The 115,343-nt window shown below is 62.5% G+C and carries 104 protein-coding genes and 1 pseudogene (2 of these 105 only partly in view); 69 read left to right on the forward strand and 36 right to left on the reverse strand.

All coding sequences use genetic code 11. The features are described from left to right. Positions 1-362, reverse strand: the 5' portion of a protein-coding gene (locus tag DVO78_RS16725; protein WP_238385378.1) for a FadR/GntR family transcriptional regulator. The gene continues 325 nt to the left of window position 1, outside the view; the window shows 362 of its 687 coding nt (coding positions 1-362); it begins with the start codon at positions 360-362; the stop codon falls past the left edge of the window. Positions 363-634: 272 nt separating this feature from the next. Here DVO78_RS16725 and DVO78_RS16730 point away from each other — a divergent pair, with 272 nt between their 5' ends. From DVO78_RS16730 to DVO78_RS16745, 4 genes are all read left to right on the forward strand, one after another. Continuing rightward, entirely contained in the window at positions 635-1,612 is a 978-nt protein-coding gene (locus DVO78_RS16730) for a Bug family tripartite tricarboxylate transporter substrate binding protein (RefSeq protein ID WP_120006637.1), read from the forward strand. An 83-nt stretch (positions 1,613-1,695) separates the two neighbouring features. Continuing rightward, positions 1,696-2,154, forward strand: a complete 459-nt coding sequence (locus DVO78_RS16735) for a tripartite tricarboxylate transporter TctB family protein (RefSeq protein ID WP_157984106.1) — start codon at positions 1,696-1,698, stop codon at positions 2,152-2,154. 12 nt (positions 2,155-2,166) lie between these two features. Beyond that, complete coding sequence (locus tag DVO78_RS16740; RefSeq protein ID WP_120006640.1) at positions 2,167-3,705, forward strand: tripartite tricarboxylate transporter permease; 1,539 nt, start codon at positions 2,167-2,169, stop codon at positions 3,703-3,705. Between the two features lie 92 nt (positions 3,706-3,797). Next, positions 3,798-4,787, forward strand: a complete 990-nt coding sequence (locus DVO78_RS16745) for a CE1 family esterase (protein ID WP_120006642.1) — start codon at positions 3,798-3,800, stop codon at positions 4,785-4,787. A gap of 160 nt (positions 4,788-4,947) precedes the next feature. Here DVO78_RS16745 and DVO78_RS16750 read toward each other — a convergent pair whose 3' ends face one another. From DVO78_RS16750 to DVO78_RS16760, 3 genes are all read right to left on the reverse strand, one after another. Next, a complete protein-coding gene (locus DVO78_RS16750) occupies positions 4,948-6,126 on the reverse strand; it encodes a PD-(D/E)XK nuclease family protein (RefSeq protein ID WP_120006644.1) in 1,179 nt (392 codons plus the stop codon). Between the two features lie 239 nt (positions 6,127-6,365). After that, complete coding sequence (locus tag DVO78_RS16755) at positions 6,366-7,310, reverse strand: zinc-binding dehydrogenase (RefSeq protein ID WP_120006646.1); 945 nt, start codon at positions 7,308-7,310, stop codon at positions 6,366-6,368. Between the two features lie 251 nt (positions 7,311-7,561). After that, positions 7,562-8,989, reverse strand: coding sequence for a YfcC family protein (locus DVO78_RS16760; protein WP_202912234.1), 1,428 nt, complete (start codon positions 8,987-8,989; stop codon positions 7,562-7,564). A 367-nt stretch (positions 8,990-9,356) separates the two neighbouring features. Between DVO78_RS16760 and clpB the strand changes: the two genes are divergently transcribed. Further along, positions 9,357-11,969 (forward strand): ATP-dependent chaperone ClpB, encoded by a 2,613-nt coding sequence (clpB, locus tag DVO78_RS16765; RefSeq protein ID WP_120006648.1) that lies wholly within the window; start codon positions 9,357-9,359, stop codon positions 11,967-11,969. A 190-nt stretch (positions 11,970-12,159) separates the two neighbouring features. On the opposite strand, the gene DVO78_RS16770 is transcribed toward clpB, so the two are convergent. Beyond that, on the reverse strand, positions 12,160-12,924 hold the full coding sequence (locus tag DVO78_RS16770; RefSeq protein ID WP_120006649.1) for a hypothetical protein: 765 nt from the start codon (positions 12,922-12,924) through the stop codon (positions 12,160-12,162). 146 nt (positions 12,925-13,070) lie between these two features. On the opposite strand from DVO78_RS16770, the gene DVO78_RS16775 reads away from it, so the two are divergent. The 17 genes from DVO78_RS16775 to DVO78_RS16855 all read left to right on the forward strand — a co-directional run bounded on the left by DVO78_RS16775 (position 13,071) and on the right by DVO78_RS16855 (position 31,633). After that, positions 13,071-13,262 (forward strand): DUF3073 domain-containing protein, encoded by a 192-nt coding sequence (locus DVO78_RS16775; protein WP_120006651.1) that lies wholly within the window; start codon positions 13,071-13,073, stop codon positions 13,260-13,262. A gap of 7 nt (positions 13,263-13,269) precedes the next feature. After that, entirely contained in the window at positions 13,270-14,205 is a 936-nt protein-coding gene (locus DVO78_RS16780; protein WP_120006653.1) for a Sir2 family NAD-dependent protein deacetylase, read from the forward strand. A gap of 80 nt (positions 14,206-14,285) precedes the next feature. Continuing rightward, positions 14,286-15,008 carry a TetR/AcrR family transcriptional regulator gene (locus DVO78_RS16785; protein ID WP_120006655.1) on the forward strand — a complete coding sequence of 241 codons (723 nt, stop codon included), beginning with the start codon at positions 14,286-14,288 and terminating at the stop codon, positions 15,006-15,008. A gap of 159 nt (positions 15,009-15,167) precedes the next feature. Further along, positions 15,168-16,523 (forward strand): type III glutamate--ammonia ligase, encoded by a 1,356-nt coding sequence (glnT, locus tag DVO78_RS16790; RefSeq protein WP_120006657.1) that lies wholly within the window; start codon positions 15,168-15,170, stop codon positions 16,521-16,523. An 84-nt stretch (positions 16,524-16,607) separates the two neighbouring features. Further along, positions 16,608-17,630, forward strand: coding sequence for an alpha/beta fold hydrolase (locus tag DVO78_RS16795; protein WP_120006659.1), 1,023 nt, complete (start codon positions 16,608-16,610; stop codon positions 17,628-17,630). A gap of 38 nt (positions 17,631-17,668) precedes the next feature. Continuing rightward, positions 17,669-18,703 (forward strand): D-2-hydroxyacid dehydrogenase, encoded by a 1,035-nt coding sequence (locus tag DVO78_RS16800; RefSeq protein WP_120006661.1) that lies wholly within the window; start codon positions 17,669-17,671, stop codon positions 18,701-18,703. A gap of 37 nt (positions 18,704-18,740) precedes the next feature. After that, positions 18,741-19,646: an NAD(P)-dependent oxidoreductase gene (locus DVO78_RS16805; protein ID WP_120006663.1), complete on the forward strand. Its 906-nt coding sequence runs from the start codon at positions 18,741-18,743 to the stop codon at positions 19,644-19,646. After that, on the forward strand, positions 19,646-20,740 hold the full coding sequence (locus DVO78_RS16810; protein WP_202912235.1) for an FAD-dependent oxidoreductase: 1,095 nt from the start codon (positions 19,646-19,648) through the stop codon (positions 20,738-20,740). The genes DVO78_RS16805 and DVO78_RS16810 overlap by 1 nt, the downstream gene beginning before the upstream one ends. 190 nt (positions 20,741-20,930) lie before the next feature. After that, on the forward strand, positions 20,931-21,467 hold the full coding sequence (locus tag DVO78_RS16815) for a flavin reductase family protein (RefSeq protein WP_120006665.1): 537 nt from the start codon (positions 20,931-20,933) through the stop codon (positions 21,465-21,467). 200 nt (positions 21,468-21,667) lie between these two features. Beyond that, positions 21,668-23,224 carry an ABC transporter substrate-binding protein gene (locus tag DVO78_RS16820; protein WP_157984107.1) on the forward strand — a complete coding sequence of 519 codons (1,557 nt, stop codon included), beginning with the start codon at positions 21,668-21,670 and terminating at the stop codon, positions 23,222-23,224. A gap of 4 nt (positions 23,225-23,228) precedes the next feature. Then, entirely contained in the window at positions 23,229-24,182 is a 954-nt protein-coding gene (locus DVO78_RS16825; protein ID WP_120006669.1) for an ABC transporter permease, read from the forward strand. Next, entirely contained in the window at positions 24,182-25,054 is an 873-nt protein-coding gene (locus DVO78_RS16830) for an ABC transporter permease (RefSeq protein ID WP_120006671.1), read from the forward strand. The genes DVO78_RS16825 and DVO78_RS16830 overlap by 1 nt, the downstream gene beginning before the upstream one ends. Before the next feature lie 10 nt (positions 25,055-25,064). Beyond that, complete coding sequence (locus DVO78_RS16835; RefSeq protein ID WP_120006673.1) at positions 25,065-26,705, forward strand: dipeptide ABC transporter ATP-binding protein; 1,641 nt, start codon at positions 25,065-25,067, stop codon at positions 26,703-26,705. 57 nt (positions 26,706-26,762) lie between these two features. Beyond that, positions 26,763-28,088 carry an NtaA/DmoA family FMN-dependent monooxygenase gene (locus tag DVO78_RS16840; protein ID WP_120006675.1) on the forward strand — a complete coding sequence of 442 codons (1,326 nt, stop codon included), beginning with the start codon at positions 26,763-26,765 and terminating at the stop codon, positions 28,086-28,088. Positions 28,089-28,147: 59 nt separating this feature from the next. Continuing rightward, positions 28,148-29,374, forward strand: coding sequence for an MFS transporter (locus DVO78_RS16845; protein WP_157984108.1), 1,227 nt, complete (start codon positions 28,148-28,150; stop codon positions 29,372-29,374). Positions 29,375-29,467: 93 nt separating this feature from the next. Further along, positions 29,468-31,072, forward strand: coding sequence for an MFS transporter (locus DVO78_RS16850; RefSeq protein ID WP_238385381.1), 1,605 nt, complete (start codon positions 29,468-29,470; stop codon positions 31,070-31,072). Positions 31,073-31,084: 12 nt separating this feature from the next. Continuing rightward, entirely contained in the window at positions 31,085-31,633 is a 549-nt protein-coding gene (locus DVO78_RS16855; RefSeq protein WP_120006679.1) for a TetR/AcrR family transcriptional regulator, read from the forward strand. On the opposite strand, the gene DVO78_RS16860 is transcribed toward DVO78_RS16855, so the two are convergent. Beyond that, positions 31,624-32,388 (reverse strand): queuosine precursor transporter, encoded by a 765-nt coding sequence (locus DVO78_RS16860; protein ID WP_120006681.1) that lies wholly within the window; start codon positions 32,386-32,388, stop codon positions 31,624-31,626. The genes DVO78_RS16855 and DVO78_RS16860 overlap by 10 nt on opposite strands. Continuing rightward, positions 32,375-33,475, reverse strand: a complete 1,101-nt coding sequence (locus DVO78_RS16865) for a nucleoside hydrolase (RefSeq protein WP_120006683.1) — start codon at positions 33,473-33,475, stop codon at positions 32,375-32,377. The genes DVO78_RS16860 and DVO78_RS16865 overlap by 14 nt, the downstream gene beginning before the upstream one ends. Positions 33,476-33,551: 76 nt before the next feature. Here DVO78_RS16865 and DVO78_RS16870 point away from each other — a divergent pair, with 76 nt between their 5' ends. After that, on the forward strand, positions 33,552-33,944 hold the full coding sequence (locus tag DVO78_RS16870; RefSeq protein WP_157984109.1) for a hypothetical protein: 393 nt from the start codon (positions 33,552-33,554) through the stop codon (positions 33,942-33,944). On the opposite strand, the gene purM is transcribed toward DVO78_RS16870, so the two are convergent. From purM to DVO78_RS16900, 6 genes are all read right to left on the reverse strand, one after another. Next, on the reverse strand, positions 33,935-35,086 hold the full coding sequence (purM, locus tag DVO78_RS16875; protein ID WP_120006686.1) for a phosphoribosylformylglycinamidine cyclo-ligase: 1,152 nt from the start codon (positions 35,084-35,086) through the stop codon (positions 33,935-33,937). The two genes, DVO78_RS16870 and purM, sit on opposite strands and share 10 nt — an antisense overlap. Then, positions 35,083-36,705: an amidophosphoribosyltransferase gene (gene purF, locus DVO78_RS16880; protein WP_120006688.1), complete on the reverse strand. Its 1,623-nt coding sequence runs from the start codon at positions 36,703-36,705 to the stop codon at positions 35,083-35,085. The genes purM and purF overlap by 4 nt, the downstream gene beginning before the upstream one ends. Positions 36,706-36,707: 2 nt before the next feature. Continuing rightward, positions 36,708-36,989 carry a hypothetical protein gene (locus tag DVO78_RS16885; protein WP_120006690.1) on the reverse strand — a complete coding sequence of 94 codons (282 nt, stop codon included), beginning with the start codon at positions 36,987-36,989 and terminating at the stop codon, positions 36,708-36,710. A 64-nt stretch (positions 36,990-37,053) separates the two neighbouring features. Then, the gene (locus DVO78_RS16890) at positions 37,054-37,479 is read right to left on the reverse strand and encodes a sterol carrier family protein (protein ID WP_120006692.1); all 426 of its coding nucleotides are present in this window, start codon (positions 37,477-37,479) and stop codon (positions 37,054-37,056) included. 64 nt (positions 37,480-37,543) lie between these two features. Further along, positions 37,544-38,572 carry an asparaginase gene (locus DVO78_RS16895; RefSeq protein WP_120006694.1) on the reverse strand — a complete coding sequence of 343 codons (1,029 nt, stop codon included), beginning with the start codon at positions 38,570-38,572 and terminating at the stop codon, positions 37,544-37,546. A gap of 155 nt (positions 38,573-38,727) precedes the next feature. Then, positions 38,728-39,477 (reverse strand): alpha/beta hydrolase family protein, encoded by a 750-nt coding sequence (locus DVO78_RS16900; RefSeq protein ID WP_120006696.1) that lies wholly within the window; start codon positions 39,475-39,477, stop codon positions 38,728-38,730. Between the two features lie 485 nt (positions 39,478-39,962). On the opposite strand from DVO78_RS16900, the gene DVO78_RS16905 reads away from it, so the two are divergent. Together DVO78_RS16905 and DVO78_RS16910 are read left to right on the forward strand one after the other, a co-directional pair. Beyond that, positions 39,963-41,972, forward strand: coding sequence for a solute carrier family 23 protein (locus DVO78_RS16905; RefSeq protein WP_120006698.1), 2,010 nt, complete (start codon positions 39,963-39,965; stop codon positions 41,970-41,972). Positions 41,973-41,982: 10 nt separating this feature from the next. Next, the gene (locus tag DVO78_RS16910; RefSeq protein WP_120006700.1) at positions 41,983-43,377 is read left to right on the forward strand and encodes an amidohydrolase family protein; all 1,395 of its coding nucleotides are present in this window, start codon (positions 41,983-41,985) and stop codon (positions 43,375-43,377) included. A gap of 11 nt (positions 43,378-43,388) precedes the next feature. Here the strand turns inward: DVO78_RS16910 and DVO78_RS16915 are convergent, their stop codons facing one another. Further along, positions 43,389-44,975 carry a PucR family transcriptional regulator gene (locus DVO78_RS16915; RefSeq protein WP_120006702.1) on the reverse strand — a complete coding sequence of 529 codons (1,587 nt, stop codon included), beginning with the start codon at positions 44,973-44,975 and terminating at the stop codon, positions 43,389-43,391. A gap of 382 nt (positions 44,976-45,357) precedes the next feature. Between DVO78_RS16915 and DVO78_RS16920 the strand changes: the two genes are divergently transcribed. The 3 genes from DVO78_RS16920 to DVO78_RS16930 are packed head-to-tail and all read left to right on the forward strand — an operon-like array spanning position 45,358 to position 48,526. After that, positions 45,358-46,143, forward strand: coding sequence for a (S)-acetoin forming diacetyl reductase (locus DVO78_RS16920; RefSeq protein ID WP_120006704.1), 786 nt, complete (start codon positions 45,358-45,360; stop codon positions 46,141-46,143). Positions 46,144-46,187: 44 nt separating this feature from the next. Further along, positions 46,188-47,504: a phosphoribosylamine--glycine ligase gene (gene purD, locus DVO78_RS16925; protein ID WP_120006706.1), complete on the forward strand. Its 1,317-nt coding sequence runs from the start codon at positions 46,188-46,190 to the stop codon at positions 47,502-47,504. Beyond that, the gene (locus DVO78_RS16930; RefSeq protein ID WP_120006708.1) at positions 47,501-48,526 is read left to right on the forward strand and encodes a phosphoribosylaminoimidazolesuccinocarboxamide synthase; all 1,026 of its coding nucleotides are present in this window, start codon (positions 47,501-47,503) and stop codon (positions 48,524-48,526) included. Before purD ends, DVO78_RS16930 begins: the two co-directional genes overlap by 4 nt. Here the strand turns inward: DVO78_RS16930 and DVO78_RS16935 are convergent. The 5 genes from DVO78_RS16935 to DVO78_RS16955 are packed head-to-tail and all read right to left on the reverse strand — an operon-like array spanning position 48,501 to position 56,545. Next, positions 48,501-49,394, reverse strand: a complete 894-nt coding sequence (locus tag DVO78_RS16935) for an ion transporter (RefSeq protein ID WP_120006710.1) — start codon at positions 49,392-49,394, stop codon at positions 48,501-48,503. The genes DVO78_RS16930 and DVO78_RS16935 overlap by 26 nt on opposite strands. 40 nt (positions 49,395-49,434) lie before the next feature. Further along, on the reverse strand, positions 49,435-51,369 hold the full coding sequence (locus DVO78_RS16940) for an ABC transporter ATP-binding protein (RefSeq protein WP_120006712.1): 1,935 nt from the start codon (positions 51,367-51,369) through the stop codon (positions 49,435-49,437). After that, positions 51,366-53,306, reverse strand: a complete 1,941-nt coding sequence (locus DVO78_RS16945) for an ABC transporter ATP-binding protein (protein WP_120006714.1) — start codon at positions 53,304-53,306, stop codon at positions 51,366-51,368. The genes DVO78_RS16940 and DVO78_RS16945 overlap by 4 nt, the downstream gene beginning before the upstream one ends. Positions 53,307-53,355: 49 nt before the next feature. Beyond that, the gene (locus DVO78_RS16950; protein WP_120006716.1) at positions 53,356-54,330 is read right to left on the reverse strand and encodes a metallophosphoesterase; all 975 of its coding nucleotides are present in this window, start codon (positions 54,328-54,330) and stop codon (positions 53,356-53,358) included. After that, positions 54,314-56,545, reverse strand: coding sequence for a transglycosylase domain-containing protein (locus DVO78_RS16955; protein ID WP_120006718.1), 2,232 nt, complete (start codon positions 56,543-56,545; stop codon positions 54,314-54,316). Before DVO78_RS16955 ends, DVO78_RS16950 begins: the two co-directional genes overlap by 17 nt. Positions 56,546-56,716: 171 nt before the next feature. On the opposite strand from DVO78_RS16955, the gene DVO78_RS16960 reads away from it, so the two are divergent. The 4 genes from DVO78_RS16960 to DVO78_RS16970 all read left to right on the forward strand — a co-directional run bounded on the left by DVO78_RS16960 (position 56,717) and on the right by DVO78_RS16970 (position 59,991). Then, positions 56,717-57,964: a carboxylate--amine ligase gene (locus DVO78_RS16960; RefSeq protein WP_120006720.1), complete on the forward strand. Its 1,248-nt coding sequence runs from the start codon at positions 56,717-56,719 to the stop codon at positions 57,962-57,964. 37 nt (positions 57,965-58,001) lie between these two features. After that, positions 58,002-58,166, forward strand: a complete 165-nt coding sequence (locus tag DVO78_RS17820; protein ID WP_202912236.1) for a Sp36 family protein — start codon at positions 58,002-58,004, stop codon at positions 58,164-58,166. A 13-nt stretch (positions 58,167-58,179) separates the two neighbouring features. Continuing rightward, the gene (locus DVO78_RS16965) at positions 58,180-58,647 is read left to right on the forward strand and encodes a RidA family protein (RefSeq protein ID WP_120006722.1); all 468 of its coding nucleotides are present in this window, start codon (positions 58,180-58,182) and stop codon (positions 58,645-58,647) included. 108 nt (positions 58,648-58,755) lie between these two features. Then, on the forward strand, positions 58,756-59,991 hold the full coding sequence (locus tag DVO78_RS16970) for a carboxylate--amine ligase (protein WP_202912238.1): 1,236 nt from the start codon (positions 58,756-58,758) through the stop codon (positions 59,989-59,991). Between the two features lie 12 nt (positions 59,992-60,003). Here DVO78_RS16970 and DVO78_RS16975 read toward each other — a convergent pair whose 3' ends face one another. Beyond that, complete coding sequence (locus DVO78_RS16975; RefSeq protein WP_120006726.1) at positions 60,004-60,681, reverse strand: Crp/Fnr family transcriptional regulator; 678 nt, start codon at positions 60,679-60,681, stop codon at positions 60,004-60,006. Between the two features lie 83 nt (positions 60,682-60,764). On the opposite strand from DVO78_RS16975, the gene DVO78_RS16980 reads away from it, so the two are divergent. After that, positions 60,765-61,943: a MarP family serine protease gene (locus tag DVO78_RS16980; RefSeq protein ID WP_120006728.1), complete on the forward strand. Its 1,179-nt coding sequence runs from the start codon at positions 60,765-60,767 to the stop codon at positions 61,941-61,943. 57 nt (positions 61,944-62,000) lie between these two features. Here DVO78_RS16980 and aroQ read toward each other — a convergent pair whose 3' ends face one another. From aroQ to acs, 3 genes are all read right to left on the reverse strand, one after another. After that, positions 62,001-62,447 (reverse strand): type II 3-dehydroquinate dehydratase, encoded by a 447-nt coding sequence (gene aroQ / locus DVO78_RS16985; RefSeq protein WP_120006730.1) that lies wholly within the window; start codon positions 62,445-62,447, stop codon positions 62,001-62,003. Positions 62,448-62,518: 71 nt separating this feature from the next. Continuing rightward, positions 62,519-62,863 (reverse strand): HIT family protein, encoded by a 345-nt coding sequence (locus DVO78_RS16990; RefSeq protein ID WP_120006732.1) that lies wholly within the window; start codon positions 62,861-62,863, stop codon positions 62,519-62,521. Positions 62,864-63,040: 177 nt separating this feature from the next. Beyond that, a complete protein-coding gene (gene acs / locus DVO78_RS16995) occupies positions 63,041-65,032 on the reverse strand; it encodes an acetate--CoA ligase (protein WP_238385382.1) in 1,992 nt (663 codons plus the stop codon). Positions 65,033-65,222: 190 nt separating this feature from the next. On the opposite strand from acs, the gene nth reads away from it, so the two are divergent. From nth to DVO78_RS17040, 10 genes are all read left to right on the forward strand, one after another. Further along, the gene (gene nth, locus DVO78_RS17000; protein ID WP_120006841.1) at positions 65,223-66,002 is read left to right on the forward strand and encodes an endonuclease III; all 780 of its coding nucleotides are present in this window, start codon (positions 65,223-65,225) and stop codon (positions 66,000-66,002) included. Next, positions 65,995-66,870 (forward strand): NUDIX hydrolase, encoded by an 876-nt coding sequence (locus DVO78_RS17005; RefSeq protein ID WP_157984110.1) that lies wholly within the window; start codon positions 65,995-65,997, stop codon positions 66,868-66,870. The genes nth and DVO78_RS17005 overlap by 8 nt, the downstream gene beginning before the upstream one ends. A 140-nt stretch (positions 66,871-67,010) precedes the next feature. Then, complete coding sequence (locus tag DVO78_RS17655; RefSeq protein ID WP_157984111.1) at positions 67,011-68,114, forward strand: CpaE-like family protein; 1,104 nt, start codon at positions 67,011-67,013, stop codon at positions 68,112-68,114. Beyond that, complete coding sequence (locus DVO78_RS17010) at positions 68,107-69,228, forward strand: TadA family conjugal transfer-associated ATPase (protein WP_157984112.1); 1,122 nt, start codon at positions 68,107-68,109, stop codon at positions 69,226-69,228. Before DVO78_RS17655 ends, DVO78_RS17010 begins: the two co-directional genes overlap by 8 nt. Continuing rightward, positions 69,225-69,962, forward strand: coding sequence for a type II secretion system F family protein (locus tag DVO78_RS17015; RefSeq protein ID WP_120006740.1), 738 nt, complete (start codon positions 69,225-69,227; stop codon positions 69,960-69,962). The genes DVO78_RS17010 and DVO78_RS17015 overlap by 4 nt, the downstream gene beginning before the upstream one ends. Continuing rightward, a complete protein-coding gene (locus DVO78_RS17020; protein ID WP_120006742.1) occupies positions 69,955-70,539 on the forward strand; it encodes a type II secretion system F family protein in 585 nt (194 codons plus the stop codon). Before DVO78_RS17015 ends, DVO78_RS17020 begins: the two co-directional genes overlap by 8 nt. An 83-nt stretch (positions 70,540-70,622) precedes the next feature. Beyond that, positions 70,623-70,904: a type II toxin-antitoxin system Phd/YefM family antitoxin gene (locus DVO78_RS17025; RefSeq protein WP_157984113.1), complete on the forward strand. Its 282-nt coding sequence runs from the start codon at positions 70,623-70,625 to the stop codon at positions 70,902-70,904. Then, positions 70,901-71,290, forward strand: a complete 390-nt coding sequence (locus tag DVO78_RS17030; protein WP_120006746.1) for a type II toxin-antitoxin system VapC family toxin — start codon at positions 70,901-70,903, stop codon at positions 71,288-71,290. Before DVO78_RS17025 ends, DVO78_RS17030 begins: the two co-directional genes overlap by 4 nt. A gap of 53 nt (positions 71,291-71,343) precedes the next feature. Further along, positions 71,344-72,750, forward strand: coding sequence for a 3' terminal RNA ribose 2'-O-methyltransferase Hen1 (locus DVO78_RS17035; protein WP_120006748.1), 1,407 nt, complete (start codon positions 71,344-71,346; stop codon positions 72,748-72,750). Then, positions 72,743-75,265 carry a polynucleotide kinase-phosphatase gene (locus tag DVO78_RS17040; protein WP_120006750.1) on the forward strand — a complete coding sequence of 841 codons (2,523 nt, stop codon included), beginning with the start codon at positions 72,743-72,745 and terminating at the stop codon, positions 75,263-75,265. Before DVO78_RS17035 ends, DVO78_RS17040 begins: the two co-directional genes overlap by 8 nt. Positions 75,266-75,515: 250 nt before the next feature. On the opposite strand, the gene DVO78_RS17045 is transcribed toward DVO78_RS17040, so the two are convergent. From DVO78_RS17045 to DVO78_RS17055, 3 genes are read right to left on the reverse strand one after another with little or no spacing between them, the layout of a single operon-like run. Then, positions 75,516-75,920: an Rv3654c family TadE-like protein gene (locus DVO78_RS17045; RefSeq protein ID WP_120006752.1), complete on the reverse strand. Its 405-nt coding sequence runs from the start codon at positions 75,918-75,920 to the stop codon at positions 75,516-75,518. Continuing rightward, positions 75,917-76,306, reverse strand: a complete 390-nt coding sequence (locus DVO78_RS17050) for a TadE family type IV pilus minor pilin (protein ID WP_120006754.1) — start codon at positions 76,304-76,306, stop codon at positions 75,917-75,919. The genes DVO78_RS17045 and DVO78_RS17050 overlap by 4 nt, the downstream gene beginning before the upstream one ends. Positions 76,307-76,326: 20 nt before the next feature. Next, positions 76,327-76,515, reverse strand: a complete 189-nt coding sequence (locus DVO78_RS17055) for a DUF4244 domain-containing protein (protein WP_120006756.1) — start codon at positions 76,513-76,515, stop codon at positions 76,327-76,329. A gap of 244 nt (positions 76,516-76,759) precedes the next feature. Between DVO78_RS17055 and DVO78_RS17060 the strand changes: the two genes are divergently transcribed. Together DVO78_RS17060 and DVO78_RS17065 are read left to right on the forward strand one after the other, a co-directional pair. Next, positions 76,760-77,980: an MFS transporter gene (locus tag DVO78_RS17060; RefSeq protein ID WP_157984114.1), complete on the forward strand. Its 1,221-nt coding sequence runs from the start codon at positions 76,760-76,762 to the stop codon at positions 77,978-77,980. Positions 77,981-78,047: 67 nt separating this feature from the next. Continuing rightward, positions 78,048-79,829 (forward strand): gamma-glutamyltransferase family protein, encoded by a 1,782-nt coding sequence (locus DVO78_RS17065; RefSeq protein ID WP_338016589.1) that lies wholly within the window; start codon positions 78,048-78,050, stop codon positions 79,827-79,829. 12 nt (positions 79,830-79,841) lie between these two features. On the opposite strand, the pseudogene DVO78_RS18090 reads toward DVO78_RS17065, so the two are convergent. Then, positions 79,842-80,069, reverse strand: a pseudogene (locus DVO78_RS18090) (aldehyde dehydrogenase (NADP(+))); the annotation flags it as partial. Between the two features lie 400 nt (positions 80,070-80,469). Between DVO78_RS18090 and DVO78_RS17075 the strand changes: the two are divergent. The 13 genes from DVO78_RS17075 to DVO78_RS17135 all read left to right on the forward strand — a co-directional run bounded on the left by DVO78_RS17075 (position 80,470) and on the right by DVO78_RS17135 (position 95,538). Next, positions 80,470-81,363 carry a dihydrodipicolinate synthase family protein gene (locus DVO78_RS17075; RefSeq protein ID WP_120006762.1) on the forward strand — a complete coding sequence of 298 codons (894 nt, stop codon included), beginning with the start codon at positions 80,470-80,472 and terminating at the stop codon, positions 81,361-81,363. A 41-nt stretch (positions 81,364-81,404) separates the two neighbouring features. After that, positions 81,405-82,403 (forward strand): dipeptidase, encoded by a 999-nt coding sequence (locus DVO78_RS17080; RefSeq protein ID WP_120006764.1) that lies wholly within the window; start codon positions 81,405-81,407, stop codon positions 82,401-82,403. A 45-nt stretch (positions 82,404-82,448) separates the two neighbouring features. Next, complete coding sequence (locus tag DVO78_RS17085; protein WP_120006765.1) at positions 82,449-83,267, forward strand: GntR family transcriptional regulator; 819 nt, start codon at positions 82,449-82,451, stop codon at positions 83,265-83,267. Positions 83,268-83,625: 358 nt separating this feature from the next. Continuing rightward, positions 83,626-84,588, forward strand: coding sequence for a dipeptidase (locus DVO78_RS17090; RefSeq protein WP_120006767.1), 963 nt, complete (start codon positions 83,626-83,628; stop codon positions 84,586-84,588). Positions 84,589-84,781: 193 nt separating this feature from the next. Continuing rightward, complete coding sequence (locus tag DVO78_RS17095) at positions 84,782-86,254, forward strand: ABC transporter substrate-binding protein (protein WP_157984116.1); 1,473 nt, start codon at positions 84,782-84,784, stop codon at positions 86,252-86,254. Positions 86,255-86,300: 46 nt separating this feature from the next. After that, positions 86,301-87,254 (forward strand): ABC transporter permease, encoded by a 954-nt coding sequence (locus tag DVO78_RS17100; protein ID WP_274380780.1) that lies wholly within the window; start codon positions 86,301-86,303, stop codon positions 87,252-87,254. A gap of 38 nt (positions 87,255-87,292) precedes the next feature. Next, complete coding sequence (locus DVO78_RS17105) at positions 87,293-88,093, forward strand: ABC transporter permease (protein WP_157984118.1); 801 nt, start codon at positions 87,293-87,295, stop codon at positions 88,091-88,093. Then, positions 88,090-89,940 carry a dipeptide ABC transporter ATP-binding protein gene (locus tag DVO78_RS17110; RefSeq protein ID WP_202912239.1) on the forward strand — a complete coding sequence of 617 codons (1,851 nt, stop codon included), beginning with the start codon at positions 88,090-88,092 and terminating at the stop codon, positions 89,938-89,940. The genes DVO78_RS17105 and DVO78_RS17110 overlap by 4 nt, the downstream gene beginning before the upstream one ends. A 53-nt stretch (positions 89,941-89,993) precedes the next feature. Then, the gene (locus DVO78_RS17115; RefSeq protein WP_120006775.1) at positions 89,994-91,385 is read left to right on the forward strand and encodes a serine hydrolase domain-containing protein; all 1,392 of its coding nucleotides are present in this window, start codon (positions 89,994-89,996) and stop codon (positions 91,383-91,385) included. Positions 91,386-91,442: 57 nt separating this feature from the next. Then, the gene (locus DVO78_RS17120) at positions 91,443-92,354 is read left to right on the forward strand and encodes a proline racemase family protein (protein ID WP_120006776.1); all 912 of its coding nucleotides are present in this window, start codon (positions 91,443-91,445) and stop codon (positions 92,352-92,354) included. A 54-nt stretch (positions 92,355-92,408) separates the two neighbouring features. Further along, entirely contained in the window at positions 92,409-93,563 is a 1,155-nt protein-coding gene (locus DVO78_RS17125; protein WP_202912240.1) for an NAD(P)/FAD-dependent oxidoreductase, read from the forward strand. Then, complete coding sequence (locus tag DVO78_RS17130) at positions 93,560-94,570, forward strand: proline racemase family protein (protein WP_120006778.1); 1,011 nt, start codon at positions 93,560-93,562, stop codon at positions 94,568-94,570. The genes DVO78_RS17125 and DVO78_RS17130 overlap by 4 nt, the downstream gene beginning before the upstream one ends. 35 nt (positions 94,571-94,605) lie before the next feature. Beyond that, positions 94,606-95,538, forward strand: coding sequence for an ornithine cyclodeaminase family protein (locus tag DVO78_RS17135; protein ID WP_120006780.1), 933 nt, complete (start codon positions 94,606-94,608; stop codon positions 95,536-95,538). Between the two features lie 25 nt (positions 95,539-95,563). Here DVO78_RS17135 and DVO78_RS17140 read toward each other — a convergent pair whose 3' ends face one another. Together DVO78_RS17140 and DVO78_RS17145 are read right to left on the reverse strand one after the other, a co-directional pair. Further along, positions 95,564-96,190 carry a DUF4143 domain-containing protein gene (locus DVO78_RS17140; RefSeq protein ID WP_120006782.1) on the reverse strand — a complete coding sequence of 209 codons (627 nt, stop codon included), beginning with the start codon at positions 96,188-96,190 and terminating at the stop codon, positions 95,564-95,566. 28 nt (positions 96,191-96,218) lie between these two features. After that, the gene (locus DVO78_RS17145) at positions 96,219-96,593 is read right to left on the reverse strand and encodes an ATP-binding protein (RefSeq protein WP_120006784.1); all 375 of its coding nucleotides are present in this window, start codon (positions 96,591-96,593) and stop codon (positions 96,219-96,221) included. Between the two features lie 251 nt (positions 96,594-96,844). Between DVO78_RS17145 and DVO78_RS17660 the strand changes: the two genes are divergently transcribed. Beyond that, entirely contained in the window at positions 96,845-97,003 is a 159-nt protein-coding gene (locus DVO78_RS17660) for a hypothetical protein (RefSeq protein WP_157984120.1), read from the forward strand. A 16-nt stretch (positions 97,004-97,019) separates the two neighbouring features. On the opposite strand, the gene DVO78_RS17150 is transcribed toward DVO78_RS17660, so the two are convergent. The 3 genes from DVO78_RS17150 to DVO78_RS17160 all read right to left on the reverse strand — a co-directional run bounded on the left by DVO78_RS17150 (position 97,020) and on the right by DVO78_RS17160 (position 101,639). Further along, positions 97,020-99,404, reverse strand: coding sequence for a DEAD/DEAH box helicase (locus DVO78_RS17150; RefSeq protein ID WP_420799104.1), 2,385 nt, complete (start codon positions 99,402-99,404; stop codon positions 97,020-97,022). A gap of 282 nt (positions 99,405-99,686) precedes the next feature. Next, positions 99,687-100,736, reverse strand: a complete 1,050-nt coding sequence (locus tag DVO78_RS17155) for a homocysteine S-methyltransferase family protein (protein ID WP_120006786.1) — start codon at positions 100,734-100,736, stop codon at positions 99,687-99,689. Positions 100,737-100,928: 192 nt separating this feature from the next. Further along, complete coding sequence (locus DVO78_RS17160; RefSeq protein WP_120006788.1) at positions 100,929-101,639, reverse strand: GNAT family N-acetyltransferase; 711 nt, start codon at positions 101,637-101,639, stop codon at positions 100,929-100,931. 325 nt (positions 101,640-101,964) lie between these two features. On the opposite strand from DVO78_RS17160, the gene trhO reads away from it, so the two are divergent. The 9 genes from trhO (at position 101,965) to proC (ending at position 111,620) form a co-directional block, all read left to right on the forward strand. Then, positions 101,965-102,930, forward strand: a complete 966-nt coding sequence (trhO, locus tag DVO78_RS17165) for an oxygen-dependent tRNA uridine(34) hydroxylase TrhO (protein ID WP_120006790.1) — start codon at positions 101,965-101,967, stop codon at positions 102,928-102,930. Positions 102,931-103,084: 154 nt separating this feature from the next. Beyond that, positions 103,085-104,818, forward strand: a complete 1,734-nt coding sequence (locus DVO78_RS17170; protein WP_120006792.1) for a DUF7059 domain-containing protein — start codon at positions 103,085-103,087, stop codon at positions 104,816-104,818. 214 nt (positions 104,819-105,032) lie between these two features. Next, positions 105,033-107,774: a type I DNA topoisomerase gene (gene topA / locus DVO78_RS17175; protein WP_420799105.1), complete on the forward strand. Its 2,742-nt coding sequence runs from the start codon at positions 105,033-105,035 to the stop codon at positions 107,772-107,774. Between the two features lie 20 nt (positions 107,775-107,794). Then, on the forward strand, positions 107,795-108,856 hold the full coding sequence (locus tag DVO78_RS17180; protein WP_120006796.1) for a Ppx/GppA phosphatase family protein: 1,062 nt from the start codon (positions 107,795-107,797) through the stop codon (positions 108,854-108,856). Between the two features lie 52 nt (positions 108,857-108,908). Further along, complete coding sequence (locus DVO78_RS17185) at positions 108,909-109,661, forward strand: sugar phosphate isomerase/epimerase family protein (RefSeq protein ID WP_238385390.1); 753 nt, start codon at positions 108,909-108,911, stop codon at positions 109,659-109,661. Between the two features lie 59 nt (positions 109,662-109,720). Continuing rightward, entirely contained in the window at positions 109,721-110,116 is a 396-nt protein-coding gene (locus tag DVO78_RS17190; RefSeq protein ID WP_120006800.1) for a hypothetical protein, read from the forward strand. A gap of 113 nt (positions 110,117-110,229) precedes the next feature. Further along, positions 110,230-110,517 (forward strand): type II toxin-antitoxin system Phd/YefM family antitoxin, encoded by a 288-nt coding sequence (locus tag DVO78_RS17195; protein WP_120006802.1) that lies wholly within the window; start codon positions 110,230-110,232, stop codon positions 110,515-110,517. Beyond that, on the forward strand, positions 110,462-110,710 hold the full coding sequence (locus DVO78_RS17200) for a type II toxin-antitoxin system VapC family toxin (protein WP_120006804.1): 249 nt from the start codon (positions 110,462-110,464) through the stop codon (positions 110,708-110,710). Before DVO78_RS17195 ends, DVO78_RS17200 begins: the two co-directional genes overlap by 56 nt. A 73-nt stretch (positions 110,711-110,783) precedes the next feature. After that, on the forward strand, positions 110,784-111,620 hold the full coding sequence (gene proC / locus DVO78_RS17205; RefSeq protein WP_120006806.1) for a pyrroline-5-carboxylate reductase: 837 nt from the start codon (positions 110,784-110,786) through the stop codon (positions 111,618-111,620). Positions 111,621-111,697: 77 nt separating this feature from the next. On the opposite strand, the gene DVO78_RS17210 is transcribed toward proC, so the two are convergent. The 3 genes from DVO78_RS17210 to DVO78_RS17220 all read right to left on the reverse strand — a co-directional run bounded on the left by DVO78_RS17210 (position 111,698) and on the right by DVO78_RS17220 (position 113,711). Then, the gene (locus DVO78_RS17210) at positions 111,698-111,943 is read right to left on the reverse strand and encodes a glutaredoxin family protein (RefSeq protein WP_120006808.1); all 246 of its coding nucleotides are present in this window, start codon (positions 111,941-111,943) and stop codon (positions 111,698-111,700) included. A gap of 139 nt (positions 111,944-112,082) precedes the next feature. Then, positions 112,083-112,178 carry a 30S ribosomal protein bS22 gene (locus DVO78_RS17215; protein WP_022873036.1) on the reverse strand — a complete coding sequence of 32 codons (96 nt, stop codon included), beginning with the start codon at positions 112,176-112,178 and terminating at the stop codon, positions 112,083-112,085. A gap of 330 nt (positions 112,179-112,508) precedes the next feature. Beyond that, the gene (locus DVO78_RS17220; protein WP_238385384.1) at positions 112,509-113,711 is read right to left on the reverse strand and encodes an acetoin utilization protein AcuC; all 1,203 of its coding nucleotides are present in this window, start codon (positions 113,709-113,711) and stop codon (positions 112,509-112,511) included. A 148-nt stretch (positions 113,712-113,859) separates the two neighbouring features. On the opposite strand from DVO78_RS17220, the gene manA reads away from it, so the two are divergent. Beyond that, positions 113,860-115,035: a mannose-6-phosphate isomerase, class I gene (gene manA, locus DVO78_RS17225; RefSeq protein WP_120006810.1), complete on the forward strand. Its 1,176-nt coding sequence runs from the start codon at positions 113,860-113,862 to the stop codon at positions 115,033-115,035. A 20-nt stretch (positions 115,036-115,055) separates the two neighbouring features. On the opposite strand, the gene DVO78_RS17230 is transcribed toward manA, so the two are convergent. Next, positions 115,056-115,343, reverse strand: partial view of a potassium channel family protein gene (locus DVO78_RS17230; protein WP_120006851.1) — the final stretch only. 351 nt of this gene lie beyond the right edge of the window; 288 of the gene's 639 nt are visible here — the last part of the coding sequence; the start codon falls outside the window, past its right edge; its stop codon occupies positions 115,056-115,058.

The following is a 115,343-nucleotide window of genomic DNA, read 5'->3' on the forward strand; positions in this document are numbered from 1 at the left end:
AGGCGCCGCAGTGCCTCCTCATCGCGTGCTTGAGCGGCCAGTGCGGCGATTCCAGGTTCGATGGCGATGCGCGCATCGTAGAGTTCACGGATGGAGTCGCTGCCCACCGGGGCGTAGTACGGATTGTCCATGATGCGTCTGTTGATGGAGCCCCCCACGTAGGTGCCGGACCCATGGCGCAGTTCAACGAGATCGGTGGCCTCAAGCCGGCGCAGTGCCTCCCGCACACTGGGCACGGTGACGCCGAAGCGGGTGGCGAGCTCACGTGCTGAGGGCAGCGCCTCGCCCGCGATGAGCCCGTTGGTGCGAATAGTGCTCAAAATTTCGTGGCTGAGGCTTTCGACGAGCCGCTCAGTCTTCAAGGCAACCTCCTTCAGCTGGTCCTTACTCATTAGATCACTTATGGATGATTGAGCAAAATCACGAGGTTTTCTCGCAGGAGAACGGCAACTTTGCTTCCTAAGTGATTATATCTGTAATAGACTTGACTTGCGATCTAGGTCACAGTCTCCTACATTAGCTTTCATCAGGTTATCGACAATTGAACCCTTATCCCCAGTATTTTCAGGGAATCTCAGGGAAAGTCAGCACGGGGTCCTGGAGGGGTCTCGCCGACAAGACAAGGATTGATCTAATGACTAAAACACTCCGTTTCGGATGTTCTGCCCTGTCGCTGGCCGCACTCGGTCTGGTGGCTTGCGGCGGCGAAGACGGCGATTATCCCGATCAGGACATCACGTTCGTGGTGCCCTTCGGCACCGGCGGGGCAAACGATCAGATTGCCAGAGCTTTTGCCCAGGAGCTGGAGGCCGAGCTCGATGTCAATGTCAACGTGGAGAATCGCGAGGGCGGCGGGGCGACTATCGGCACCTCGCATGTGGTGAACTCCGAACCGGACGGCTACACCATCGGCTTGGCCGCGGCTGCGGCGCTGGCACAGCAGCCGCTGACCAACGACGACCTGCCGTACAGTTCTCCCGAGGACTATCACGTCGTGGGCAAGATCGCCGAGATGCCCGGGGTGGTGGCGGTGCCCAGCGACTCAGAGTTCGACGACCTCGACGCGTTCATCACCCACGCTCAGGATAACCCCGGCGAGCTTCAGGCGTCCCAAGCTGGTAACGGGACCACCCAGGACCTGCTGATCCGCGAACTCGCGCGCTTGGCCGACACCGAGATTCAGTCGATCCCTCTGGCCGGCGGCGGGCAGGAAGCGACTCTGGCGGCAGTGTCTGGGCGAGTGGATGCGACCTTCGGCTTCGCACCGGCTATCACCAGTTTTGTGGAATCAGAGGACCTGCGGGTGATCGGTGTGGTGGCCGATGAGCAGTATGAGGCGTTCCCGGACGCCCAGCTCTCGGCGGACATCGGGTACGACACACCGCTGCGTGCTGTCTACTACATCATCCTGCCCAATGACGCGCCCGAGGAAGTGCGTGAGCAGCTGGAGAGCGCCACCGCGAGCATTGTGGACAGCGAGGCGATGGCGGAGTTCTCCAACGAGTCGGGCTTCGTCATGGAACACAAAGACCACGCCGCCGCCGTTGACGAGATCCTCGAATACACCGAACTCTACGAGGAGTTCAACGCCAACTTCGACATCGACGAATAATATCCACACCGGACTGGGGTCTGCATGAAACTCTCTGTGGGGCGCCTGTGACGACCGCCCATGAAACCAAAGAAGCCCGTGAGGTGTCTGAAGGACGAGTGCGGCTCGCCGTGGGGGCTGCGGGGCTCGGCGTCTTCGGATACTACACATGGGATGCCAGCACCATGCCCCTGGGGCAGATGGCCATGCCGGGTCCGGGACTGTTCCCCCTCATCGTCGGTGTAGCCGGTCTGATCTCCGCACTGATCGTGATTCTTGACGCGGTACCCCGGCTCCGCCAAGGCTCGACACTCTCCGTGCCAGGAGGACGAACGGCCAGGCAGGTCATCGGCATCATGGTGCTGCTGACTGCCTATGTGCTGATCATCGGATCTGTCGGGGCGTACTTGGCCTCCATCCTCTTCTGCACGCTGAGCATCAAAATCCTGAGCGGCCATCCGTGGTGGAGATGTGCTGCCTATGGCACGGTCATGGCCCTCATCTGCGTGTTCATCTTCGACTCGCTGCTCAACGTGTCGCTGCCTCATGTCGATCTTTGGTGAGAGGGGAAGTCAATGAACTCGCTTGAAGGGTTCCTCTACGGTCTGGAGATCGCCATCGCCCCCGAACTGCTGGTGGCGGCGTTCCTGGGGGCGTTCGCGGGGACGCTTGTCGGTGTCCTGCCAGGAATCGGGCCGGTGGCCGGTGCAGCGGTCGTCCTGCCGATCACCTTCATGTACGACCCATTGGTCGGCATGGTGCTGATCTCAGCGATCTACCTGGGCTCACAGTTCGGCGGTTCCATCACCTCAGTATTGGTGAACATTCCCGGTGATGCGCAGTCGATCGTGGCGACCTTCGACGGGTATCCATTGGCGCAGAAGGGTCGAGCCGGAGCCGCCATCGGCATCATGGTCTGCGGCTCCTTCATCGCTGGGGTGCTGGGGATTCTGGTGGTTCTTCTGACCATACCGATCGTCACTCCCATCGCCCTCAGCTTCGGGCCCGCTGAGTTCTTCGCTCTGACTGCCGGCGGGCTGATCGTGCTCTCGCGCGTCTCAGGGGGAAGCATCGCCTCCGGCCTGTTTCCCATGGCCATCGGCGTCGCGCTGGCGACTGTCGGCACTGATGCCATCCACAGCTACAACCGTTACACCTTCGGCATGATTGATTTAGCCATCGGCATCTCCTTGGCCATGCTGGCGGTGGGCCTCTACGGCATCTCCGAGATTCTCTACATGATTGAGGACAAAGAGGGTGCGACGAGAATCCGCAGCAGAATCAGGATCCGCGACCTGAGGCCCAACGGTGTTGAGGTGAAGTCAGCGGCAATGCCGTGGGTGCGAGGGTCACTGGTGGGCTACGGGTTCGGAATCCTGCCAGGCCCCTCGGCCACGCTTGCCACCTTCGGCTCCTACCGCATCGAACAGGCGGTGGCCAAGGACACCAGCGAGTTCGGCAAGGGAAAGGTCGCCGGACTGGCCGGACCGGAAGCGGCGAACAGCGGCGCGACTGTCGGGAGCATGGTCCCAGCCCTTCTGCTGGGGCTGCCCTTCTCCGCGACCTTGGCAATGATGCTGGCTGCCATGCAGGTCCATGGAATCGCCCCGGGCCCGCTGCTGATCGACAGGAACCCGGAGCTCTTCTGGTCAGTCATCGCGGCACTTTTCGTCTGCAACATCATGCTGGTGATCATCAACGTTCCACTGGTGGGAGTCTGGATTCGCGTTGTTCGCACTCCGGTTTACCTGCTCGCACCAGCGATCCTGCTCCTGGGGGCCATCGGCGTCTACAGCGTCAACACCAATCTCATCGATCTGCGCCTGATGGTCCTGGTCGGCGTGATCGGCTACATCCTGCGCAAGGCCAACTTCAGCATCGCCTCCATGCTCATCGGCCTGGTCCTGGGGTCCTTGGTGGAGCAGTACTTCCTCGAAGGTATGGCCATGGGCGCCGGGGATCCCAGGTACTTCCTGTCCACGCCCCTTGCAGCTGTGCTGTGGAGCGTGGTGATTCTCACGATTTCGGCTCCCCTGCTGTCCCAAGCGGTGGCCCGTCTTCGCCGGGGACGCAGTGAGCAGTCATCAGCGCACCATCCTGAGCACAGGGCGTAGGGCGCTGGTGCTCGCTTCCAGTGTTGGAGGGGGAACGCAGCTACTGCATGAAACAGGAAACAGGACCCAAAGAATAGAACGGGAGAACCAGCATGTTCACGACATTCACCAACACCGCGGTCCAGGGCGTCCTGGCGCTCGCCGCCTCGGCAGGACTCGTTGCTCCAGCGTTGACCTTTCCGGCCGAAGGCTCGGATTCAGGCGTAGTGCAGGCACCTGCTGGCGGTGCGGCCCTCAAGCACGGGAGCGAGTCATGTCCGGAGCCGATTCCCCAGACACCAGGCAGCAGCGCGAAGCACACGATGATCAGCGGTGGGCTGGAGCGCGAATACATCCTCACCATCCCGGCGGAGTACCAGACGCAGTCTGACTGGCCGTTGATCATCGCATTCCACGGGCGGGGCAGCACCGGTGTGGAGGTCGAGGGATACTCCCGTCTCTCAGACCTGCCGGCTGTGGTCGCCTATCCCTTCGGAGAGATTCCCGACGACGACGATCCACGCAGAGCGTGGCAGGGGGCTCCGTACTCAGACCCGGAAGTCGACGATGTCGCATTCGCCGTCGACCTCATCGAGACGTTGAATGATCAGCTCTGCATCGATGATGAGCAGGTCTACGCCACCGGGAAATCCAATGGTGGCGGCTTGGCGCTGGCCCTGGCCTGCCGGATCCCGGACCGGATTGCTGCGGCGGCCGCAGCAGCACCCGCCCTCTACCCCGAGACCCGGGAAGGCTGTCTGCGAAAGCCGACTGCGCCGACCATGATCATCCATGGCACTGACGATGCCACCATCCCCTATGCCGGAGACCCCGCGCGTGATCTTCCCGCCATTGAGGAGTGGGGTGAGGAGCTGGCGGCGGCAAGCAGATGCAGGACGAAGCCGAGTACCACCCGCATCGGCGAGGACGTCGAGTACATGACCTGGTCCCAATGCCGGCACGGCGGCGAGGTCACGGTGGTCTCGGTGGAGGGCGGCGGGCATGTCTGGCCGGGGGCCGCCGCCTACTCCGGAGGCGGGCACACTACGCATACCATCAGCGGAAACGACGTCGTATGGGAGTTTTTCACCGCACAGAGATAGAGCATTGTCAGCTGCCATGGCACCACCGGTCCACAGCTGTGGGCTCGGATGCGCTGACTCTGCTGGCATCGATCCGGGAGTTCTGGATCCCTGTTGATCTGTTGGTTGGTGGTATTGCGTGCGCAGTCCAGTGCACCTGGTTCAGTGTCCCCGTCCGGCGTTACTCTTGATTGATGATCGTGAGAATGCTCTCGCGCAAGCGGAAATCGTCGGGATCCAAGCCGGTGAGGACTTCGTCGAGTCCGACCTCGGTCTGGATGATCCGGTCAATGCCTTGACCGTTGGTCACGTGTCTGGTGACGAAAATCTTGGTGTAGTCGGGGTCAACCAGCGGCACAGATGCCCGCCCATTCTGTACAAGGACAGTAGGGCCGAAATCTAATGAGACGCTCGGTGCGGAGTCCGTGCGCCGCAGAGTGATGTGCCACTCCCATTGACCCATCAGTCTCGCGCGCACCGCATCGATGTGTCCGCTGGGCAGCGCATCGTTGACCTGGCCGATGAGTGTCCCTTCGCTATAGCGCTTGAGCGCTCGCTTGACTTCGCTGAGCGTCCTGCGCCCCTCCTCAAACTGCCGCTTCGCGTGCTGGGCCAGCAGGTCGGCAAACTCTAGTGCCGCCCGCTCCTGCGGGCGATGGCCGTAGCGTGCCGATTCACCGGTCTCGCACATGGTCTTGATGAACACGATCCGGTCCTCATTGCTCACAACTCTGTGCCCCTCTGTAAAGTGCTGGATACATTCCTGGATGAAGAAGTGCTGGGGCGGGTGCCCCTCCTGCCAGGCCGTGTCAGCGCCGACGTGCGCGCTCAGCCTCTCGAGCAACTCGGCATAGGTCAGGACGACGGCGTGTTCCCAACCTTCGGTCTGCAGGTGGCTTTCGTGCCGGGCGCAGAGCAGCACCACCACACTCTGCTTTCCGCCCTCTGCGCCATAGGCAAGATAGCGGTGATAGTCGTGACCATGTCCGTCCGATGCCTCGTAATTCTCCACCACAATGCTTGCAGAGGCGTTGGAAAGCACAATGTCAGCGATATCGCTGCTGAGGCCATCTCGTCCTGCCGTATCCACCTCCTGGGTGACCCGGTAGCCGGAGTCCGGCAGGTGGGTGGAATCGGGCAGGGCCTGATTCACCTGCTCGACGAACAGTCTCTGGAACGCATCACCGAGTTCGTGAGTTTCGTCCACACTCAGCAGCCAGGCGAACACATTGGAAAGCTGCTTCTCATGGGTGCCGTGGTGCATCACCCGGAAGACGTTGAAGGGTTCAGCCAAGCTCTTGGACAATGAGGGCACCAGGGCGGTGGTCATCTGATCGAGCGAGTGCGCAGGGGCGGTCATGCCTCGAGCCTATCGGTGAGATTCCACGGACAAACCTCCGCATCCGGCCAGGGCCGACCGTCTTGTGACTTTCAGCGGTGGAACACTCGGTCTCGTTGCTCACCACGGCCACCGGGCCGTGGGGGCTGACTATGAGGGTGACATCGTCGCCTGTTCACAGGGGTGGTGCAGGAATGAGCGACGTGGCGGGAGCGAGAGGAGCAGCTGAGATCGCCTGGGCCGCCAGAGGACGGTGGATCCTAGTAGACCGCGACAAGTCGGCCGGTGACCTCACCATTCTTCAGCTTCTCCAGGCCCTCAGGGATCTCATCGAAACTGATGGTCGTTGTACCGGGGGCAAGCTGGCCCGTCGCCATGTAGTCATATACCCCGGCCACATGCTCTTTAGTGCCCCCCACCGAGCCCTTGAGGTTGCACTGATTTAGGATCAGGGACTTGGTGTTGATCGTCGCCTCAAGCTTGCCCATGCCCGCAAGCACCACCGTCCCGTCGTAGCGAATCAGGTCAACGGCTTCAGCTGTTGTTGTTCCGAAACCTGCGAAGTCCACGATCACGTCGAACGATACGTCGCTGAAGTCTTTCAGGGAGGGGCTGACACCCTTGGCGCCCAACTCCCTGGCTGCGGGCCACGCCTTCTCATTGAGCTCGGCAACATAGACCTCGGCTCCGGCCAGGACGGCCACCCGGGCACCGATCTGGCCCAGACCGCCCAATCCGATAATCCCCACGGTGTCGCCCTCCTTGACGCCGCCCTGAGCGATCACAGCTGAATACGAGGTCATGCCGGCGTCAGTTGCTGCGGCTCCGAGCACAAAGTCCACTTCATCAGGAATGGGGACCAGTGCCTCTGCGCCCACCACCAACTCAGGCGCAAATCCGCCGTCGAAGGCGAACCCAGGAGCCCCGGCTGGCGTGGTTGGGCATACACCGACTCGGTCACCCACCTCGAACCCGGTCACACCCTCACCAAGCTCGGCGACCACCCCGGCGTTCTCATGGCCCATGGTCATTGGTAGCCTCTGGACCAGCGGAAGCCAGCCCTCGTCCTCGAGCACGCCGACATCAGTGTGGCACAGCCCTGCCGCCTTGACGTCCAAGACGACCTCGCCAGGACCAGGGCTCGGCCTGTCCACTTCGCTGAGCATCAAGGGTTGGTGAGTATTGACGAATTGCCATGCCTTCATCGTGAGATTCCCATCTACTACCAAGAACGGTTCGGGGTCACCTTCATGCGTGCCGGTGCGGCGGCGCGCGGGGCATGCTCATCATCGGCAGGCAGTTACAGTCTATAGTCGGAAGCCCTTCGCCTGCAGGGTTCACGGTGATGACCTACGCATGTGAACGCGTGAGGGCTTCGCGTATGGAGGATAAGATCATTCGGTGCTGCCCAACGAGCCGGCACCTGTGGGTTCTCGGGCAACCGGTCAACGGCTCGCTAATTCCAGCCGGTCACCTGGGCGAAAACCAGGAACATGATGGCCACCATCACCCAGAGTCCGAACAGCGGCAGGTAGAACCTCAGCCACTTCTCCCACCGGACGCCGCCGATGGCCAAGGCTGCCATGAAGTATCCGGAGGTCGGGTAGAGGATATTGGTGAGACCATCCCCGAGTTGGAACGCCAGCACGGCGGTCTGCCGGCTGACCTCTACCAGGTCGGCCAGTGGGGCCATGATCGGCATCGTCACCACCGCTTGCCCGGACCCGGAGGGCACCACGAAGTTAAAACCAGTCTGTACGGCGAACATACCAACTGCGGCGAGTTCACTGGGCATCCCGCTGACGGCATTTCCCAGTGAGTAGACGATGGTGTCCAAGATCTGGCCGTCTTCAAGGACCACTGCGACAGAACGGGCCACCCCCACGATGATGGCCCCTTCCAGCACGCTGCGCATGCCCTCTGAGAAGGAAATGGAGATCGTCGAGGGGCTCAGTCCGCTGATCAATCCAATGATCAGCATCAGCAGAACGAACATTCCGGCCATCTCGATCATGAACCAGCCCTGGGTCGAGACGCCCCAAATGGTGACGCCGAGGACCGGCACCGAGAGCAGGAGAGAGACCCTCTGGCGCCCGGTCATCCGCTTCGCTTCTCCTTCGGCGCCGGAGGCGTAGAGTCGCTGCTTCTCCAGTTCCTCTTCTTCCCCGTACACCAGGCTCTTCGAGGGGTCTTTCTCCACCCGACGGGCGTACCGGATGACCCAGTACGAGCCAAGAGTGATCAACATCAGGAAGAGAATCCCGCGCAACCCCGCACCGGAGAAGGTTTCGATGCCGGCGATCTGCTGGGCCAAGCCGGTGTTGATGGGGTTGAGCACTCCAGCGGTGAAGCCCGCTGTGGTGCCGACGAGCGCGATGGCCACCGCCACCATGGAGTCGTATCCCAGGGCGATGATGACCGGGATGAGCACCGGGATGTAGACCAGTGCCAGTTCCTGGGTGCCGATGAGGGAGGCCAGGGCGGCGAAGAGAGTGATCAACACTGGAATCAGCAGCAGTCGGCGATTGGCGAAGACTCGCAGCAGCCGGTCCAGCGCGTTCTCGATGATGCCGGTACGCCGGATGACCATGAAGACGCCACCGATGATGAAGGTGAAAAACACCACTTCTCCGGCATCGACAAGACCGCGGGGGATGGCGGTGATGAATTCGAGAAACGACGTCGGCGTGGGATCCACCGGGCCGTAGGAATCCGGATCGATGACCTCTCGGCCGTCTGGACCTTCCACCCGTTCGAACTCGTTGGCCGGGATGATGTAGGTCGCCAGGGCGGCCAGCGCGGAGAGGACGAAGAGAATGACGTAGATGTGCGGCATCCGGAAGCCGCGCTTGACAGAGGTTCCCTGCGTCTCAGATGCAGCCATACTGAAGACAGTAGTGAGAGGGTATTTCATTCGTGTCACACCGGGGTGAATTCACGTTTGACGGCCGTGCGGAAGTGCATGCGCCGTTTTGCCCGGTTTGGCTGCATAACACATCGGTCGGTTGCCCCACTGCCGAACCGATCGGTTCACATAGTGTGAGCGCTTATCACCTCGGTCTGCCCGGTGAACACGTGACTGAGACAAGATGGTCCCATGACAAGTTCGTGAGATGAGGACATGTTCGATGAGATCAGACAATATGGCGCCCCTATCGGTCTGAGCATCGTCCGGAATAAGCACGACGCCGCTAAAGTTGAGTACAAGTGACTCAAGTTTTTAGAATCGATGGGAAGGGGGCCGCGAGGCCATGGACATCAAACTCACCACCAAGTCTCAGGAGTCCGTCAGTGCTGCGGCCATGAACGCCAACACTGCCGGGAACCCGCAGATTGAGCCGGCGCATATCCTCAAGGCGCTGATGGACACCCGCGAGTCCGTCGCGGTCGCCGCCCTGAAGGCCGCTGGTGCCGATCCGGACGCGGTCTCCACCCGCGCGTCGTCGGCCATCGCTGACCTGCCGTCATCCTCCGGTGCTGCGGTGGCCAACGCCCAGTTCTCCCGCAACGGCCTGAGCGTGATGAAGAACGCCCAGGCTGAGGCTGAACGGATCGGCGATGACTACGTCTCCACCGAACACCTGCTGCTGGGCATCGCCGGGGTCAGCGACCCGGCCTCCCAGGCGCTGAAGGACAACGGTGTGGATGTGAAGGCGCTGCGGGCCGCAGTGGACTCGGTGCGCCAGGGCCGGAAGGTCAGCACTCCGGACCCCGAAGGCACCTTTGACGCGCTGGCCAAATTCGGCACCGATCTGACCGAGCTGGCCAAGGAGGGCAAGCTCGACCCGGTGATCGGCCGCGACGCCGAGATCCGGCGCGTGGTCCAGGTGCTCTCCCGCCGCACCAAGAACAACCCGGTGCTCATCGGTGAGCCCGGAGTCGGCAAGACCGCCGTGGTCGAAGGCCTGGCCCAGCGCATCGAGGACGGAGACGTCCCCAACGCGCTGAAGAACAAGCGGCTGATCTCCCTGGACCTGGGCGCCATGGTCGCCGGGTCCAAGTACCGCGGCGAGTTCGAGGAGCGGCTCAAAGCTGTGCTCGATGAGATCAAGGCCTCCGAGGGCGAGATCATCAGCTTCATCGACGAGGTCCACACCGTCGTCGGCGCCGGGGGCACCTCTGATGGGTCCATGGATGCGGGCAATATGCTCAAGCCCATGCTGGCCCGCGGTGAGCTGCGGCTGATCGGCGCCACCACTCTGGACGAGTACCGCGAGAACATCGAATCCGACGCCGCCCTGGAACGCCGCTTCCAGCAGGTTTATGTCGGCGAGCCCTCCGTGGAAGACACCGTGGCGATCCTGCGCGGCATCAAGGAGAAGTATCAGGCCCACCACGGCGTGGAGATCTCCGATGCGGCGCTGGTGGCTGCCGCCGAGCTCTCCGACCGCTACATCACCGGGCGGCAGCTGCCGGATAAGGCCATCGACCTCGTCGATGAGGCCGCCTCCCGGCTGAAGATGGAGATCGACTCCGACCCGGTGGAGATCGACGAACTGCGCCGCTCGGTGGCCCGGTTGGAGGCCGAGCGCCAGTGGCTGGCCCAGGAGACCGACGCCGCGTCCAAGGAGCGGCTGACCGCCTTGGAGGAGGAGCTGGCCAATAAGCGCGAAGAGCTCGACGCCCTCAACGCCCGCTGGGAGCGGGAGCAGGGCGCCCACAACAGGGCCGCCGAACTGCACCGCAAGCTCGATGAGCTGAAATCCGCTGCGGAGCGGGCGGAGCGCGACGGAGACTTCGCCGAAGTCGGCCGCCTGCGCTACGGGGCCATCCCCCAGGCCGAGCAGGCACTGGCCGAGGCCGAGGCCCAGGAAGCCGACGCTGAGACCCAGGAGCGCATGGTCTCCGAGAAGGTCGATGCAGACGCCATCGCCGAGGTCATCTCCGCCTGGACCGGAATTCCCACCGGCCGGCTCATGCAGGGCGAAACCGAGAAGCTGCTGCAGATGGAGGAACTCATCGGCTCCCGGCTGATCGGCCAGGAGAAGGCCGTCACCGCAGTCTCCGACGCCGTCCGCCGCGCTCGGACGGGAGTGGCCGATCCCGACCGGCCTACCGGGTCCTTCCTGTTCCTGGGGCCCACCGGTGTCGGCAAGACCGAGCTGGCCAAGGCGCTGGCGGAGTTCCTCTTCGACGATGAGCGCTCGATGATCCGCATCGACATGTCGGAGTACTCCGAGAAGCACTCGGTGGCTCGTCTGGTCGGCGCTCCCCCGGGTTACGTGGGCTTCGACGAAGGCGGCCAGCTCACCGAAGCGGTGCGCCGTCGTCCCTACTCCGTGGTGCTGCTGGACGAGGTGGAGAAGGCCCACCCGCAGGTCTTCGACATCCTGCTCCAGGTGCTCGACGACGGCCGGCTCACCGATGGACAGGGCCGCACCGTCGACTTCCGCAACGTGGTGCTGATCCTGACCTCCAACCTCGGCTCGCAGTTCCTGGTGGACCAGTCGATGGATGAGCGGGCTAAGCGTGAGGCGGTGATGGGCGTGGTCAACGCCAGCTTCAAGCCGGAGTTCCTGAACCGGCTTGACGACACGGTGATGTTCGACCCGCTGTCCATGGAGCAGCTGACCTCTATTGTGGACCTGCAGATCCGTCTGCTGGCTCAGCGGATGTCGGCTCGTCGGCTGACTCTGGAGGTCACCGACGCGGCCAGGGAATGGCTGGCGCTGACCGGCTACGACCCCGCCTACGGTGCCAGGCCGCTGCGCCGGCTGGTGCAGCGTGAGATCGGCGATCAGCTGGCCAAGGCGCTGCTGTCGGGCGAGATCGACGATGGTGATACCGTCCTGGTGGACCGCGATGAGCTCTCCCTGGAGCATGACTCGGTCCACGGGCTGACGGTGCAGAAGAGGATTGACTGAGCCAGTCAGGCGGCCTCAGGCGGCTTCAGACGGCTGAACTGCGCGGCCTATGAACTTATGCGCGGGTGATATCGCGCGCACTTGTTCATAGGCCGCGCAGTTTGTGTGCGAGGTGCGGGTGGGGCAGGGCGCGGGAGCGTATACGGACACCGACGTGCGGTGCGGGGAAGGCCAGCTCAGATGTTTCTGCTCAGCCTTCGTCGGAGTCGGCGCCCTCTTCGGCGTCAGTCTCGTCCTCGTTCTCCGCAGTGTCCTGATTCCCGCCGTCGTCGTCCTCTTCTTCTCTGGGCTCACGGCCTTCCTCGGTGAGGTCGACGGTGGAATCCTCAGCTGATGTCTCGTCGTCATCCACGGTGGCCAGGAAGTCCCCTCGCAGGCTCCCTCCATCGGCGCGAGAGAGGAAGCAGGAGACCAGGCGGTCGTCCTGGCGGTTCCAGGTGGACTCGGTGGGATGCCACAGTTCGATCTGCAGCTCGGCCTCGGCAGCTTCGAGAGCGGCGGAGCTGAGCTCGACCTCCTCATGGCACCATTGCTCAGCGGTGGAAGTCACGATGTCATCGCCGGGGTAGTCGCCGTCGGTGACATTGTCATCCATCTCACGCTGGAGCAGGATCTGGACGTCATAGTTGCGCTCGCAGCGTACAGCGTCGGCTGGGGAGTCCTCATCGGTGAAGCCGGAGAGGCACCAGCCGGTCTCCCAGTCCTCCGGAGGCACGCCCCGGGCGTGGACGCCGTCGGCAGGCTCTTCAACCCACGTCCATTCGGCGGCCTCCTCGGGCTCTTCGCGGAGGCCGAACCACCACAACAGGCCTGCTGTGACAAGTACCACCAGGACTCCGGCGATCAGGAACGGAATAGCGTTGAGTCGGAAGCCGGTATTGCCTGCTGCTGCCCTGCGAGCCCGCCGTGACAAGGGCTGTGGCGTGTCCTCGCCGGCCTGCGGTGACTCGCTCATAGAAGTGCGGCCCTCTCCTATCGGTGCGACGCTGTGGTGGCACTCATGTTAACCTAGAAGGCACCAACCACTTCATCCAACAGTCAAGCCGACGGTGAATCTTCACCGTGAGGCGGCATCGAGACGACGTTAAGGGGGTCCCGCTCATGGGGCGTGGCCGTCAAAAGGCGAAAGCGACGAAACAGGCGCGGGAGATCAAGTACTACACCCCGAGCACTGATCTGTCCGCATTGGAGCGCGAGCTGGCCCAGGCCCGGGGAGAGAACCCGGATCACGGCAGCGACGGCGCCGACGAGGACGAGTACCCAGATGATGGGGCAGATGACCACCACCGCTGAGCGGTAAGTGTTCAACCACCAGGCTGAGCAGGCACACCGTGCTGCCCTGCGATCTATAGCGCGCACAGTCCAGGAGACTGCTGGGCCACAAGACCCGGGGGTGGCACGGGCCGGGGTCTTGTCCTTACTGCGCTCTGGTTCTGTGCTGTGCGTGACCGGGGCGGGCATCTCCACCGACTCCGGCATCCCTGACTACCGGGGTCCGGCCGGTTCGCTGCAGAGGCACCGGCCGATGACGTTTCAGGAGTTCGAGTACGATGCCGCCGCGCGCCGCCGCTACTGGGCACGCTCCTTTGTGGGCTGGCGGCACCTGGGTGACGCCAAGCCCAACCGGGGGCATGAGATTCTGGCGCACTGGCAGCGCTCCGGGGTGCTCACAGGGATCGTCACCCAGAACGTCGATGGCCTACATGCTGCCGCTGGGGCCGACACTATCGCCCTGCACGGGGATCTGGTGCGGGTGATCTGCCTGACCTGTGGGAACGTCGAAGATCGGCATGCGCTGGATATCCGGCTGGAGCAGGCGAACCCCGGATACGCGGAGGCCGCTGCGGTAGCTGCGGAGAATGTGAACCCGGACGGCGATGTCACTCTGGAGGACTCCTGGGTGCAGCGCTTCACCCTGGTCGGCTGCCTGGTGTGCGGAGCCGATACCCTCAAGCCCGACGTCGTCTACTTCGGTGAGAACGTGCCCGCAGAGCGGAAGGCCGCGGTGGAAGAACTGGTTTCCGCCTCGTCGTCGCTGCTGGTGGTGGGCTCTTCCATGGCGGTGATGAGCGGGTACTCCATCGCGCTGCGCATGCACCGAGCAGGCAAGCAGATCGCCGTCATCAACGGCGGACCTTCCCGTGCCGATGCCAAAGCCGCATGGCGGTGGCGCACCCGCATCACCGGAGCTTTGGAATCCCTCAACGCTGAGCTGCAGGCCCCAGCGGTGCCGTGACTGGCACGCACGGGCTCCGAGGCCGAAGACGCGCAGAAACAGTTCAGGCGAAGATTACATCTGTAGGTAAGATCACGCCTATGGCCAAATCGACAGCTGTAGGAGGGCGCCCGCGCCAGAGTGGCATCGTCACTGATGATCCGCGTGATGGGATCCTCACCGCCGCTGCCTCCCTCTTCGCGAAAAAAGGCTTCAGCGCCACCCGGATGAATGAGATTGCAGAGCTTTCCGGGCTGCGGCAATCCTCTATCTACTATTGGTTTCGCTCCAAAGAGCAGATCCTGCGCACCATCATGGACCAAAACCGGGTCTCACTCATGGCGGCTCGCGCCTTGGCCGAGCGGAAAGAACCTGCCGCGGACCGGCTTTACATCGTCCTCTATCAGGATGTGGTGCAGATGTGCTCGGCGCCGTTGAACTTCTACGACCTCGAAGAGGCGGCCATCGGCCAGCCCGATGTATTCAGCGACTTCACCCGCGACTACCAGGAGCTGGTCGGGAGACTGGAGGCCGTTGTGCGCAGCGGGTTGGCCTCAGGGGAGTTCATCGACTTTCCTGCCGAACTCTTCGTGCGCAATGCCCTCAGCCTCAACGAGGGCAGTCAGTACCGGTTCCATACGGCGAGCGGCAATGCCGAAGACATGCACGAATATGCCGACGCCGCTGCTCAGATCTCGGTGCGGGCACTGTTGGCCGATGTGAGCCGGCTGCCCAAGGTGCGGCAGGCCGCACAGGATGGTGTCGCCGGATTCCGGGCCTACCGGGAGGCTATGCAGCCGACCGGTGGGGATCAGCCGGCCTAGGCAAGCCCGGCTTTCGCCCAGACAACTCCGCAGGAGACCCTCTGCCGAGCGCTCGCGCCGGATGCCTGAAACTTTCGCGTAACGATATCGATACTGTATCGAAATACCCGTCTTCTAATGTTTCGATACATAGTCGAAACCTAAGAAAGAAGGGCAATAGTGGCCTCTGACAACTCCCAGGCAGCAGCTCTAGGGCACAAGCTGAAAGACCAAGGTGTGCGGTTCGCGCTCGCTGGATACACCGACCTCCACGGCAACCTCAAAGGCAAGATGGTGCCCATCGATCATTTCGTGGATATGGCCAACGGTTCAGAGCTGTTCACCGGTGCTGCCCTGGACGGACTGCCCCAGGACGTCAGCGATGAGGAGCTTTCCGCCCGCCCGGACCTCAGCCGCGGCGTGGTGCTGCCCTACCGGCCCGACGTCGCTCTCTTCCTCTCCAACCTGTATGTGGCCGGTGAGGAGTTCGAAGCCTCCACCCGAAATATCCTCGGCCGGCAGACCCAGGCTGCCGCCGAGATGGGCTACACCTTCAACCTCGGTGTCGAGGCGGAGTTCTTCGTATTCCAGGACGGTGAGGACGGTCCGGAGAACATCAGCGATCGGGACAACTTGGACAAGCCCTGCTATGCGGTGCCCAGCCTGTTCGACAATATGGCGTGGATCCAGGAGTTGGTGGACCATATGAATACGCTGGGCTGGGATGTTTACTCCTTCGACCACGAGGACGCCCAGAGCCAGTTCGAGATCGACTTCGCCTATGCCGACGGTATGACTACCGCTGACCGCATGGTCATTTTCCGCGATATGGCCAATGCAGTGGCCCGTAAACACGGTGCCTACGCCAGCTTCATGCCCAAACCGTTTGCCGACCGGACCGGCTCCGGGGCTCACTTCAACATGTCCCTGGCTGATGTTGACACTGGGCAGAACCTGTTTGACTCTGATGAGGACCCCCGCGAGGCGGGCCTCAGCGAGATGGGTTACCACTTCGCCGCTGGCATCGTGCGCCACGCCGCCGCCATCTGCGCTGTCATCGCGCCGACGGTCAACAGCTATAAGCGACTGGTCCGTCAGGGCAGCATGTCCGGATCCACCTGGGCGCCGATCTTTGCCAGCTGTGGTAACAACAACCGCACCAATATGCTGCGCATCCCTTTGGGCGGCGGGCGTGTCGAGTGCCGCGCGGTGGACTCCTCCGCCAACCCGCATCTGGCAGCGGCCCTGCTGCTGGCCGCCGGGCTGGCAGGTATCCGGGAGAAGGCCGAGCTGGAGCACTTCCATACCGAGAACCTCTACGAGGTGGACCCCAAGGATTACGCCAAGCGAGGCTTGGAACTGCTGCCGCGCACGCTCGACGATGCTATCGATGCCTTTGAGGCCGATCCTTTCGTCCAGGAGATTTGCGGGGAGGCCTTTACGAGGTCCTTTATCGAGTACAAGCGTGCTGAGTGGGAGTCCTACGCCACCGCCGTCACCGACTGGGAGCGTGACCGGTACCTGAAGTTCTATTGAGCCCGCATTCTGCTGAGCCGAACCGTGCATGCCAGCTGACCGCCAGCCCCCTCGACACTAAGAGCCACTGCAGGAGAGCACCTGATGACCAGCCTGAAGTCCCTAACACTCGAGGAGTTCCCCCTCGAGTCCTCAGCGGTGCTCCCGGGGGTAACGGGGCGCGGTGCGCAGGTGTGCTACCGGACCTATGGGCAGCTTTCCGGGGCCGGGGACAACTGCGTGCTGCTGTTCACCTACTACACCGGCACCGATCTCAGCTACACCCCCTGGATGGGTCGGGACCGCCCGTTGGATCCGGACCGGCACTTCATCGTGGTGATCAACCACTTCGGCGGCGGGGTCTCTTCCTCCCCCTCGACCACCGGTGCGCTGGTTCCCGGTCAATTTCCCCAGGTCAGCATCGGGGACAACGCGCGGGCCGCGAAACTGGTGCTCGACAGGCTCCGGGTGACCCGAGTGGTGCTGGTCGCCGGATGGTCCATAGGCGGTATGCAGTCACTGGAGTACGCCGCCCAGAATCCCGAGCAGGTGGGTGCGGTGCTGGCCCTCTGCTCAGCGGCCCGCTGTGCGGAGAACAACCAGGTGTTCCTGGATTCCGTCAGCGCGGCCTTGCAGGCTGACCCGAGTTACGCGGTTGCTGATCCCCAGCGTCCGCCCCTGGATGGTCTGGACGCCTTCGGCCGTGTCTACGCCGGCTGGGCCTATTGTGAAGCGTTCTACGCCGAGGGCCACTACCGGGAGTTCGGATATGACAGCCCTCAGAATGTGCTGGCCGGTTGGGGCAAGGAGCATCAGGAGCACAGCGCCTATGACCTGATGGCCAGTCTGCAGATGTGGCGCAGAGCGGATCTGGGTGCCTCCCGCGGTGGGCTGGAGGCGGGCCTGGGTGCTGTTGTTGCCCCCACCATTCTGATGCCCTCGACCTCTGATGCCTACTTCACCTTGGGGGAGAACCGCGCGGAGGTGGAGCACCTGCCCCATGGGCGGCTTTGGGAGCTGGATTCCCCGCTGGGGCACGTGGCCGGCCGTCCTGGCATCCGGGCCGCGGAGCAGCAGCAGGTGGACCGAGCTCTGGAGGGGCTGCTGGAGGAATCGGCCACCGAGTAAGCATTGTCTGTGAAAGCGTGAGAGAGGAAGAAGAGCATATGTCGCTCAATATTGTTGTCGCCGGCCTACCCAAAGCCGTGCAGGGCGCCGCCGACCCCGATGAGGGCATCTGGCTCACCGAGGAGCAGAAACTGCGGATCACCGCGGTGGATGACGATGTCTGGCTGGAGCATATTCCCGTCTCGGAGCTGCATTCCGGCCGGGGGCCACAGCGGCCCCCCCATGCCATTATGGTGGAGACTTCCGGCTCGAAGAAGGGCATCGAAGGTGAGCAAGGCATCCTGAGGAGGACCGGCCTGGAGCGGCTGTTCAACCCGGAGCTGAAGTTGCTGCAGTCTATGAGCGCCGGAGCTGAGCACCTGGTCAACATCATGCCCGAGGGCGTGGCGCTGGCCAATGCCGGCGGTGTGGCTGCCAACGCGATCGCCGAAACCGTCATCGCCGGCATCCTGGCTGATGCCAAAATGCTCAAGCAGCGCTGGGCCAATCAGGAAGCCAAGCAGTGGAAAGAGCTTCCGGCTCGTGAGGTGGACGGTTCGGTGATGTCCATCTTGGGCACCGGCAACATCGGCACCAGCACGGCCCGGATCGCGAAGGCACTGGGGCTCCGCACCATCGGAGTGAACCGCCGGGGCAACAAGGTTGACGGCTTCGATGAGATCCGCACCACAGATCAGTTGCACTCCGCCCTCGCTGAATCCGACTATTTCCTCATCGCCGCACCCCTGACCCCACAGACTGAAGGATTGGTCGACGTCCAGGCGTTGGACGCGATGAAGCCCGGAGGCTGGGTGGCCAATGTCTCCCGCGGTGCCATCCACGATTCGGCTGCTTTGGTGAACGCCCTGCACCGCGGCCACCTGCGGGGAGCGCTTATCGACTGCCATGTCCAGGAGCCGCTGCCCGCCGATGACCCGTTGTGGGCTGCCCCCGGTGCCCAGTTGTTTCCTCATGACTCCCACGCCTCCCAGCTGCTGGGGGACCGGCAGGTGAACGTCTTCGTAGACAACCTCAGCCGCCTGGTGGCCGGCCGCGATTTCCGCAACGTCGTCGACCTGACCCGTGGGTACTGACCCGACCGACTCGCAGAATTAAAGGAGAGCACAGACTATGAAAATCGGTTTCATCGGCCTTGGCGTCATGGGAAAGCCCATGGCCGGTCACCTGGTGGACGCTGGGCATGAGGTCATCGCCTACAACCGCTCCCGCTCCAAAGTGGAGGAGTTGGCAGCAAAAGGTGCCATTCCCGCCGCCACGTTGGCCGATGCCGGGCAGGCGGAGGCGGTTATCACTATGTTGCCCGACTCCTCGGATGTGGAGGCGGTGCTCTTCGGCGAGGACGGGCTGGTCTCGGTGATGAAGCCCGGGACCCTAGTCATCGACTGCTCCACTATCTCTCCGGAGACTACCGCCTCTATCGGCGCGCGACTGAGGGAGTCCCAGATTCAGTTCGTGGACGCTCCGGTCAGCGGGGGCGAGGTCGGCGCGGTCTCTGGCAAGCTGGCCATCATGATGGGCGGGGAGGATGCCGCTATCGCCAAAGCTCAGGAGGTCTTGGGAGTCTTCGCCGCAGTCATGGCGCATGTGGGTCCGGTCAGCGCGGGGCAGTTGGTCAAGGCCGCCAACCAGATGCTGGTGGCAGGAAATATTGCCCTTGTCGGTGAAGCACTGGCCCTGCTGCAGCGTACCGGAGTGGATGTACCCTCCGCGCTGGAGGTCCTCAACGGCGGGCTAGCCGCCAGCCGCGTGTTGGAGGTCAAGGCACCCAAGATGCTGGAGCGTGACTTTGCCCCAGGTTTTCGCCTTGACCTGCATCACAAGGACCTGATGATCGCCTTAGCCGCAGCCGAGCAGGCGAAGATTGCGGTACCGCTGACCGGCATCATCACCCAGCTGGTGAACGCTCTGCGTTCCGCCGGGGAGGGCGGAGAGGATCACGGCGCCCTGATCAAAGCCATTGAGCGGCTCTCCGGTGCGGAGGCTCCGGCGGCTCCCGTTGAGGAAGGGAACGCCTGATGCCCAGAGCGCTGATCTGTGGAGGCGGTGTGGCGGGGCTCTCCTCTGCCTTACACCTGAAGAAGCACGGCTGGGATATCCAGATCTTTGAGAAGGACTCCGAGCTGCGCACTGCCGGGGTGGGTCTGAACATCTGGCCCAATGGGGTCCGAGTGCTCAAGGGGCTGGGCCTGGGTGAGGAGTTTCTCTCATTCGCTGGAGCGATGGAGCGTTGGTGGGCGCTGGACAGCGACGGCACGGTCACCTCCGACATTGATGTCAGCACCTGGCCGCAAGAACTCAGCGCACCTATCACGGGGGCCCGCCGCCGCAGGCTTAACGCCATGCTCGCTGATGCGTTAGAGGACGGTGACATCATCTTCAATACCACCGCTCAGAGCTACACCCAGACCGCAGAAGACGTGACAGTTCACTTCGCCGACGGCGGTTCCGAGACAGGTGACCTGCTGTTGGGCACCGAGGGCATTGGCTCCAAGATCAGGAATCAGATGCTGGGCGGGCCTCCGGAGTTCACCGATGAAGGGTTCGTCCGGTGGCGCGGAGTGTTTGAGTGCGCCGCCGCAGGGGTGTCCACCGACGTGCAGGCGGATGTCTATGGTGCCAATGGACATTTCGGTTGGATTCCGATCGATGCTACCCACGCCTACTGGTACGGAACCCTGGGGGGGCTGTCGACTTTTGAGGAGTTCCGGAACGAATACAACACCTGGTCGAGCACCCCGGTGCCGAAGATCATTGCGGTCAGCGAACCTGAGAGCATTCTGGGCCGGGAGATCACCCACTATAAGAACCATCTGCCGCAGTGGGTGGATGGCCGAGTGGCGCTGGTGGGTGATTCGGCCCATCCTATGTACCCGGGCATGGCGCAGGGTGCAAATCAGGCGCTGATCGACGGGCAGACCCTGGCCCAGTACCTGGATGACCACCCGACGGTGCAGGAAGCCCTGCATCAGTTCGAGAAGGAGCGCATGCCGGTGGCCAACAAGATGGTGGAGTACTCTCGCCTGCACTTCAGCTTCGAACAAACCCGCGAGGAATATCGTACCGCAGGGAGCAACCTCCAAATCGACCGCTACATGGAGTTCGAGAACTAAAATATTGTTCATTTGCGCAACTAAAAGCGCAGAATGAAACCTAGATGTAACACTGCTGAAGACACAGAGAAACACTGCAACAGATAGACTTTCAATACATCTTTGAAACCGAGTCTTCTCCAGTGTTCATGTCCCAAAAAACTAGACAGAACGTCGCATTGTCATTTCCTCGGAAGGGGCGGAGCAACTCATGACATTCCTGGAAAACGAAACAACGGCGCGCGACGATCGCGAGCTCGCCGCTGTAGGCGAAGGTGGTGAGGTGGTGCGTCGAGCCTTCGCCAATTTTCCCTCGGGGGTGGCAGCGCTATGCGCTCATATTGAGGGAGAGCCGGTGGGGATTGTGGCTTCCTCCTTCGCGGTGGGAGTGTCATTCTCGCCGCCGATGGTGCTGTTCTCCGTACATAACGATTCCGCCACGTGGCCGGTACTGCGACAGGCAAAGAACATCGGGATTTCAGTTCTGGGAGACGAGCACGGCCCCATATGCCGGCAGCTTGCTTCCAAAACGGGTGATCGCTTCGGAGGGCTGGACCTGACAGTTACGCACACTGGTGCTGTGCTCATCGGTGGCTCTCCCCTGTGGATTGAGTCCAAAATCGTCAGTGAGACCCCGGCCGGAGATCACACGATCATCGTACTCCAGGTGCTCAGCGTGAACTCGCAAGATGGCGTGGACCCTCTTATATTTCATAAATCATCGTTTCGGCAACTACAACCTGCTTAATTTATGTAACAAAATTAGAAATAAAATTAATTATTCTAAAATAGAACTAAGGAAATATCATGAGTAAACTCTTTAAGAAGGGACGGCTAATAGGCGTCACTTCCCTAATAGCCTCAACAGCGATTCTGCTTACTGCCTGTCAGGACCCGCAACAGACAGGGAGCGGTGGTGGCGACGGAGAAGAGGGAGGAAATGGGGGTGTGGCAGAGGATGACCTCCGAGCCGGTGAAGATGTCACCAGTATTCCCATTGATGGCCAAGAGATATCCGATGGAGGGCGCCTTGTGGTCGCAGTGAACACTGAGCCTGGCACTCTTGACCCCACATTCAACGGAACCATGCAGATGCGTCAGGTGGCAGAGCCATACTGCGAGAAGCTATACGACCTTGATGATGAAGGTGGTGTGGTTCCCATGCTGGCCACTGACATGCCAGAATTCTCTGATGACGGTCTAACGGTGAACATCTCGGTTCGTACCGGGATCCAGTTCGCTGACGGATCAGAGTTCGATGCAGAGGCCGTAGCGATCAGCCTTCGCCGGCACTTTGAAGAGCCTGAATCTGTGCGGGCAAGTGAGATGGGCCCCATCGAGTCTATTGAGGCAGTTGATGAAGAGACCGTCGAGATTACCTACGAGCGCCCGTTTGCTCCGGTGGCAGCGATTTTCGCAGACCGGGCAGGGATGATCATGTCTCCCGATGCTCTCGAAGAGCTTGGCGAAAACTTCGGCGATGATCCTGTATGTGTGGGAGCTTTCCGGGTGGTGGAGCACGTTCCGCAGACCGGAGTAACCCTAGAGGCGGACCCGAACTACTACGACGCCGATAATGTCTACTTGGACGAGATCGAATTCCGAGTCATCACTGACGGTTCCATTCGCACCGCGAACCTCCAGTCGGGAGACGTCCACATCGCCGCTCCCATCGCTGCCCAGGACATGGATGAGATCGTGGGAGATGAGAATCTCAACGCGATGCAGACAGCATCCCTAGGCAATCATTACTTCCAGGTGAACATCGGAAACCAGAATGGCATTGGGACCGATCCGGTGCAGATCGAGACACCCATCGCGGAGAACCCTGAGATTCGCCGAGCCTTCTCAATGGCGATTGATCGAGGAGCCCTTGTTGATTCAGTCTTCGATGGGTGGTACGACGTTGCCTGTTCCCCGATTGCTCCGAATACGCCGTTTGCTACCGAGGCCTCTGATGACTGCCACGAATACGATCCAGAGGCGGCCATGGAGCTTCTGGAGGAGCAGGGAGTGGACATTCCCATCGATGTTGAAATGATGATCAATAACCAGCCCGAGAATGTCCGCTTTGCGCAGGCGCTGCAGGCTCAGGTGGAACAGTCTGGCTTCAACCTCAGCATTGTGCCTGTGGAGGGTACTACGCTCGTGGAGGCCCAACGTGAGGGTGACTATGAGACTGCCTTCCAGTTCTTCTCAGGCCGTATTGACCCGCAGGCCAATGTGAACAATTACTTGGAAACGGGTGCTGCCAGCAACTTCAGTGGCTACTCAAACGATGAGGTCGACGAACTGCTCCAAGCCGCAGCTGCAACTCCAGATACTGATGAGCGTGCCGAGCTTTATGGTCAAGCGATCAGTATGATCCACGAGGACAACCCAATCGTGTACCTCTACCGGATGCGTAACCTGCTAGGGCTGTCCAGCGACATCGCTGGTGTCACCTATTACAGCGACGGCTTAGTTCGCGTCAGCCACGCTGCGTTCGTCGAGGACGGCGACTGATTCCATGGGGCGTTTCCTCCTCACCCGCCTGTGGCAGTCTGCCATCACTCTGGTGCTGGCTTCGATCGTGATCTTCCTGGGAATCAGGCTCCTCCCAGGAGACCCGGCCACTGCGATGGCGGGTGAGGACGCCAGCCCTGAGCAGCTTGCCGCTGTGCGAGCTGAGCTCGGACTTGATGACCCACTTTTCATGCAGTACATGGCATATATGGGCCAGGTGCTGACAGGGGACCTGGGGCGGTCGACAATGCACGGCAACCCCGTGATTGACATGATCGGAGCCACTCTGCCGGTCACCTTGCTTCTTGCTACATACGCGATGGTAATCGCCGTCGTTTTCGGCCTCCTTTTAGGGGTGTTGGCTGAGCGGCAACGGGGGAGATGGCCAGAGTGGTTTGCGAATGGAGCGGCTCTGATAGGGCTTTCCGTTCCCAATTTTTGGCTGGGAATCATGGCGATTCTGACCCTGGCGGTGGGGCTCAGCCTGTTCCCGGCATCAGGCTACGTTCCCTTCCGAACGGATCCGCTGCGAGCGCTCTACCACTTGACGCTTCCGGCCATCATTCTGGGTGCTTCTGTGATGGCAGTCATCATGCGTCAGACCAGGGCCTCAATGCTGGAGACAATGCAGGCAGACTTTGTCCGTACAGCCCGCGCCAAAGGGCTGAGCAGAATCAGAGTGCTGCTCCGGTACGGATTACGTAATTCGCTTATCGTCGTCGTTACCATAGTGGGCCTACAGCTTGGAATGTTGATTTCAGGAACAGTCGTCACCGAACAGATCTTTGCGCTCCCTGGTTTTGGGCGGCTCATCCTCGATGCGGTGTTTACCAGAGATTATCCGGTCATCCAATCGGCAGTTCTCGTGGTCACCTTCGGCTATGTGGTGATTAACCTCATCGTCGACGTCCTCTACTCCGTGATCAATCCCAAAATCCGCGTGGGAGGGGGTAGATAATGACCGTTGTCGAATCGGGGCACGATCTGGGTTCCAACAGAGGACAGATTTGGAAGTCTTTGCGCTCCAGCACGCTGGGTATGGTCGGAGCCGGGATCCTGATGCTCATGGCAGCTGCCGCTATTCTGGCACCCTTAGTCGCGCCCCATCCGCCCACCCACGTGAATTTCGGGCTGAGTTACCAACCCCCGCTCACCAGGGGATATGTTCTTGGCACTGACGATCTTGGCAGGGACATATTATCGCGGATGCTCTACGGGATACGGGTTTCACTCCAAGTGGGGGTTCTCTCTGTGGCCATCGCGGTAGTCGTCGGAGTGCCGCTCGGCCTGCTAGCCGGGTACTGGAGGTGGCTCGATGGCATCATCTCCCGTCTCACGGACCTCATGCTTGCGTTCCCCTTCTTGATCCTTGCTGTCGGACTGGCTGCCATTAACGGTCCGAGCCTGAATAATGCCGTCATCGCTCTGGGGGTTGCGCAGATTCCCATCATGCTACGCGTGGTACGAGGAGAGACCCTCAGAATCAAGGCGTCTGACTTCGTCACGAGCGCGGAAGCTATGAACGCATCCGGGCTGCGCATTATGGGACAGCACGTGCTGCCCAACTGCACTTCGGCGATCATCGTGCAAGCCACTGTGATCATTCCTGTGGTAGTTATCGGAGAGGCGTTGCTCTCGTTCCTCGGGATCGGCGTTCAACCACCGACGCCGAGTCTGGGAATTATGCTGTCCGATGCACAGCAGTACATTAGTCAGTCACCCACAGCGGCTATATTCCCAGGCACAGCCATTGTCCTCATATGCCTCGGCTTTAACCTTTTTGGAGATGCCCTCCGAGATGCCCTCGATCCATCCAATGCGAACACGTGAGGGAACAGAGATGACTGATCTGCCATCAGCTGACCATCAGGCGCTTCTGTCCATTCGCGATTTGCGCGTGAATTTTGGTGACACCGAAGTGGTTCACGGTGTGGACCTAGAGGTCAAAGCCGGGGAACGTGTGGCCATTGTGGGGCAGTCTGGCTCCGGGAAATCTACCGTAATGTCGGCGATTCTGCGCCTCCTTCCTGGATCGGGTCACATCACCGGCGGCTCGATTGTTATGGATGGATTTGATCTCACGCAGGCAGATGACCGGGCCATGAGAGACGTCAGGGGTAACAGGATCGGACTCGTGCCCCAAGATCCGGCCACCAATCTCAACCCTTCGATGAAAGTAGGGGCGCAGATCGGTGACGCCCTCAAAGCCCACGGACTCAGAGACCGCGTATCTCGCAAACGGCGCACGATCGAACTGATGGATGAAGCCGGTATTCCTGAGCCTGAGCGGAGAGCGGGTCAGTTCCCTCACGAATTCTCCGGGGGAATGCGTCAGCGCATCTTGATTGCCATCGCGTTGGCGCGCGAGCCACAACTGATTATCGCTGATGAGCCTACCTCCGCTTTGGACGTGACAGTCCAGGCTCGAATACTGGACCATCTCCAGACACTTGTGGACGACCACGGAACTTCATTGCTTTTCATCACCCACGACCTCGGTGTGGCGGCGGACCGTACTGATCGAGTGGCGGTCATGTTGGATGGGCGAGTAGTGGAGAACGGCGATCCTCAGGAGATCCTTCGGAACCCGCAGCATGAGTACACACGTAAACTGATCGCCGCAGCACCATCCGTTTCCGCAACGGAGGGCGTCGCTCGGGTGACTGCCCGGTCCCAAGGGGTTGAGAAGCGTGGAGCCCTGGAACCGATTCTGCTGGTCCAGGATGTCGTCAAGGATTACAAGCTCCGCGGTCAGCGTGGTCAGACCATCCGGGCGGTGGACCATGTCTCCTTTAAAGTCCAGCGGGGAGCCACGACTGCGGTGGTGGGAGAGTCCGGCTCCGGCAAATCGACATTGGCTAAGATTGCGCTGGGGCTTGAGCAGCCCAGCGCCGGCAAAGTGCTGATCAACGGTAGAGCCTTCAATGACCGTGCCGCGCGTAAGGAACTCCGACGGTGCGTTCAGCCGGTGTTCCAAGATCCTTATGGTTCATTGAACCCCACCTTTACCATTGAACGCCTGATTGATGAACCACTGCGCATTTTCAGAATGGGAGATCGGACCAGTCGGCGCACTCGTGTTGCGGATCTGCTTGATCAGGTCGCTTTGCCGCGCAATATCGCCCAACGGAGGGCGGGGGAGCTTTCGGGCGGACAGAGACAGCGCGTGGCCATCGCCCGGGCGCTGGCTCTGGATTCAGAACTGGTCATCCTCGATGAAGCAGTATCGGCGCTCGACGTATTGGTCCAGCACCAAATACTCAAGCTTCTACGGGACCTTCAGGAACAGCTCGGATTGAGCTATCTCTTCATCACACACGATCTTGCCGTCGTGCGGGAACTTGCCCACCACGTTGTCGTGATGCGTCGGGGACAAGTTGTTGAAGAGGGGGGTGTTGAGGAAGTGTTCACTGTCCCCCAACACGAGTACACCACTGGCCTTCTGGACGCTATTCCCGGAGCCAGTCTCACAGCTTCTTAGGAAGACCCTCGGCGGCAGAGGTTCATCTCTGTCGAGCAACGACGAAAGGTACGAGTTATGACAAAGAGAATTGCGCTGGCCTATCTGGCTGACTTTCCTGGAATGTCCCGGGGGGCGTGGCGGCACCCGGAGGTGGACCCTGCGAACGCCACAGATCTCGAAGCCTGGGAGAAACTCGCCCAGACAGCGGAACGCGGTTTCTTTGACCTCTTCTTCAAAGCTGACAACCCTGGAACTCGCAATGACGGAATGGAGACCTACGCGCAGTCCCCCTTCTTCTTCTATCCCCTCGAGCCGCTTACCCTGATCTCTGCCCTCGCGCGATCCACCGAACACATCGGATTGGGAGGCACGGTTTCTACCAGCTTTTTCGAGCCGGCCAATATAGCTCGAATTTTCGCATCACTGGATCATCTGACCAGGGGTCGAGCAGCGTGGAATATCGTCACGACCGCAAATGACTATGCGGCGCGGAATTTCGGTCTAGATCGCCTACCTCCACGCGACCAGAGATATGCGCAGGCCAAAGAAAGCTATGACATCGTCACCTCGTATTGGGATACATGGGAAGATGATGCTTTTATTCACGACAAAACAAACGCTAGATATTTTGACCCCAAGAGATTCCATAACACGAACTTCGACGGAGAGTTCTTCAAAGTCCAAGGGGGAATATCAATACCACGTCCGCCTCAGGGACACCCGGTCATTATCCAGGCAGGGGCTTCAGAGACCGGAAAAAACTTTGCTGCAGAGACGGCTGAGATTGTCTTCGGTACGGGGTCAAGTTTTGAAGGTGCGAAGGACTTTTACGACGACCTCAAGGAGAGAGTCACCCACTTCGGGCGTACCGCAGATTCGATGAAGATCCTATCTGGCGTAGAAGTCGTCGTCGGCGAGACGGAAGAGGCGGCACGCGAGAAGCAGGAGGAGTTCGAAGCTCTGGTTCCCATCGATATTCAGGTCCGGGTGGTCTCGGAGGACCTGGAGACCGACCTGAGCGATCTCCCGCTGGATCAGCCAATTCCTGTGGAGCGCGTGCCCAAAGAGTCGAATCACCACCAGCAGTACTTCAACGAAATTGTTGCTCTCATTGAAAAGGGTATGACTCTGCGTGAGGTTGCGAAGACCTATAAGTCCAGCAGCACCACCATTATCGGCTCACCCAAACAAGTCGCAGACCATATGCAAGAGTGGATCGAGGGCGGCGCAGGAGATGGCTTCATGGTCCGGGGCTTATGGAACCCCGGCAACCTCGAAGATTTCGTTGACATGGTGATCCCAGAACTCCAGGGTCGGGGCATGGTGCGGACCGCCTACGAGGGCAGGACCCTGCGGGAGAATCTCGGCCTTGCACGGCCCGCCAACCGTCACGCCAAGTAAACCACGTCTGCACCGAGGTGTTGAAGCCTGCTACTAGCGCCCACGCCGTCTGGCTGTGGGTGCTAGTAGCATCGACCGTCCTCACCCAATCGACGGTCTTTCTTGTACGTCCAACAACTACTTACAAGCTGCTGAGCTTCAACGCTGACGGCATGACGGTCGGCCTCATCGCCGGCCTCTATGCGTTGTTTCCGCTGTTGCTGGCCATGCCCATTGCCTTGCGAGCACAGCGTACGGGCACTCTCATTTACCTGCTGGTCGCTGGCGTAGCAACCCTGATCATCGGGGCAGCGACTATCGCCTTGGCTCCTTCGACCCTGTGGGTGGGGGTCGGCAGTGCGATCTTGGGGTTAGGTCAGATCACCTTCGTGGTGTCGGGTCAAGCTGCTGTGGGTCGGTTTGCAGAAGACCCGGCTTTGGACACTTCGTTCGGCTGGTTCACCGCCGGAATTTCCAGTGGTCAGATGATTGGGCCCTTAGTGGGAGGTCTCCTGATTCAGGAGAGGGCTGGAGGAGGTTCGACAAGTGCAGAACTGCGGTCGGTGGAGCAGACGCTTTGGGTAGGCGCGGCACTGTCCATGTGTGTGATCGTTCTGCTGCTGTTCTTTCGACGATCATTCCGTCAAGAAAAAAACGGCCTGACAGATGATTCCGGTAACTCTGATCGCGAAGATCCTGTCCCGGCTCCACAGAATGAGGACCCGAAGCCCAGTGCGTTGAAGATCATCAGAATCCCACGTGTGAAGTCTCACTTCTTCGCGGCCATTGTGTTGGTGGCTACTGTAGAGGTGCTGTCGGCGTACCTTCCGCTGGTCGGAGAAGAACATGGGATCTCTCCGACCTGGATCGGTGCCCTGTTGGCTATGCGTGCAGCCGCTTCACTGGTCTCACGCATGACGCTGCCTCTTATGAGACGACGATTCTCTCGCCACCATCTTCTGCTGGTGTCTCTTTTTGTCGCCGGTCTGGGCCTGAGCCTCGCTGTGGCGTTCATCAACGTTCTTGCGTTTTCTGTGCCGATGTTCATCGTTGCAGGTTTCTGCATGGGAGTGGGCGTGCCGTTGACGATGTCGGTCATCGCTCAGACAGTTCCCCAACAATGGCGATCTTCGGCGCTTGCGCTCTCACTGGCAGGAAACAGATTCGGCCAACTCGCAATACCTCTCGTTGCTGGAACTGTGACCGGAGTAGTAGGCGCCGGAGCGGCGATTTGGCTCTCCTGCGCCCTGCTCCTGAGTTCTGGTGCAGAGAAGCTCCTGAGGAGTAGAAGCACAGGACCGGACTAGACGGCTGGTGGGGAGGGACCAGAACGGCGCCGGAGCGGCGAAGGAGCTCTTCGCGCTGGTAAACTTTACCGTACGTAAGGTATAGTTTGTGCGGTGGTGACGAATCGCAGACTTCACGCAGAGCCGGAGAGCACCGACACCGGAGCGCTCCGGCTCGCTGGTGTGGCGGCAGAGACCGCTGCTCCGGATCATTCGCTGACCCGCTGGCAGCGGTGGACGGTGCTGGGCATCGTCTCCTCTGCCCTGCTGCTGATCGCCCTGGACAATACGATCCTCTACACGGCATTGCCGGTGCTCTCCAGCGATTTGGGGGCCTCAAGCTCACAACAGCTGTGGATCATCAACGGCTATCCGCTCACCATGGCTGGGCTGCTGCTGGGATCTGGTGCGCTCGGCGACCGGTTCGGGCACAAACGAGTCTTCCAGATCGGACTGCTGATCTTCGGGGCGGCCTCACTGACCGCTGCCTTCGCCCCGAACCCCGAGGCGCTGATACTCGCCCGGCTGCTCAAGGGTGTCGGGGCAGCGGCGATGATGCCGGCCACCCTGGCGTTGATTCGCATCAGCTTCGCCGCCGAGCGCGAGCGCAACATCGCTATCGCTATCTGGGCAGCCACCGCTACAGTGGGCATGGCGGCCGGCCCGGTGGTCTCAGGGGTCCTGCTGGAGTGGTTCTGGTGGGGCTCGGTGTTCTTGGTCAACGTGCCGATCGTGATCATGGCGAGCATCCTGATCATCGCCATCGGACCGCGCAATCTCACCAATCCCGCCCGCCGCTGGGACGCGGTCTCCTCCGCCCAGGCATTGGTGGGGATGGCCGCCTCAGTGCTGGCGATGAAAACCTGGGCCGAGGCTCCCCTGAACCTTCTGCTGGCAGTGGTCTCCACCCTCATCGGTGCCCTGGCGATCACCGTGTTCGTGCGCCGCCAGCTCCGCCTGATGCGTTCGGACACCGAACCGCTGGTGGACTTCGCCGTCTTCCGCAACCGCGGATTCAGCGGTGGTGTGGTGGCGGCCGGGGCCTCCATCTTCGCCATCATGGGCCTGCAGCTGGTCATCACTCAGCGCTACCAACTGGTGGAAGGCTTCACCCCACTGCAGGCCGGGCTGCTGGTCACCGCACTGGCGGTAGCCTCCATGCCCTTCGCGCTCTTCGGCGGTGCGGTGCTGCACCGGGTGGGGCTGTTGGTACTCATTGCAGGCGGTATCGGCACCGCCGCAGTGGGTTCAGGGATCACCATCATTGCCGCACTCCAGGATTCACTGCCGCTGCTGATCAGCGGACTGGTGGTCGCAGGAACAGGCCTCGGGGCATCGATGTCGGTGGCCTCCAGTGCGATCATGGGCAATGTTCCGCCACACCGGGCGGGGATGGCCGCCTCCCTGGAAGAGGTGTCCTACGAGTTCGGCGGACTGGTGGCCGTGGCGACCATGGGCTCGCTGCTGACCTTCGTCTACTCCCGGGCGCTGGTCCTCCCGGCAGGGCAACACGAGTGGATCAGCCATGCTCCAGCGGTGGCGCTGTCCAGCGACGACGCCCGGATCGTCTCTGCGGCTGCGGCTGCTTTCGACTCCGCCTACCTGGCGGTTTTGGTGGCCACCTGCGTGGTCGTCGTTCTGGGCGCTGCCGGCTGTGCCTGGCTGCTGGCCCGCTACACCCCGGGGACACCGTCCCAGGCGTTCCCGGACAACCATTAGGCTGGTGTCTCGATGAGGGAGTCCAAACGAGAAGCTGCCCTGGAGGCAGCCAAGCGCGTGGTTCAGCGCGACGGCGTGACCGCACTGTCCTATGAGGCGGTGGCTGCCGAGGCCGAACTCACCAAGGGCGGGCTGCTCTACCACTTCCCTTCGCGTGAGAATCTGCTGCTGGCGCTGCATGAGTATGTGGCCGGTCAGTGGGAGCAGTGTATGTGCCGTGAAGTGGGTCAGCAGGACGACGCCGGCCTGGACGACCAGACCAAGCTCGAAGCCTATGTGCGCGCCTCGCAGAACCCTGACCGTGCCGAGCTGCTGCTGACCCTGGAGGCCGCTACTCAGAACGAGGCCGCACATGCGGTCTGGAGCCGAATCTATGACCGGTGGGCGGCTCCGATGCCGGTGGCTGCCGAGGATGACGAGGCAGTGCGCCGCTTCATCGCCCGGCTGGCCGCCGACGGTCTCTGGCTCTACGAGTCGATCAACGAGGCCACGGTAGACCCGCAGGTCCGTGACCGGCTGGTGCAGGAGATCACTGCCCTGGGTCAGACCGGTCAGCCGTAGGTGGGCTCGCGCCTCTTGAGCGTCCGCACTACCGCATAGGTCACCGGTAGGAGCAGCCACTCCACCAGGCACTTGTAGATCACGCCGAAGACGAAGTAGCTGCCGAACTCGGTCCAGCTCATCATCACGAAGAGGTCGACACCGGGAAGGGCGTTCAGAAACAGCGGGAACGCGGTGAAGGCCAGCAGTCCGAAGACGAAGGTGTCCACGGTCTGGCCGAAGACGGTCGAGGACATGATGCGCGCCCAGAGATTGGACTCGCCGAAGCGCTGTTTGATCTTCACGATGATGATCGAGTTCATCATCTGGCCGAGTACAAAACCGATCAGGGAGGCGGCCAGAATCCGTACGTAGACCCCGTCCCAGCCGAAGAGCACCTCGAAGGCCTCCTGGTTGTGGGAGTCTCCCAGTGCGGGGGAGGCGGTGACCAGGCCGAAGACGACTGCGCCGATGACCATGACCGCGAAGCCGACGAGCACCGCCCGCAGAGCTGCTGTGAAGCCGTAGACCTCGGAGATGATGCCGCCGAGCAGATAGGTCAGCGGGAAGAGGAAGACGCCGCCGTCGACGACCCAGCCGCCGAAGTCCATCTGCTTGGTGGCGGCGATATTGGAGATCAGGTAGAAGGCCGCGAGCAGGGAGACCAACACAGCGTAGAACTGGCTGCCGGGGTGGGCGAAGCGGGCGTTGCGGGTTTCTCCGGGGGCCGCAGCAGGTGCGGACCCCTGCCCAGGGGCGCTATCAGACATCGTCATAGGTGGGTCCTCTCGTCAGGGTGGTTTCCAGGTGATTCAGAAAGCCCTCCGCATCAATGGAGCGGATGAGCTCAGCGTTGGGCGCACAGCCCCAACGACCAAGCCAGTCTGCCACAGTCTCACCCCTGGTGAGGGTGCCTCTCAGCTCGACGTCGACGGCGGCGGTGCTGGTCCCGGCGGCGGGGAAACCCCGCTCGCCTCTCGGCTGGCTTGCGCGAGCCTTCGGGCCTGAAGCGCTGGTCCCGGCGGCAGGCACAGGTCCGGTCCAGGGGATGCTCGCCTCAGGTTTCCGCGCCCACTGCAGGGCTGCGGCGAGCACATAGGGGTCGTGGATCTGGGCCAAATAGCCGTGGCCGTCGTACTCATGGAACTCGAAGTAGAAGCGCAGCGCCTCAGCCAGATGTCCCAGCCACCGGCGCCATACCGGATCCGCTGCGCCGTGAAGGATCCGCTCAAGCCGCTCCGGTGTCATGACGATGGATTCGGTGGCCTCAAGGGGAGCGAGCACGGGAAGCTGCTGGGCAGCGGCGAACTGCCGGTAGACCATGGCAGTGGCCTCCGGGTCGAAGTCTGTGTTCCACTCCGTGGTCGGCTTGGTATTGCCCCGGTGGTTGAAAGCCCCGCCCATGATGAAGATCCGTCTGAGCAATCGGGGCAGTTCTGGTTCCAGCTCCAGGGCGAGCGCAAGGTTCGTGCAGGGTCCGGTGACCACAGCGATCAGCTCGCCCGGATGTGTGTGGGCGGCATCCACCCAGGCACGGGCCGCGGAGACCGGAGACGGTGTCGCCGACGGCTGCGGGAGAACAGCGTATCCAGTGCCGGAGGGGCCGTGGGTGTCATCTGCGTATGCAGGCACGGTGCCTTCGGCGGCATGCCGAAGCGGCAGCTCTGCCCCAGGGTGCACCGGAATCTCGGCTCGGCCGGCCAACTCCAGCCAGCCCAGCGCGTTGTACACGGTCTGCTCAGCGGGCACATTCCCTGCGGTGGCTGCGACGCAGGTGATCTCCACATCGTCTTGACACAGCAGATAGCCGAGGGCCACGGCGTCGTCGATGCCGGGATCGCAGTCTAGGAACAGTGGAATCATCACCGTCTATTCTGCCTCCGTCTCTTGACCTGACGGGGGGAATTCTTCATAAGGTGGAATGAAGGGAGTGAGGTTCATGACAGAGACCGTCCGAGCTGAGAAGGCAGAGACTGAGACCGGAATCCGGCAGGACGATGTGCCGTGGGGCCGGGGATGGAACTGGCTGCTGACCAATCCGGAGAAGACCGGCTACCGAAGGGTGTTCTTCAACGGTTGTGGGCTGCTGTTTGGCGCGGTCCTCGCCGTATATCTGTTCCAGAGCACCTCGCAGGACGGCCTGTTCCTCCAACTCGGCAACGGAGTGCAGGTGATTGGCGGATCGCTGGGGCTGGTGATGCTGTGGGCCGGAGGTGAGTTGCGTCGCGCGCAGAAACCGCTGCGGGACGCGGAGAAGCTGCGGCAAGCCTCGGGTGCTTCGGCGGACTTCCAGGCCCGCCGGGTCAGCATTTCTAGCGGCAGTCAGGCGTAGCTGCCGGCCAGCAGCACGCCACCGCCGTCGACTCCCTTGGCGCCCTGGATGAAGTCCTCACCGGCACCAGCGACATCGTCACTGGAGTAACGATCCACAATGCCCATGACCCAGGACTTCTGCCCAGCGGCGTGGAGACGGGCGACGACGCCGTCGGCCGCCTCAGCCGCCACGACCGCAATCATGCCCACCCCCAGATTCAGCGTCCGCTCCAGATCGGCCTGCGGCACCCGACCCAGCTCGGCCATGACGGAGAAGACCTCTGGCCAGGCCCAGGTGGAACGGTCCACTGTTGCCAGCAGGCCGGCGGGCAGCACGCGGGCCAGATTGGCAGCCATTCCGCCGCCGGTGACATGGCTGAAGCCGCGCACCGGAGCATCGGGGGCGATCTCCTGCTCAGCAGGATCCCCATTGAAGGCCCTGATGAGGTCCAGGCAGGCTGCGGTGTAGAGCCTGGTCGGCTCCAGAAGCTCCTCGCCCAGGGTCCGCCCAAACTCGGGGACCTGACGCGAATGGGCCCAGCCGGCTTCCCGTACGATCCGGCGGACCAGGGAATACCCATTGGAATGGAGGCCGGAGGAGGCCATCCCGATCACCGCATCACCGGGCTGCACCCGTTCTGGACCCAGCACTGCGGAGGCGTCGACGACGCCGGTCGCCGCGCCGGCGACGTCGTACTCGTCCTCGCCCAGCAAGCCCGGATGCTCTGCGGTCTCCCCGCCCACCAGAGCGGTCTCCGCCTCAGCGGCGGCTTTGGCGATTCCGGAGACGATGGAGGCAATCCGTGCCGGCTCCACTTTGCCGCAGGCGATGTAGTCGGTCATGAACAGCGGCTTGGCCCCGGTGACCACGATGTCGTCGACCACCATGCCGACCAGGTCGTATCCGATGGTGTCGTGGAGGTCCATCGCCTGGGCGATCGCCACCTTGGTGCCCACGCCGTCGGTGGAGGTCGCCAGCAGGGGCCGAGGCAGCCGCTTGAGTTCCGAAGCGTCATAGAGTCCTGCGAACCCGCCGAACCCGCCGACCACCTGCGGGGTGTGAGTGGCCTCGATATGGGCCTTCATCAGCTCCACGGCACGGTCGCCGGCCTCCACGTCCACTCCAGCTGAGGCATAGGTGATCGGTGAAGTGTCAGTCATCGGCGCGCCCCAGTGGTGATGTCGAAGGCACCGTTGCTGGCACCGTTGGCAAGTGCTTCCTCCCTCAGCGGAGGCTCGGCCCCATCGAGCTCGAACTCAGCGTCCGGGCCGGGCTCGCAGCCGGACTGGGGACGGCGATGCGGCATACCGGGCAGCACCGGCTGCTCCAGCAGCATCTTGCCGCGCCGCTCATCCGGGGGAAGCTCAATCGGGTACTGGCCTGAGAAGCAGGCGGTGCACAGTGTGGAGCGCGGCTGCCCGGTGGCGGCGATCATGCCCTCCTCTGAGATATAGGCCAGGGAGTCTGCGCCGACGGCGTTGTTGATCTCCTCCAGGGTGGCTCCGTTGGCGATCAGCTCGGCACGGGTGGCGAAGTCGATCCCGTAGAAGCAGGGCCATTTGATCGGCGGGGAGGAGATCTTCACGTGAATCTCGGCCGCGCCGGCCTCTTTGAGCATTCTGACAATGGCCCGCTGGGTGTTGCCGCGGACGATGGAATCATCCACCACCACGACCTTCTTGCCGCGCACTACATGCTCCTGCACGTTGAGCTTGAGCCGGATGCCCAGCTGGCGGAGGGTCTGGCTGGGCTGGATGAAGGTGCGGCCAACGTAGGCGTTCTTGATGAATCCCTGGGCGAACGGCAGCCCGGAGGCCTCGGCGTAGCCCACTGCGGCGGGGGTGCCGGACTCGGGCACCGGGATGACGATATCGGCGTCGTGGGTGTCCTCCCGGGCCAGCTGCCGGCCCATCTCCACGCGGGACTCGTAGACGCTGCGGCCGTTGATATTGGCATCCGGTCTGGCCAAGTACACATATTCGAATACACAGCGCGCCGGAGCGGACTCTGCGAACTGGTGGGTGCGCACGCCGTCGGCGTCGATGGCGATGAACTCCCCGGGCTCGACCTCCCGGATGATGGAGGCGCCCACAGTGGCCAAGGCGGACTGCTCCGAAGCCACCACCCAGCCATTGTTGAGCCGGCCCAGCACCAGCGGACGCACGCCCTGTGGATCACGGGCCGCGTAGAGGGTGTTCTCGTCCATGAATACCAGGCAGAACGCGCCCTTCAGCGTGGGCAGCAGGGCCAGGGCCTGCTCCTCCAGGGACTCCCCGGGCTGGTCCTTCAGCAAAGCGGTGACCAGAGCGGTGTCGGTGGTGTTGCCTTGGGCCAGCTCGCCGAACTTGGCCGCGCCGTGGCGGGCGACCACCTGGTCATAGAGATCTGCGGAATTGGTCAGGTTCCCGTTGTGGCCCAGGGCCACCGTGCCGTGCGGGGTGGCCCCGAGGGTGGGTTGGGCATTGGACCACTGGTTGCCGCCGGTGGTGGAGTAGCGGCAGTGGCCGATGGCGATGTGTCCGCGCAGCGCATTGAGGGTGGCCTCGTCGAAGACCTGGGAGACCAGTCCGACATCCTTGTAGACCTGGATGTGGTCACCGTCGGAAGTGGCAATGCCGGCCGACTCCTGGCCGCGGTGCTGCAGAGCGAACAGGCCGTAGAAGGCCAGCTTGGCGACTTCCTCACCGGGGGCCCAGACGCCAAAGACTCCACATTCGTCTTGAGGGAGCGGGTCCTCATCAAGGAGGTGGTGATTGAGGCGGCCGTCTCCGCGAGCCATGCTCAGCGTTCTCCCGCCGGTTCGATGTCATAGGTGGTGCTCCGCCGTCGCATCATCTTCTCCACCGTCAGCCATGCTGTGGCTCCCAGTGTGACCGCCGGCAGGCAGAGCACCAACGTGATATAGCCCAGTGAGGCGCCACGCGAGTAGTTGGGGTCTTGGGGAGTGGAATACACCAGGACGACTGCCGCGGTGAACGCTACCGCCGCTGCGCCGACCATGAACGGCAGAAGCTTGGGGGCGCGGCGAACGCTCACCTGACGGTGCTGCGTGCTTGGGGGCATAGAGACGATTCTACTGCGCTGGCGCTCTAACCCTCAATCGCCTCGAAAATCTGGACGCGGGTGCTCATCCGGCGATCCGCAGCAGCGGCAGATGGACTGAGAGGTCGGCACGGGTACCAGAGGCAGTGATGCTGCCCGCCTGGTGGGCTGCAGCCCAGCTGATGCCTCCGGTGGCCAGCCTCAACCACGTGGTCGGATCGATCTCGATCACATTCGGCGGGGTGCCGCGGGTGTGGCTAGGACCTTCTACGCACTGGGTGACGCCGAAAGGCGGAACCCGGACCTCCACCGAGTGCCCAGGTGCGCGTTCGGTTAGCTCCTCCAAAAGATAACGCACAGCGGTGGCAAGTGTCCGGCGGTCAGGGGAGTGCCCGGCATCGTGCCGCTGGCCCCACGTCCGCACCGCAGCCTGACCGTCCTGAGCGGCAATCCGGCGTCGTGCCACAGTGCGCTTCTCCTTTTCAGTGGTTTTGGGGAAATCAGCAAGCATCCTAGAGGACCCTGAAATCCCAACAAGGGCCTGGTATTTCCTTTGGACGGATCGGGGGCAGGTCTCAGAGTGCTGAGGCCACGCTCTCTGAGACGCGCAGTTCACCGGCAAGCAGTTGGTCAGCGCCGCCGGTGATCGGTTTGACCAGGATCTTCAACACCCGCTCGAGATCATGGAGCTCGACTTTGCCGGCGGCAGCCAACAGGCTCAGCGCCACCAGATGGTTGGGCCGCGAGGAGCCGTCGAGGGTCTTGACCGCAACGGTTGTGCCGTCGCCAGCGGCCACCACCAGTACGCCCTCAGCCCCGGACTTGGCCAGCAGCCCGAGCTGCTCAGTGACCACCGTGTCTGATTCACCCTCCCCGCGGACCGCCCAGGGGTAGTCGAGCATGGCCTGGGCCACGGTGAAGGCGTGCACCTCAGCCTCCCGGCGGCTCAGCGAGGAAGTCATCCGCCCGATGCCGCGGGCCAGGGCCGTCAGGCTCATGGCAGCCGCCGGCGCCCCGCAACCGTCGACTCCCGTGGCCGCAGGTTCCTCGCCGCAGTATTCGGCATACACCTGATTGACCACCTGCTGGACCGGATGGTCGGGCTCTGCATAGGTGGCCAGGCGTGAACCCTGGGTCCGTGCGGCGGCAAGGAAAGCTGCATGCTTGCCCGAACAGTTGAACGCCAGCGCGGTCTTGCCCCGCCCAGCCTGAAGGTGAGTTCGCAGGTCAGCGCTGTGTCCCGGATATGCCGCGGGGCACCTCAGATAGGACTCATCCAGCCGTTCCTTAGCCAGTGTGGCGGCGGCCAGGTCCTGGTGCCGTGGTGAGCCCACGTGCGATCCGCAGGCCAGAGCCACGGCTTCGGGGCTGATCAGCGCACCTGCTCGCAGCGAGGCAACAGCCTGCAGCGGTTTAAGCGCAGAGCGGGGAAACATCGGCTTCTGCACGGCGCCGAGACTTTGCAGAACGGTGCCGTCGGGGGCGATGAGTACCGCTGATCCGATGTGGCGGGATTCAATGATCCCTCCCCGGGTCACCACCGCCAGCTCAGCAGATTCCGATGCAGTGGGTGTATGCAGAACGGTGGTGGAGGTTCCTGTCATGGAGCCAGTCTACGGGTGTGATTTTGTCCGCTGCAGGACCAAGAGCAACTTACCCGGGTCCAGGGCGCGGTACTGGTGGGCGGTGATTCTCGTCTGACCTGCCGGGGTACCGACTGTGCGGTTCAAGGGTCCATCAAGGGTTTGGTGCGTGCATCTTAGGGGTGGTTCACAGGTTGAATGTCCGTGAGGATTCGGTCAGGATTCGGGTCCAGTCTTGGGGGGGAGGGGTGATGGCCCATCGGGTCCAGTTCCACAAGTTTCGCGTTCGGGGCCGCTTTCGCCAGCCGTTTCCCCTGCCCTGGCGGAGCCATCGAATCCTGCCTCCCTGTGACGATGAGCATCGGGTGAACCAGGCTCTGGGCATGGGTCAACGGGGACGAATCTCGCCACTGGGTGGCCTGCAACGTGGCGTCCAGATATCGCCGAACGCCTCCGTAGGCGGTATCACGGTAGAACGAGATGAGCTCGCTTGGAGCATTCACTACTGTCAGTCCAGCAAGTTCGTCCTGCTCTTCTTCCGCTGCGGCCAATGCCGCCATGAGCCCGCCCATCGAGAACCCCAGCAACACGATGGATGAAACACGCGGTTGTCCTCTGATCCAGGTAAGAACACGGCCGATGTCCTGTGCTGCGCTGAGGCCGTAATCGTCGACTCCGCTGGAACCTGGCCATCCGCGCATCGAGATGCTGACCGCATGCCAGGAGCGGGAACGCACCTGATGAGCCACCGGTGCCATCGTCGAGGCGTCTTCGCCCCAGCCGTGCAATAGCAGAATCGCCGGAGCGATGCTGTCATCCCACCATGTGTACCCGCCAAGCTCTACATCGCCCACATCGAGGGTGACCGGTAGAGCCCCGCCAATGTCGGGCAGGTGGTTCAGTGCCACCATCGCGCCCTTCTGCATGCAGGTCTCATAGGATCGATCCTCTCATCGCGAGCACACAATGCAGCGGGATCTTCGAGACGAACGCACCTTCGCAACATGCACTGAACAGTTATCGACGGCCTATAGGCATTCGGTCCCCCGGACGGCAGATCGACGTCCTGGAACGACACTAGCCGGGCCAGCACCCGCAGAGGCAACTGTGCGGCTGTGGTGAGCACTGTGGAGGCACAGTGACGTTCGTGATTCTTGAAATCTCTTAAGCCGTTGAGAAGGTGCCCTATGTTCCGATTCAGTTAACCGAATGTAAACAGCTCATCAAAACTCCCTCCCAAACCGCCAATTCATACAGAGTAAGACACGCAACTGGCCTTAAAGACTGTTGAATCGGGGCCTGGTGGGGTGTTTCACCGTGAATATACGCTTTTTCTAGCCCTATCCGCACCAGAGTTTTCCGTCTACGACGATCCCCCTGCGGGTCCACGACGACCACGAAGAGAGCAGCCATGACAGTCAAGAAATCCACAGACGAGATATCGCCCAAGGGCGGGTCCCGGCGCGTACATCCGGTGGACCAGGTCCCTCCCACACCCAAGCTGTTGACCTATGGTTTCCAGCATGTCGCAGCGTTCTACGCCGGCGCTGTGATCGTTCCACTGATCATCGGTGGGGCACTGGGGGTCTCCGGGGATGACATGATCCGCCTCATTCAGGCCGATCTGCTCACCTGCGGAATAGCATCGCTCCTGCAGGCTGTCGGAATTCGCATCGGTAAGTTCCGCATCGGTGTGCAGCTGCCCTTGCTGCAAGGGGTGGCATTCGCCGGCGTCGCGCCGATCATCACCATCGGTTTCATGGCCGGAGGCGGCTCTGAATCTCTGCCGCTCATCTTCGGCTCAGTGATCATCGGCGGGATTGTCTTCTTCCTCGTCGCTCCGTTCATCGCCAGACTCGTGAGGTTCTTTCCTCCTGTGGTCACCGGCTCGGTGCTGACCATCATCGGCATCACGTTGCTGCCGGTCGCCGCGAACCATGCCATCGGAGGGCAGCTCGGACTGCCCGGCTTCGACTGGTCCTATGACGTGATGGGGGCCTCTCCCGGGGGTCACGGGGACCCCACCAGTTCGACGAACCTTGCCTTCGCTGTCGGAACCATCCTCTTCATCCTGTTGCTTCAGCGATTCTTCAAGGGCTTTATGTCCACCATCGCGGTGCTCCTGGGCCTGATCGCCGGTTCTGCAGCGTGGTACATCGTCCATCCCCACGAGGACTGGTCGAGTGTGACCGAGGCAAGCTGGTTCTGGTTTGCGACTCCATTTCACTTCGGAGCGCCAGAGTTTGCCATCATCCCCAGCCTGCTGATCGTTCTGGTCATGATGATCACCGCCATTGAGACGGTCGGCAGTCTTTACGCCACCGGCGACATTGTCGGCAAAAGGATCAAGAAGCAGGACATCTCCGCCGCGCTACGAGCAGATGGCGTCTCTACTGTGCTTGGCGGATCTATGGGATCGTTCCCCTATACCTGCTTCGCCGAGAACATCGGTCTGGTCCGGGTCACTGGCGTGAAGAGCCGGTGGATCGTCGCAGTTGCCGGTGGATTCATGATCATCCTGGGGCTCTTCCCGAAAGCCGCCGCTCTGGTGGGAATGATTCCCGAGCCAGTCCTTGGCGGAGCTGCTCTCATTCTCTTCGCCGCTGTTGCGATCGTGGGGATTCAGACCTTGTCCACGGTGAACTTCAATGACCACCGCAACCTGGTGGTGGCCGGTACATCGATCGCCATGGGTGCCTATGTGATGGCATTCCCCGCGGTGGAAGAGGCTGTCCCTACCTGGCTCTCCTGGTACTTCTCCGGCGGTATCGCCGCCGGTGCATTCACCGCTCTGCTGCTGAACATCCTCTTCTTCCACATCGGTGGGAAGAAGGGCCCGGCCGTCACCACGGACGCCAGCGGTGAACGAGTCCATCTGGCCGAAATCAATGAGATGACCGAAGAGCAGTTTGAGAAGACGTTCGACTACGTCGTCCAGGGCAGCAAGTCGACTCTCGAGGCTGCGTATTCACTGCGTCCGTACAAGTCGGCATCTGCCCTGGGAGAAGCATTCCAGGACGCTCTGCTCACAGCGAATGAGGCCCAGCAGAATGAACTGCTGCAGTCCTTCCCGGATCTCGGGGCAGAGGAGTCCGAGGGAAACTATCTCGCCAGAGAGCACGGTGAGAGAGCCCTGGGGAACCTCCAAGAGGATGAGCACAATGACATTGTCGAGCTTGCCACGACCTATCGGGGCAAGTTCGGGTTCCCCTTGATCGTCTCCGCACGAGACCACGACCGGTTCGACCAGCTCTTACGCTCCGGGTGGACCAGAATGGACAACTCATTCACCACGGAGCGCCAGGCGGCACTGATCGAGATATCCAAAATCGTCAACTACCGCTACGAGCAGCTCGTTGCCGAAGCTAACCCTATTTCGAGTGCGCGTTTCGGCCGTTTCGACGAGCTGGAAAGTCAGTAGAAGGAACGTCATGCGAACGTACCGCGGTCATCTCTTCCACATCACCGGCTCACCGTCTCTCGAAGATGTTGCCGACCATCTCGTGTCGATTCCCGATGGCGCTCTTGTGATCGCAGATCAGGGCACCATCGAATGGATCGGGCCGTTCGACTCATTGCCAGAGGTGTACGGCTCTGCACCATTGACAGACACCGGCGGGTTCATCCTGCCGGGCTTCGTCGACACCCATATCCACTTCCCGCAGACATACTCAACACAGGCGTTCGGCGGTGGTCAGCTGCTTGAATGGCTTGATCAGAGCATCTTCCCGGCCGAAGCACAGCTGGCAGATGATAGCCTTGCGGACCAGGTGGCCAGTGACTTTGTCAGGCGGCGGATCACCTCAGGTACGACTGCTGCCATGGTGGTCGGCTCAGCCTTTCCCGGTGCGCAGGACGCCCTGTTCCAGAGGAGCCTCGCAGCTGGTCTGCGTGTGGTGAGTGGCCGTGGTGTCCAAACGGTGGGGCCCCCTTCAGCAGGTGCACTTCTCACCGGTGAAGATGAAGCCATCCAGCTGGTGGAGGAGGAGATCACGCGCTGGCACGCTGTGGACACGGGGGATCATACAACTGCTCTGGTTCAGGTGGCCGTCGTGCCCAGGTTCAGCCTCTCGGTCACGCCACGCACGCTGGAAGCGCTCGGTGAGCTTTATGCCGGCGTCCGCGATCAGGGAGTCTATTTTCATTCCCACCTCAACGAGAACAACCGACCTGGGGATGGGGAGATTGCTGCGGTGCTGGCTCAGTACGGGGTGAGCAGCTACCTGGATACCTACGATGGCAAGTTCCTGCCCGGATCAGCTGCGGGCGGCCGATCACTCTTGGGCAGGCGGAGCATCATGGCACATGCCGTGCACTGCCAGGACTCGGAACTGAGCCGAATGGCTGAAACGGGAACGTCGATCGCCCACTGCCCCACCTCTCAGCTGTACCTCGGATCAGGCACGATGCCGTGGCGGCGTTCTGCAGCGAAAGGAGTCACTATTGCCCTGGGCACCGATGTCGGGGCCGGGGACGAATGGCTGATCCCCCGGGTGCTCGGTGACTGCTACAAGGTTCACCTCTCCGAGTCCGGCGATGCAGGCATTGCGCTGGGCCCAGCCGAACTCCTGCACACCGCCACGCTTGCCGGAGCACGTGCCCTGGATATGGAGGAGCGGTTCGGCAATCTCGACCTGGGCAAGGACGCCGACTTCATCGTCGTCGACCCGCAGAGATGGGAGCCACTGGCCCAGGTGATTGAACACGGCGTGCGCTCTGATGATGCGGCACTGGCAACACAGCAGCTCTTGTTCACTCTTCTCCTGGGGCTGCGGGAACCGGCTATCGCCGAGGTCTATGTCCAAGGCCGCAGGGTCCAGGCCTAGAAGCCGCAGGGTTACATCAGCTTCAGCGCCAGATAGAGGTCCGTTCGGTCAGCATTGTTGCTCAGGTCCTTGTTCGTGATCTTCTCCACCCTCGCGATGCGATACCGAAGCGAGTTCACATGAAGATGCATGGCTTCCGCAGTGCGGACCCATGAGCAGTCACAGTCGAGAAAGGTACGGAGTGTGGCCACAAGCTCTCCTCGGTAACGGGCATCATGAGCAATCAGGTCCTTCATGATGGAATCGACGAAAACCCGCCGCAACGGATCGGGAACCGCAGCCAGAAGCATCGTCGAGGACATGGTACTTGTGCTGTCCCGTATCACCAGCGATGTGGTCGGCTCAGTCTCGGCGGCAGCCAGTTGCAGACAGTAGCGGGCGATTCGCAGGGCACCGCCCAACTGATGAGAGCCGGCAGAAGCACTGATGCCCACCTGCAGGGTCCCCAGCTCAGTGCAGGTAGTGGCCAGCAGAGTGAGCGCCTTGGTGAACACCTGCACGGGCTCGGCGCCAACATAGGGTGGTGCGTCAATCGACTTGGCAGGAAGAATCACGATGACGTGCTCCTCAGCCTCTGTGGCCACAATGGTGCCGGGAACATGCTCGGCGGCATCCGCCAGAACCCAAAAAGCAAGGTCCTGGAGGTCGTCCCGGCTATTTCTGTCGAAAGCCCCAGCGAGGACGTAGAACTGGTCTGAGTCCTCCATTCCAGCATGACGGCGGTACACCGCCAACTCCGGTCCCTCGTGGTCGCCGGCAATGAGTTGAACCAGGCGGTTGGCGGAGGCGTTCGTCGAGTCGCGCAAGCTGCCCCTGTGCTGGACCCGGTACAGACCCACGACTGCCGCCAGCTCTCGGACGGTGTCGAGAACGGTCGGATGCCACTGCCGCCAATCGCCGCTGACAACCAAGAACCAGCCGGTTGCTTGATGCTCGCCGGTTCCGGTGATCATCAGGGCGCTTATGGGCTCACCGCGCGAATCGGCGAAGGTGAAGGGGGATTGATCTGAGGATATGGCCTCATGCAGAAGTGCGGCAGTCTCGTTCTGTGAAAGGGGCGTCGGACTGAGCACAACTTGCCGGCCGGAGGCCGTGATCACCCAGACGGCTCGCCCGAGGTCATCGGCTGAGCGGGTGATGAGCTCATCCAGCATCTGACCGCGGTAGACATCGGTGAGAAGATCTCGTTGGCGGATGAGACCAGCTGCCAAGTGGTCCACTCGTTTGCTGGCCAGGGCGTCAGAGACAAACGCAGTGATCGAGGCAAAAGACACCTCCGCGGGAACAGAGAACAGCGGGAGCCTGTGCCGATGGCAGGCTGCTACGACATCGTCGGGAACATATCCCAGAAGTCCCTCGCCGGCGAACAGCGCAATTGCTCCTGCGTTGGCCACTCTCCCCACGAAAGCATCACTGTCTCCGGGGTTCCTCCGCCACACCATGCCGGTCATGACCAGTTGGCCGCGCGAGAGATAACGACCCGGATCAAGCAGGTCAGTGGTGTATGTCCAGTTCACCTCTCGTTCAGGTGCCCCGTCGACCGAGTAGAGGGTACGGATGCGCAGCTGGCGAGCATCAAGCAGCTCCTGCAGCTTCATTGCTCAACTCCTGCGGCAGGCAGGGTCCGGGGGGCGGCTCGCAAGGAGCGGGATGCGACTTAGGTGCTCGGCCATATGCGACTCCGTCTACAGTGCTGTGATCTCTCAATCGTAGCGCGGGCGGGGGAGATGTCCGAGCGGGACCGCGTGTGCTTCAGGTCATACCTGACCTGGGTATGTAAACCGGCCAGTGCCCTGCCGGTCATCGACGACCCGGCTTGGTGTCCACCTCACGATGCTTACGCCTTCAAAGAGGTGACAGGGAATATATTTCAATTTTGAAATATTGTGAGTAGTGCGGCTGACGAGACTTCACCGGACACCATGCCCGTGATGCCGCGCCCGCACTATGAGGAATTCGTTCGAAAAGGAGCACAGCACTATGACACGCACAGACACCGGCAAAGTTGCCCTCGTCACCGGGGGAGCCCAGGGAATCGGGGAGGCGATCGTCGCACGGCTCCACGCTGACGGGTTCCGCGTGGCTATCGCCGATCTCAACCTCGAGCTTGCTGAGACTGTTGCCGACAGGCTCGGAGGCAAGAGCGGCGGGGCGGTAGCACTGAAAGTCAACGTGGCAGACCGTCAGAGCGTCTTCGCTGCAGTGGAGCAGGCTCAGGCCGAGTTCGGCGGTTTTGACGTGATCGTGAACAACGCAGGGATCGCACCCCAGTCGCCGATTGAGGACATTTCAGCCGAGAGCATCGAGAAGATCTTCTCCATCAACTTCAACGGTGTGGTCTGGGGCATCCAGGCGGCGACCACAGCGTTCCGCGAGCTCGGACATGGCGGCAAGATCATCAGCGCCGCATCCCAGGCCGCTCATGTGGGAAATCCAGGTATCGCCCTCTATTCGGCCACGAAATTCGCTGTGCGAGGGCTCACCCAGACCGCCGCCAGGGACCTTGCCCAGTATGGGATCTCCGTCAATACCTATGCCCCGGGTATCGTTCGCACACCCCTGATGGAGGAGCTGGCGAAGAAGACGGCTGAGTCCGCTGGCAAGCCCGAAGAATGGGGCTGGGAGCAATTCACCCACGGCATTGCTCTGGACAGGCTCTCAGAGCCGGCTGATGTGGCCAACGTCGTGGCCTTCCTCTCGGGGCCGGATTCTGACTACATCACCGGGCAGTCCATCATTGTCGATGGTGGAATGGTCTTCAACTGAATCGTTACGTCCGAATCCCACCCGGTCTGAATTAGGCTGGAGCCGTGAAGATCTTAGTGGTGGGCCCTGGCGGCCGTGAGCACGCGATTGTCCGAGCGCTGCGGCGCGATGATGCCGTCACTGAGGTGCATGCCGCACCCGGCAATGCGGGCATCGCCCTGGATGTGGTGACCCATAGCGGTGTCGATGCCAGCGACCCGGCCGCGGTGACCGCCCTGGCCTCCGCAGAGAACTTCGACCTGGTCGTCGTAGGCCCCGAAGCTCCTTTGGCTGCCGGCGTTACTGATGCCGTCCGTGATGCTGGCATTCCCGCCTTCGGCCCCAGCGCAGCCGCCGCGCAGTTGGAGGCATCGAAGGCTTTCGCCAAAGAGATCATGGCCGCAGCCGGTGTACCCACCGCAGAGGCTGTCCATGCCAGTGACCTCGGTACCGCTGCTGGGGCACTGGACCGCTTCGGCGCCCCCCACGTGGTCAAGGACGACGGCCTCGCCGCGGGTAAGGGCGTGGTGGTTACCGATGACCGGCAGGCCGCGCTCGCCCACGCTCAGGCATGCTTCGATGCCGGGGGCACGGTGGTCATCGAAGAGTTCCTGGACGGACCGGAGGTCTCGCTGTTCGTGATCAGCGACGGCGAGAACCTGGTTCCGCTCTCACCTGCCCAGGACTTCAAGCGGATTTATGACGACGACGCCGGCCCGAACACCGGCGGCATGGGCGCCTATACTCCGCTGGACTGGCTGCAGGATTACACCGAGACCGATGCTGCCGGCCTCACCCGGAACTTTACCGAGGTGGTGGTGGACCAGGTGGCCCGCCCGACTCTGGCGGAGATGGCACGGCGTGGCAAGCCCTTCATCGGCGTGCTCTACTGCGGCCTCGCGGTGACCTCCCGCGGCGTGCGCGTAGTGGAGTTCAATGTGCGCTTTGGCGATCCCGAGACCCAGGCCGTGCTGGAGCGGCTGGCCACCCCGCTGGGCGGACTGCTGCTGGATGCGTCCACCGGTGTCCTCGGCGCTGACCGTCAGCTGGAGTGGTCCGAGGGCTACGCCGCGGATGTGGTGATCGCCGCAGAGAACTATCCTGACTCGCCCCGCAGGGGAGATGTGATCACCGGGGTGCCGGAGGCCGAAGCACTCGACGGTGTGGCTGTTCTCCATGCCGGCACCGCGGATCAGGAGGGTGCGCTGGTCACAGCCGGCGGGCGGGTGCTCGCCGTGGTCGGCACCGGTGACACGCTGCAAGAGGCAGTGGACCGTGCTTATGCCGGAGTAGATGCGATCAGCTGGCAGGGTGCCCAGCACCGCACCGATATTGCCGCCAAGGCGCTGCGCGGAGAGATCACAGTAGGGGCCGAGGGATGAGCGCGGCCGTGCAGGACACGAGCCCGTACAGTCCGCAGGAATTGCCAGGGTGGGAGCACGTCTCCTCCGGCAAGGTCCGCGAGATCTACGCCCCGGCCTCGGGCTCCGCGTGGCACGGGAAGCAGGTTCTCCTGATGGTCGCCACTGATCGGATCAGCGCCTATGACCATGTGCTCACCCCGGGGATCCCGGACAAAGGCGTGATCCTCACCCAGCTGAGCCTCTGGTGGTTCCAGCAGTTGGCGGCTGAAGGCATCGGCAACCATGTGGTCACCGCCGAGGTGGGAGAGCGTGGTGTGCCAGAGTCCGTCGCCGGGCGCGGGATGATCGTGAAGCGACTGGAGATGGTCGAGGCCGAGGCCATTGTGCGCGGATACCTGACCGGCTCCGGGCTGGCCGAGTACCGTGAGTTCGGCACAGTCAACGAGATTCCGCTGCCTGCAGGGCTTGAGGACGGAAGCCGACTGCTCAAGCCGATCTTCACCCCCTCGACCAAGGCCGAGCAGGGCGGCCACGACGAGAACATCAGCTTCGAGGACTTGGAGCACACGATCGGCACCGACCTGGCGAGTAAGCTGCGCGAGGCCAGCCTGAAGGTTTACTCCCTGGCTGAGGCCATCGCGCGTCAAGCTGGCATCATCCTGGCCGACACCAAGTTCGAGTTCGGTCTGGATGAAGCAGGTGGGCTGGTGCTCGCCGATGAGGTACTCACCCCGGATTCCTCACGGTTCTGGCCGGAAGCCGAATGGGAGCCTGGGAAAGCTCAGCCCAGCTTTGATAAGCAGTTCGTGCGCAACTGGCTCAGCTCGCCGGAGTCCGGGTGGACGAATCAGAGATCCGTCCTTCCCTCAATCGCCTCGGGAGGCCCTGAGCAAGCTCAGGTCTCCTCTCGGCTCAATCGTCCACGGGACAGAGCCGGTGATACCGCCCCGCCACCGCTTCCAGAGCACATCGTCATTGCTACCCGGGACCGCTATCTGGACGCCTACCGCCGGCTCACCGGAACTGATCTGAACCTCTGAGCTGGGCGGAGTCTTTCAGCTGCGCGGAGAGCTCGGCAACATCCGCCCGCAGTAGGCGTATTTGCTGGTGGAGCAGCTGATGGTCGGGCTGCGGCTCCTCGGGCACCTTGGGTGAGGAATCGCTGTGGTCTTTTCCGGCGCCTGCATGGACGGAGGGCATATCGTGCAGGGTGTTCATGGCGTCCACGATCACCGCGATGATCAGGTTCAGCGCGGTGAAGGCCGCCAGGATGATGAAGGGGATGAAGAACGCCCACGCCCAGGGATGCTCAGCCATCGCCGGCCGGACGATGGTCTCCCAGCTGGAGAGTGTGGCGATCTGAAACAGGCTGAACAAAGAGGCGCCGAAGCTGCCGAAGAACTCCGGCAGGGTCTCGCGGAAGAAGGTGGTGGCCATCACGGTGGCTACGTAGAAGATCAGGGCCAGCAGGGCACCGGTGGAGAGGATCCCCGGCACAGCGTGCAGTAGGGCTGAGATGACTTTCCGCAGCTGTGGCAGCGAGGAGATCAGTCGGAGCACACGTAGTACGCGCAGGGTGCGAAGCACCTCGAACCCAGCACCTGCCGGCACCAGTGCAACGCCGACCACCACAAAATCGAAGACGTTCCACGGATCGCGGAAGAACCGCCAGCCGAAGGAGACTAGCTTCAGCGCGATCTCCATCACAAAGATCACCAGGCAGGCGGTGTCGATGCTGATCAGCACCGGACCCACAGAGTCCATCAAGGCATCCGAGGTCTCCATGCCCAGCACAGCGGCGTTGAGCAGGATGACAGCGATCACGAACCGCTGGATGGCGGCAGACTCCATCCATGCGCCGAGACGGGCGCGCCAGGGCGCAACAGAAGTTTCGGGGGCATATGACATCTGTTAAATCGTATCCCGATCCTCCGACGTGCGGTGTGGGTCAGGACTGCATGGTGGCGCTCCAGGCGCTGTGCAGCTTGGCGAAGTAGCCGCCGTTGGCGATGAGCTCGTCGGGTGAGCCGTCTTCGATCACGCGGCCCTCGTCGATGACCAGCACCCTGTCGGCAATGGCGACGGTGGAGAGCCGGTGGGCGATGATCAGTGCTGTCCGGTTGCCCAGCAGCCGCTCCAGCCCCTGCTGCACCAGCTGCTCAGAGGGAAGGTCCAACGATGACGTCGCCTCGTCCAGAATCAGCACCGCCGGGTCGGCCAGGAACGCCCGGGCGAAGGAGACCAGCTGCCGTTGTCCGGCGGAGATGCGCCCGCCGCGTTTGTTGACGTCGGTGTCGTAGCCTTCGGGAAGGCTCAGGATGAACTCATGGGCCCCCACTGCCTTGGCTGCGGCGATGACCTGCTCATCGGTGGCCTCGGGCTGGGAGAGCGCGATGTTCTCGCGGATCGAGCCGGAGAACAGGAACGCCTCCTGGGTCACCATGGCCACATGCCGGTGATGATCATCTTCGGCAAGCTCGCGCAGCTCGACCCCGTCCAGGGTCAGTGAGCCGGAGGTGACATCGTAGAACCGGGCCAGCAGCTTCACCAGGGTGGACTTCCCGGCCCCGGTTCGGCCCACCACGGCTACGGTCTGGCCAGCCGGAATGTGGAGGTCGAGCTTCTGCATCACCACAGGGCCGTCATCGGTGTACTGGAATTCAGCCTCTCTGAACTCGATCTCGCCCTGGCAGTCGGAGAGCCGCTGAGGCTTCTTCACCTGCCGGACTTTGGGGGTCTCCTCCAGCAGGCCGGAGACCTTCTCCAGGGCGGCGGTGGCTGACTGCAGTGAGTTGTAGAACATGGCGATCATGTCCAGCGGCTGGAAGACCCGCTTGGTGGAGAGCACAATGCCCAGCAGCAGCCCGGCGCCCAGGTCCCCTTCCAGCACCCGGAATCCGCCCCAGAGCAGCACGGCGGCCACAGAGATGTTGCCGATGAGCATCAGTCCGGGCTGGAGCACACCGAAGAGCCCGATGGAGCGAACCATGTCATCCCGGTAGACCTTGGCCAGCTTCCGGTACTGCCGGGAGCGCGCGTCCTCCCGGCGGAAGGCCTGCACGGCGCGGATGCCGGTCATCGACTCCACAAAGTGCACGATCATCCGGGCACTGGAGATGCGGGTCTGACGGTAGGCGATCTCTGCGTTCTTCTGGTACCAGCGGCCCAGGAAGAAGATGGGCACCAGGGCGCACAGCAGCACCAGTCCGGACCGGAAGTCGCTGATCCAGATGTAGACAGTGGTGAAGAACATGAACATCAGTCCCTGCACCAGCTGGTTGACCCCGCCGTCGAGCAGTTCGCGTAGCGCTTCCAGGTCCGAGGTCTGCCGGGAGATGACCTTCCCGGAGGTGTAGTCCTCGTGGAAGTCCAGGCTCAGCGCCTGGGTCTTGCGGAAGACCTCATCGCGCAGCTTATAGAGCATAGCCTGGGAGGCCTCGGCCGTCATGCGGGTGTACCAGTAGAGCAGCACTCCGGCGGTGATCGCGCACAGCAGATACAGCAGAGCCGGAAGCCAGAGCCCGACGGCGTCGCCGTCGATCAGCCGCGGCAGCCCCCAGTCGATGGCCAGCCCGCCGGCGATGAAGGGAGTGGCGGCCTGGGCGGCCTGGGAGACGACTACCGCAAGCGCGGTCACCAGCAGCTTGCCGCGCACGCCCTCTGAAGCTCGCCAGAGCAGCCAGAGCGACCGGCGTCGGATGAACTTCCGTTCGGCCTTGCCGAAGGTGACTTCTTCCTCGGCGGCGGTGCCGCGCAGATGGGCGAAGTCGTCCTGGTCCCGCGGCGGGGTGATCTTGGAGAGATCAAGTGCAGCAGTATCAACGAAGTGAGCGTCGTCGTTATCCACCGGGCGGCCGTTGGAAGGTGCATTATCAGCACTCATGTATGCACCTCCGTAGTTGCTTCTTCGGCGGGAATGGCGTCCATCAGCTCTTCGCCGGAGGGAACCGGCGGTTTCATGATGCTGGAGTAGGTCTCGTTGCGGGTCAGCAGCTCGGTGTGGGTCCCGACGTCGTCAATGCGGCCTTCGTGGAGCAAGGCCACCCGGTCGGCCATTGCCACCGTGGAGGGCCGGTGCGCCACGATCAGCGTAGTGGTGCCCTCCAGAACCTGGCGGAGCCGTCCGGTCACGCGCTCCTCGGTGCGCACATCCAGGGCCGACAGCGGATCATCCAGCAGCAGCACGGAGGGCTTCGCAGCGATCGCGCGGGCCAGAGCAAGGCGCTGGCGCTGGCCGCCGGAGAGGCTCAGGCCCTCCTCGCCGATCCTCGACTCCAGCCCTTCGGGCAGGGTTTCGGCGAACTCGGCGTCGGCGGTGTGCAGCGCCTCAGAGAGCACCTCCTGAAGCTGATCAGACTGTGGCGCTGCCGCTCGGTGCGGATGGGATGGATCGTCGTCGTCGCGCTGGTGGCCGGTGCCCAGCAGCACATTGGACTTCACCGTGGTGGAGAACAGGGTGGGATCCTCGAAGGCGACCGCCACCCGGGAGCGCAGGTCGGGCAGGCTGTAGTCGCGGACGTCGACGCCGTCGATCCGCACGCTGCCGCCGGTGACGTCGTAGAGCCGCGGCACCAGGTTCAGCAGGGTGGAGGTGCCCCCGCCGGTGGCGGAGACCAGGGCCATCGTCTCTCCGGGCTCGATGCGCAGGGTGGCACCGCGGATGAGATCCTCCGCGGCGTCGGGGTAGCGGAAGTGAACGTCCTCCAGCTCCACCAGGCCACGCTCCTGCGCGGTATGGGGTTGGGCAGGGGAGACGATGTCCGGCTCCACGTCCATCACGTCGATATGCCGGTCGATGGAGGTCTTGGCCATGAACACCATGCCGATGAGCATGCCGATGCCCTCAATGGGCTGCTTGAGCACCACCGCCATGGCGAAGAATCCTGCCAGTGTGCCGGGGGTGAGGTCTCCCTGTGCTGCCAGGTAGAGCCCGGTGAAGATGCACAGGGCCAGCACGCCTTCGGGCAGCAGCACCATGAGCATCTGGAATTTGGCCAGGGTGCGCATCTTGGAGACTTCCAGGTCGCGCAGGGTGCCGGCTTCCTCTTTGAAGCTGGAGCGCGCCCAGTCCCCGCGTCCGAAAGCCTTCAGCACACGGATCCCGTGTACAGACTCCTCGACCTTGGTGGCGACCTCGCCGGCCTGGTCCTGGGCGGACCTGGAGTAGTGGACGAACTTCCTGCGGAAGGCGGGCCCGAGCGCGATCACCGGCACCGCGGCGCAGAGGAACAGGCCGGCCAGGATCGGCGACCAGCTGAACATCACGCCGATGCCCACCAGCACGGTGATGGTGGCGGTGACCAGCATCAGCGAGCCGAAGGCGAAGAACCTGCGCAGCATGTTCAAATCAGCGATCGCCCGGGACTGCAGCTGACCGGCCTCCCAGGCGCCGTGGAACGCTGCCGACTGGTGGATCAGCCGCTCAAACAGGGAGACGCGCATATTGGTCTCGGCGTCCGAGGCCGGGGGGATGACGAAGAAACGGCGCAGGAAGACGAAGATGGCTTCCAGGACTCCCAGGCTGAGAATCACCGCGAAGGCAGTCCAGACCACCGCAGCGGTAGTGCCCCCAGCTTCGATGTCATCCACCAGCCCGCCCAGCACCACCGGAATCGCCAATGCGATCACGCCAGCCCCAATGGCCGCGAGCACGCCGAAGAACCAGCGCAGCTTCAGCCCCTCGATGTAAGGGATCAGGCGCGCCAGTGCCTGGATGAGAGTGCGGCGCTGACCCGATTCGACCCTCTGCCGGGCAACCCTTTGCTGGGCGCCGGCCTGCCGGGAAGGCTCATCGCCGCGTTTCCGTTCAGATTGTTGCATACTGCAACTACTTTACTCCTCGATCCGGGGGAAGGACAAGCTGCTCCTGTCATGCCCCTTTGACAGTGATCAGAGTCGCCTCGGGCGGGCAGAACAGGCGGATGGGGGCCTTGGCGGAGGTGCCGATTCCTGCCGAGACATGCACGTGGGTCACACCCCCGTCAGCCCTTCGCGCCGTGTGGAGCCCCTTGGCGTACTTGGTGGGCAGATCGCAGTTGGTGACCAGGGCCCTGCCGCCCTGTCCGGACAAGGAAGGAAGACACACCTGTCCGCCATGGGTGTGACCGGCGAGCACCAGGCCGGCCCCGGAGTCGGCGAAGGTCTCCAGTACCCGCCGCACCGGTGCGTGGGCCACTCCGAGCTTCAGGGCGGGGGCTCCCTCCGGCCAACCGGTGAATGCGTCGAGCTCCAGGTGAGGGTCGTCCACGCCGGAGAACTCCAGCCTGAGACCGGCGATCTCTGCGGCACTGTGCGCATTGGTCAGATTCGCCCAGCCGGCGGCTTCGAACGCGCCGAACAGTTCCTCGGTCGGCAGGGTCGTCGCGTGCGGGTGCAGGGTGGAGGGGCCGCGGAAGTACTTCAGAGGGTTCTTGTACCGCGGGGCGTAGTAGTCATTCGACCCCGGCACGAAGCAGCCGGGCAAGCCCATCAGCGGTTCCAGGGCCTCCAGCACCTCATGCACGGCCCGCGGGTCCGAGAGATTGTCCCCGGTGTTGACCACCAGATCAGGTTCCAGCTCCGCCAGCCGCTGCAGCCACCGGTACTTCTTCCGTTGCCCGGGGACGTAGTGGATATCGGAGATGTGCAGCACTCTCAGCTCACCCGGAAGGTCAGGGACTGCCACTTCTGCACGCCGCAGAGTGAAGCGGGTGAGCTCCACCCTGTTGGCATAGATCAGAGTGCCCAGACCGAGGGCACCGAGGGCGCCGGCTGCGGCGGCCACTGCCTGGGCCCTTGTTCTCGGCCGGGTGTTCTCCGCTCTGGCTGTTCCTGCCCCGAAGGCAGGATCAGTCGTCGTCGTCATCGTCGTCGTCGCTGCTGGAGCTGCCGCCGCCCAGCTCGGACATGGAGTAGCGGCCGCCGTATCCGGAGCGACGCTCGTCGAACGGTGAGTCGTCGGCCTGGCGGAAGTCTCCGGTGTCCCGGGAGGGGGCCACCTCGCGCATGTAGTCGTACCACACGGGGAAGGCGATGGTGCCGGCGTAGGTGTCGTCGGGGACGTTTCCTTCGTCCCACATGTTGTTGTTGTCGTCCATGCGGGTGACGAATGCGCTGGTGGCGATGCCCTCGGTGTAGCCCTGGAAGGACATGCCCGAGGCCCTGTGATTCGTGCCGGTTTTGCCGGCCATGGGGAAAGGGGCGTCCCCGTCGCGCTGTCCGACGTACAGGTTCTGCTCGGCGATGTTGATCATGGTGTCGTTGACCTGAGCGACCACGTCGGGATCCACGACCTGTTCGCAGTCCGACTCTGGAACCTCGTACTCGTTGCCCTGGGCGTCAGTGATCTCCAGGAGTGACCGGGGGGTGCAGATGGTTCCGTCATTGGCAAAGGCGGCATAGGCGCGGTTCATCACCAGCGGAGTGATAGAGGCCGATCCCAGCACGAAGGATGGGGTGTCTGCGCGCAGTGGGCCCAGCGGTATGTCGGCGCTTGTTCCCTCGATGCCTAGCCGGTTGGTCAGATCAGTGATCGCGCAGAGATCCATGTCATTGGCTGTGGCCATTGTGGCGGTGTTGATGGAGTGGAACAGTCCCCAGTCCACGCTCATCCGCCGTTCAGTATTGTCCAACACGTTGGACACTGAGTAGTGGTCTGGGTCGTCGCCCTCGCCCTGGAGCAGGGTCACCGAACCACCGTCCATGCAGCTTGCTTCCCAGCGTTCTCCGTATTCGTATTCGGTCTGGCTGGCATCCACGGTGTCGTCCATCGAATTGCCCTCTTCAACCCAGGCTGCGGCGACGAACGGTTTCAAGATGGAACCGCCCTGGAACCCGTTACCGCCGTTATGAGAGGAGCCCACGTTCATGTTCATGGAGGTGGAGTTCCAGTCATCACTTTCGTCATTGGGGTCATAACGCGTGGACTGAGCCATGGCCAGGATGTCGCCGGTTTGCGGATCCATGGAATTGATCAGTGCCGCGGCATGGGTGCCACCTGGCTGGTGCTGTTCAACGGTGTCCTGGGCATGATGCTGCATATCCGGGTCGAGCGTAGTCACTATGCGCAGGCCACCACGGGACAGCAGCTGCTGACGCTGCTCCTCATCCTCGCCAAAGGCCTCGTTCATCATGAAGTCCTGAATCGCATAGTCGCAGAAGTACGAAGCGAAGTCGGCGGCGATGCAACCGCGCTCATTGTCGAATTCGTCCACCAGGCTCTCTTCCAGGTTGGTGTTCCGGGCCTCCTCGTACTCCTCCTCGGTGATGTACTCCTGGTCGTACATGTTGAACAGCACCGTGTTCCGTCGATTCTCAGCGGCCTCGGGGCTCAGGTCCGGACGGTAATAGTTCGGCGCCTGCACAATGCCGGCCAGAGTGGCAGCCTGCTGGATGTTGAGCTCAGCCGCTGAGATGCCCCAGTAGTACTGTGCAGCAGCTTCCACGCCGTAGTTGACCCCGCCGAGCATGATGATGTTCAGGTAACTGACCAGGATCTCCTCCTTGGTCATCTCCTGCTCCACCTGCACTGCGAGTTTCATCTCCCGCAGTTTGTCGGCATAGGTCTTCTCCTGGATGCCGGCGGCGAGGAAGTTGCCCTCACCGGTGACCACCGCAGCATTGTTGAGCACATTGTTGACGTACTGCATGGTCAGGGTGGAGGCACCCTGCTGGGTCTCTGAGGTGAAGTTGTGCACCGCTGCTCGGGCCACACCCTGGGCGTCCACACCGCCGTGGTCGTAGAACCGCTCATCCTCGATGGCGATCATCGCGTCCTTCATGGTCTGGGCGATGTCATCGGACTCCACCGGGATGCGGTTCTCTTCGTAGAAGGTGGCGATCCAGGTCTCCCCGTCAGAGGCGTACATATGTGAAGGCGTGGACAGCGGCTCCTCGTGGAGCTCGGCGGGAACCTCATCGAGAATGTCGCTGCCGGCGGTGGCCGCGGCGCCGCCGGTGGCAGCCAAGGGGAACACCAGGCCCGCAGCCAGCAGGCCGCAGAGCGTGCTGATGCCCAAGAAGGACATGATTTTTCCCACGGTGGTAGCCGTGTCAAAAAGAGGGGATTTGCGGGGAGCCATGATCTATATGATATCGGCCCCGTCAAACCGCGCAGGATCCCACGCTCAAGGGGCGCATGAACCCCTGACAGGTGTGATGGTCGGCATCAGCTGACCGAGGCGGGCCCTTCCTGACATCAGGGGCCGAGGTGGCCTTGCCGCCCGGCAGAACCGGCGCTGTAGCATGAGGCGGTGACTTCCACTGCAGTTCAAGCCGCCCGCAGCGCTGGATTCCTGCCGGTGATCCTCGGCACCAATATCCACGGCTACACCCATGCCCGCAGCTTCCACGAGACCTACGGCGTCAAACCGGTGATGATCGGCAAGATCAAACTGGGTTTCACCTGGGACAGCAGCATTCTGGAGCTGGAACTCCACCAGGACATTGCCGACGACGCCGGTTTCCTCCCCCGGCTCACCGAGCGGGCCCAGGAGCTGTCCCAGCAGTACCAGGTTCCGCTGCTGCTGGTGCCCAGCACCGATATCTATGTGGAACTGGTCACCCGGCACCAGCAGGCCCTGTCCGAGCACTTCCTCTTCAACACCCCGGAGGAGCCGCTGCGCCAGAAGTTCATGGACAAGCAGCGGTTCTACGAGCTGGCCGCCGAACACGGTGTGGACATTCCCGAGACTCAGGTGCACCAGGTCGGCGAGGCTTTCGAGCTTGAGGTGGACCGCTTCCCGGTGATCATCAAGCCGGCCAACCCCAACCAGTGGTGGCACAACCAGCACAAGGTGGCCAGGCACCAGAAGGTCTACCGGCTCAACACAGCACAAGAGGTGGCCCAGGTGGTTGCTGCCGTGGAGGCCTCCGACTACCGGGATGCGCTCATCATCCAGGAGTTCATCCCCGGCGACGACACCAACATCTGGGACTCGGTGCTCTATCTCAACACGGAGGGCAAGTGCGAACTGGTCACCCTGGGGCGAGTCGCTCTCCAGGAGCATGAGTCACACCTGGTGGGCTCCTACACCGCGATCATCTCCCGCTACGACGAATCGTTGATGCTGACCTACAAGGACTTCCTGGAGGCCGTCGGCTATACCGGAGTGGCCAATGTGGACATCAAATACGACCCCCGCGACAACAAGTACAAAGTCATGGAGATCAACGCGCGCCCGGGCCGCTCCAGCTACTACACCGCCCTGCTGGGCCACCCGGTCATGCAGTACCTGGTCGATGACCTGGTCTTCGGCCGGCGCAAGGAGACCACCCTGGCCCAAGGGGATGTGCTCTTCCACGTCGCGCCCCGCTACATCCTCCGGAAATACGTCACCAATACCGAAGTCCGCGCCGAGGTGGACCGGCTCATCAAGCAGGGCAAGGCGACCAACCCCCTGTGGTACCGGGCAGACCGCTCACCCAAGCGGCTGGCCTATCTGGCCGGCCGGCACCTCCGCCAAGGCAAGAAATACCAATCTGCGACCTGGCGGCTGTGACGGCGCTGTGCTTTACACGTCCGCTAGGCTGTGAGGCATGGCTGAACTGACACAGTGGGAGTACGCCACTATTCCGCTCATCATCCACAACACTAAAGGGATCCTGGACCAGTGGGGCGAGGACGGCTGGGAGCTGGTCGCCGTGCTTCCTGGGCCTGAGGGGAACGCCCCGGTGGCCTATCTGAAGCGTCCCAAGCAATAAGTAGGAGCCCTGAATGTCCTCAGTAGAAGAACGCCTCTCCGCACTCGGCCTCACCGTGCCTGAGGTGGTGCCGCCGGTGGCCGCCTACCAGCCCGCCGTCGTGATCGACAATGTCGTCTACGTCTCCGGACAGCTTCCGCTGATCAATGGAGAGCTTCCGGCCGCCGGAAAGGTCGGCACCGGCCCCAACGCCCAGGTGACCCCCGAACAGGCATACGAGCTGGCCAAGCAGTGCGGGCTGAACCTGATCGCCGCCCTGAAGTCGGTGGTCGACCTGGACAGCATCACCAGAATCGGCAAAGTCGGTGGCTTCGTGGCCTCCGAGCCGGACTTCACCGGTCAGCCCACAGTGATCAACGGTGCCTCCGAGCTCCTGGGACATGCCTTCGGTGAGATGGGAACCCATGCCCGCAGCGCTGTCGGGGTGGCGGTGCTGCCGCTGGACACCCCGGTCGAAGTGGACCTGATCGCTCACCTGTGAGGCCTGGGCGGGCACTGGATCAGCGCTCGCCTCGGTCACTGGCCAAACGCGGCCCGCTTCCCTCAGCTCCCTTGCCCAGCACTCCGCCAGAACCACACAGGAATGCACTTGCCACAGAAATTCGTCCCCGTCATCATCGGGACAGACCTGAACGCCTACCACATGGCGGCCTCCTTCCACGAGGCCTTTGGCGTGAAGCCGCATGTCATCGGTAAGGTGCAGCTGGGATTCACGCACTACTCGACCATCATCGGGCCCATCACCTATGTGGAGAACCTCGACGACGCCGAGGTGTTCGTCCCCGCCCTGCGGGAGTACGCCGAACAGCTGGCCGCTGAGGTGCCGCTGCTGCTGGTGGGCACCAGCGACCACTATGTGCGGCTGATCATCGAGAACGCTGCCCAGCTGGAGGATCTCTACCGGTTCAACTACCCCTCCGAGGACCTGCTCAACGCTCTGCACGTCAAGGACGCCTTCTACCCTCTGGCGCAGCAGCACGGGCTGGAGATCCCGGAGACGCAGATCCACCAGGTCGGGGACCCCGTGGAGGCGCTCGACGGTGCCATCACCCGTTACCCGGTCATTCTCAAACCGGGCAACAGCGTGGAGTACTACCGCAAGAAGTTCCCCGGACAGGAGAAGGTCTACCGGCTGAACTCCTATCAGGAAGTGGCCGGCGTCGTCGGGCGTATTGCTGACTCCGGCTACCGCGGCACCCTCATCATCCAGGACTTCATCCCCGGCGACGACACCTTCATCTGGGACTCAGTGCTCTACCTCAATACTGAGGGCAGGGCAGAGTTCGTGAACTTCGGGCAGGTGCTGCTGCAGGAGCACGAGGCCTCCGCAATCGGCAACTACACCGCGATCATCTCCCGGTTCAACCGCGAAGTCATGACCCAGCTCAAAGAGTTCTTAGAGACCATCGGCTACACCGGGATCGCGAACTTCGACATCAAGTACGACGCCCGCGACGACGCCTTCAAAGTCCTCGAGGTTAATGTGCGCCAGGGCCGGTCCAGCTGGTATGCGACCGCACAGGGGCACAACCTCGCCGGATATCTGGTGGAAGACCTGATCCGCGGCAACCGCCGGGATGAGGGGAAGTGTGCGTATGCGGATGCCGAGGTGCTGTTCACCGTGGTGCCCAAGTACATCCTGCGCAGATACGTCACCGCACCCGGGGTGCGCGACGACGTCGCCCGCCTCATCCGGCAGAAGAAGGTGCGCAACCCGCTTTACTACCGCGGGGACCACTCAGCGCTGCGCCGTGCGTGGCTGGCAGTCCGGGCCGTGCGCTACCGCAGGAAGTACGCCAAAGCCACCTGGCGTGAGCAGGTCTAGAACCAACCGGCCCTAGCGGGAGCGCTGGCGGATCCGCTGGATGTCGAGGATGACCACGGCGCGTGCCTCCAACCGCAGCCAGCCGCGCTGGACGAACTCGGCCAGCGCCTTGTTGACCGTCTCCCGGGAGGCGCCGACCAGCTGGGCCAGCTCCTCCTGGGTGAGTTCGTGGGCCACCAGGATGCCGTCGGGTGCGGGGCGGCCGAAGCGGTCGGCCAGATCCAGCAGCGCCTTGGCCACACGGCCTGGCACATCGGAGAAGACCAGGTCAGCCAGGGATTCGTTGGTGCGGGTCAGGCGCTTGGCCAGCGCCTGCAGCAGCTGCACCGAGATATCCGGGTTGGAGGCGATGATGTCCTTGAGGTTCTGGTGCTTCAGGCCGGCCAGCCGGGTCTCGGAGACCGCAGTGGCTGTCGCGGTGCGCGGTGCCGGGTTGAACAGGGCCATTTCGCCGAAGATCTCACCGGGGCCCAGTACGGCCAGCAGGTTCTCACGGCCGTCCGGTGTGGAGCGGCCCAGCTTGATCTTGCCGGAGATGATGAAGTAAAGCTGATCGCCCTGATCGCCTTCGTGGAACACAGAGGATCCGCGGGAGAGCTCCACCTCGGTGAGCTCATTGGTCAGCGCTGAGAACACATCGTCATCAAGGGTGGCGAACAGTGGAGCGCGCCGCAGCACTTCGAGATCCATTACCGTTCCATTCTCTGGGTGTGACATTGACCTTGGGTATGGAATAGAAGTTACCAGGTTGTAGTCCTGTCAGGCTAACGTATATGTTCGTGACTTTACTGGACATCGTCCTGGCGCTTGTGGTGTTGGGCTTCGTGGCCGCCGGTTTCGCCCGCGGAGTGTGGGCAACCTTGGGCGGCGCCGCGGGGTTTTTGGTCGGCGCAGTGGCGGCGTTCTTCGCGATCCCCCTCGTGGCGTCCTGGGTGCCGGACCCGCTGTGGAGGGTGATCGCTGTGATCGGTTGTGCGATCGTGCTGGTGGTCGCCGGACATGCCCTGGGCACGGCGGCAGGTGCCGAGGTGCAGCGGATGTTCCGCTCCCCGGCGTTGCGGACCGTCTCTGCGCTGGTGGGGGCGGTGGTGAACCTCCTGGTGGCTTTCGTGGTCATCGCGGCCTTGAGCTTCTCGGTCCAGGCCATGGGATTTCCGCAGGTCAACCAGCATATGAAGCAGTCGGTGGTGCTGCAGGGCATCAACACGGCCATGCCGGACCGGGTGGAGGCGGTGTTCGCCGATATGCGCTCTGCGGTGATGGCCTCAGACATCCCGGAGCTCGCCCAGCTGCTGGTCCCGGAGGTCGAACACGCGCCGGAGTCGGGTGAGCTGACCGACGCCGCGGCGGCGACGTCGCAGGCGGTGGCCCGGATCACCGGTGTGGCTCAGCAGTGCGGCCAGTCCCAGTCCGGTTCGGGGGTGGCGGTCTCGCCGAACCGTGTGGTGACCAACGCCCATGTGGTGGCCGGTGTCTCTGAACCTACGGTGGAGATGCCCGGCGGCGAGGTCCTCACCGCCCGGGTGGTTCATTTCAACCCCGCCAGGGACCTTGCCCTCTTGGCGGTGGATACGCTCGAGGTCGCCCCCGCCCCGGTTGCCGGACCCATGGAAGCCGGTGTCACCGGCTATGTGATGGGCTATCCCTCCGGTGGGCCGTTCGTGGCGTCCCCGGCAGTGGTGCAGGCCCGCGATGTCTCCCAGATCAACAACATCTACGGGGCCTCGCCCTCCGAGGTGGAGATCTATCAGCTCAACGCCGATGTGCGGCAGGGCAACTCCGGCGGGCCGCTGGTGGACCGGGACGGGAATGTGGCCGGAATCGTCTTCGCCCGCGCCATGGAGGGCAATGCGGTGGGGTTCGCGGTCACAGCCGACGCCGCCGGCGATGTGCTCTCCAGCCCGGACTCCTTCACCGAGACGGTCTCCACCGGTCAATGTGTGGAGCGTTGATCATCCCACAGCCCACACTGCGCACAAGTGCATCACGCGCGCAGGCTGCGGTCGCGGTCAGGATCGAAGCAGCGCAGCGAGGTGCTCGACGGCGAACCGGTAGCCGGCTACCCCCGCCCCGGCGATCACCGCGCTGGCGTGGGGGGAGACGTAGGAATGGTGCCGGAAGGATTCACGGGCGTGCACATTCGACAGGTGCACCTCCACCACCGGGAGATTCACCGCCGCCAGCGCATCGGCGATCGCCACCGAGGTGTGGGTGTAGGCGGCCGGATTGATCACGATGCCTTCGGCCGTGCCGTGGGCAGCCTGGATCGTATCGACCAGCTGGCCCTCATGGTTCGACTGCACCGTGTCCACCGCGAAGCCGCGTGCGGCAGCGGTCGTTCGGCACAGCTCATTGATGTCCTCGAGACTCTGTGTGCCGTAGATCCCCGGTTCACGGGTCCCGAGCAGGTTGAGGTTCGGCCCATGCACAATCAGCAGCCGTCCGGTCTCAGTCATTATTCGCTCGCTTCCCACATGTCACTGCGCGAACCAGGGTGTCCCGGCTCGCTGTCTTGTCAGACTACCCCTCAGCACCGCGGGCCGCTGTAGACGTGGATGTGCAGGTGTTTCGAATCCTGGTAGTTGCCCAGATTCGTGAGCACGCCCGCTGCGCCGTGTTCCGTCTCCACTGCATGGGCGACTGCCTGGACCGTCTGGAACAGTGCTCGCATATCCGCTCCGTCCTCAGCGGTGACTGAACTCAGGGATGCGATATGACGCTTAGGCACCACAGCGATGTGCACCTCCCAGAACGGGCGAGTGTGGTGGTAGGCCAGGACCAGCTCATCCTCGTGCACCACATCCAGCCGTTCAGGGTGCGGGATGGCGACGTCGCAGTAGAAGTCGGAGCCGGAATACAGATCTGAGGTCACTGGCTCAAGCTAACAGGGGGAGAGCGCATGGTTGCCGCTGTACCGTGAGGTGAGGCTCGGTGCGTAGTCAGCGAGCCGGCTTCAGGCGCGCCCCCGGAACCAGCTTTAGGCGTGAAGGCCGGCGTGAGCCGGCCGAGAGGCGGCGGGACATGTGCCCGCCGCCGGAACCGGCACTGATCAGCTGCCGTGCTTGGCACGCATGTCCTGGGCGATCTGTTCCATCACGGAGGGATCGGCCAGGGTGGAGGCATCCCCGACGTCGTCGCCGTTGGCCACGTTCTTCAGGAGTCGGCGCATGATCTTGCCCGATCGGGTCTTCGGAAGCTCCGGCACCACCAGGACATTGCGCGGCTTGGCGATTGGTCCGATCTCCTTGCCCACATGCAGCCGCAGCTCCTGCTCCAGCGCCTCTTTGTCCGAGGTCTGCTCCGCGGCTGCTCCGGTGAGGATCACGAACGCGACCACGGCCTCGCCGGTGGTGGCGTCCTTGGCGCCGACCACCGCCGCCTCGGCCACGGCCTCGTGGGCGACCAGGGAGGATTCGATCTCGGTGGTGGAGAGCCGATGCCCGGAGACGTTCATCACATCGTCGACCCGGCCCATGAGCCAGATGTCGCCGTCGTCGTCGTACCGGGCGCCGTCGCCGGCGAAGTACAGGTGGCCGAACCGTGACCAGTAGGTGTCCTTGTAGCGCTCGGGGTTCTTGTAGATGCCGCGCAGCATGGCCGGCCACGGCTCTTTGATCACCAGCAGCCCGGCCTCACCGTTGCCGAGTGCCTCGCCTGTCTCATCCACCACGCCGACCTCGATGCCGGGCACCGGTGTTTGGGCTGAGCCGGGCTTGGTGTGGGTCACTCCGGGCAGCGGGGCGATCATATGCGCCCCGGTCTCGGTCTGCCACCAGGTGTCCACGATGGGGGCGGGGTCCTCCTTGGCGGGTTTGCCCGGTCCGTTGTTGGCGCCGATCACCTCGCGGTACCAGAGCCAGGCCTCGGGATTGATGGCCTCACCCACCGTGCCCAGCACACGCAGCGATGAGAGATCGTACTGGTCCGGAATGTCGCGGCCCCACTTCATGCAGGTGCGGATCAGCGTGGGCGCGGTGTAGAGCTGGGTGACCTTGTACTTCTGGGCGATCTCCCACAGCCGGCCCTTGTGAGGGGTGTCGGGGGTACCTTCGTAGATCACCTGGGTCGCGCCGTTGGCCATCGGCCCATAGACGATGTAGCTGTGCCCGGTGACCCAGCCGACATCGGCCGAGCACCAGTAGATGTCCTGCTCCGGCTTGAGGTCGAAGCTGTCCCGGTGGGTGACCGCGGTCTGGGTCAGGTAGCCGCCGGTGGTGTGCAGGATGCCCTTGGGCTTACCGGTGGTGCCGGAGGTGTAGAGGATGAACAGCGGATGCTCGGCGTCATGCGGGACATAGGCGTGCTCGGCCGGCTGCTGGGGCACCAGATCATGCCACCAGACATCGATGCTCTCGTCGAACGCCACCTCCTCGCCGTTGCGCTTGACGACGACGACGTTCTCCACCGAGTGCCCCGGTGACGCGAGTGCGGCATCCACATTCGGCTTCAGCGCTGAGGGCTTGCCGCGGCGGTAGGAGCCGTCAGCGGTGACCACCAGCTTGGCCTCAGCATCGTCCACCCGGGAGCGCAGAGCGTCCGAGCTGAACCCCCCGAAGACCACCGAGTGGATCGCACCGATCCGGGCGCAGGCCAGCATGGCCACCACGGTCTCCGGGATCATCGGCATATAGATGGCCACTCGGTCACCCTTGGCCACGCCCAGCGACTCAAAGGCGTTGGCTGCGCGGGAGACCTCGTCCTTGAGCTCGGCGTAGGTGATCTCCCGGGTGTCGCCCGGCTCACCTTCGAAGTAGAGGGCCACCCGGCTGCCGTTGCCGGCCTCCACATGCCGGTCCACGCAGTTGTAGGAGGCGTTGAGCTCACCGCCGACGAACCACTTGGCGAACGGCGCGTCCGACCAGTCCAGGGTCTCGGTGAAGTCTGTGTCCCAGCTCAGGGTGCCTCTGGCCTGCTCTGCCCAGTACCCGAGCCGGTCGGCCTTGGCGGCGGCGTACTTCTCTGCGGTGGCCACGGCGTCGTCGGCGAATGCCTGACTCGGCGGAAATGTCTGGACGCTCTCACTATCGGGCGCGGTGGTCATGGATGTACCTCCCATTGGACAGACAACTGTGTTGAGGCTCACAATAACGCGGTCGGGGCCTGTGATGCGAGACGTGAGCCGCAGAGTGACCGGCATCACGGATGAACGGTCGGTTTCAGCAGATGAGCGGCACCTGGTTCAGAGGTCGGCCGCGTACAGCCTGAGGCCGATTCACCATAGGATGGGTGTGATGGACAGGACACTCATGGGCAAGAAGAGGCGGGTTCGCAAGGTCAACCGGATCCTGGGGGAGACCTATCCCTACGCGGTGGCGGAGCTGGACTTCGAGAACCCCTTCCAGCTGCTGGTCGCCACGGTGCTCTCTGCTCAGACCACCGATGTGCGGGTCAATGCGATCACCCCGGAGCTGTTCGCCCGCTATCCGGATGCCGCCGCCATGGCAGCTGCTGAAGAGGCTGAGCTTTCGGAGATCATTCGGCCTACCGGCTTCTACCAGGCCAAGACCCGGTCGCTGCTGGGACTGGCCAGTGCCCTGGCGCAGGAGCACGACGGCGAGGTGCCGGGGGACTTGGATGAGCTGGTCAAGCTGCCCGGGGTGGGGCGCAAGACCGCGTTCGTGGTGCTGGGCAATGCCTTCGGGCAGCCAGGGCTGACGGTGGACACCCATTTCGGCCGGCTGGCCCGCAGGCTGGGGATGACGGAGCAGACCGACCCGGTCAAGGTCGAGCGCGAGGTGGCCGAGCTGTTCGAGCCTAAGGACTGGACGGATCTGAGCCACCGGCTGATCTACCACGGCCGGCGGGTCTGCCACTCCCGGCGCCCGGCCTGCGGAGCCTGCCCGGTGGCCCATCTGTGCCCCAGCTACGGGACCGGCGAAACCGACGCTGAGGCCGCGGCGCAGCTGCTGAAGTACGAGCTCGCTCCGGGGCGGGAGGAGCTGCATGAGAAGTTCCTGGCCGGCTACACCCGGAGTCAGCTGCAGACCGAAGGATACCCGCTCAGTGCCTGAACAGGACGACGCCGCCCCGGGGCAAGCAGGCGCGAAGGCTGCGGCTTCTGCACGTGGCCGAGTGCCTGGCCGGGTCTCCCCGCCGGCGGGACTAGCGGGTGCCGAGCCCGCGGCTGATCTTCCGCAGAGCCTGCCGGAGTTGACTGCCGGGCTGGAGTCCCTGGTCAGTCTCGGGGCCGAGTACACCGAGCAGAACCCCCGGGAGGCGAGCACAGGGGTGTGGTGGTGGGGCGTACCCTCTACTGAGGTGCACCAGCGGAAGCCGGCTGGGGCGCAGTCGCGGGAAGCATCGGTGCTGGCACTGTTCTGGCCCGGTCCCGGCGGGCCCCAGGTGCTGCTGACCGAGCGCAGCCCGGAATTGGCCAAGCACCCGGGGCAGATCGCCTTCCCCGGCGGTGGGGCGGAGGACTTCGACCCAGATCCTGCGGCCACCGCACTGCGCGAGGCCCAGGAGGAGACCGGTCTGGACCCGGCCCGGCTCAGGGTGCTCGGGACGCTGCCGCCGGCTCCGATCCTGATCAGCGGCTTCAACGTCACCCCGGTGGTGGCCGTGGCCGAGGACCCCGGCGTGCTGGTCCCCCAGTCCGGTGAGGTCTCCCGGGTGCTCAAGCTCCCGGTCGCTGACCTCGCCCGGCCTGAGCACCGCTATACCGCCGTGGTGGTGCACCGGGGTCCGCGCCTGCCTTCCCCGGCGTTCCTGCGTTCTCCTGCGGGCGGCCCTCAACCGCTCGGCGAGCGCGATACCAATGAGGGGTTCTTCATCTGGGGGTTCACCGGCACTCTGCTGGACCGGATGCTGGGACGTCTGGGCTGGGCAGGGCAGTGGGACCGTTCTCGGGAGATCGATCCCCGCCGATTCCGCCGCTGAGCGCCGAGCGACTCTGCCCTGACGTTCGGGGCCCCAGGGTTTTCCCCAGGTGGCGGGCGTTCATGCGCAACACGCCGGACCCTCCACAGATCTCAAAGTCAACCCGTTGCCGCTTCCGGCATCCCAGCACACTGAGTGCCATGACAAGGACGGCAGCACCCACGGTTTCCACAGGGCCCCCGGCAAGCAACGCGCAGGGCGAACCGGTCCTGCTGCTGGTTGCTGAGGACCAGCGGCTGCGTGACGATATCGCGCTGATCGCCGCAGTGGTCGGTGCCCGTCTGGAGCTGCGCCTCCGCTGGAACCAGGTTGAGGATGCGGTCTCTGAGGCCGCAGTCGCTGTGCTCTGCTCGGCCCAGACCGCCCCGCGCACCGCAGCGCTTGCCGATGAGTGTCTGCTGGTCGGCCATGACACCGAGGCGGTGTGGGCTGCTGTTGCGGCGAACCCCGGCCTGAGTCCAGTGCCGCTGCCGGCGGCCGAGAAATGGCTGACCGAGCATCTCTTCGCCAAGGTGCTCGACCGCGCCCAGGGGCGCGTGATCGCCGTCGCTGGTGCCGCCGGGGGTGTGGGGGCTACGACCTTCACCTATCTCTGTGCGGCTGAGCTGGCCGTTCGCGGCCAGTCTCCGCTGATGCTCGACGCCGCCAGCGCACCGGGCAGCGGAATCTCCGACCTGGTTCGCACCGCGCGCAGCAGAGGAACGCTTACCGGCGGCATGCTGGACTGGCAGGAGCTCAAGGGCATAGAGGGGGAGCTGTCCTCTGCTCAGCTTCAGGGATCGGTCCCGCTGCTGGACGGCATCGGTGTGCTGACCGGACCACCTGCCTCGCGCCGATCGGTGGTCCGGCTCAATGCGGCAGTCGTGGCGGGCAGGAGAGCCTACGATGCCGTCGTCGTCGATGTCGGTCAGCAGACGGAGGCACTGACTGGACTCGGTGAAAACGTCGATGAGCTGCTGGTGGTCACCCGAGCCTCCCGCCGGGGTGCCGCTGCTGCCGCAGAGATGATCAGCTCGGCGCCGCAGAGAAGATCTCGTCTGGTGATCAACGGCGGGGCAGAGCCTGGATGGGGTGCTGCGGAGATGCAGGATGCCCTCGGCGTGCCGGTCGTCGCAGACTTGGCGGTGCAGAAATGGCTGGCCCGCAGCGACGACATCTCGGAGGCCTACGGTCTGCTGCGCAACAGACGTGGCGCGCGGCTCATCGCAGATCTCCTGCATGCGGTGGGTGTCGTCAATGCGTGAAGAGCAGCTGGAGGCCGTTCGTGAACGGCTGACTTCTTCGTCGGAGCCGGTCACCGCCGAGCGGATCGCTGAAGCCGTCCGGGCCGAAGGGCTTGCCCTGGGCTCAGGTACGACGGCGCAGCTGGTCAAGACCCTGCGTGATGAGCTGGTGGGTCTCGGTCCGCTGCAGCAGTTCGTCGACGCGGCCGGAGTCACCGATGTGGTGCTCGACGGCACCGGAAGAATCTGGACTGACGGCGAAGACGGGCTGGTCGACACCGGGCAGCGGATCGGCTCTGAGGAGCAGGCTCGCACACTGGCACGCAGGCTCATCTCGATCGCCGGCGGCAGGCTCGACGAGGGGCATCCCTGCTCAGACGGCAGAATCGGCAACTGCCGGATCCACGCAGTCATCCCGCCCATCGCGGTGGAGGGCACCATGATCTCACTGAGGGTGGCTCGCAGCTCCACGGCTGGTTTGGAGCAGCTGGCCCAGCAGTGGAAGGGCGCTGACCAGTGGGTGCGGGCGCTGAAAGGACTGGTGGCCCGGGGCAGGAACTACCTGGTGTCCGGGGCGACCGGATCCGGCAAGACCGCTCTGCTGGCCGCCATGCTCAGCCAGGTGCCCAGCACTGAACGCATCCTGGTGGTCGAGGACACCACTGAGCTGATCCCGGACCACCCCCATGCCATGCACCTGCAAGGCCGTGGCGGCAACGTGGAGGGTGCTGGCCGAGTGGAGATGGGACAGCTGGTGCGCGAGACCCTGCGCATGCGGCCAGACCGGCTGATCGTCGGTGAATGCCGGGGAGCTGAGCTGCGGGACTTTCTCACCGCGATGAACACCGGTCATGCCGGGGCCGGCGGGACAGTGCACGCGAATTCACCTCAGGCGGTGCCGGCACGGCTGATCGCCATGGGCGCACTTGCCGGTCTCACCCCGGAGACGGTCGCGGTCCAGGCTGCGGCCGCATTGGACGCTGTGATCCACGTGGAGCGCCGTGAGGGGAAACGAATGCCCACCGCACTTGCCGCGCTGAGGTACGACGACGGCAGGCTCACCATGGTGCCGGCGCTCACCATCGGCGCCGCAGGCCTGGAGCGTGGACCTGCCTGGGAGGAGCTGTTGGGATGAGCCTGTTCCTGGGGCTGTTGGCTTTCGTCTGTGCGGCCGCTTGTGTGCTTCTGCTCGTTCCGGCGTTGCGTGAGGCGACCACGAGCCTTCGGCGCGCCGTGAGCTTCTTCAGCCGACTGCCGCTGCTGGTCCGGGAACGTGTCCAGGCGCGTCCGGCGGAGACCCGGAAGGAGGCGGCAGAGCTGCTTCGGCAGTTTGCCGCACTTCTGATGTCCGGACGTGGTGAGGCCCAGGCCTGGACTGATCTGCGGGAGACCTGGCGCCGCAGAGCTCCGGATCACCAATTGACCAAGCTCTGCGCCCAGGTCGCAGCCGCCGAGGCAGCCGGTGCGGGGACAGCGGAGGGGCTGCGCCGCTGCCTGGCCGCTGAGTCTGACCGGGACCCGGAACTGACCAGGCTGCTCACCCGGCTGGTGGGCGTGACCAGGCTCTCCGAACAGACGGGCGCCCCATTGTCAGAACTGGTCGAGCAGCTTGCCTCCTCTGTGGACGACTCCGCAGAGCTTGCGGCAGCAGTCCAGACCGCCACCGCCGGTCCCAAGCTCACGCAGCTGATCCTCAGCCTGCTTCCGGTCGGTGGGCTGGCCCTGGGCCAAACCATGGGGGCTGATCCTCTCGCCATGCTGTTCGGTGGGGGTCTGGGGCTGATCTGCCTGGCTGTAGGGCTGCTGTTCCTGGGCGCTGGAAGCCTCTGGAGCCGCCGAATGATCCAGTCAGTGATGCGGCATGCCTAACCTGCTGACCCTTGGGGCCGCGCTCGCGGCGGGCGCGGCGGTGATGTTGCTGCTGCCGGCGGTTCCCCATCAGACGCGGTCAGGAAGAACCCGGCTTTGGTGCGTTCCGGCGCGTTGGCGGTGTCGTCCGCAGGGCCGCGTGGCCGGCGACGCCGAGGCCGCTGCACTGCTGGACCTCACCGCCGCCCTGCTCTCCGCAGGGGTCGGTATTGAAGCAAGCCTCCTGCGGCTGGCCAAAGCTGTGCCGGGAGCCGAGCCGTTGGCCGGTGTGCACCGGTCCCTGGCGGCGGGGGCCTCATGGGACCAGGCGGCAGAGCTGGTCTCCGAGCATCCGCCCTTGCGCGAGTTCTGCGACCATCTCAGCTTCGCCTACACCACCGGAGCGCCGAGTGCGCGGATGCTGCAGGCTGCTGCCACGCGCGCCCGCGCCGAGCGCAGGCACACCGCAGAGGCTGCGGCGGAGAAGCTCGGTGTCAGCATGATGCTGCCGCTGGGCGCCTGCTTCCTCCCCGCCTTCATCCTGCTCGGAGTAGTGCCTGTGGTGGTCAGCATGCTCCCCGAAGCCCTGGGAATGTGAACCAGAAGGAAGGACGAAAGGAGATGTAGAGAATGTTCTACAATAGATCTATCCTGGAGATGCCCCAGGAAAGGCATCATCCCATGAAGACCTACAGCAAACGTGAGCTGAACCAACACAGTGGCCGGATCCTTCGCGAGATCGAAGAGAGCGGCGAGCCGGTGCTGATCACACCCGGCAACGGCCGCGGCGGCACGTCGTTCATGATCAGCCCCGCGCCCGAGACACCGTATGAGCGGTTGAAGGCTGCCGGGAAGATTCGTCCGGCCACACGAAGGGGATTTCCCGGCCCCATTATGAAGTACGAGGGCGACTTCGACGAGCTGATGCACGAACTCCGTGCCGACTGGGGTGAGGAACGATGATCTACATCGACACGTCAGCCTTTCTCCGAAGTGTCCTGGACCAGGACCTCAGTGGCGCGGTAGCGCGACAGCGAGAGTGGGTAAAGTCCGATGGTCGGCGGCTTATCTCGTCCCAGCTGCTGACGCTCGAGGTACGCAGGGTTCAAGTCCGTACAGGCAGGCAGTGGAGCGAATTCCAGAAGGAGCTCGATTACCTGGAGATGGCAGGGTTCGACGAGGAGGACTTCCAGCTGGCCTTCGACATCGATGTCCATGTCAAGAGCCTGGACGCTCTTCACCTCGCCTCCTGCATGAAGGTCGGTGCCGATGTTCTGATCACCGCCGACAAGACCATGTGCGGTGCCGCCCAGCACCTCGGCATCGAGGTCCGCTGGGCCGGTGACTGATTCCGGCTCAAGCGCCCGGCCATGTTTCCGCAGATGAGCGAGATACTGAGACCATGCTGCTGACGATCACTACCACGCACGCTCCGGCCACGGACCTGGGATTCCTGCTGCACAAGCATCCCGACCGGGTCCAGGAGTTCCCGCAGTCCTTCGGCACCGCCACGGTGTTCTACCCTGAGGCCGGCCAGGAGCGCTGCACAGCTGCGCTGATGCTCCAGGTTGACCCCGTCAGGCTGGCCAGGACCCTGGACAAGAACCGCGTTGACTTCAGTTTGGCGCAGTATGTGAATGACCGGTCCTATGCGGCGTCGTCGTTGCTTGCCGTGGCCTTGGGCAAGGTCTTCTCCACCGCCCGCAGCGGGCGGTGCGACACGCTTCAGGACCTTGCCGACTCCGCCATTGCGTTGGAGATCTCCGTCCCGGCACTGCCCTGCCGCGGAGGTGCGGAGATCACCCAGCGGATCTTCGAACCACTGGGTTGGAGCGTTCAGGCAGTGCCCGTTCCGCTGGACCCTGAGTTCCCCGAATGGGGCGATTCCCGCTACATCGGTCTCAGGCTGACCGGAACGCAGAGGCTCGCCGAAGCGCTCAACCAGCTCTACGTCCTGCTCCCGGCGCTGGATGAGTCCAAGCACTACTGGCAGAGCCCGGAGGAGGTGGACAAGCTCATAAGCGCAGGCACCGGCTGGCTCGCCGAGCACCCCGAGCGCGAGCTGATCACCCGCAGGTACCTTGGACGCTCCCGCAGGCTCCTCGACGCCGCCCAGCAGCGGCTCCGAGAGCTCGACGACGCCAGCTCGCCTGAAGACGAGCCGTTCGAGGAGCTGCCCGAGCCGCCTCCAGGGAGAACCCCGCTGAACGTTCAGCGACAGCAGGCGGTGCTGGATGTGCTGCGAGAGCTCGGCGTGCACCGTGTCATCGACTTAGGATGCGGACCTGGCGCGCTGCTCGCCAGGCTGGTCGAGGACCCTATCTTCACCACGATTGCCGGCTGCGACGTCTCCACCGCGGCGCTGCGGCAGGCCGGGCGGACACTGCACCTTGACCGGATGAGCGATCAGCAGCGCCAACGCATCGAGCTCTTCCAGGCTGCGCTCACCTATGCGGACGAACGTCTCGGCGGATATGACGCCGCGATCCTCATGGAAGTCATCGAGCATGTGGACCTGCCCAGGCTTCCGGCACTGGAGAAGGTGGTGTTCGGCACTGCCTGTCCGGCAAGCGTCGTCGTCACCACTCCGAATCGGGAGTTCAACGTGGTCTACGGCGGCCAGGTGCGGCTGCGGCACCGTGATCACCGCTTCGAATGGACCCGTGGTGAGTTCAGCCAGTGGGTTCGGAGAGTCGGCGATACCTATGGGTATGCGGCGGAGATCCGCGGCGTGGGCGAGCACCTCGAGGAGCTGGGCAGCCCGACTCAGATGGCCGTATTCACCAGAGCAGGAGTGCAGGATGACTGAGCTTCGGCTGCCCGCCCGCGGACTGATCCTTCTGGTGGGTGTCTCCGGAAGCGGGAAGTCCACGTTTGCTGCACAGCACTTCGCCCCGACCGAGGTGATCTCCAGCGACTGGTGCCGGGGGATCGTCTCCGATGACCAGACGGACCAATCCGCCACCCCGGACGCTTACGACGTGCTCCAGTACATTGTGGACACACGGCTGCGGCGCGGACTGCTCACCGTGGTGGATGCCACCAATGTGCAGCCCTCAGCTCGTGCCGCCCTGATCGAGGTGGGCAGGGAGCACGATGTGCTCATCGACGCGGTGGTACTGGAGGTCCCGGACAGTGTGGCTGTCCAGCGCAACCTCGAACGTGCTGACCGGAACCTCGGACCCGGAACGGTCAAGCGGCAGGCCCAGGATCTGCGGCGCTCGCTGAAGCGGATCAAGAAGGAGGGCTTCCGGCGCGTCCATCTCCTGAACGGTCCCGAGGAGATCGATGCGGCCCGGATCGTCCGCGAGCAACCCTGGAACGACCGCACAGAACTGACCGGCCCCTTCGACCTGATCGGTGATGTGCACGGCTGCGCCTGTGAGCTGAGCAGCCTGCTGCTGAAGCTGGGCTGGGAGCTTGAGTACGACGACGCCGGAAGAGCCGTCGGTGCCGCCCACCCCCAGCGGCGCACCGCAGTGTTCGTGGGCGACTTGGTGGACCGCGGCCCAGACACTCCGGGGGTGCTGCGCCTGGTCATGGGTATGGTGAGCTCGGGTTCCGCGCTCTGTGTGGCCGGAAACCATGAGGCCAAGCTGGTGCGGGCCCTGCGCGGCAAGAGGGTCACCGTGAACCACGGGCTTGCCGAGTCGCTGGAGCAGCTGGAAGCCGAGGACGAGCGGTTCCGTCGGGACGCCTTGGAGTTCATGGATGGGCTCATCAGCCACTATGTGCTCGACGAGGGTCGGCTGGTGGTGGCCCATGCCGGGCTCAAGGAGAAGTACCACGGGCGCACCTCGCGCAGAGTGCGCGATTTTGCGCTCAACGGGGAGACCACCGGGCAGAAGGATCAGGACGGTCTGCCGGTACGGGGTGCCTGGCAGACCGATTACCGCGGCGGAGCTACGGTGGTCTACGGGCACACCCCGGTCACCGCGGCCGAGTGGGTGAACAACACCATGTGTCTGGACACTGGCGCGGTCTTCGGCGGGGAGCTGAGCTCCCTGCGGTACCCGGAGCAGCAGATCGTCTCGGTGCCGGCCCAGCGGCAGTGGTACCCACCGCCTCGCCCCATCGGGCCGGTGGCCGGCGGGCGTGCTGGTTCGGCCCTGAAGATCACCGATGTGATCGGCCAGCGGTGGCTGCAGACCGAACATGCCGGAAAGGTGAAGATTCCCGAGCAGAACGCGGCGGCGGCACTGGAAGTGATGAGCCGGTATGCCGTCGATCCCCGCTGGCTGGTGTACCTGCCGCCGACCATGTCACCGGTTCCCGCCACCGCGGTGGGGGAGCACCTGGAGCGCCCGGAGCAGGCGTTCGAAGACTACGCCTCATGGGGAGTCCAACGTGTGGTCTGCCAGGAGAAGCACATGGGCTCGCGGGCGATTGCTGTCATCGCCAAGGACGCTGCGGCGGCTCAGCGACGTTTCGGCATCGATGACGGCTTCGCCGGGATGATCTACACCCGTACCGGCCGCCAGTTCTTCGAGGACGTCACGCCTCTGGTGGAGGGCCTGCGGGATGCGGTGGCGCCGTTGCTGGAATCGCTGGAGAGCGACTGGCTGATGCTGGACTGTGAGCTGCTTCCGTGGTCGGCCAAGGCTGAGGAGCTCATCAAGCACCAGTACGCCGCTGTTGGTGCGGCGGCAGGCGCCGCTCTGCCGGCGGCGGTGTCTCTGCTGGACCAGGCGGCGGCAAGGGGATTCGGGGCCGGGCCGCTGCATGACCTCGGGCAGCTCCGTGATGCAGTGGCTCAGCGGCTGCAGAACGCATGGGCCTTCCGAGATGCCTACGCCCGCTACTGCGCACCTGCCGATGGGCTGACCGGCGTGACGCTGGCACCGTTCCAGGTCCTCGCCTCAGAGGGAGAGGTCCATACGTTGACCAAGTCCAACGCCTGGCACATGGAGCAGCTGGCACAGCTCGACCACCCGCTCATCACTGCCACCCGCCACCGGTACGTGGACCTGGCATCACCGGCAGAATGGGAAGCGGCCGCTCAATGGTGGGCGGATCTCACCGTTTCCGGGGGTGAGGGCATGGTCGTCAAACCCGCCGATGTTGCTCAGCGCAGGGTCCAGCCCGGGCTGAAGGTTCGCGGCCGTGAGTACCTGCGAATCATCTACGGTCCCGACTACACCGACTCCTTGGACCTGCTGCGCCGCCGGAAACTGGGGAAGAAACGGCAGATGGCTCAGCGTGAGCACGGTCTCGGCATCCAGGCGCTCGCTGACTTCATCGGCGGCGAGCCGCTGTGGAAGGTCCATCAGTCGGTCTTCGCCATCCTCGCGCTGGAATCCGACCCCGTGGACCCCCGCCTCTGACTGCTCGGCTTGGAGGCGCGCCAATAGGCCGCGTAGGCTACTGGCGAAATCTCAGGCCACTTGAGAACGTTCTTCGGCGGCCCGGCGTGCGTCGTTGAGCGCCAGGTGCTTGAGATACTGCAGTGCGTTGACGCCCAGCTCTCGGGCGCGCGCCTCAATCAGCTCGTCCTCTTCACACGTGAAGTCGACGCAGAGTCGAATGTATTTGATGTTCTTGCCGTTGAACGGCTCAGCTTCGGCATCACGGGGGTTAGTCGTCCGGAAGAGCTTCGGGAGGCCCGGCGCGGGAGGTCCCGGTGGCTGCCAGAGCCATGGCCGGCAGAATGTGGGAGATCACGACGACGTCGCTGTCCCGGCTGACAGTCACCGTCACCTCGGTGGGGTAGTCACCTCCCACTGAGCACTTCTGCAGCACAGCGTTGTTACGCGCGGCCACTTCCTCGGCCACCGTGCAGGGATCGCCTGTGTTCATCCCGCGAGCGGTGTCGGCGGCGGCCAGGGCTGCCAGGTCGGCAGCGCGCGCTGCCTGGGTCTTGGCCGCCGCCGCTGCCCCCAAGAGAGCGACTAGCGCAAGCAGCACGATGAGCACCGCAATGATCCCGACAGCCACTACTGTGCCGGAGCCCCGTTCGTCCTGTGGGTGATGAGGCTTCACGGCGAGCCACCGAGCTCTGCCAGATGCTCAGTCCGGGTCAGAGCCTCAGCCCGCTGCTGGGTGCTGAGCTCGATCAGACCGAGCACTTCAACCGGTTGGGTGAGCACCACCTGGGAGTACTGACCATCAGCGGAGATGGAGACTTCCACCTGTGCCCCAGCAGTGTCCCGGGCGGTCTGCTCCGCGACAGCAGCGGCCTCACCGCGGGCCAGTTCCCTGGCCGCAGCGCGAGCCCCATCCTCCAGGGCAACCCGGGCGGCTGACTGCATGGCCAGTGACATCACCAGCAGCAGCACCAAGATCACCCCGGGGATCGCCAGTGCGAACTCAGCAGTGACCGAGCCTCGCTCCGGATGGGAGGCTGCGTCGTCGTCATGTGTCCTCATCGTGCGCCTGCCTGTCTCAGCTACGCACCCAGGGCCTGCTGCACAATCGCCTCCAGCCACCCACGGACCGTATCCGAGGTGAGGATGGCGGTGAGCAGCCCCGCGAAGGCGACCGCGGCCAGCATGACAATGCCGTATTCGGCAGTGGCCAGCCCGTCCTCCTCCTGATGCAGGGTGCCGAGGGAGCAATCTCTCTGCCGATCACTCATGGTGTTCTCCTTTATTCCGTTGGAATGCCGCTTGCCGGACAGCAAGAGCTGATTCCACCCTCACCGGTTCTCGGTTGGCGTGAGGCAGAAGAGAGAGGTTCTGTGGAGAGGGCGGAGTGTCGGTTTTCGGCACCAGGCCGCTGGGGAAAACTCAGCCCGCAGAGTGGCGTCCACGCCGGGCCGGGCAGGAGTATGCTCAACAGAGTATTTTGTTGAGTGTGCGAACTATATGGAGGCGTGCGGGGTGAGTCAGGGTGAACAGCATCAGACTCCCGGGCCCGAGCCGCTGTTCACCCGTAACTTTCTCCTGGGCATCTCGGTCAACATGTTCACCGCCACTGTGTGGTTCATCCTCATCACCACCATGGCGGTCTACGCCGCGGTGGAGTTCGGCTCCGGGGAGACCGCGGCAGGGTTTGCGGCCTCCGCGTTCGTCATCGGTGCTCTGTGCGCCCGAATGGTGGCCGGCAAGTACGCCAATGTGCTAGGCCGCAAGCGCACCCTGGTGGTGTGCATGATCATCTACGCCGGCGCCTCCACCGGCTACTTCTGGGTGGACTCCTACGAGTCGCTCATTGCGCTGCGGGTGCTCCATGGCGCGTCGATCGGCTTCGGCCAGTCCGCACTGAACGCCGGCGTGTTCGACCTCATCCCCTCTACGCGGCGCGGTGAGGGCGCAGGATATTACCTGGTGGCCAACTCGCTGCCGCATGCTATCGGGCCACTTGCGGCCATCCAGCTGAGCCAGCGCTTCGGCTTCGACGCAGTCTTTCTGGCCGCCAGCGGCGTGGCCGGGATCGCTCTGCTCGCGGCGGTCATCATCCGCCTGCCCGAGAATAGGCCGAAGGGCCGGATCCGTCACCATCTGAGTCTGCGGCCCGGCGAGATCATCGAGCCCCAAGCTGCTCCGATCGCACTTGTCATGCTGATCTCCGGGGTCGCTTTCTCCGGGATCATCACGTTCCTCAACGGCTACGCCCAATCGATGGGCATGGTGGACACAGCCTCAGTCTTCTTCGTGGTGTATGCCTCGATGGTGCTGCTCTCCCGTCTGACCGTGGGCCGACTGCAGGACCGTTATGGGGATAACGCTGTGGTGTACCCGGTACTGGTGGCATTCTGCGCAGCGCTGGCGCTGATTGCCTGGGCACCCAATGCGCCGGTGGTGCTGGCCGCCGGGCTGCTGCTGGGGTTCGGATTCGGGTCTCTGCTGCCGTCGGTTCAGGCGATTATCGCCGCCAAGCTGTCGCCGCACCGCACCAGCATTGGAATATCCACCTCGTTCATCCTGATGGATGTGGGGTTCGCCGTCGCGCCCTTCCTGCTCGGCCCCCTGGTGGAGAATTTCGGCTACCGTCCCATGTATGCGATATCGGCGGGCATCGCCCTCTGCGGGGTAGTGGTGTACTACTGGGTCCATGGTCGTTTCGACGTCAGGCAGGGCCGACCCCGTGGCCCGGGCTAAGGCTCACCGCTGATGTCGAGTTGATCCCGGCCCGCAGTCAAAGGACACCAACAGAAAGCGAGCGAAAGTGCTTGAGTCGACACGTCCTGAACTTCTCGGCGACTTCGGAATGGTCGCCTCCACCCACTGGCTGGCCTCCCAGGCCGGCATGAGCATCCTGGAGCGCGGAGGCAACGCCGCCGACGCCGCGGTGGCCTCCGGGTTCGTGCTCCAAGTGGTGGAGCCGCACCTCAACGGGCCCGGCGGGGAGGTCCCCATCCTGGTGTGGTCTGAGGATCAGCAGCAGCTTGAGGTGATCAACGGCCAGGGCGCCGCACCCCAGGCGGCCACCGTGGCGAAGCTCAGGGATCTCGGGCTCGAGATCATGCCCGGCACCGGGCTGCTCTCCGCCGTGGTTCCTGGCGCGTTCGATGCCTGGCTGACTCTGCTCCAGCGCCACGGGACCATGAGCCTGCGCGACGTGCTGGCCCCGGCGGTCAGCTTCGCCGAACACGGGCATCCGGTGCTCAGCCGGGTGAGCCGCACCATCGAGACGGTCAAGGACCTGTTCATCCAGGAGTGGCCCAGTTCGGCCGCCACCTGGCTGCCCGGCGGGAAGGTGCCGGCACCGAACAGCCGCTTCCGCAACACCGTGCTGGCCGGTACCTATTCGCGCCTGATCGAGGAGGCCGAGTCCGCCGGAGACGACCGCACAGCACAGATCGACGCCGCCCGCCGGGCCTGGTACTCAGGCTTCGTGGCCGAGGCCATCGAGGCATTCTGCCGTGAGAACGAGCTCATCGACACCAGCGGCCAGCGGCATCGCGGACTGCTGACCGCTCAGGACCTGGCGGCCTGGCAGGCCGAGGTGGAACCACCGGTCACGCTCGACTACAAGAACTTCACGGTGGCCAAGACCGGCCCCTGGGGCCAGGGCCCGGTGATGCTGCAGCAACTGGCCCTTCTGGAGGGCTTCGACCTGGACTCCGTGCCTGTGGGATCCGCTGACTGGGTGCATCTGATCGTGGAGACCGGCAAGCTCGCCTTTGCCGACCGGGAGGCCTGGTACGGCGATCCACGGTTCACCGACGTTCCGCTGACAGAGCTGATCAGCGCCGAGTATGCCGCTCAGCGCAGAGGGTTGATCAAGGACGACGCCGCCTCCACGGCCCTGCTGCCCGGCTCCCCCGGAGGCCGGGCACCAGTGCTGCCGAACTATCCGGTGGCCAGCCAGACCACGGTCGCCGCAGGGGTGGGGGAGCCGACAGTGGCGCACAACGGTGAGACCCGCGGTGATACCTGCCATGTCGACGTCGTCGACTCCGGGGGCATGATGGTGGCCGCCACTCCTTCCGGCGGGTGGCTGCAGGCCTCTCCGACCATTCCCGAGCTCGGGTTCTGCCTGAGCTCGCGCGCCCAGATGTTCTGGCTGCAGGAAGGTCTGCCGAACTCGCTGCGCCCCGGCGCGAGGCCGCGGACCACGCTGACCCCGTCCTTCGCGCTGCGCGACGGCACACCGTGGCTGGCCTTCGGCACTCCAGGAGGTGACTCGCAGGACCAGTGGAATCTGCAGCTGTTCCTGAACCTGGTCCACGGCGGGATGAACCTACAGGAGGCCATTGACGCCCCGGCGTTCCACTCCACCCATGTGCCCAGCTCCTTCTACCCGAGGGAATCCTTCCCTGCGCAGGTGATGATCGAGGACCGCTTCGCCCCGGAAGTGTTGAAGGAGCTCGCGCACCGCGGCCATGATCTAAAGATCGGCGGAGGCTGGACCGAGGGCCGGCTCTCCGCGGTGGCCAGAGACGGCGAATGGCTGCGCGCGGCGGCCAACCCCCGCGGCGCCCAGGGCTACGCGGTGGGACGGTAAGTCGCTACGGGGTCAGCTCGGCAGCGTGTACTTGCCGTCTATCCGACGGATGAGACCCCAAGGGTTGGACTCCTGAACAGCTTGGGGCTGGAGGGGTTCGGGGAGGTTCTGATACGCCACAGGTCGTAGCCAGCGATCAACTGCGCCTGTGCCCACGGAGGTGGAGCGGGCTTCGGAGGTGGCGGGGAATGGGCCGCCGTGGACGATGGCATCTCCTACATCTACTCCTGTGGGCCAGCCCGGTCTCGGTCATCGCGGTGGTGATGATCTCCTCGCCGCGGTTCTCAATGTTCTGAGCTGCGCTGTGCAGAAACGTAGCATGCGCCTCGGGGGCCAGCGCGCGATAGGCGGGGGAAGGCTTCGGCGGCCGCCACCGTGGCAGCTTCCACCTGCACGGCAGACAGCGTGGTGAACGACGGCCGGATTTCATGGTTGGAGGTGGGATCGATAGCGCATAATGCGTCGTCCTGTCCTGGAACCGACGCCCCGGTGAGGAGGGAGTACTGACCTGTGGAAGCGGATGTCTCAATCATCCCCTCAACGTATCAGTACAATGTTACAGTTGACACTAGTAAAATTGTATTAAAGAATGGAGTCCTGACCTACCGACCCCAACCATCGCATCAAGGAGAGCCCCTACATGAGTGAGTCCAACCCCTGGCATGGCGTCGTCGTCGCCACCGCCCTTCCCTACACCGAGGGCCTCACCGTCGACTACGACCGCTTCGCCGAACACGTGCAGTGGCTGGCAGCTACCGGCTGCGACGGCGTCGCGCCCAACGGCTCCCTGGGGGAGTACCAGTCCCTGAGTGAGGTTGAGCGCGCCAAGGTCATCGAGACTGCCGTGCAGGCAGCCCCGGAGGGCTTCACCGTGATGGCCGGCTGCGGCGCCTACTCAGGGCTGCAGTCCCTGCAGTGGGCCGAGCAGGCAGCCGAGGCCGGCGCGGATTGCATCATGCTGCTTCCCCCAAACTCCTACCGCGCCAACGACCAGGAGGTCGTGGACCACTACGCTTACGCCGCTCTGGCCGGGTTGCCGATCATCGCCTACAACAACCCCATCGACACCAAGGTAGACCTGACTCCGGACCTGATCGCCCGCATCCATCACGAGAGCGGGGTCGTGGGCGTCAAGGAGTTCAGCGGCGATGTGCGGCGGGCCTACCAGATCAAAGAGCTCGCCCCGGAGGTCGACCTGCTCATCGGCACTGACGACATCGTTCTGGAGATGGGGATCGCCGGCGCCGTCGGCTGGGTGGCCGGCTATCCGAACGCCATCCCGGAGTCCACCATCGAGCTCTACCGGCTCTCCACCTCCGGCAAGGTCGAGGACATCCCTCGGGCCCGGGAGATCTACCGGAATCTGCACTCCCTACTGCGCTGGGACTCTAAGACAGAGTTCGTACAGGCCATCAAGCTGTCTATGGACATCGCAGGCCGCTTCGGCGGGTCCTGCCGTCCTCCCCGGAGCCCGTTGCCTCCGAAGGCGGCCCAGCAAATTAGAAGAGATACTGAAAATCTCATCATCAGGTGAGAATTAGATTGAGTTTATTGAGGAGAGATTTGGCAAGAGCTATGCATAGCACCAAAATACATAAAGACAGCCTAGTATTCGAGATGCACTCTGATTATCCAGTCGACCTTATTCGCAGAAGGCGACAAGGTGAACGCGGTAGCATGAAGGGCATTTGGTTACCGCAAATGCTAGAGGGTGGAGTAAACGGGACTAACTTGATAGTAGGAGGAGACACCTTAGCATCTGGAAGGAGTATGGAAGATGTTATTGAGGCGATTCAATACGTTAATTCTGAAGTTGAAGACATTGATGACGTAGAGATCGCACTGACTTCCCAGATGATAGAATATAATTTCTCTGAAAATAATATAAGTATTATTCTGGGACTAGAAGGAGCTAATCCAGTCGGAACTAAGATAAGCAACCTTCGACATTTGTACGATCTCGGAATCCGTCTGATCCAGTTAACGTGGAATAAAAGGAACATGATAGCCGATGGGATATTTGAAACTAGGTCTAAGGGCGGTCTAACAAGCTTCGGCGTAGAAGTCGTCGAAGAGATGAACGATTTAGGAATAATTATTGACTTGTCCCACATGTCTCTCTACGGAGTAGAAGATGTACTTTCAATTTCATCCCGTCCGGTGGTATTTTCTCATTCTAATGCCACCAGCGTATGTGATCATCCGCGAAATATCAGCGATTCTGTGGTAGAGGAACTAGCATCCAGACGAGGCTTGATTGGCATTGCTTTTCACCCCTGGTATCTCAGAAAAAAAGGCGAAAGGACATCAGTAGATGACGTCGTAGCACATATAGACCACATCTGCGAAAAAGTCGGAGATGATTTCGTAGGTATAGGTCCCGATTTTATTAATTTCGCACCTGAACTGATCCATCCCGTGCCCATTCCGGATTACCCATCAGGATTGGACGAGGCACGCAAATTGCCCACACTTACCCAGGCCTTAATTAAGAGAGGCTATGATGAAGACTCTATTCGAAAGATTTTGGGGAAAAATTTTCTAAGGGTCGCCCGAGAGGTGTGGCGCGCGTGAACTACTTCTTTGATCAACAAGTAATCACTGTATCGATAGGGACCCATGGTTGTGACTTCAAACATTCCACTAGCTAGTATCCATCAGCAAAAAAGTCTACGTTCTACTGTTACAGAAGCACTAAGAAGTGCGATTCTGGTCGGAGACCTTGAGGAGGGCAGGCTGTACTCGGCGCCCCAATTGGCAGAACCTCTGGGCGTATCAGCGACCCCGGTCCGTGAAGCGATGGTAGATCTCGTTAATGAGGGCCTGGTGGTGTCAGTCAAGAACAAGGGGTTCAGAGTGACTGAGGTCACCGACAAGGACCTCCGTGAAATAATAGCAGTTCGCCAGCTTTTGGAGGCACCTGCTGTCCGGGCTATCACCGGCCGCATTCCTAAGAGCGATTTTCCCTTGTTGCGAGAGAAAGCGGATGAACTTATCAAGGCAGGCGCTAGAGGAGACCTGCGCAGCTACTTGACATTGGACCGCGATTTTCATGCCGCTCTTTTGCAGTACACCCGAAACACCCAACTAGAACAAATCTGTACTCGATTGCGTGGTCGGACACGCTTACGCGCACTTCGTTCGCTTGTGGTGGAAGGAACACTTCACGAATCTTCCTTAGAACATATGCTGCTCCTAGACCACCTTGAGTCTGGCGACGAACAAAAGGCATACGAACTAACGTTGCAGCACCTAGGTCACGCGTCTCAGTTATGGGCGCGGGGAAAAGAAGAGAGTGGATCTACAAGACCTCTTCTGTTCGCTGATTTGGAAGCGTCAGATGTATTGCCGAGCTTTCAGACTGCATCTTCGCCAATGGGTGACTGCCAGCTGGAAAAAGCCGCCAAGACATCCTTCCACTCGGGAACGCCACTCTGAGCCCGCGTTCCAGGGCACCGGGGAGAGAACTGCACGTTGCTGAGTAGCCATTGAACAGGAACCCAAAGAAGACCACGAAGCGGCTTACATGCTCAGGCGACAGAAGATCAGGTGCAGGACCGAGGACACTTCTCCCTGACCACCACCCTTCGAGCCTTAGGGATACTGCCGCACCTGAGAGAACTGTATTGGGTTGAAGACTAGGTTTGAGCACTCAAGCAGACTGGACAGTGGTACACGCCACAAGCAGCAATAGATTCGCTTTTTTGAATTGACAGGCACTCGGAGAGGTTCTAATGTCATATGTAAGGTTGTACACCTCACCCCTGAACGGCAGGCCAGCTTTGTGGAGGATTAGATGGACACGAATGTGAAGATTGACGGTACATGTCCGGGAGATACGTGGTTATCACATTACGAGGACTGGCTTGTCGGAGGGTTCAGCGCCTGCGCAGTAAGCATCGGCGGGACAGGCTCCTTGACATCTACTATTTCAAAGATAAGTCGAGCCTATGAACTTGTCAGACAGGATTCGCGACTAATGCTGGTCTCAACAACAAAAGATATTGTGAGAGCGAAAGAGGAGGCAAAATTAGCACTGTACCTGCAGTTCCAAGGGACAGAGGAACTGGGATATGACCCCGAACTCATTGAAGTGTTTCACCGCTTGGGCGTGCGAGTTATGGGAATAGCTTATAACCGTCGAAACCCAATGGGCGATGGGTGCGAAGAGCCCAAAGACGGAGGTTTAACCCGGCTGGGCGCCAAGGCTATATCAGTGATGAACCGAACTGGCGTAACGGTTGACGTTTCGCATACTGGGTGGAAAACGTCAATGGACGTCATCGAGGAATCGAATCAACCGGTAGTAGCCACGCATTCAAATGCGACTGGAGTTCACTTCCATCCAAGGAACTTGCCGGACGAGGTCATAACAGGAATATCAGAGAGCCAGGGGGTGATTGGCATCAACGCATACCCTGCCTTCATTTCGAGTTCAGAACACCCAACTATCGATGAAATGATCGACCATGCTGTTTACATCGCAGATCTGGTAGGAGATACAAAGATCCTCGGCCTGGGGCTAGATTACTGCGAGATGGATATAGAAGAGTATGAAAAAAAGCTATCTTCAGGACTTTGGAACGAGAAGGATTACCACAAACCGCCTTTCGAATATCCTTCACCGATTCGGACGGCCCACACTGTGGATGAGCTGGGAACAAGACTCATCGAGCGCGGCTTCAACGAAGCAGAAACCAGAGGAATATTAGGAAATAACTGGATGAGATTGTTCGAGGAAGACTGGGAGAAATCCTAATCAATCAGCGCACAATAGAATTATGAATTATTTAAAAAACATTCGCATTAGAGAATATTGAGAGGGAAATATGCGTAATACTTGCACAAAAAAAGTCGCAGTTGCTTCGCTTCTGACTCTATCACTTGCTGCCTGCGGTGACACAGGGAGTGGAGAGCAGGCTAGCACGGCCAGTAACGGTCAACTGGACACGATGCGCGTAGGATCGGGATCAGTTTCGACTTTTGACTACGCTGAGTCAAACGCTGGTTACCGCTCTGGAATTGGCGGGCTGATCCTTGAACCACTCCTCGTTCTGGATGAGGGTGGGCAACTCTCCCCTTGGCTAGCTGAATCATGGGAAGAGGTCGATGAGACTACCTATGTCTACAACCTAAGGGAAGACGCCACCTTTTCCACAGGCAATCCCTTAACAGCAGAAGATGTGGTCTTCACATACGAGTATTATTTGGCTGAAGGATCAGCAAATGCTTACAACTTCCCGGATAGCGTCGAGGAATTTGAAGCGACAGACAATCAAACTGTCACGGTGCACCTGTCCGAGCCTGATGCCGGATGGCAATTCGTTCCAGCCGGAAATACGGTCGGGATTTTTGAGCGGGCGTTTTATGAGGAGAACGAGGAGAGCTTTGGGCAGCCAGGCACTGGTGTAGTAGGAACAGGTCCCTGGCAACTAGATAATTTCAATCCGACAACAGGCGCTGAGCTGAGTGCAAACACTGAGTACTGGGGAGGGACCCCTCCCGTCAATGAGATCGAATGGACGTTTTACGATAACGAGAATAGTTCTGCGATTGCTTTTCGCGCCGGAGAAATCGAACTGGTCTTCCCGGAGGACGTAACTGAGTTCACTTCTACAGCAGGTGAAGAACCAATAGTCGCAGAGGGAATTAACCGAGTTGGAGCTGTGGCTCTCAACGTCTTGCAGGAACCTTGGGATGATGTCCACGTCCGCCGTGCGACAGCGTATGCCCTCGACAAGGAGTCCCTGATCACTGCCAGCGGAAAGGCTGCTTCGCCCCAGGACACGTTCATCCCTGAGAATCTGCTCTTAGGTCTTGGCGATGAAGATGAGGTTGCTGAAGCGATCGAGAACGTTCCGACTTATGACTACGACCCTGATCAGGCCAGGGAAGAGTTGTCTCGGTCTCAGTATGGGGACGAGGTGGAAGGGACCCTCATTGCAACTGAAGAGCATGCTGATATTACGCAGGTAATAGCTGCCCAACTTGAAGAGGTCGGTATCAACGTTGAAGTGGATGTGTTGACCAGCGAGGCTAGTACTGCACTTGTCCTGGGCGAAGACAGAGAAGAGGTGCCGTCTGCATTCAACGTCTTTGGCGGGATTGGTGTCGACCCAGGTAGAGCTCTCGACTTTGCGTTGGGAAGCGATAACGCATCAGAAGGAAATTGGAATAGAAGTAACTGGAGCAAAGAGAATGTAGACTCTCTCATTGCTGGAGGTTTCAGTACCTCCGATCCCGAAGAAAGGCTGGAAATTTATGGTAATCTCATGGAGGAATTAGGTGAAAATGTTCCTTATATACCGATTTACCTTGAAGACTCTGCTGTAGCCCTTTCAGATAGAATCGACTGGCCTGAATTCAGTGGGGCTTGGAGGATGACCGGCCCCTGGGCACTGTATTTAGATCCGGCGAGCGAGTAGCAGCAGTCGACTAACAGGTCCAGAGGCTAGAACTGAGTAACCAATGATGCAAATAACATGGTTTTTGGCGAGGCGCTTTAGTGCGATGATCGCAGTCATGTTCCTCGTCTCAGTGGGTATATTCTCCTTAATACACCTGTCCCCGGGGAATCCGATTGATATCCTGCTAGGTCCGGTCCCGAGGACTCCCGAGACGGTAGCAACACTAAACGAACGGTACCATCTCGATGAACCCCTTTATATCCAGTACTGGATATGGCTAACTAATGCTTTGCAGGGCGATTTTGGAACCTCAATACGCACGTCGCTTCCAGTTTCTCAGGAAATTGCGGATCGTCTTCCAACAACTCTGGCTTTAGGTATTTACGCGTTCATAATAACCGTCGTAGGCGGAGCCACGCTCGGCGTCCTAGCTGGTTTGCGTCAGGGGACGAACATTGATCGTGTTGCGGTGATTACCGCTGTTGCCGGAATGTCGATCCCTTCCTTCGTCGTAGGAGTACTCTTCCTATATTTGTTCGCGATTGTGATGCCATGGTTCCCGACGTCGGGATCAGGGCAGGGCTTCATTGGATCTCTTTGGCACCTCACTCTGCCAAGCCTATCTCTAGCATTGATATGTGGTGCTTACATTACACGCCATGTTCGGGCTGCGTACGGTCGTATCCTGGGCGAAGACTATCTTGTATTCGCCAGAGCTAGAGGCGTCCCCTCTATGCGGATATTCGTGACTTACCTAACCAAGAATGCAATGATCCCCATTGTAACTATCAGTGGCATCGTACTTTCTATGCTGATCACTGGTGCGGTGTTAATTGAAGTCACCTTTTCCATATCTGGCATCGGTCAGCTCCTTGTCCAGTCGGCAAGGTACCAGGACATTCCTATGTTGCAGGCAGTGGCACTTTTTATGGCGACTATGGTTATGCTTATTAATTTGACTACAGACTTACTCTATTCCTTTATAGATCCGAGGATAAGACTCGGGGACGGGTCCTGATTATGTTTACCCTGATGAGAAGGACACGAACCGCACCGGTGATCGTTAAGCTCTGCGCCGCAATTCTGTTAATATTTGCCTTCCTTTCGGTTGGTGGAAACTGGGTTGTCCCTATGAACCCTCATTCGCAAGACCTCACTCAATCGATCAGTCTGCCTTCACGCGAGAATCTGCTAGGCACAGACAGTCTCGGACGCGACATATTGTCACGAGTAATTGAGGGAACGAGTTCAGCGGTTAGTGGACCTCTGATTATCGCTGTAGGCTCTTTTTTCATAGGCAATATTCTTGGCCTCATTTCCGGATATTATGGTGGTCGGATAGATAACCTGATTATGCGCTGGGTTGATCTAATGTGGTCTATTCCGAACCTGCTAGTTTTGATCCTGGTGGCGGGAACTACCGGAGCTGGGTATTGGGTGTCCGTGTTTCTTTTGCTTTTTCTGAGTACGCCATTCGACACTAGGGTAGTGCGCGGTGCCGCTTTGGAGCAGGTATCCAGGCCATATGTTGAGGCTACAAAGACTATTGGTCTTTCTGACTTTAGAATCATGCTCAAGCATGTCTGGCCGAATGTTGCGCCTATTGCGGTTGCTAACGCATTCTTAGTCTTTGCCGCCGCTCTAGTTTCACTATCTGGGTTATCTTTTCTGGGGTTGGGGGCCCCTCCTGGAACTCCAAACTGGGGCTTAATGGTTGCGGAAAATCAAGGACTGCTGCTTGCTAATCCGGCAGCAACTTTAGTTCCAGCTGCTTTGATTGCTCTGCTTGCACTAGCTATGACCTCCGTAGGTGATTGGATCGACGACGCTTTGAGAGGGGAAGGAAACAAATCGTGACTTATGCCGTAGAAGATGGTTCGCTGTTGCTGAGCGTTAAAGGACTGACGGTCTCCCGGAGAGGCGATAAAGGGCTACAGAGCATTGTTAAAGATGTTGATCTGACGCTGAGTGAGGGTGAGACCATTGGCATTGTCGGGGAGTCGGGTAGCGGGAAGTCGGTCACGGCTCAAAGCCTAATTGGTCTGGCTCCTAAAGCTCTTACTGTAGGGGGAAATATTGAATACAAAGGATCAAATATTTCGAGTATTTCGGAGAAGAGAATACGTTCTCTTCGGGGGTCAGATTTAAGTATGATTTTACAAGATCCTTTCACGATTCTCAACCCCTTGATGCGTGCGGGTCGTATCATTGTGGAGTCTCTCTCAGATGGGGGGAAACGGCTGAGCAGGGAGCACCGCCGCGCCTTAGCTGTCGAGAGACTAAAGGAAGTTGGTATTCACGATGAATCAGTGATTGACCAATATCCTTTCCAGCTTTCTGGTGGTATGCGACAGCGATTGGCCATTGCTGCCGCCCTTGCTTCCGATCCGACTATCTTGATAGCTGATGAGCCCTCAACCGCGCTCGACGTTACGACTCAGCGTGAGACGATGAGTCTCATAAAACAGCTGCAGGTTGAACGCGGAATGGGATTGATTCTCATCACGCATGACTTGAGGGTCGCATTCAACATGTGTGATCGCATATATGTCATGTATGCAGGCTCTGTAATTGAGCATGCACCCGCCGACCAGTTCGAAGAGGCCCCTATGCACCCTTACACCCATGGGCTGCTTCGCTCAGAGCCGCCTATTGCGCGGAGAGTAAAGGAACTGGTCTCAGTACCTGGTACTGTGCCAACACCGGGGGAAGTCACAGTTGGATGTGTATTCGCAAGCAGGTGTAGATGGGTCACGCCCGAATGCGTAGAAATCTCACCACCCTTGTTGGACTTGGGGGAAAATCACGCCTCTGCGTGTATAAGAATCTCCGAGATTGCAGGTGAGATTAGACAGGTTGAGCTGGAGGCCGCTGATGCAGAACCCGGTGTTAACTCTGAGCGCCCTGAGCCCCTTGTATCTGTTAAAGAAGTTGGGAAGGAGTTCCGGGCTTCCAGGGGAAACATGAAGGTAGCGGTAGACCGGGTGGATCTGGAGGTAGGTGCCGGAGAATGTGTTGGACTAGTGGGAGAGTCCGGCTCGGGAAAGACAACTTTGGCGCGAATGATTGCGGGGTTAGAGGAACCATCTAACGGTAGCATTCTGATCGACGGAATTGAGGCGTCTAATTGGCGAAGCGTGGGGAAGGCCGCCAGACGTCAGCTCCGTAGCACGTTGCAAGTGGTCTTTCAGGATCCCTACTCCACCTTGAATCCGCAGTTGCGAATTGGAACTGTGTTAAAGGAATCAGTTCTTGTACATAATCCGGGGATTCGGGATGTCCGGGCTAAGGTCGAGCAACTGCTGGATAGAGTGGGGCTATCGAGTTCGATTGCGGACCAACGGCCTTCTTCTTTATCTGGAGGAATGCGGCAGCGTGTAGCTATCGCTCGAGCTCTGTCTGCTGAGCCGAAATTCCTGATTTTCGACGAACCAGTTTCTGCGCTCGATGTCTCAGTGCAAGCCCAGATTCTCAATTTGATCAGGAACCTCAATAGAGACGTGGGGGTGGGATTTCTGTTCATCACTCATGACCTGGCGGTTGTCAGGCAAGTTACTGACTATTTATATGTTATGAAACTGGGACGGGTCGTAGAGCAAGGGTATACGGAAGATGTACTTACCGACCCGCGGGAGAACTATACGAAGCATCTTCTCGATTCCGTGCCCAGAAAATCAGGATGGCTCTCCGCGGCGAGGACCTGAATATATTGCTCTATCTGATTTTATTTGAATCTAATAATTTATAAGGGGTTATTATGTCATTTGATAGCACTCATCTTACTCAGCTTCTTCAGAATAAAGTAGCGGAGTATCATCTTCCGGGTGCCGTTGTAGGCGTTTGGCAAGACGGTGTCTATGCCGAGGCTGCCGCCGGTGTCAGCAATGTGAATACTCAGGAGAGGATGACACCAAGTACAGCCTTTATTACTGGTTCTGTGACCAAAGTGTGGACTACGACCCTATTGATGACTTTGGTGGACGAGGGCCTTTTAGATCTTGATACTCCGGTAATGCATTACGCGCCTGACATCAGATTCGGGGCCGATGTCGCAGTAGCGCGTTCCTTAACCCTCAGAAATTTGGTTAACCACACGAGTGGCGTGGATTGTTCGGATCTTTTTGTCAACTCTAGGGAGTACCCAGATGGCGTTAACGACTATATAGATCCGATTTCAAGGCTCGGAAAAATTACTGAACCTGACTACTGTGCTTCTTACAATAATATCGGGTGGATAGTGCTTGAGTTAGTTATGCGTCGAGTCACAGGACGCAACTTTCATGACTTGCTTCTGGATCGCGTAATACGGCCCTTGGGGCTATCTCGGACTGTAGTTTCCCTGGCGGAAGCGGTTCTCCACCGTCTTTCTGTGGGTAGTTATCCTCTTCCAACGATTGGAGCCCATGAATCCACACCTCAACTCTTGTTCCCCAGTGCATGGTCGCCTGCCGGAACTACCCTTATGACCACTGTTGCTGACACAGTTAGGTTCTTGCGCATGCATCTAGACGGAGGGCAGATCCCGTCGGGACCGCGTCTGTTGAGTGTGGCTTCTTCTGCTGCCATGCAAACTCCGACGAGTTTTGCTCCTACCGGTAATGACAGCGGTTTCGGTTTGGGGTGGCAGTTCTCCCGGGGTCCAGGTGAGATGGTTGTTCACCACGGAGGCACTTCTCTGGGCGGACGTACTCATGCAATTGTTTCCCCGGCTGATAATGTTGTTTTCGTATGCCACGTAAATAGTTCTGATAATGATGTAATTCATCGAGATATTCTGAGTTATTTACTTGTTAATGGAGTAAATCCGCTTGCGTCTAATTATTCAGTTAGAGAAGATAAAGTCGATGTTCGTCCTTTTACAGGAACCTATCGGCGTTGTGGGTTAACAGTTGATATTGAAGAATCGGGCGATGGCTTCCAGGTGACCAGTACGCGCCAATTGAGTGACAGACAGGGTGTTGTGATTCCGGATAGGGAAGTTGTCAAGGCAGGTCGTGCTGTTCCTTCTAGTAGTAACTCTCTGTTGACAGTCCCCTCTCGTGCTGATCAGATTCCCCGTTTGATTACTTTTCATGAATTGGAGTCTTCTGGCTTTGATATCATGTTCTCTGGACTTCGGGTTTTACGTAGGGTTTCTCCTTCCGTCTAGAAATGTTCTAGTCGTTATCTATGTAGACTTGGGGACTTATAGTGGGGAACTCCTTTTATGTATCGAGCAATAGACTCCCATGCTGAGGGGATGCTTACTCGGGTGATCACTGGTGGCTTGCCCGCGCTCCCCGGCACCACGATGACAGAGCGTCGGCCCGGATTCATGAAGGACCGGGACGGGCTGCGCTGTCTGATTATGCACGAGCCACGTGGCAACTGTGCGATGAGCGGCGTCATCCTGCAGCGGCCCCCACGAGACGACGCCGACTGGGTAGTGCTGTTCATAGAGGTCTCCGGCCTGCTGCCCATGTGCGGCCACGGGACCATGGGAGTGACCACCGTTTTGGTAGAGACCGGTATGGTGGAGGTCGCCGAGTCGACAACGACGATTCGCCTAAACACCCCCGCAGGCTTGGTCACCGCCCAGGTGCAGGTTCAGGACGGCCGAGCCGAGTCGGTGGTTATAACCAATGTGTCTAGCTTCTCGGTGCGGCAGAACGCGCAGGTGACTGGGTTCGGGGCTGTCGACTACGACCTGGCCTGCGGCGGAAACTTCTACGCCGTCGTCGATCTGGAGTCTCTGGGTCTGCCCTTCGACCGGGTGCGGAAGGACGACCTACTGCGTGCCGGACCGGACATTATAGCTGCCATCAATGCCGCCGACGAACCGACCCACCCGCTGCGGTCGGACCTTCGCGGCTGCCACCACGTCTACCTGAAAGCCTCGGGTTCCGACGCCCGGCACTCGCGGCACGCTATGGTGATCTACCCCGGCTGGTTCGATCGGTCCCCCTGCGGCACCGGCACCAGCGCTCGGATGGTGCAGGTGCACGCCCGCGGGGAGCTAGCGCTGGGTCAGGAGTTCATTAACGAGTCTTTCATCGGGTCCCGGTTCGTTGGGAACCTGACTGAAGTCACGGAAGTGTCAGGTATTCCGGCCGTGATCCCGCAGGGCGCAGGGCTTTGAGCTGTGACCGGCCAATCGGAGTCGCGGATCCAGTCTAGGTGGAAGGGTAACGCCGTGAGCTCATCAGACGTGCTCATCATCGGGGCCGGGGCAATCGGATCCGCCGTTGCCTATTACTGCACTCAGCAGGGCCTGGATGTCACCGTGGTCGAGGCGGGCAAACCCGCCGGGGAGACTTCTTCTAAAGGCGAGGGGCATGTGCGCATCTCCGACAAGACCCTCGCTCCTGAGATTGAGCTGGCCCAGTATTCGCTGAGCCTCTACCGCGACGAACTTTCCGAACAGGCCGATTACTGGGACTACCAGCTGCGTGGAGGAGTGATGGTCTCCTCCACGGATGCCTCCCTGGAATCATTGCATAGTACTATCGCGAAGCAACGCCAGCTCGGTATCGAGGTGGAGATGTTGGATGTCCAGCAGCTACGTGAACTCGAACCTGCTCTTACCGCGGAGGTGGCGGGTGGTGCCCTCTACCCGGATGACGCGCGGCTGGCACCGCCGAAGATGGTGACCCGGCTGCTCGAGCTGGCTCAGCAGACCGGTGCGCGACTCCACACCCAGACCCGGGTGACTGGGTTTCTGCGGGACGGCGAGCGAGTCACTGGAGTGCAGACCTCCCGGGGTGATTTCTCCGCCGGGGCTGTGGTGAACGCCGGTGGACCGTGGTCCGGGCAGGTGGCGAAGTTGGCCGGGGCTTACGTTCCGGTTGAGCCGCGCCGCGGCTACGTGCTGGTTACCGAGGCGACCGAGCCGCGGGTCTTCCACGAGGTCTCGGCTGCAGAGTACCTAGACACGGTCAGCTCCTCGGAGGCCGACTTGCAGGGCTCGGCGGTGATCGAAGCGCTGCCCTCAAGGGAGATCCTACTTGGCTCTTCTCGGGAGCGGATGGGTTTCTCAGCTGAGGGCGGGAAGGCGGCTGTGGATCTGATCACCCGTAATGCGCAGACGCTCTTCCCATTCCTGCAGGACGTGCAGATCGTGGGCAGCCGGTTCGGTTTCCGCCCCTACAGCCCGGATCACCTGCCGATCATCGGTCCAGATGCGGCCGTGGAGGGACTCTGGAACGCCACCGGCCATGAAGGTGCTGGGGCTGGTCTCGCTGCAGGCAGCGGCAAGCTCCTTGCCCAGGTGCTCAGCGGCAGCCCGCCTGATCTGAACCTTGCGCCTTTCTCTCCTGCACGGTTTATCTCGCGGGGAGAGCGAGGATGAAGCCTGTATTTACGGTGGATTATCACACGGCGGGGGAGCCGTTTCGGATTGTGGAGCATCCGCCGGCTGAGCTGTCGGGCGAGACTGTTGTGGAGCGGCGCGCCAATGCCGTTGCCACCCCCGATACACAGCGGCTGAGGGAATTCCTCTGCTTCGAGCCCCGGGGCCACGCAGACATGTACGGCGGGTTCATCGTCCCTCCCGATGACGACGGCGCGCACCTCGGTGTGCTGTTCTGTCACAAGGGCGGGTTCTCCACAGCCTGCGGCCACGGAGCTATCGCCCTCGGTGCCGGGGCTGTCCACTCCGGTCTCATATCCCCTGATCCCACCGGGACCACCGACGTGGGGATCAACGTTCCCTCCGGGCGGGTCACCGCACAGGCAAGCACGACGCCGGAAGATCGGGTCACGGCTGTCGACTTCGTCAACGTCCTCAGCCACGTCCTGCACCGGCAGGTTCCACTCACGACATCCCGCGGGCAGGTTAGCGTCGATGTCGCGTACGGTGGAGCGATCTACGCCCAAGTTCCGGCAGGTGCTGTCGATCTGGAAGTGTCTCCAGAGCACTACAGCGAGCTGATCGCCGTCGGCCGGGAGATCAAATGGGTGCTGAACAGCTGCGAGTTTGCCCAGCACCCCACCGATGACCGGCATAGCGGAATCTACGGAACCATCCTTTTCGATGACCTAGGAGTTGACCAGAAGATCGGCTCCCCGCATCAGCGGAACATCACTGTCTTCGCTGACGGAGAAGTGGACCGCTCCCCCTGCTGCTCCCTAACCTCCCCACGGCTCGCTGCCCTAGCCGAGGCGCAAACCGTAGCCCCGGAGCAGACACTCATTCACTACTCCGTAGTCGGTACCCGCTTCCATCCCAGGTGCGCCCCGACGGATGATGTTAGCGGCTACCCGACCGTCACACCTTTGAACTCGACCATCAGGACCCGCTGGGAACAGGGTTCGTTCAACGCTGACGACCACACCGACAAACATCCTAGCGAGTAGATATCTGCTCAGACCCTTGAAGGAGAAGACACGCGTTGAGTATTGACGCAGATAATCTGCCGTATCTGACGGCGGAGGAGGTTCGGCGGCAGCTCTCTGCTGACCGCGCGCGAGAGCTGATCGAGGGTGCGCTTCTCTCAGGGTTCAGCCCCGCAGAGGATCCCGCCCGGGTGCATGTGCCGGCGGGGGCAGGGCATCTGCTGCTGATGCCGTCGTCGTTGGGGTCCTCTGTGGGCGTCAAGATCGCCTCGGTCACCCCGGGTAATGCCGCCAGAGGACTGCCCCGGATCCAGGCGGTCTACCTTCTGCTGGACGCCGATACACTGACGCCGAAGGCGCTGCTGGACGGGTCAGTGCTCACAGCGCTGCGTACCCCGGCCACTACGGCAGTGGCCTGTGACCGCCTAGCTGGCCCTGAGGCGCATCGGCTGGTGGTGTTCGGCAGCGGCCCCCAGGCCGTAGAGCACACTGTGGCCCTGAGCCGCATCCGCGATCTCAGCGACATCCGAATTATCGGCCGAACTCCGGAGCGGACTCAGCCGGTGCTGAAGGAACTCGCGGATCGGGACATCACCGCCTTGACGGGACAGGTTGAGGATGTCGCGGAGGCCGACATCATCGTGTGCGCCACGTCGGCTGCTGAACCTCTCTTTGACCCGGAGCTGGTGCGGGACGGAGCCTGTGTGGCGGCCATCGGCTCCCATGAGCCCGACCGGCGGGAACTGCCGGGGGAGCTGCTTGAGCGAGCCTTGGTGGTAGTGGAGGAGCGGTCCACGGCGTTTCGGGAAGCCGGCGACGTCATCCTGGCCGCACAGGAGGGGCACATCGCTGAGTCCAGTCCTAACCTCCACGAACTGGGCGCACTGGTCAGGGGAGAAGCAGCCCGGGCTGAAGACCGGCCCAACGTGTTCAAAGGGACCGGTATGTCCTGGCAGGACCTCGCTGTCGTCGCTGGACTTGAGGTCTGAGGACCGTTGCGCAGGCAGGGCGCCCTCAGGAGTCTCCGAGCGCTTGGGCCTGTTCGGTGCCCCAGAGCCAGAGAGAGTCGAGCGGAGCTGAGGCTAACCTGTCTCCCCGGGATACTGGCTGAGGGCCAGTATGAAGCAGAAGACACCCGACGAAGCGATCACCCAGTGAATCTCGAAGGTGCTTCAGGCCTTTCAGCTGTTTGGGTGACGGATTGGACGTAGCTTTGACTTCGATCCCTGCTACGCGGCCATCGGGAGTCTCAAGACCCAGATCCACCTCGCCGAGATCGTGATCGCGGAAGTGATACAGTTGTGCGCGCTCCTCCGACCAGGTCAGCTGTTTCTTCAGCTCAGCAGCGACGAACCCCTCCAGAAGGTTTCCCGCTAAGTCTGGATTCATCCCGGGGACTGCGGCCCCTGGTCCCACATTGATGAGGTACCCTGCCAGTCCCGTATCGAGCAAGGACACTTTGGGGCGAGACACTTCGCGCTTGGAGAGGTTCCGTTCCCAGGCGGGCACGCGCTGCACCAGAAAAAGGGCCTCCAACAGGGCCACGTGACGCTTGATTGTCGTGGCTGGAACTCCCGTCTCCTTGAACAAGTCTGCGTAGTTCATCTCCCCCGCATTGCGCGCGGCGAGGAGTCGCAGCAAGCTAGGGAGGTGGTCAGCCTTTCTTACCTCATCCTGTTTCTAGGGCATCGCGCTGAGTCAGCTGGGTGACGTAACTTTCGAACCATGCAGAGAGTGTCCGCTCAGAGGGGCGTTGTCTGAGTTCGGGAAAGCTGCCGTGCAGGGCCAGCTGAGGAGCACGCTGGACCTCATCGCTGGTCAGCAAGTGGTCAGGGTGCTGATGGACGAAAGCGACTGGGCCATCCTGAGCCGTTGCTCGCACGGTGTCATCGCCCAAGGTGACGAACTCCCCGCCCAGCTCTCGCGTCACCTCGCGCGCCAGCGTGGTCTTGCCGGGCTGCCGCGGTCTCAGGACCCCAACAATCCGGGAGTAGGACAAGTTCTCAAGCAGCAGAGGCTTGATATGGCGTTCCAGAAGATTCATTCAGCTAGTGCAGCCGCTGCGGTGGATTATCGGAACCTCTGAGGTTGATTATCGGAGCTGATCTTCCCTTCATCGTGCACCTTGAAATTTCCTTATGGTGCAGCAGGGGCAGAAGTTTTCCCCAAGCCAATGTCTGAAGGTAGGGATTTCGAGCGTTTTCCACAGTTCTGCTTGAGCACAGTGTGTGCGTGCTGCGTGGCCTTTCCATACTGTCAATTGCGTCAGGAGATTGATGGGCAGAAGGATCGCTTATGCGACAGGGGCCAGGAACGCCATATGCGCACCAGGTGCGTGACGATGGCGGCGGTTGGGCCGTTGACTCCTTCACTGATTTCTTTCCACTGGCTGTGTTCCTCGCCTTGATCATGATGGCGCTGGCGGCGATCTGGTATGCCTCCCGCCGTCTGTGAGGCACTTTCAGCGCACTCAGCGGCCGGCTTTCAGCAGGGCGTTGAGCAGGTTGAGCGCCCCTTGCTTGTTCAGCGGGGAGTTCCTGTTCCCGCATTTGGGGGACTGCACGCAGCTGGGGCAGCCGTCGGCGCAGCGGCAGGAGTCGATCGCTGCTGCGGTGGCGCTGATCCATTCCTGAGCCGCCCGGTACCCCCGTTCGGCGAATCCTGCTCCTCCCGGGTGCCCGTCGTAGACGAAGATGGTGGGCAGTTCGGTGTCGGCGTGCAGGGCGGTAGAGACTCCGCCGATGTCCCACCGGTCGGAGCTGGTCAGCAGCGGCAGCAGCCCGATCATCGCGTGCTCGGCGGCGTGCAGTGCACCCGGAATATGTTCCACAATGACGCCGGCTTGCTGCAGGGCGGTCTCCGGGGCGGTGATCCACACCGCTTGGGTGCGCAGCGTCGAGGGCGGCAGCTCCAGCGGCTCGTCGGAGAGCACCTCCGAGGTGCCCAGGGCCTTGCGCTGGAATCCGACCACTGCCGAGGTTACCTCAACAGTCCCGAAGCACAGCCGGAACTTACCCCACTGCTGGTGCTCCAGCTCCTCCACCACGGCGATTGAGGTGGTCTCACGGGCCTGGGTGTAGAACGGCGGATTGGCCGGTCTGACCAGCACAGCATTCTGCTCCAGGTCCAGCTCCTCCACCACATAACTGCGCCCCTGGTGGACATACACCGCCTGCGGATGGGCCTGCGGCTGCACCTGGGCGGCACCCATATCCCCGACCACTGTCCCGTCCTCGGCGTTGACGATGGTGTACGGGCCCGCGCCGTCGGATCGCATCCTCACCCAGGAGGCGGCGGAAGCGTCGTCGTGGGCGAAAAACCAGCCCCGGGGGCGACGTCGCAGGTGACCCTGCTCAGTCAGCGCCTCCACCAGCCAGCCGAGCCCGCCGAAGAGTCCGCCGTCCTCCAGGTCCGCCGGGGTCAGCGCCAGTTCCTGCGCGGCGGCCAACAGATGCGGGGCCGCCACATGCGGGTTATGCGGATCGGTGACCGCATCCTCCACCGGGGTGTCGAAGATCGCCTCCGGGTTCTCCAGCAGATAAGCGTCCAGCGGATCGTCACCGGCGATGAAGAACGTCGCGCCCCGCTGACCCGACCGTCCTGCGCGGCCCAGCTGCTGGAAGAAGCTGGCGCGGGTGCCCGGCCAGCCGGCGATGATCACCGCATCGAGCCCCGAGATGTCGATCCCCAGTTCCAGCGCAGGAGTCGAGGCCACACCCAACAGTGCGCCGGAGCGCAGATGGTCCTCCAACTGCCGCCGCTCCTCCTTGAGGTAGCCGGAGCGGTAGGTCGCCACCCGATCCTTCAGCGCCGGATCGATCTCTACCAGCCGATCGCGGGCCACCGCGGCGATGGTCTCCGCCCCGCGCCGAGATTTGATGAACGCCAGACTCCGGTGCCCGGCAACCACCAGATCTGTGAGGATATCGGCGGCCTCCACGGTCAGACTGCGCTTCAGCGGAGCATCGTTGTCGCCGGTCTGCTCCGAGGGAGCCGACTCCCAGAGGTAGACGTCCACGGGACCGTGCGGGGAGCCGTCCTCGGTGATGGCCACGACGTTCTGCCGGGCTTCACCGATGAGACGGGCGAACGACGACGCCGGATCACCACTGGTGGCTGAGGCTCCGGCAAACACCGGATCAGCACCGTAGGACCGGGCCACCCGGCGCACCCGGCGCAGCAGCAGAGCGGTATGCGAGCCGAAGATCCCCCGGGCGGTATGGGCCTCGTCGATGATCACATAGCGCAGCCGGGAGAAGAACCGGGCCCAGCCGCGGTGGTTGGGCAGGATGCCGGCGTTGAGCATATCCGGGTTCGACAGCACCACATTGGCATGCTGGCGCACCCAGCGGCGTTCCTCCGGGTCGGTGTCGCCGTCATAGGCGGCAGCCCTGATGCCGCCTGAGGGACCTGCTGGTCCTACCGCCTCAGCCAGCTCGGTGAGCGTATCAAGCTGGTCAGCGGCAAGTGCCTTGGTGGGGGAGAGATAGAGGATGGTGGACTCACCGGCCGGATGTGCGGCGACTGCCTGAGCCGGTGCGGCGCCGGTGATGGCGGCAAGGCCCGCCAATTGAGTGGCCAGCGACTTGCCTGAGGCGGTGCCGGTGGCCAGGATGGTGTGCCGGCCCGCGTGCAGCGCCTGGGCCGCAGTGACCTGATGGGAGTAGGGCCGGGTCGCGCCCAGCTGCCGGTGGGCAGCGCGAAGCTCGGGGGGCACCCAGTCTGGCCACGGCGTCGTCGCCGCTGTGCGGGCAGGCAGGGTGCGGATGTGCTTGAGCGGAGAACCCTCACCCACGCGCACCGGCAGCCCTGCCGCCCGCAGCAGCTCAAAGGCGTCTTCGCTGCGCTGACTCACGTCACGCGTCTGCCCGCAGTGCGGGCAAACCTCAGCAGCCTCGGGGCTGCTCGCGCAAATGCGGCAGCTCACTCGGCTCAATCGGGCGTTGTCGTCCTCAGTCACCGCACCAGACTAAGCGGTCAATGTGGTGAGCAGACGGGTGGCCGCCGCCCAGACCACCGCACGTTATGCACTTGTGCGCGGGTTATTTCCTGCGCAGATGCGCATCACGCGCGCTGCTCCTGCCCAGACAGGCAAGGGCTGGTAGGCATAGAGAGCATGGTGTGCAGCCGAGCTACTTCAGGCGCGGGCGCCGAGGGCCACGATGTTCTCCGGCAGCCGCTCATTGCTGCCGTACATGAAGTGGTTCTCCATGCGCTCGGAGAAGCGGCTGGCCTCGGTGGTCAGCCCCACCGCCTCGGCCACCTGCCGGATATGCATCGGCGAAGCCCCGCAGCAGACGCCCAGGTAGTTGATCCCCAGCGCATAGGCATCCTGGGCGAACGTCCCGATTTCGTACCGGTTGGTGAACAGTGGGTCCAGTGCGGTGGGGAAGGTACGCCCGTGCGGGGAGGGCACTGAGGCGCGCACATCGGAGAGGTTGAAGAAGGTCGGTTCTTCGGCAGTGGTGCGGTAGGGAACAGGCAGTCCCGCAACGTGGCAGGAGACCTTCTCCCGGATCTGCTTGAGCCACGGCAGCATGGTCTGCGGTCCCCGGAAGCAGTTGAGCCCGACGACGTCTGCCCCGGCCTGCTCCAGACGCTGGGCGGTCTCGACGACGTCGAGACCGTCGGCCATCTCCTCGAAGGCCATCGGGGCCAGGGTCAGCACCACCGGCAGGCCGGAGGCCTTGGCGATCTCCAGGGCGGTGAGCGCCTCTCCGGCGTAGTAGAAGGTCTCGCCGATGATCAGATCGGCGCCCTCCTCCACCGCCCAGCCGACCATCTCCTCGAACATGGAGCGCACTTCGGTTTGCTTGGCTGTGTCGGCAGGATCCCAGATATTGGTGTTGGAGATATTGCCGGCCATGAAGTCCCCGGGACGGGAGTCGGCGACCTCCTTGGCGATCTGCAGGGCTGCCCGGTTCAGCGGCTCCAGCAGATGTTCTTTGCCGATGACCCGCATCTTCTCGCGGTGTCCGTTGTAGGTGAAGGCTTCCACAATGTCGGAGCCTGCGCGCTGGAAGTCCACATGCAGGGTGCGCAGTGCCTCGGGGTATTCCAGGGCGACCTCGGGGACGAACTCTCCGGCAGTGAGGTAGCCGCGGCGCTCCAGTTCGAAAAGGAAGCCTTCGGCACAGATGACAGGTCCGGCGTCGAGCCGGTCGAGCAGAGATGCGGGGGCGGTCATTCACCGCTCCTTTCAGTCGTGGGACATGAAGCTGCCACGTCAGGAGCGGCCGAGGCGAGGCCTCGCGTATCCGGCCGTACAATGTGAACATTCCGTGGCAGTGCCCACGACTATAATGCATTTCCTTGCTGTACTGCCAGTGACAGGAAGGAATATGTTCAACTACTGGAATCCGGGGCGCTCCCCGCTGCGCTACTGGCTGATCTCCTCATCGATCTGGGAGTGGGAGGGACGGCGCCGGTCGGTGGCCCCCGGTGCGCCGAAGACATGCACATCGCCCAGGTGTGTCCAACCGAGGTACTCGTAGAGCTCCTGCCCCTCGGCGTTGGCGACCAGCAGGCCCTCTGAGACGTCATGCTCATGGGCAATGGCCAGCAGTGCACGGGTCACGAAGGTGCCCAGCCCCTGGCGCCGGTAGTCCGGTGAGGTGTAGATCCGGTCCAGGATGGAGTAGTCATCCACCACGGCCATCCGCCCCCGTGCGGCCACGTTCTCCCCCTGGTGCACGGTGAACAGGGTCCACCCCTCGAAGTCCTCACGGCTGGTGGTGTAGGTCTCCGGCGTGATCGGGTCCTCGACGTCCTGAGTCTCCATATTGACCACCATCAGCTTCTCCTCATCGCTGATCAGCTCCAAGCCGTTGACCTCCTGGGTGCCCATGATGTCCGCGTCCGGTTCGGCGATCACTGTCAGCAGCCGTTCGGGGCTCTTGGCCACTGCAGCGGCCACTTTGCGCAACTCGGTCTCCTCCGGGTCGAAGACCACGTACTCCCACTCCCCGGAGTCCGAACCCATCAGCGCCGAATGCACAGCCCCCTCATGGCGCACCTCATAACCATGGGTCCGGGCCCAGCCGGTCACCCAGGTCTGGACAAGTGAGTCGCTCAGCTCGGAAGTCATCATTCACTCCATTCGTTCTCGGTCTGCAGTGGATCCAGCGGATCATCCGCGCAACCGGGTCACTGTCAGTGCCTGCTCATATTCACCAGAGCTAAGGCGGCTCTTGGGAGCTCCCGCCCAGATCGGAGCCTGGTCGGAACCCTACATACGGTCTGTCCACTATCCAACATATAGGCAACATCACATCAATCGGTAGGGGAAGGACATAACAATCTTGTTCCGAGGGCGGGGAACCTCCACGCCTCATCGTGTCCGGTGACCGCCGGTCATCACGGCTGAAAGTCGGTCCGGTCGCCTCGCTCCTGGCCTCGTCGTACCCTTAAACACTGTGACCGAGTCCCGCATTGTTCTGTACTACGTCTTCGCACCCCTGCCCGACCCCGAGGCGGTGAAGCTGTGGCAGCACACCCTGTGCCGCGAACTTGGCCTCAAGGGCCGGATCGTCATTTCTGAGCACGGAATAAACGGTACTGTCGGCGGGCAGATGAGTGCGGTCAAGAAGTACGTGAAGCAGACCCGCAGCTACCGACCCTTCCGCGGCATCGAGTTCAAATGGTCCGCCGGTGGGGCCGAGCAGTTCCCTCGGCTGTCCGTCAAGGTCCGCCCCGAGCTGGTGGCCTTCGGTGTGCCGGATGAGGTCAAGGTCAACGACGAGGGTGTGATCGGCGGCGGTGAGCACCTCAAGCCGGAGCAGGTCCACCAACTGGTGGAGGCCAAGCAGAGCGAAGGCGTGGAGGTCACCTTCTTCGACGGGCGCAACGCCATGGAGGCCCAGATCGGCCGTTTCAAGAATGCCGTGGTCCCGGAGACTGAGACCACCAAGGACTTCATCACCGAGCTGGACTCCGGCAAATACGACCACCTCAAGGACCAGCCGGTGGTCACCTACTGCACCGGCGGGATTCGCTGCGAGGTGCTCTCGGCCCTGATGAAGGACCGCGGATTCGAGGAGGTTTACCAGATCGACGGCGGGATCGTCCGCTACGGGGAGACCTACGGAGATTCCGGCTACTGGGAGGGCGAGCTCTATGTGTTCGACGCGAGGATGAACACCCGGTTCAGCGACCAGGCGAAGACTCTGGGCCAATGCGTGAACTGCTCAGCGGCGACCTCGCGGTTTTACAACTGCTTCGACCGCGGATGCTCGAACCTGCAGCTCTACTGCACCGACTGCGCGGACATCCCGGCGTCCACCCGCTGCTCCCGATGCCAGGCCCGGCTGGCGGCCAACCCCGCCGACCCCAACCAGGGCGAACTGGGCAAGGCACGACGACGCCCGGCCTCAACCCTCTGACCCCGCACGGCGCCACCGATCCCCGTGAGTGGCCGATTATGCCGCTATCTCGGGTCGAATCCGTGTGAATTAGCGGCATAATCGGCCACTGAGCAAAGGTGCTGCCAGGGCGGACCAGAGGCGGAGGCCTCGGACGCGGCATAAGCTGTGGTCTATGCCCGACGTTCACTCTGCCATCGTCTCGCCCAGCCCCGCTCCGCCCGCTGCAGCAGATCTTGAGCTCATTGCCGCTCTGCGTCAGGACCTGACTGAGGCGGACTTCACCCACCACGGTGTGGCGCAGCTGCTGGGCGATGAGGCGGTGGCTGCCCTGGACCGCGAGCAGCTGGTGCCGGGTCAGCTGCGGGTGCTCGATGTGTTGGACTGCCTCCAGCCACCGCGGGCGAATCTGCCGGAAGTGCCGGCAGAGGGCGTTCAGGCCACTCAGCAGCAGTGGAAGTGCGCGGTGCTCACCGCGCTCTGGCTGGTCGCCCTGCCGGTCACCACTCAGCAGGTTGATGCCGCACTTCCGCGCACCAGGGTGGAAGGGCTGGAGACGCTGAAGCTTGCACATTCTGGCAGCACCGAGGTCTCGGTGGCGTCGTCTCACCGGAACAGCCTCGGTGAGTCAGAGGTTCCAGATCATCGGTACTCCTCGGACCCAGGCGAAACCAGAATTGAGCCCCGGGCGGACCTGCGCCCCTATCAGGTCGAAGGTAGCTCAGGCATCCGAGACATGTGGGTCACCAGCGATCTCAGCGCCCACCAGGTAGACGGCGCCCTGCCGCACGACCATGTACTCGGGGTGGGGCAGGCGAGTCTGACCCTGGCCGGAATCACCCACCGGCGTGAGGTCCTGACCGCTCTGGACATCGGCACCGGCTGCGGAATCCAGCTGCTGCATCTGCTGGACCACGCCGAGCAGGTTGTCGGCACCGATCTTTCAGAGCGTGCGCTGGAGTTTGCCCGGTTCAACCTGCTGCTCAACGCGCCCGCCCTGTGCCTGAACCCGGAACACCTGGAAGAGAGGGTGGAACTGCTGCAGGGCTCGCTCCTGGAACCGGTGCAGGGACGAGGGTTCGACCTGGTGGTCTCCAACCCGCCGTTCGTCATCACCCCGCGCCGTCCAGAGGAGACCGAGGCGGAGCGGTACGTCTACCGCGACGGTGGTCGGGAGGGCGACGCGCTGATGCAGGAGCTCATCGCCGGTCTTCCGGAAGTCCTCAACCCCGGTGGGACAGCGCAGATGCTCGGCAACTGGGAGCGGAAGAGCGGTGCCGCCTGGGAGTCCCGGCCCCGTACCTGGAGTGAGGCTGCCGGGCTCAGCGCCTGGTTCATCCAACGCGATGTGCAGACACCGGCCGAATACGCCGAGACCTGGCTGCGCGACGCCTCGGAGGAGCGCAGCCCCCAGCAGTACCGCCGGCGTTACGCTGAATACCTGGCGGACTTCGCCTCCCGCGGAGTGCAGCAGATCGGCTTCGGTCTCATCTGGTTGCAGAAGCCGCCTGCCGGCAGCACTGCCCACCTTCGCTTCGAGGAACTCCTCGGGGAGGTTCAGCAGCCCCTGGGGCCGGTGATCGGGCAGACCGTGCAGCGTGCCCTGGAGACCGCAACAACTGCCGAGGCTGTTCTGGGGCAGAACCTCACCGTGCCGGACACCGTCACCGAGGAGCGCTACCAGCGCTTCGGCGCCGAGCACCCGGAGGTCATCATCGCCCGCCAGGGCGCGGGCCTGCGCCGCAGCAGGCCCGTCAGCTCAGCCGCCGCAGGGTTCTTAGCCGCTGCCGACGGTGACTTCACCGCCGCCCAGCTCATCACCGCGGTCTGCTCGCTCACCGACACGGAGGAGGATGTCCTGACCCAGGAAGTCCTTGATCTTTACACCGAAGGCTTTCTCGGCTGGTAGGACATTGTCATGGGCGTTCCCACATACTTGTTCCGCCCGAGGGTCAGCGATGCCGCGTACTGGCGTCGATGGAGCCCAGAGAGGATAAAGCGCCTGCGGCTCCGCCTCGGGGCTGATTGCCGGCGCAACGGCATACGGATCGCGCGCTGTTATAGTGAGCACTCGACGGCGCACCGACTGTCAATTGCCCTGCGTGTCAAGCCCAAGGAGTTCCGTGTCAGGCAAGAAGCTCGTCATTGTCGAGTCCCCGGCCAAGTCCCGTTCCATCGCCAAGTACCTCGGCGATGACTTTATTGTGGACGCCTCGGCCGGCCACATCCGTGACCTGCCGCAGCCCTCGGACCTGCCCGCTGATATGAAGAAGGGGCCCTTCGGCAAATTCGCCGTGGATCCGGAGAACGGCTTCGAGCCCTACTATGTGGTCTCCGAGTCCAAGAAGGCCAAGGTCCGCGAGCTGAAGAAGCAGCTCAAGGACGCCGACGAGCTCTACCTGGCTACTGACGCCGACCGGGAGGGCGAGGCGATCGCCTGGCATCTCTATGAGGTGCTCAAACCCAAAGTCCCCACCTACCGGCTGACCTTCACCGAGATCACCAAAGAGGCCATCCAGCGGTCCATGCAGAACCCCCGGGAGATCGACTCGGACCTGGTCGACGCCCAGGAGACCCGGCGCATCCTGGACCGGCTCTACGGGTACGAGATCTCCCCGGTGCTCTGGCGCAAAGTCGGCAAGGGCCTCTCTGCCGGCCGTGTGCAGTCGGTGGCCACCCGCATGGTGGTCGACCGCGAACGCGAGCGCATGGCGTTCATCCCGGCAGGCTACTGGGACCTGACCGGCACCTTCAGCACCGATCAGGGGGAGTCTTTCTCTGCGAAGCTCCACGCGGTCAACGGGGACCGGATCGCCCAAGGCTCCGACTTCACCGACTCCGGTGAGCTGAAGAAGACCCGCCGCGACGTCGTCGTGCTGGCCCAAGACGAGGCCGAGAGCCTGGCCGCCGGACTGACCGGCGCAGAGTTCAGCGTGGACTCGGTGGAGGAGAAGCCCTACTCCCGCCGGCCCCAGCCGCCGTTCATCACCTCGACCCTGCAACAGGATGCCGCCCGCAGGCTGCGGTTCTCCTCCCGGGTGACCATGCAGGTGGCCCAGCGGCTGTATGAGAACGGCTACATCACCTATATGCGTACCGACTCCACCACGCTGTCCACCCAGGCGCTCAACGCTGCCCGCCGTCAGGCCAGCGAGCTCTACGGTGCTGACTCGGTGCCGGAGAAGCCCCGCTTCTACAGCCGCCGCAATGAGACCGCCCAGGAGGCGCACGAGGCCATCCGGCCGGCAGGCGACTCCTTCCGCACCCCGGCTCAGGTCAAGAACGAGCTCTCTGCCGACGAGTTCAAGCTCTATGAGCTGATCTGGAAGCGCACGGTGGCCTCTCAGATGGCCGACGCCAAGGGCTTCACCGCCAGTGTCCGGCTCACCGGTACCGCCGGTGATGGACGCAGCGCCACCTTCGGCGCCTCCGGCACGGTCATCACCTTCCCGGGCTTCCTGGCCGCCTACGAGGAGGTCAAAGACCACGACGACGCCGCAGCCGCCTCCGTGAAGGGCAGCGACAAGAGGCTGCCCCAGCTAGAAGAGGACCAGAGCCTCACCGGGGAGGACATCGAGGCCAAGGGGCATGAGACCTCCCCGCCGGCCCGCTACACCGAGGCGTCCATCGTCGCCGAGCTGGAGAAGCGGGAGATCGGCCGCCCCTCCACCTACGCGCCGACCATCTCGGTGATCATGGACCGAGGATATGTGACCAAGCGCGGCTCAGCCCTAGTGCCCTCCTGGACCGCTTTCAGCGTGATCAGGCTTTTGGAGGAGCACTTCGGCCGCTACGTGGACTATGACTTCACCGCACGGCTGGAGGACGATCTGGACCAGATCGCCCGCGGGGAGATCGAGCGGGAAGCCTGGCTGCAGGGCTTCTACTTCGGTGCGGCCACCACTGAGGAGGGCCTGAAGACCGTGGTGGACAACCTCGGTGAGATCGACGCCAGAGCGGTCAACACCATTGAGATCGTCGAGGGAGTGGAGGTGCGCGTGGGCCGCTACGGCCCTTACCTGGAGCGGCCGAATCCCGACGGTGAGGCCAACGAGAAGGGCGAGCTGAAGCTGGACCGGGCTAATATCCCGGCCGAGCTGGCCCCCGATGAGCTCACCAGGGCCAAGGCCCAGGAGCTGTTCGACCAAGCCGCCCTCTCCGGCCGGGTGCTGGGCACCGACCCGGAGACCGGCCGTGACATCGTGGCCAAGGACGGCCGCTACGGGCCCTATGTCACCGAAGTCATCCCGGAGCTGAGCGAGGAAGAGATGCAGGCCCATCTGGATGCCCAGCCCACCGAGTACTACAAGAACGGCAAACCCAAACCCAAGAAGAAGCCGCCCAAGCCCAAGCCTCGGACCGGCAGCCTGTTGAAGTCGATGTCGCTGGAGACGGTGACCATCGACGACGCCCTCAAGCTGCTCTCACTGCCCCGGACCGTGGGGACCGACGAGGCCGGGGAAGAGATCCTTGCGCTCAACGGGAGGTTCGGGCCCTATTTGAAGAAGGGTGCGGACACCCGCCCATTGCAGGATGAGGAGCAGCTGTTCAGCATCACCCAGGAGCAGGCGCGGACACTCTACGCCCAGCCCAAGCAGCGCGGCCGCGGGGCGGCCAAGCCCCCCTTGGCAGAGCTGGGCACCGACCCCATCACAGAGCGGCCGGTGGTGGTCAAGGACGGCCGGTTCGGCCCCTATGTCACAGACGGTGAGACGAATGCGACCGTTCCGCGCAGCGTCTCCCTGGAGCAGCTGACCAAGGAACAGGCCTATTCGATGCTGGCAGAGAAGCGAGCCAAGTCTCCGGCGAAGAAGGGCCCGGCACAGAAGTCTGACGGGCGCCGTCGTACTGCGGCCAAGGCCTAGCGGAGCACAGGGAGAACGGCATGAGACTCGGCGTTTTGGACATCGGATCCAATACCGTGCACCTGCTGCTGGTGGACGCTCATATCGGGGCCAAGCCGGAGGCTTTCGCCTCGCATAAGCGGCCGCTGTCGCTGGTCAAGTACTTGGACTCCAGCGGTGCGATCACACCAGCGGGCCAACAGGAGCTCATCGGGTTCATCTCCGAGGCGGTGCGGTTCGCCGCCCGGCACCGGGCCGAGGACATGCTCAGCTTCTGCACCTCGGCGATTAGGGAGGCCGCCAACGGCGCTGAGGTGATCGACCGGGTCCAGGACGAGGCTGATGTGGAGCTGACCGAGCTGACCGGCGCCCAGGAGTCGGCGATGACGTTCTTCGCCGTGCGCCGTTGGCGCGGCTGGTCGGCCGGACACATCCTGAACTTCGACATCGGCGGCGGCTCCCTGGAACTGGCCTACGGGCAGGATGAGCTGCCCTCCACCGCGCTGTCGGTCCCGCTGGGGGCCGGGCGGCTGACCAGGGACTTCCTGCCCAGCACTATGGACGACGGTGCCGCACCGACCAGGGCCGAGGCCAAGGCGCTGAAGACCTATGTGCGCGAGGAGATCGAGGCCGCCCGGCGCGAGTTCCCGCAGCTGAAGGACCAGCTGGAGATCACCGCGACCTCCAAGACCTTCCGGTCACTGGCACGTCTGACGGGGGCCGCACCGTCTGCGGAGGGTCCCTATGTGCGGCGGAAGCTGGCGCTGAAAGAGCTCAAACCCATGGTGAAGCAGCTCTCTGCGCTCTCCGCCAGAGACCGGGCCAAGCTGCCCGGGGTCTCCGAGATGCGTTCGCCGCAGGTCTTCGCCGGCGCCCTGGTGGCTGAGACCGCTATGAAGACCTTCGGGATCGAGGAGCTGACCATCTGCCCGTGGGCGCTGCGCGAAGGACTGATCCTGCGCCGGCTGGACGCCCTGGTCCGGGATGCGAATGTGGAGATCCCGCATGCCCCGGCGGTGGGGCATGTGGACCTGGCTCGGGAGCTGCGCCGTCCCACCCATAAGGATGTGCAGGCGATCGCTGTGGAGCACGCCCGTGTCTGAGCACCAACTGCCCAGGATTCCGGTAGGGCTTTCCTCCTCCTCGGTGTATCCCATGGGAGTGGCCGAGACGTTCTCCACCGCGGAGGACCTCGGCTATGACGGGGTGGAGATCATGGTCACCCACCGGGCGGAGACTCAGCAGGCATCGGTACTGAACGAGAATGCCTGGCGGTTCGGCCTACCGGTGTTGTCCATTCACGCGCCGACCCTGCTGCTGACCCAGCAGGTATGGGGCTCAGCGGCGGACAAGCTCTGGAAGTCAGCACAGCTGGCAGCAGCAGTGGACTGCCATGTGGTGGTGGCGCATCCGCCCTTCCGGTGGCAGGGCAGCTATGCGCAGAAGTTCGCGCAGCTGGTGGGCCGGATCGAGGAGGAGACCGGGGTGCTGTTCGCGGTGGAGAATATGTACCCCTGGCGGGCCGGAGGGCGTGAGGCCATGATGTACCTGCCGCACTGGAACCCCGTGGATCAGCCGTATCCGCATGTCACCTGGGACTTTTCCCATGCGGCGACCGCGGAGGACGATTCCTACGAGAACATCAGGGCTCTAGGGTCCCGGCTGCGGCATGTGCACCTGACCGACGGCTGGTCCAACGGTTTCAAAGACGACCATCTGGTTCCGGGACTGGGCAATCAGCGTGTGGTCGAGTCCCTGGAGCTGATTGCCCAGCCGGACTTCGGCGGGGAGGGATTCGACGGGACAGTGGTGGTGGAGGTCTCGACCCGGACCGCGCGGAAGGTCGGTGAGCGGGAGCGCATGCTCTCAGAGTCGCTGGCCTTCGCTCGGAAGCACTTGGGCCAGTAGCGGACGTCATCCCCTAGACTCATGCAGCAGGTGATCCTCAAGGGAAGGTGGATGGTGTTGTGAACGAGTGGTGGGAGATCGTCCTGCTGGTCATCGGGTGTGTGTTTGCTCTTCTGGTGCTTCTCTTCGGCCTTTCTGCGTTGGGGTGGTTCGACGAGGACAAAAAGGACACTGCCGGGATCCTGGACAAGGGAGGCACCCTGCAGCTCTTGGCCGATGTGACAGCCGAGGCCCACGCCCAGGGCACTGAGGCCCAGCGTGCGATCGAGGAGCTGCGGGAGATTGCCCCGCAGCTGGAAGCTGGGGACTGGCAGCTCTTTGAGGAGCGCTACCGCGAAACACTGCAGTCCTTCTCTTCAGGCCAGTCCGACGTGGATGCCCAGATGCAGCACCTGGACCGGATCTTCCGCCGGGACCGCATCATCGGGCAGGCCCGCCGGGAACTCCGGGAGTAGACGTCCAAGGCGTGTTCAGCCTCTTGCACCACAGACAGCAGAGGCAATAGCGGTCGCCGCAATGTCCGAAGTCACCTAGAATGAACTAAGCGGACTAACCAGGAGGTTTCGTCATGTCCACCGTCAACGTGCATGACGCTAAGACGCGATTCTCTCGGCTGTTGGAGCGGGCACATCAGGGCGAGGAGATCATCCTCGCCAAGGCAGGCAAGCCGTATGTGCGTCTGGTCCCGCTGCCACCCAAGCAGCCTCGGACCCCGGGTGGGCTGACTGGAACTGTGCCGGCTGAATTCTTCGACCCGCTCCCCGAGGAGGAGCTGGCAGCCTGGGAAGCGCATCGACCGTATGGCTGTTCTGCTCGACACGCATGCGTTTCTCTGGTGGGCGACGGACGAATATGACGCGTTGATGGAGCACCATGTCTTCCAACGCCTCGCAGTCTCTGACCGGCATGCCATGCTTGCAGGAAGTTTCACGTATCCACACCGAGACCCTTTTGACCGGATTTTCGCCGCGCAGAGCCAGCCGGAGAACCTGCCTTTGGCGACCCGAGCCCCTGCCATCGCAGAGTTCGATGTGGATGTTATCTGGTAGCTTCACGGGCCAAGACCATCGAACTGGTGCTGCGGCACGCTGACTGCGCTGTGATACACGGAGGAGCAAAAGAATGACAAAGATCGCGATGCTGGGGCTGGGCTCCATGAACGGGGCGATCCTCGCCGGGCTGCTGGAGTCCGGAGTTTCCCCTGACGATGTGCTGGCGACCTCACGCTCTGCTGACTCCGCCCACCGGCGCTCGCAGCAGTACGGGGTACGGGTGCTGGCTGAGGAGACCGATACGGCTGCCAACACCACTGCCGTTGCTGAGGCTGATGTGGTGATGCTGGGTGTCAAGCCCTACCAGATCGTTGATCTCTGCACCGAGATCAAAGCCGCGCTGAGGCCGGAGGCTGTGGTGGTCTCGGTGGCTGCTGCGGTGACCGTGGAGATGATGGAAGCCGCACTGCATCCGGGTCAGCCGGTGGTCCGGAGTATGCCGAACACACCCATGTCTGTGGGGCTGGGCGTCGTCGGACTGACTCCGGGTAGGCACACCCCTGAGAACCAGACAGAACTGGTGGCTGAGCTGCTGGGAGGCTCGGGCACAGTGCATGTGGTGCCCGAGGAGCAGATTGACGCGCTCTCCGCTGTGGCAGGCTCAGGGCCGGCCTACGCCTTCTACCTCGCTGAGCATATGGCTGCCGCCGGTGCCGAGATGGGACTGGACCCGGACTTGGCGGCGCGGCTGGCTGCTGAGACCATCTATGGGGCGGGCAAGATGCTGGTGGAGAACCACGGGGAGAACGACGCCGCTCAGCTGCGGCGGAACGTGACCAGCCCGAACGGCACCACACAGAAAGCACTCGAGACCTTCGACGCCGCTGGTATGGGTCAGGCCATCAGGGCTGGGGCCAAGGCGGCGGCTGTCCGGGCAGCCGAGATCACCCGCTCGCTGGACCCGTAGCACCATATTTGGGCGCAGATTTCGCTTGATATGTGGTCACAAGGAGCCGACGTACGCGGGCTGAGGCGCACCTGGGCTCAGGTGCTGGCCTCGGCGAGCAGGCGGCGCAGGCGAACGGGGTCGAATGTCCAGAAGTCCCGCACCGCACCGTTGATGCGCAGCACCGGGAGCTCTTCGGCGAACTGGGCCAGCAGGGCGCCGTCGTGCGTGATGTCAGTGGTGCGATGCTCCAGGCCGTACTCCGCGCAGGCCTCGGCAGTGGTGGCCAGGGCCCGCTCGCAGAGGTGGCAGCCATCTTTGACCAGAACCTCGACATCGACCATGGTGCTCCTCTCAACGGTTCTCCCTGCCTCAGAGCACCCGGGATATGGCGGATGAGAGCTGGCGCAACGTCGGGGAGAAGTATGGGGATGAGTACGCGAAAGCCCCGGCCGATAAGCCGGGGCCGTGCGTGGAGGTTGACTACTTGTTGCGCCGCTGGTGGCGGGTCTTCCGCAGACGCTTACGGTGCTTCTTCTTCGCCATGCGCTTGCGGCGCTTCTTGATCACTGAGCCCATAGGGTGAACAGTCCTTACGTTGATGGGGTGGGACAGGGAAATGCCCCGTAGGCCAAAAAGGTCTCGACGTAGTCTACCGATTCAGCGCAAAGACAGCGAACTGGGCTCAGAGCTGCGAGCGGAGCAATGCCGGGGCTCTTCAGGTGTGAAGGCCGGCGCAAGCCGGGCGAGGGGAGCCGCGACGTCGGGGACCCATGCAGAACGCGTAAGCGTTTGCGTGGGCCACGTCGTGGAGCCAGCGGGCTTCCCCGCCGCCGGGACTCTTCAGGTGTGAAGGCCGGCGCAAGCCGGCCGAGAGGCGAGTGGGGTTCCCCCGCCGCCGGGACCAACTCAGTCGAACCAAGGGTCCAAGCCGTGCAGCGGGAAGATCTCTTTGCGGGTCTGGACGATGGCGCGGTCCACAGCATCTTCTGGGTCGTAGCCCAGCTCCCAGGAGCGCCACCAGAGTTCGGCGTCGTCGTGCATCTTCTCCGGGGCGGTGACGTGGTAGGTGTTGCGCACGTACTCTCGCCAGCTGCTGGGAGTAGGAGTGTTCAGCGGAACCGGCGATCCTGCCACGATGGCGGTGAGATGGGCCCAGGTCCGGGGGACCACCTGATACAGGCTGTACCCCCCGCCGCCGGTGGCGATCCACCGGCCGTTGGTGAACTCCTCGGCCAGGTGCCCGATGTCCAGTGCGAGCTGACGCTGGCCGTCGACACTCAGGCGCAGATCCGCGAGGGTGTCATCGGCATGAGTGTCGCAGCCGTGCTGGGAGACGATGACCTCCGGCTCGAAGGCGCGGACCAGAGCCGGGACCACCGCGTGGAAGGCCCGCAGGAAACCGGCGTCTCCAGTGGTGTGCGGCAGGGCAATGTTGACCGAGGAGCCGGCGGCGTCGTTCTCACCGGTCTCGTTGGGAAAGCCTGTGCCGGGGTACAGGGTCGTGCCGCTCTGATGGATGGAGATGGTCATCACCCGTGGGTCGGCGTAGAAGATGTCCTGGGTGCCGTCGCCGTGGTGGGCATCCACATCAAGGTAGACCACGCGCCGGGTACCGCCTTCCAGAAGGTACTGGATGGCGAGGGCGGCGTCGTTGTAGATGCAGAAGCCACCGGCCTTCGCACGGGCCGCATGGTGCATCCCGCCGGCGAAGTTCAGCCCGTGCACTGCGGATCCTGCCAGCAACTCCTGGGCCAACCCTATGCTGCCGCCGGCGATTCTGGCAGCGGCGGTATGCATATCTGCGAACACCGGGACATCATCAGTTCCCAGTCCGTACTCCGGGCAACCCTCACCGGAACCGGCGCTGGACCTGACGGCTTCGATGTAGCCGGGGTCATGGACGGTGGCCAGCGCGGCGTCGTCGGCGATCCCTGGAGCGGTCACGGTGAGGTTCTCAGCATCGAGAACTCCCAGATCCCGGGCCAACCGCTCAGTCAGTTCAAGGCGGATCGGGTTCATGGGGTGGCTGGCGGTGAATTTGTACCCCAACAGCGCAGGGTCCCACACCACTGAGGTGGGCGGCGCCGGTGCGTGTGCGGTACGAGTCACACCTCAGAATCCTACCTTTATGCTCCAGCTGACGTGTATGTGTCATGAGCCTGAACTGGAAATGAAGCCTACGATGTCATGGTGACCGTCATCAGCGACACGTGCCAGAATCAGCGACCGTCGTTATCCCTGCCGCAGAGAGGATTCAATGACACTGATCGCCATTGACAATGCTCCCGTCCCCTATCCGTGGGGCTCACAAGGGGGCATCTCTGCGCTGCTGGGCCGCACCCCGACCGGTGAGGTGGAAGCTGAGCTCTGGCTGGGCTCCCACCCCCGTTCGCCCAGCCGGGTGACAGACCCGGATAGTCAGTGGACCGACCTGAGGCACTGGGAGGAGTCCTCCGGGCAGCAGCTGCCCTTCCTGCTGAAGATACTCGATGCCGCAGCCCCGCTCTCGCTGCAGGCCCATCCCACCGCACAGCAGGCCAAGCGGGGATACCAGCGGGAGGAAGCAAGCGGCGTTCCGCTGGATGCAGGTCACCGCAGCTACCGGGATCCGTGGCCCAAACCAGAGATGATCGTGGCGCTCGCCGACGGCTTCGAAGCGCTGTGTGGCTTCCGTGAGCCTGACGAGGTTCTCGCCATGGTCAGGCGCGTGGGCACTGAGCTGGAACGCGACGGGCTGGCCAGCCCGGAGATGTCTCGCTTGGAGGAGATTCTGGGCGCTGGAGGGATCCGGGCGACTGTCGGCTGGCTGCTCTCAGGAACCCCAGAGACGATTGGGCTGATCGCCGAACTGGAGTCAGCAGCCCCGCGCTTTCCCGCTGAACTGTCGCTGGTGCCACGGCTGCTGGCTGACTTCCCCCGCGATCCGGGGGTGGTGGTGGCGCTGCTGCTGAATTACGAGGTCCTGGCCGCAGGGGAGGCGTTGTGGCTTCCGGCGGGCACCATCCACGCCTATCTCAGCGGTACGGGGATGGAGCTGATGGGTCCCAGCGACAATGTGCTGCGCGGGGGGCTGACCAGCAAGCACATCGACGTCGAAGAGCTCCTTGCTGTCCTCGACACCACACCAGGCCCAGCGGTTCGGCTGAGTCCGGTGACGTGTGAACCGGGTGCACGGAGCTACCGAACAGCCAAAGGCCCAGAGGGCCAGGGCGCGGACTTCGAGTTGCTGGAGATCACCGCCGGAACCGCGGTGACCACCGCTGGACCCAGCCTGGTGGCCGTGCTGGAGGGAGACTTCGCCGTGACATCTCCGGGGCCGGGTGAGGAGGCGTCACGTAGTGCGGGTCGCGGTGACTTCCTGTTTCACCCCGCCGGGGGGAGGCTGACCTTTGAGGGGCGGGGGAGGGCGTTCCTGGCCACCCCACGGCGCTGAGCCCGACGCGCGGACGCTGTTCAGACGTGGTCGGCGAACCATTCCAGGTGGCGGACGTCACCGCTGACCACGATCGTGTCGCCGGGTCTGATTCTGGTCTCCGGCTGGGCGTAGACGAAGTCCTGACCCGGTGGCTTCACGCCCACCACATTGACGTGATGCCTTTTGCGCGGTTGTGACTCCTCGATGGTCTTGCCCTGCAGCACCTTGGGCGGGTACATCTTGACGATGGCGAAGTCGTCGTCGAACTTGATGAAGTCCATCATCTTTCCGCTCACCAGGTGGGCGGCACGAACCCCGGCGTCGTG

This window comes from Nesterenkonia muleiensis, assembly GCF_003600155.1.
Taxonomy (GTDB): domain Bacteria; phylum Actinomycetota; class Actinomycetes; order Actinomycetales; family Micrococcaceae; genus Nesterenkonia; species Nesterenkonia muleiensis.

Excerpts from the sequence above, each read along its gene's own strand:
- DVO78_RS16730 (WP_120006637.1), top strand. The coding sequence starts at position 635 with ATGACTAAAACACTCCGTTTCGGATGTTCTGCCCTGTCGCTGGCCGCA.
- DVO78_RS16740 (WP_120006640.1), top strand. The coding sequence starts at position 2,167 with ATGAACTCGCTTGAAGGGTTCCTCTACGGTCTGGAGATCGCCATCGCC.
- DVO78_RS16745 (WP_120006642.1), top strand. The coding sequence starts at position 3,798 with ATGTTCACGACATTCACCAACACCGCGGTCCAGGGCGTCCTGGCGCTC.
- DVO78_RS16750 (WP_120006644.1), bottom strand. The coding sequence starts at position 6,126 with ATGACCGCCCCTGCGCACTCGCTCGATCAGATGACCACCGCCCTGGTG.
- DVO78_RS16755 (WP_120006646.1), bottom strand. The coding sequence starts at position 7,310 with ATGAAGGCATGGCAATTCGTCAATACTCACCAACCCTTGATGCTCAGC.
- DVO78_RS16760 (WP_202912234.1), bottom strand. The coding sequence starts at position 8,989 with ATGGCTGCATCTGAGACGCAGGGAACCTCTGTCAAGCGCGGCTTCCGG.
- clpB (WP_120006648.1), top strand. The coding sequence starts at position 9,357 with ATGGACATCAAACTCACCACCAAGTCTCAGGAGTCCGTCAGTGCTGCG.
- DVO78_RS16770 (WP_120006649.1), bottom strand. The coding sequence starts at position 12,924 with ATGAGCGAGTCACCGCAGGCCGGCGAGGACACGCCACAGCCCTTGTCA.
- DVO78_RS16775 (WP_120006651.1), top strand. The coding sequence starts at position 13,071 with ATGGGGCGTGGCCGTCAAAAGGCGAAAGCGACGAAACAGGCGCGGGAG.
- DVO78_RS16785 (WP_120006655.1), top strand. The coding sequence starts at position 14,286 with ATGGCCAAATCGACAGCTGTAGGAGGGCGCCCGCGCCAGAGTGGCATC.
- DVO78_RS16795 (WP_120006659.1), top strand. The coding sequence starts at position 16,608 with ATGACCAGCCTGAAGTCCCTAACACTCGAGGAGTTCCCCCTCGAGTCC.
- DVO78_RS16800 (WP_120006661.1), top strand. The coding sequence starts at position 17,669 with ATGTCGCTCAATATTGTTGTCGCCGGCCTACCCAAAGCCGTGCAGGGC.
- DVO78_RS16805 (WP_120006663.1), top strand. The coding sequence starts at position 18,741 with ATGAAAATCGGTTTCATCGGCCTTGGCGTCATGGGAAAGCCCATGGCC.
- DVO78_RS16810 (WP_202912235.1), top strand. The coding sequence starts at position 19,646 with ATGCCCAGAGCGCTGATCTGTGGAGGCGGTGTGGCGGGGCTCTCCTCT.
- DVO78_RS16815 (WP_120006665.1), top strand. The coding sequence starts at position 20,931 with ATGACATTCCTGGAAAACGAAACAACGGCGCGCGACGATCGCGAGCTC.
- DVO78_RS16825 (WP_120006669.1), top strand. The coding sequence starts at position 23,229 with ATGGGGCGTTTCCTCCTCACCCGCCTGTGGCAGTCTGCCATCACTCTG.
- DVO78_RS16830 (WP_120006671.1), top strand. The coding sequence starts at position 24,182 with ATGACCGTTGTCGAATCGGGGCACGATCTGGGTTCCAACAGAGGACAG.
- DVO78_RS16835 (WP_120006673.1), top strand. The coding sequence starts at position 25,065 with ATGACTGATCTGCCATCAGCTGACCATCAGGCGCTTCTGTCCATTCGC.
- DVO78_RS16840 (WP_120006675.1), top strand. The coding sequence starts at position 26,763 with ATGACAAAGAGAATTGCGCTGGCCTATCTGGCTGACTTTCCTGGAATG.
- DVO78_RS16855 (WP_120006679.1), top strand. The coding sequence starts at position 31,085 with ATGAGGGAGTCCAAACGAGAAGCTGCCCTGGAGGCAGCCAAGCGCGTG.
- DVO78_RS16860 (WP_120006681.1), bottom strand. The coding sequence starts at position 32,388 with ATGACGATGTCTGATAGCGCCCCTGGGCAGGGGTCCGCACCTGCTGCG.
- DVO78_RS16865 (WP_120006683.1), bottom strand. The coding sequence starts at position 33,475 with ATGATTCCACTGTTCCTAGACTGCGATCCCGGCATCGACGACGCCGTG.
- DVO78_RS16870 (WP_157984109.1), top strand. The coding sequence starts at position 33,552 with ATGACAGAGACCGTCCGAGCTGAGAAGGCAGAGACTGAGACCGGAATC.
- purM (WP_120006686.1), bottom strand. The coding sequence starts at position 35,086 with ATGACTGACACTTCACCGATCACCTATGCCTCAGCTGGAGTGGACGTG.
- purF (WP_120006688.1), bottom strand. The coding sequence starts at position 36,705 with ATGGCTCGCGGAGACGGCCGCCTCAATCACCACCTCCTTGATGAGGAC.
- DVO78_RS16885 (WP_120006690.1), bottom strand. The coding sequence starts at position 36,989 with ATGCCCCCAAGCACGCAGCACCGTCAGGTGAGCGTTCGCCGCGCCCCC.
- DVO78_RS16890 (WP_120006692.1), bottom strand. The coding sequence starts at position 37,479 with ATGCTTGCTGATTTCCCCAAAACCACTGAAAAGGAGAAGCGCACTGTG.
- DVO78_RS16895 (WP_120006694.1), bottom strand. The coding sequence starts at position 38,572 with ATGACAGGAACCTCCACCACCGTTCTGCATACACCCACTGCATCGGAA.
- DVO78_RS16900 (WP_120006696.1), bottom strand. The coding sequence starts at position 39,477 with ATGCAGAAGGGCGCGATGGTGGCACTGAACCACCTGCCCGACATTGGC.
- DVO78_RS16905 (WP_120006698.1), top strand. The coding sequence starts at position 39,963 with ATGACAGTCAAGAAATCCACAGACGAGATATCGCCCAAGGGCGGGTCC.
- DVO78_RS16910 (WP_120006700.1), top strand. The coding sequence starts at position 41,983 with ATGCGAACGTACCGCGGTCATCTCTTCCACATCACCGGCTCACCGTCT.
- DVO78_RS16915 (WP_120006702.1), bottom strand. The coding sequence starts at position 44,975 with ATGAAGCTGCAGGAGCTGCTTGATGCTCGCCAGCTGCGCATCCGTACC.
- DVO78_RS16920 (WP_120006704.1), top strand. The coding sequence starts at position 45,358 with ATGACACGCACAGACACCGGCAAAGTTGCCCTCGTCACCGGGGGAGCC.
- DVO78_RS16930 (WP_120006708.1), top strand. The coding sequence starts at position 47,501 with ATGAGCGCGGCCGTGCAGGACACGAGCCCGTACAGTCCGCAGGAATTG.
- DVO78_RS16935 (WP_120006710.1), bottom strand. The coding sequence starts at position 49,394 with ATGTCATATGCCCCCGAAACTTCTGTTGCGCCCTGGCGCGCCCGTCTC.
- DVO78_RS16940 (WP_120006712.1), bottom strand. The coding sequence starts at position 51,369 with ATGAGTGCTGATAATGCACCTTCCAACGGCCGCCCGGTGGATAACGAC.
- DVO78_RS16945 (WP_120006714.1), bottom strand. The coding sequence starts at position 53,306 with ATGCAACAATCTGAACGGAAACGCGGCGATGAGCCTTCCCGGCAGGCC.
- DVO78_RS16950 (WP_120006716.1), bottom strand. The coding sequence starts at position 54,330 with ATGACGACGACGACTGATCCTGCCTTCGGGGCAGGAACAGCCAGAGCG.
- DVO78_RS16955 (WP_120006718.1), bottom strand. The coding sequence starts at position 56,545 with ATGGCTCCCCGCAAATCCCCTCTTTTTGACACGGCTACCACCGTGGGA.
- DVO78_RS17820 (WP_202912236.1), top strand. The coding sequence starts at position 58,002 with ATGGCTGAACTGACACAGTGGGAGTACGCCACTATTCCGCTCATCATC.
- DVO78_RS16965 (WP_120006722.1), top strand. The coding sequence starts at position 58,180 with ATGTCCTCAGTAGAAGAACGCCTCTCCGCACTCGGCCTCACCGTGCCT.
- DVO78_RS16975 (WP_120006726.1), bottom strand. The coding sequence starts at position 60,681 with ATGGATCTCGAAGTGCTGCGGCGCGCTCCACTGTTCGCCACCCTTGAT.
- DVO78_RS16980 (WP_120006728.1), top strand. The coding sequence starts at position 60,765 with ATGTTCGTGACTTTACTGGACATCGTCCTGGCGCTTGTGGTGTTGGGC.
- aroQ (WP_120006730.1), bottom strand. The coding sequence starts at position 62,447 with ATGACTGAGACCGGACGGCTGCTGATTGTGCATGGGCCGAACCTCAAC.
- acs (WP_238385382.1), bottom strand. The coding sequence starts at position 65,032 with ATGACCACCGCGCCCGATAGTGAGAGCGTCCAGACATTTCCGCCGAGT.
- nth (WP_120006841.1), top strand. The coding sequence starts at position 65,223 with ATGGACAGGACACTCATGGGCAAGAAGAGGCGGGTTCGCAAGGTCAAC.
- DVO78_RS17655 (WP_157984111.1), top strand. The coding sequence starts at position 67,011 with ATGACAAGGACGGCAGCACCCACGGTTTCCACAGGGCCCCCGGCAAGC.
- DVO78_RS17010 (WP_157984112.1), top strand. The coding sequence starts at position 68,107 with ATGCGTGAAGAGCAGCTGGAGGCCGTTCGTGAACGGCTGACTTCTTCG.
- DVO78_RS17015 (WP_120006740.1), top strand. The coding sequence starts at position 69,225 with ATGAGCCTGTTCCTGGGGCTGTTGGCTTTCGTCTGTGCGGCCGCTTGT.
- DVO78_RS17020 (WP_120006742.1), top strand. The coding sequence starts at position 69,955 with ATGCCTAACCTGCTGACCCTTGGGGCCGCGCTCGCGGCGGGCGCGGCG.
- DVO78_RS17025 (WP_157984113.1), top strand. The coding sequence starts at position 70,623 with ATGAAGACCTACAGCAAACGTGAGCTGAACCAACACAGTGGCCGGATC.
- DVO78_RS17030 (WP_120006746.1), top strand. The coding sequence starts at position 70,901 with ATGATCTACATCGACACGTCAGCCTTTCTCCGAAGTGTCCTGGACCAG.
- DVO78_RS17035 (WP_120006748.1), top strand. The coding sequence starts at position 71,344 with ATGCTGCTGACGATCACTACCACGCACGCTCCGGCCACGGACCTGGGA.
- DVO78_RS17040 (WP_120006750.1), top strand. The coding sequence starts at position 72,743 with ATGACTGAGCTTCGGCTGCCCGCCCGCGGACTGATCCTTCTGGTGGGT.
- DVO78_RS17050 (WP_120006754.1), bottom strand. The coding sequence starts at position 76,306 with ATGAGGACACATGACGACGACGCAGCCTCCCATCCGGAGCGAGGCTCG.
- DVO78_RS17055 (WP_120006756.1), bottom strand. The coding sequence starts at position 76,515 with ATGAGTGATCGGCAGAGAGATTGCTCCCTCGGCACCCTGCATCAGGAG.
- DVO78_RS17075 (WP_120006762.1), top strand. The coding sequence starts at position 80,470 with ATGAGTGAGTCCAACCCCTGGCATGGCGTCGTCGTCGCCACCGCCCTT.
- DVO78_RS17080 (WP_120006764.1), top strand. The coding sequence starts at position 81,405 with ATGCATAGCACCAAAATACATAAAGACAGCCTAGTATTCGAGATGCAC.
- DVO78_RS17085 (WP_120006765.1), top strand. The coding sequence starts at position 82,449 with ATGGTTGTGACTTCAAACATTCCACTAGCTAGTATCCATCAGCAAAAA.
- DVO78_RS17090 (WP_120006767.1), top strand. The coding sequence starts at position 83,626 with ATGGACACGAATGTGAAGATTGACGGTACATGTCCGGGAGATACGTGG.
- DVO78_RS17095 (WP_157984116.1), top strand. The coding sequence starts at position 84,782 with ATGCGCGTAGGATCGGGATCAGTTTCGACTTTTGACTACGCTGAGTCA.
- DVO78_RS17100 (WP_274380780.1), top strand. The coding sequence starts at position 86,301 with ATGCAAATAACATGGTTTTTGGCGAGGCGCTTTAGTGCGATGATCGCA.
- DVO78_RS17115 (WP_120006775.1), top strand. The coding sequence starts at position 89,994 with ATGTCATTTGATAGCACTCATCTTACTCAGCTTCTTCAGAATAAAGTA.
- DVO78_RS17120 (WP_120006776.1), top strand. The coding sequence starts at position 91,443 with ATGTATCGAGCAATAGACTCCCATGCTGAGGGGATGCTTACTCGGGTG.
- DVO78_RS17130 (WP_120006778.1), top strand. The coding sequence starts at position 93,560 with ATGAAGCCTGTATTTACGGTGGATTATCACACGGCGGGGGAGCCGTTT.
- DVO78_RS17145 (WP_120006784.1), bottom strand. The coding sequence starts at position 96,593 with ATGAATCTTCTGGAACGCCATATCAAGCCTCTGCTGCTTGAGAACTTG.
- DVO78_RS17660 (WP_157984120.1), top strand. The coding sequence starts at position 96,845 with ATGCGACAGGGGCCAGGAACGCCATATGCGCACCAGGTGCGTGACGAT.
- DVO78_RS17155 (WP_120006786.1), bottom strand. The coding sequence starts at position 100,736 with ATGACCGCCCCCGCATCTCTGCTCGACCGGCTCGACGCCGGACCTGTC.
- DVO78_RS17160 (WP_120006788.1), bottom strand. The coding sequence starts at position 101,639 with ATGATGACTTCCGAGCTGAGCGACTCACTTGTCCAGACCTGGGTGACC.
- DVO78_RS17170 (WP_120006792.1), top strand. The coding sequence starts at position 103,085 with ATGCCCGACGTTCACTCTGCCATCGTCTCGCCCAGCCCCGCTCCGCCC.
- DVO78_RS17180 (WP_120006796.1), top strand. The coding sequence starts at position 107,795 with ATGAGACTCGGCGTTTTGGACATCGGATCCAATACCGTGCACCTGCTG.
- DVO78_RS17185 (WP_238385390.1), top strand. The coding sequence starts at position 108,909 with ATGGGAGTGGCCGAGACGTTCTCCACCGCGGAGGACCTCGGCTATGAC.
- DVO78_RS17195 (WP_120006802.1), top strand. The coding sequence starts at position 110,230 with ATGTCCACCGTCAACGTGCATGACGCTAAGACGCGATTCTCTCGGCTG.
- DVO78_RS17200 (WP_120006804.1), top strand. The coding sequence starts at position 110,462 with ATGGCTGTTCTGCTCGACACGCATGCGTTTCTCTGGTGGGCGACGGAC.
- proC (WP_120006806.1), top strand. The coding sequence starts at position 110,784 with ATGACAAAGATCGCGATGCTGGGGCTGGGCTCCATGAACGGGGCGATC.
- DVO78_RS17210 (WP_120006808.1), bottom strand. The coding sequence starts at position 111,943 with ATGGTCGATGTCGAGGTTCTGGTCAAAGATGGCTGCCACCTCTGCGAG.
- DVO78_RS17215 (WP_022873036.1), bottom strand. The coding sequence starts at position 112,178 with ATGGGCTCAGTGATCAAGAAGCGCCGCAAGCGCATGGCGAAGAAGAAG.
- manA (WP_120006810.1), top strand. The coding sequence starts at position 113,860 with ATGACACTGATCGCCATTGACAATGCTCCCGTCCCCTATCCGTGGGGC.